Genomic DNA, 114,160 nt, shown 5'->3' with positions numbered 1-114,160 from the left:
CACTTCCATCTCCTCTTGTGGTATAAAATTAAATTCCTCATCTAGTCCCATTATACTTTTACTTGCTTTTTGCGCAAAAGAGCGTAATTCTTTAGAATTTTCATAAATGAAACTTTGAGGATTTAAATTTTCAATTTCTATTTTTTCGTCTAAAATTTGCGTTTTAAGTTTGGCAAAATCGGCTTTTGCATTGCTATTTGCTTTAAGATTATTGATTTTTATCTCTTCTTCTATGGGTTTTAAATTTTGCATTTTTGGTGGTGGGACATTTTCTTTTTCTTCTTCTTTGCTTTGTGTTTTTACTTCTGCAAATTCTTCTTTTTCGCTTTCCCCACCGAAAATTTTCATTAAAGCATTTTTGAAATTGCTTTCAAATTTAGCTAAACGCTCCCATTTAATTTCTATTTTAAAGACTTCTTTGATGAAATTTGGAAAAAGTAGGCAAATGGAAAGAAGTAAAATTAAAAGTGCCACTATCCCACTTCCTATATGTCCAAAAAGCGTAGAAAATAGGGCGTATAAAAGCTCTAAAATATAGCCATTATGCTTATCAAACACGGCAAATAAAAGCAAAGTGGCAAAAAAGGCAAAGCTTATGCCAAAAAGCTCTGTGCGTTTAAAAAGCTCTATTTTATAAGATTTTTTAAAATATAAATAATTTAAAACAAAAAGAGCAAAAGGATAATAAGTCCCAAATTCCCCAAATAAAAAGAAATTAAACTCATAAAGCCACAAGCCCATTTGAGGTGCTAACATACAAAGACAAAGATAAAAAATTATTAAAGATGAAAGGATAAAAATAGCTTCTTTTTTGATGTTAAATCCTTAAAATTTTATAAAAGAAGCTATTATAGCATTAAAGCTTTACATATAATTTAACAAGCTTAGTTGAGATATGGTCGTGGTCGCTTTCATCGAGGCTTGATAGGCTAGTTGCGTTTGCATTAAGTTGATTAAAGTTTCCCCATAATCTGCATCATTAACTTTTGTTTTAAGTGTTTGCACATTCACGCTTAAAAAAGTTACGCGTGTATTGACATTGTCTATATTATTATGATACGCACCCATAGTAGTATTAAGCTTATTTATGTGGTCGCTTAAGTGGTCAAGCCTCTCAAGTGCGCCTTGCATACCTGTGTTTCTAGGATTATCTCCGTCTGCATTAGCTCTCATATTTCCACTTAAAACTGCCTCTATCATTAAATCTAAATCCTTAATCACATCAACATTAGGCTCATCAATCACCAAAGAATTATTTGCATTAAAGGAAAAATCCGGTCCCGCAACCTGATTTGCCGTATGATTGTAAGGAGGCTGTGGAAATTGTCCGCTTTGTGAGTCGCTTAGAGAAACGCCTATATTCGTGCCTGTTGAAAGTTTATCTGTAACGCTAATACGCCCACGATAATCCATCGTAACATTTACAGTTGATTTAGAATCGCTCATAAGTTTTTGCAGGGTGTCATATTGATTTGCATTAATTTGCCCATTATTTGGATGTATGCTTTGCGTTGGCACTTGATCGCTTGCAAACATTCCTATGATGTCATTAAGCTGTCTATAAGTTATCTCATTTGGTGGGGTTACGACACCGCTATTTCCTGTGGCTGGATTTGTATGCGTGATAGGAAAGGTGATATTTTGATTAGGATTAGCAGGGTCTAGAAAACTTACGGTTGAATTTTGCAAATTAACCGTTACATTGTAGGTATTTCCACCCTTTGAATTGACGGTTAAATTTAAAGTGGAGTCCATAGCATTACCCGACATTACCTCACTTAGCTTTGTGCTATCTGTGGCGTAGGCATTTGTGCCTTGTATGACTTGAGAAACATTACCTATAACAGAATTTCCGTGCTTTTCAAAAAAGGTATTATCATAGTCCGCTCCATTTGTCGCATTTCCTGCACTATCCGTCATTTTGGAGTTGATAAAATCGGTTTGATGTAGGTCGATTTCAAATTGCTGGTTATTTATCGTTACTTGAACAGGAGATTGTAGGTCTGTGATAGGTCTTGCTGGATTGCCTATGGCTGCTTCCATAACCAAATTTGTTAAATCGTCTTTACTTAAAGGAGGTTGAGCCGCTTGCATTGCAGTTTCTATTTCTTGCATTTCTGTTTTATCGTCAAACTGCGGAGTGTAAGCTACTGCGTGAAAATCAAGCTTATTATTGCCCTCTTTTAAGTCTCTTATTTGAATTTGACCACTATCGTTAATCGTTACATCGACTACTTTTTCAGTGGCAGTATTACCATATAAATTGCCAATTTTTTCTAGCACATCTTCCATTTTATCCGTAGGATTAACCAAAACAGCAGATTTAAAGCTCTGCCCATCAGGCTTGACCCCTTGCACATAAAGGGTGGTTGGTGGAAATTCAAGCCTAGTGTCCTCTTGCTCAAAGTCTTTATCAATTTCTAAATTTTTATCTTTCACGTAGCCAAGCCCGATTAAATCCTGCCATAAATTATCCCCCTTTAAATACTGCTTTTTATCAGGATTCTTATTTAAATCATATCTATTATCCGTAAAGCTTTCATTAGTCGTAATTTGCTTTTGATAATCTCCATCAGCTTTGAAAAATAAATCAAATCCAGGGATATTATAAGGACTTTCCGTCCCCGCACCCGTTACGACATTGACATTATTTTTATCACCAAAATAATTGCCCTTAGAGTCAAAAGGCTTGTGATTGAGCTGGGCTCCTGCGAAAAGGTATTGCCCATTAATGCTCGTATTTGCAAGTTGAACGATTTGCTCTTTTATCTTTTCTAACTCTTTAGCTATGGCTTCACGGGAGGTTTGAGAATTACTATCACTTGCAGCTTGAGTTACTTTAACCTTGAAATTTTCTAGCAATTTCACCATATCCTGCAAGGCTTTCATACTATTTGCAGTCATCTCTTTAGCTGAACTTGTCGCCTCTTTAATTTGCTCTAGAGTTTTTAGTTCATACTCAAGGCGCGTATTATCGATGTAAATGCTAGCATCTTCGTAAGAATCTTGTATTTTCATGCCTGAGCTAAGTTGCATACTAAGTTTATTTAAAGCAGAAGCACCGCTCATCGTATTTTGAATGGAGTTTGTAAAATTAAGTTTATTTGTAACTCTCATTGTCTTTCCTTAATGATAAATTATCTTTTCAAATACTGCTACAACATTACAAGCAAAAAGCGTTCCTAAATTTAAAATTCTTTTTAAAGAATTTATAAACTTAAAAAAGTATAATTACGCTCTTAATATGCCCAAGTGGTGAAACTGGTAGACGCGCTAGACTCAAAATCTAGTAAGGGCAACCTTGTGTCGGTTCGAGTCCGACCTTGGGCACCACCTTTCCAAATTAATCTTTACAATGATAGTTTTTTTAAGCGTATATAAATTTATAGCAATATCTGTCTTATTATTCTTTTTAATTGTTCTCATCGTATTTCTTATATTCTTTATTACTTTAAGCTTTTGCGTTGTTTTATGTAGTATAAATTTGCAATTTAAATATTTTATCTATAGTTATATTATTTCTTTAGCGGTAGAGTCAAAAACATGATTTTAAATATCGCAAATTTTCAAATACTCTTCCATACTTTCATGAAGATAGTTGCAAAGGTTTAAAATTTTTTAAGTAAATGGTGTTGCAAAGATTATTGGGGACAAAAACTCCGTTTCATTAAGAAATAGTAAGGTTTTCTTTTTGCAGAGTGTGGCTAAGTTAATACTGAAGTCTATTTTTTTTGTTTTTCTAAATAAGCTACCTTCAGGTAGCTTATTTTGTATTTTTAAGGTTTTTGACGATTTTATCTATCTCTTTGCTTGCTTTTTTGTAGTCTCCGTCCTTTAATTCTTCTAAGGCTTTTACTGCAAAGTCAAAATCGACCATTTCCTCTTCCCTTTCCGTTTCTTTAAGGTTTTTTACTAATTTATCTATCTCTTTGCTTGCTTTTTTGTAGTCTCCGTCCTTTAATTCTTCTAAAGCATTAACAGCACTAGAAAAATCTTCAATTTCATTTAAATAAGATTCGATAGCCTCGCGAATTATGACAGATTTTGGCTTAGAGAGATTTTTACTTAAAGAGTCTAGCCTCTCTTTGAGTGTAGAGGAGAGTTTAAGAGAGTAATTTGTCATTTTAGTTTTCATTTTTATCCTTTCTTTAAGATTGTATTTTGTGGAAACGAATTGCTTGTTTGCAGTTTTTACAAATGAATTTTTTGCCTTGAAGTTCCATTTTCTGATGGATTGTGTAAGGCACATCGTGAATTTTGCCCTCGCAGTCGCAGATATAAAGATAAATTTGCTCCTTGTCCGCATCTTCATCTTCGCTTAACTCAAAGCTTACTTCACCGCCACCATCATCACTTATACCTGCACTTCGCCATTTTTGCACTTTCATATCTTCATACAAGATATGTTCTAAAAGCCATTTTTTAGCAACTATGTAGAGTTTTTCTTTAAGGTCATTTGTGGATTTAATGTCTTTAATGAGATTGATCATTGTTTGGATAATTTCTTTATGAATTTTGCGATGTGCCTCAAGTTCTGGGTAGTTGATAAGGTGCATATATTTTTCTTCATCATTAAAATGATCTTTCATATAATTGAAAAATTCCGCAAGTAAATCTTTGACATCGTTTTTACTTACGGCTTTATCTGATACCATTTCAACCTTAGCGGCTAATTCAAAAAGTTTTTTATGCTGCTTGTCTATTTTGGCATTATGAACGCTAAAGCTCTCGTCCCATTTTGGAAGCATAATGACTCCTTTAAATAAATTTGCTAGATTATAAATTTATTTAAATAAAAATGAATTTAAAATGCTTTCTATTTTTGCTAAAATAAGCTTTTTTGAAAGGAAAATTGTGTCGGCTAGAATTTTAGTATTAGAAGATGATTTAAGTTTGGGTGAGATTATACAAGAATATTTAAGCGAGGAAGGCTATGAAATCACGCTTTGCGATAATGCTAAAGAAGCACTTGATTTAGCTTATGAGAGAAATTATGACCTTTGGATTTTAGATGTTAAAGTGCCTTTAGGAGATGGTTTTTCTTTGCTAAAAGAATTAAGAGAGGCAAATAGGCAAACTCCTTGCATTTTTATGACTTCTTTGAATACCACAGATGATTTAAAACAAGGCTTTAGTGTAGGTTGTGATGATTATATTAAAAAGCCTTTTGAATTAGCCGAGCTTTCTTTACGCGTAGAGGCTTTACTTAAACGCTCTTTTTTTCATAAAAATGAGGATTATGAAGATTTAGGAGATGGACTTAAATTTAGCTTTAAAAATCAAATTTTATATAAAGATGATAAAGCCTTAACCCTACCAAGTAAGGAAATTAAACTTTTAACCTTACTCTTGCAAAATAAAAATCATTTTTTAAGCATAGAAGAAATTTTTGATAAGCTTTGGGAGTATGATGAAGAGCCTAGTGAGCTTAGTCTTAGAGCTTATGTAAAAAATTTGCGTAAAATTCTAGGCAAAGATAAAATCATTAATCAGCGAGGCAGAGGCTACCGCTATGGCTAAAAAAGTGGTATGGCAAATTTTACTCATTTATCTTACGACCACTGGCGTTTTTTTGACCATTTTTTTTAGCATTTGGTATGAAAAACTTTATGAAGATTTAATCCTTATAAAAGGTGAGAATTTAAGAGAAATACGCCGCACCATAGTTGTCAATATCGCAAATAATCGCTTCGTCCCTTTAGAAGAAAATGCTGCAAATATCGCTAAAAGTGCGAAAATTCAATTTGCCATTTTTGATAAAGAAAAGGTTTTTTTTGATAATTTGGATATAAATTATACTAAAGCAAAAGTGAGACTTAAGGGCAGGGGCATTAGTGAGGGCAGGGTATTTTTTATGGCGCCAATGAGTTTAAGTGAGTATTATTTAGGACATAGTAAAGAACGCACGGAAAGTGATGAGGGGCTTAAAATTCTTATTCAAGGCGAAGATGTAGGTAAGGACTTGCTTTTGATTAAATTTGAAGTTTTGAGTTTTGCGTTGTTTGCTTTTGGAATTTTGGGGTTGATTGCTTATATTTTAGTTAAAATTTCCCTTAAACCTATGGAGGAAAAAATAGAAACGCTCAATCGTTTTATTAAAGATTCTACGCACGAGATTAATACGCCCTTAAGCGTGATTTTAATGAGCATAGAACAGCTTGAAAAGCAGAATTTGGAGCAAAGTTCCAAATTTTTACGCATTAAATTAGCTGCTAAAACCTTACATCAAATTTATTCTGATTTGGTTTTTTACAATTTTTCTCATACGCTTTCAAATGAAAAAGAAAGCTTTAATTTGAGCATTTTGATAAAGGAGAGAGTGGAGTATTTTAGATTATTTTTTGAACAAAAAAGGCTTTGTTTGAGACTCGATTTAAAAGCACATTCTCTTTTTTATGCAAATAAAAATCAAATTTCTAAACTCATCGATAATCTTTTAAGCAATGCGATAAAATATAATAAAAAAGGTGGGAAAATCGCTATCATTCTTAGTGAAAATTCTCTTATCATTAAAGATAGTGGTTGTGGAATTTCTAAAGAAAATTTGGCACATATTTTTGAGCGTTATGCAAGATTTAATGAAAATCAAGGAGGTTTTGGCATAGGGCTTTCTTTAGTGAAGAAAATTTGCGAAGAAAATGGCATTTTGATAAGTTGCGAGTCAAAAGAGGGTGAGGGGAGTGCTTTTAGACTTGAGTGGGAATTACTTACTTAAAAGAGCTGCCTCTTTACTTGAGATGAGAGCGTTTAAAATTTGCATTAAATCCTCTTTTTCTTTCAAATTAAGTGGGGGAAGTGGAGCATTTATAAGCTGTGAAACGAAAGCTTCGTTAAGTAAATCGCTATCATTAAATTCTCTTGCTTTTTGAGCGATTTTTAATGCTTTTAAGTCTTTTTTTTCATACATTTTTACTCCTTAAAAATAAACCGCATGCTAGCACCAACTTTAGCATTTTTGAGAATTTTTGGTTTAAAAGTTGTGATTTTTAGGTAAAAAATTTGAGGAAAAAGTTCTTTTAAGTTAGCACCCATAAAATTTAAAGAATCTTCTATGGTTTGAAATTTTTGCTCTTTATAGTTGTTCTTAACGCATTTTGCAACCTTAGCATAGTCTAAAAAATCATCGCTTTTTGCCTTAATTTTAACGATGATTTTTTGTTTTTTGACACGCTCTTTAGCTAAAATTCCTATAATGCACTTAAATTTAAGCTTGATTTTTATATGACTTTGCATTCTTCTTTAAAAAGTAATCTTTTGATATTGGGTAAATGCTTATAAAGTATGATAAAAGCGATGATAAACACAGGGGCGTGAGTGTCTATGATGGGCATATCATAATTAAACACAAAAGAAGTAATAATAAAGGCTAAAAGTCCCATAAGTGAGGCTAAAGAAGAAATTTTAAAAACTTTTCCTATAATAAGCCACGCTATAAAAGCACTCAAAACTTCTAAAGGTAAAAGCACAGCCATAGCTCCAGCTCCTGTGGCTATACCCTTTCCGCCTTCAAAAAAGAGATAAAGCGAAAAGCAGTGTCCAAAAATGGTCAAAACTGCTACACTCCAAAGTAAATTTAAATCATAATTTAAGAATTTTAGCACCATAAGAGGCACAAAAGCTTTAGCAAAATCAAGCACAATGGTAGCTATGGCGAGTTTTTTTGCAAGTTTGGGATTTTCTTGCTTGACAACTCTTAAAACATTTGTTGCGCCTATGCTTTTTGAGCCTTGATTTTTAATATCGACCTTAGCAAAAATTCTAGCTAAAATCAAGCCAAAAGGCACAGAACCTAGAAGATAAGCTAAAGCGTAAATACTTAAATTTTCCATTTTTTCCTTTACTAAGCCTTTTTGATTTCCTAATTTTTACAAAATAAAATAAACAAAATTTAAATTTTTATGAGTGAAAATATTTTTAATCCTTTTTGTAAATTTTTAGTATAAAATAAGCTTTTTGTTTCATTAAAATAAGGTAAAGCGAATGAGTGTTAAGAAAAATAAAGAAATTTTAGAAAATATCTTAAATGAAAATTTGCTAGGACTAACAAAAATGCCATTATAAGTAGAATGCTAGAGCAGGAAGTGGCTGGGCAAAGAGTCTTTTATGTATGGCTTAAGCAAAATGGCTTTAAAGATATAAAGCCTGAAAATATGGATAAAAATCAAAGTGATGGGATTATTGGCAATGCTATTATAGAGTGTAAGCTTGATGAAAATGAGGAAGATGGCGTTAAAAGAGCTTATGAGGAGCTTTATCTAACTATTCCTAAAAGATTAAAGCAAAAGGGAGAAAAAATCCCCTACTACCGCATTTATGTGGAGCTAAAAACATTTTTAGTTGAAGTGTATGATTGCCATTGCAAACTTGTAAAGAAATTTGACTGGTATGAAAGCCCGAAGGAATTTAGTAAATTTTTTGAAGACACAAAAGAAACTTATGAATATGATTTGATGGATAATGAAGTCGATTTGGTTGAAGTGATTCAAAATATTTATAAGGTATTTGATATCAAAGAAAAAATTGAAGCGTATGCAAAATTAGAGCAGGGCGTTATAGGCTGGTTTAAGTCCTTTGATTATAAAAAACAAGATATTAATAGACTTATTTTAAATAATGACAAAATGAATGAAAAATATGTCCAAAAAATGCAAGGAGCGTTTTTTACTCCGCATCAATATGTCAAAATTTCAACACAATATGTTTTAAATGCCATTAAGCAGAGTCAAAAAGATGGCTATGATGATTATGTTATTGTGGATAGATGTGTTGGCGTGGGGAATTTGCAAAGTCAATTTGATAAAAAGCATTATTCGCATATGATTTTAGGGACGATTAATGAAGCAGAAGCTTTAACAGCAAATATTCGCTTTATGGATAGGGCTGAAGTTAAGGTTATAGATAGTCTTTCAAAAAGCGGAGTGGAATTTTACAAAAAAGCAATTCTTGATTATAAGCAAAAGCATAAAGCTCAAAAATTAGCCGTGATTTTCTTAGAAAATCCACCCTATGCACAAACAAATTCAAATAAAGAAGGCGGTATAAACTCAAAATATCAAAAAACTTGGGTGCATACACAAATACAAAAAGTCGGAGAGGATTTAGATGAGCAGTTTTGCTTTTCTGCTTTTGAGTTTTATAAGCCTTATGCGTATATCCACTATGGTCCTATTAAAATTTGGAAATCAAGAAATTTAATCAATAAAAAAGTCGCCGAGTGCTATTTGTGTAACCGCAAATTTTTCAATGCTAGTGAAAGTGCTATTGCTTTGATGAGCTGGAGAAATGAGGATAAATTTTATGAAGAATTGCATTTTAAAAATGATATAGATGATGATTTTGTTGTTAAAAAAGTGCATAGCACGATTTCAAGCTTATATGAAGACGAGGGAGTAGAAAACGGAATTTGTGTGATAGAAGCTAGGAATTTTTCTTTTGCCTCGCCTCGTCTTACAGGAAGTCTTAATTCAAATGCTAAATATGGCAAAAAATGGGTGAGTGAGGTAAATTTACTAAAAGTTATCCCACTTTTTTGCGCAGCAAGAGATGAAGTGAGTGAAAATGGCTACATTAGAGATGATTTTAAAGATTACCGTATTATAGATACGGTTTATAAAAGCGGTGATGGCGGGACGATTTATCAAAATGATAAGGATTTTTTGCAAAATTGTTTATTGTATGCTTTTTACACTCAAAAAAATGACTGCGATATTTATTCCAAATTTTGGGAAACTGCCGATAAATTACTAGATAATAAAAGAAAAAAGAGTGAAATTTATCAGCTTTATCAAGAACTTTGCAAGGAAACTAAGCTTAAAGGCTTAAAAAATATAGAAAAATATAAGAAAAATGAATATGGTAAATTATGGAAAGAACACAATCTTTACCCAAAAATAGTGAATTTAAAGGCTAAACTTAGAGCTTTACATTTGGATAAAATCCGACCTAAAATGCTAAAGTATGAAATTTTAAAATAAGTTATTTGCTATCTTAGGTTAAAATCCTTTCAAATTTTAATCAAGGATTAAAAATGAAACTTTTTGGAACGGACGGAGTTCGCGGCAAGGCGGGAGAGTTCTTAGATAGCTTTTTAGCGATGCGTTTAGCGATGGCGGCTGGAATTTATTTTAAAGATAAGGCGATTACAAATAATATTTTAGTCGGTAAAGATACAAGAAAAAGTGGCTATATGATAGAAAACGCCATAGTTTCAGGGCTTACCTCCATAGGCTATAATGTTATACAAATAGGACCTATGCCAACTCCTGCTATCGCTTTTTTAACGGAGGATATGCGTTGTGATGCGGGGATTATGATTTCAGCTTCTCATAATGCTTATTTTGATAACGGCATAAAATTTTTTGACTCGCACGGTAATAAGCTCAGTGAAGAGATAGAGGAAAAAATCGAACAAATTTATTTTGATGATAAATTACTTGAAAGCTCGAAAGTTACAATGGAGCAAATTGGCAGAGCAAAGAGAATTGATGATGTGATAGGGCGTTATATTGTAAGTATTAAAAATTCTTTTCCTAAAGATTTGACTTTAAAATCTTTAAGAGTTGTGCTTGATGTCGCACACGGAGCAGCTTATAAGGTCGCACCGACTATTTTTAAGGAGCTTGGTGCGGAGGTGATTGTGATGAGTGATACGCCTAATGGGCTTAATATTAATGATAATTGTGGTGCGTTGCACCCTGCAAATTTAGCTATGGAGGTTAAAAAACTCCGTGCTGATGTGGGCTTTGCGTTTGATGGAGATGCGGATAGGCTTGTCGTAGTCGATGAAAAGGGCGTTGTGGCAAATGGTGATAGTTTGCTGGGTGTTTTAGCTCTACATCTCAAAGAGCAAGGTAAGTTAAAGTCTAAAGTTGTGGCGACTATTATGAGTAATGGGGCATTGAAGGAGTTTTTAAATAAAAATGGCATAGAGCTTGAAACTTGCAATGTTGGCGATAAATTCGTGCTTGAAAAGCTTAAGGCTTGCGGGGGGAATTTTGGCGGAGAGCAAAGCGGACATATTATCTTTAGCGATTATGCTAAGACAGGCGATGGACTTATTGCTGCACTTCAGTTTTCTGCTCTAATGCTTTCAAAGAAAAAAAGCGCAAGTGCTGTCTTAGGACAAATTAAGCCTTATCCTCAACTTTTACATAATCTTAAAATCTCTCAAAAGAAAGATTTAAATAAGCTTAAAGGCTTAAAAGAGCTTAAAGTAGAGCTTGATAAAAAGGGTATCAATAGTCTTTTTCGCTATTCTGGCACGGAAAATTTAATCCGCTTATTGCTGGAGGCAAAGGATAGCAAACTTTTAGAAAAAGAGATGAAAGGCGTGGAGGCTTTTTTTAGGAAAGTTTTAAATGATTAAGCATTATAAAATTTTTTGGTTTTTTTTCATTTTGGTTTTTATCTTTGACCAAATTGTAAAAATTTTAACCTTAAAAGGTATGCGTTATCAAAGTGAGTATTTAGACCTTACTTTTGCTTTAAATACGGGCGTTGCTTTTTCGATGCTGAGTTTTTTGGAGCATTATTTAAAGTATTTACATTTAGGAATTTTACTTATTCTTTTCGCTTATCTTTTTTGGCAAAAAGAATTTTTGAAAGAGCATATTGTGGCTTTTGGCTTGATGCTAGGAGCAGGGTGTTCGAATTTGCTTGATCGTTTTATCCACGGCGGAGTTGTGGATATGTTTTTTTGGCATAAGGGTTTTGAGTTTGCCATTTTTAATGTGGCTGATGTAATGATAAATCTTAGTGTTGCTTTGATTTTGATTAAAGAATTTTTTTTAAAAAGAGGTAAAAATGACAGAATGGATTAATGAGTATTATGCGTGGATTAAATTTGTGCATTATTTAAGTTTTGTTTCGTGGATGGCGGGACTTTTTTATTTGCCGCGACTTTTTGTATATCACGCAGAAAATAGACAGAACGAGGGCTTTGTAAGTGTGGTAAAGGTGCAAGAAAGAAAGCTTTTTTGGGCGATTAGCACTCCGGCTATGATTGTGGCTATTATTAGTGGAAGTTTGATGCTTCACGCACATAAGGAAGTTTTGATGATAGGCTCTGGTTTTATGCATGCGAAATTAACTTGTGCGACCTTGCTTATTTTTTACCATATCCATAATTTTTTCTGCCTTAAAGCCTTGGCAAATGGCACTTCGACAAAGAGCGGAAGATATTTTAGAATTTATAATGAAATTCCAACGCTTTTATTTATCATCATTGCTTTAATGATGGTTGTGCGTCCTTTTTAAAGCCTTTTTAGGCTTTAAATTCCATATTTTGTGCGTTGAGTGGATCGACATCTTCACGCATAATATCAATGAAATCTTTATTTTTAAGCCTAGCATCATCTCTAAAGACAGCTCTTACTAAATCCATTCCCGTGTAAAAATCTTTCATTAAAACCATAAAAAGATATTTTCCAAATTTGCTAGCCCTTAAAATATCCCCCTCTTTGTAAATTGCTCCGCATATTTTAAGTGCCTTAAGCTCGATGAAAAGCTCTTTTTCTAGGTCGCACTTTAGTGTGTGATTAAAGTAAGTTAGTTCAATACTTCCTGAAAAAATTTCAGTCAAAAAGACATATTTAAGCCTTTCTTTTTGGCTAAAATGTGCTTTAGCAATGTTAGCATTTTGCTTTTCTTTGATGAGAGTAGTGTAGGTATTAAGATTAAAAGCGTTAATTAAAAGCTCACCATCTAAAAAGCTAAAAGCTCCACTACCAACTCCTAAATACTCGTGATGTGAGCTAACATACTCATCATTTAATTTATTTTTTTCTAAGGAGAAGCTCCAAGCATTATTTTGCGTATAATCTTTAAAAAATTCGCAAATAATTTGATAAAACTCAAATTCATTGTCTTTAAAGCTGACGCCTAAGGATTTTGCTATATTATCTTTTGTTAAATTTGACTTCATTAAAGGATAGGTTGTGATTTGTTGAGGAGATAATTTTTTAGCGATTCTTAGGTCATTTAAAAGTTGTTCTTTGCTTTGAGTAGGAAGATTGAAAATTAAATCAATGCTAAAAATGGGTAAAATTCCCAAAGCTTTTGAAATTTTTTCTTGTAAAACTTCACTAGAGCCAAATTTATGATACCTTGCAACCTTTTTTAAGGTCTCATCATCAAAACTTTGTATCCCGCAACTTAGTCTATCAATTAAGCCTTTAAACATTGAAAGTTTTTTGGGATCAATGTGATTTGGGTCGCTTTCGCAAGAAATTTCTTTAATGTTAAAAAGCTTTTTGCAAAGCTCTAAGGTCTTTAAAAGCTCCTCTTCGTCAATAAGTGTTGTGCCGCCTCCCACATACATAGCATTAAAATCAAAGCCCTTATTTTTGATGATTTTAAGTTCTTCTCTTAAACTTTCAAAATAATTTTTAGCCAAATTTTCATCATAATAATACTTATGAAAGCTACAATAAGGACAAAAAGTATGACAAAATGGTATATGAGCATAAAGCATATAGGATTTTTCTTTAGCGATTTTTGCTTGAGGTTCTTTTAAAAGCTCAACTTTAAGATTATTGTTAAGGGCTTTTTGCATCATAGTGTGTGAATATTTGAGTGCTAAATTTTGAAAGAAATTCATTATTTTACCTGCATTTAAATATAAAAGTCGTAACTTTAGCAATTTTTTACTAAATAAAAGTTAAATTTTCTTGTTTTTTGAGTGTAAAAATGCTATAAATTTTTTATCATTAAATACTAAGGAGATACAATGGAAAAAGAGCAAATTGTAGTAAATCTTAAGGATTTTTTCGCCAAAAGAGAGGAGTTTTTTCAATATTTTGACACTCATCTTAGCAAGAAAGAAAATATAGACGCTTTCGATTTTTCTAAGAAAAATGAACTTAATGCTGAAGAGGTTTATAAGCAATTTTATCATTTTGATTATGCGATAAGAAAGCTTCTGCCGCCACTTTTTAAGGCTTATGAAATCAACCCCTCTAAAGATTTAAAAAAATAAATTAGGGAGTTCTACTCCCTAAAAGACATATCAAACTTTTTTGCATCTTCTTCTATTTCTTTGCTTAAATTTTTACTCATTTCAAACCCACCACCAAAGGCTTTAATGACTTCAACGATAGAATTTGCCATAAGATAATTTGCATTAGCGTAAGAAATTTTAGCATTTAGCAAATTTCTTCTAGCATCTAAATATTCTATTAGCGGTATGCTTCCATTTTCATAACGAATGCTAGCCAAATCATAAATTTTTTGTTGAGCTTCGAGTAAAGCTTTATAGTTTTCATAATTTTGCATACTTGTTTTTCTTTGAGAAAGGGCATAACGAACCTCCGCAAAAGCCGTTTTAAGGGTATTTTCATAATTTACAAAGGCTTTATCCTTGCTAAGCTTAGCTAAATTAACATTTTGATAAATTTCACCCCAGTGAAAAATAGGCATTAAAAACTTCCCACCCACACTCCAAGCCTTACTGCCATCTTTTGCGAGAATATCTAAATCTCCACTCTCAAAACCCAAAAGTCCCGTTAAAGAAAGACTTGGTAAAAAAGCACTTCTTGCCACACCAACTAAATAATTTTGCTGAGTGAGACGACTTAAAGCAGCATTAATATCTGGGCGTTGGAGTAAAATGGTGCTTGAAATTCCCTCAGGTAAGGACTTGGCAAAATGCGTAAATTTTTGATAATTTTCTTCCTTATAAAGCACATCGTCTAACTCATCTGCTGTTAAGATTTTTAAAGCTTTTAGATAGCTTTCTTTAGTGTTAATAGCATTGATATATTGAGCCTTAACGCTTTGAAGTTCGGCTTTTGACTGAGCTAGTTCGTATTCTCCTATGGCACCTATTTCATACAAAGAACGCTTAAGTTCGTAAGTTTGAGTGTAAGCTTGCATTGTTTCTTTGTAAATTTGCATAGCCTCATAAGCATTTGCACTATTAAAATACATTTGCACCACATTGGAGATAATAGAAAGTCTCGCTGCCACATAGTCAAATTCGCTTGCTTTCAAGCTCTCATAAGAGGCATTATAATTATCGCGGTATTTTCCCCATAAATCCACTTCATAGCTTAGATTAAGCCCCATATCAAAGCTATTGTTATAACTGAAAGTTCCTGTTTTATTGTTAGGTGCGTTAATGGAGCTTTTGGCTCTATTTGCATTTGCACTAGCGTCAAGTTTTGGAAGCAGATCACTTCTGTCTATACCAAGCTGGGCGGCAGCTTGTTCCAGATTGATGTAAGCGATTTTTAAGTCGGCATTATTTTTTAAAGCTTTTTCGACTAAAAGATTTAAGTGATTATCATTAAAAGCTTTCCACCATTCTTTTTCAATGCTTACATTACTATCCATACTTGTGAAATTTGCCTCATTGATTTTAAGATTAGGCTTCAAAGAGCAAGCCCCTAGCAAAAACGCCGTTAAAATAAGCACTAAATTACGCATGCACTTTCCCCCTTTTTTTATCAAGCCAAGCATTAAAGCTTTCTAAAAGATAGAAAAATAAAGGCACAAAGAAGATTGCTAAGGTTGAAGCAGCTATCATACCGCCGATAAGCCCTGTTCCAAGAGCGTGTCTTGCGGCACTTCCTGCACCGCTTGAAATCATCAAAGGTAAAATTCCTAAAGTAAAAGCCAAAGAAGTCATCACAATAGGACGAAATCTTAATTTTGCTGCCTCCACGGAAGCATCAAAGATATTTTTTCCCTTTTTAAGATGCTCTTCCATAGCAAATTCCACGATTAAGATAGCATTTTTAGCAGAAAGTCCTATGAGTAGTAAAAGACCCGTTTGAAAATACACATCGTTATAAAAATCTCTTAACCATATAAAAAGCAAAGAGCCAAAAAGGGCAAAAGGCACAGCGGTGATAACTGCTAAAGGCATAAGCCATCTTTCATATTGTGCGGCTAAGATTAAAAAAACAAAAATCATACCCAATACGAAGGCTATGGAGCCCGTGTTTGAGTTGGTGGCTTCCTGATAAGAAGTGCCTGACCAAGCAAGAGTATAGTCCTCGCCTAAAAATTCTTTAGTAAGTTCCTCCATTACAGCCATAGCTTGTCCCGAGCTGTATCCAGGAGCTGGAGAGCCTTGAATTTGTGCAGCTGGAAAGAGATTAAAACGCTTCACATCATCAGGACCCGCACTACTTTTAAGCGTAAGGATAGAATCAAGAGCGATCATTTGTCCATCGCTTGATTTAACATAGATATTTTTAAGGGCTTCCTGGGTATTTCTAAAATCACCCTTTGCACGGACATTGACTTGGAAATTCTTGCCTAGTAAGGAAAAGTCATTGACATAATAAGTTCCTATGGTTGAGCTAACCGTAGCAAAAACATCTTGCATATTAAGTTTGTAGTATTTGAGTTTGTCTCTGTCAATTTCAAGTTTAAATTGCGGATATCTTGTATCAAGCGTTGTTCTAACTCCCGTTAATTCTACTCTTTGATTTGCTGCGGCGACTAATTTATCGACATCAGCTTGAATTTCATCATAACTTTTACCACTTCTATTTTGCGCATACATTTCAAAACCGCCCGTGATACTAAGCCCAGGTATAGGCGGAGGATCGAGGAAAAAGGTTTGTGCTTCTGGATTGAAAGCGTGTTTGATGTTAAGATTTTGAACGATTTCAAAGGAGGTTACATTTCTATCTGCCCAATCATCAAGCTGGATAAACATAGCTCCAGCATTTTCTTTAGGAGAGTTGGTAAAAAGGTCAAAGCCAATTAAAGCCATACTTGAATTAATGCCATTTTGTCCTATAATATCATTTTTAGTTGTTTTATCAATAAAATCTATGGTCCTGTGTAGCGATGAAGCGGCAGGGAGATTAATGATAGACATAATGATCCCTTGATCTTCTGTCGGCACAAGTGAGCTTGGCACATTTTGATATAAATAATAAGTCCCCCCAAGCATAATGCCAAAAATCATCACAAAACGCATTACTCTCTTTAAGATATAAGCCACGCCCGCACTAAAAATTTTAGTCGACCAGTCAAAAAAATCGTTAAATTTTTTCACAAAAATAAAAGGCTCTCCATTATTTCTTTTCAAAAATAAGGCGCATAAAGATGGGGTTAAAGTAAGGGCAACAAAGCCTGAAATCGCCACAGAAATGGCTAGAGTAAGGGCGAATTGTTTTTGAATTTCTCCCACAAAGCCCGAAATAAAAGAGACAGGGATAAAAACAGCACAAAGCACCAAAACGATAGAAACAACAGGCGAGGCTACTTCCTCCATAGCCTTAATGGTAGCGTCTTTTACTGAAATATTTGGATCTTCGTGTAAAATTCTATCGACATTTTCTACCACAATAATGGCATCATCAACGACTATCCCTATGGCTAAAACAAGGGCAAAAAGAGTGAGTAAATTCACACTAAAGCCTAATAAATAAAGTCCTGCAAAGGTTCCTAAAAGTGAAACTGGCACGGCTATCATCGGTATGAGAGTGGAGCGGAAATTCTTTAAAAACAAATACATTACGATAATAACCAAAATCAAAGCTTCAACAAAGGTTTTCAAAACTTCATAAATGGAAGCTTTTACAAAGGTTGTTGTGTCATAGGGGACATTATAGGCTAAGCCTGCTGGGAAATTTTTAGAAAGCTCTTCTAATTTTTCGCCGACTAATTTAGCGGTATTAACGCTATTTGCTCCTGATTGAAGATTGATGATGATAGGCACGGCGTCATTGCCATTATAACGCCCTTGGGCGACATATTGTTGAGAGCCTAGCTCTATATCTGCGACATCTTTAAGTCTTAAAAAAGAGCCGTCTTCATTAACTCTTAGGATCACTTCACCAAATTCTTGTGAGCTTTTTAATCTCCCTTGCATAGTGATAGAATAAACATAGGGAGACTTTTGCGTTACGGGTTCTTCACCTATTTTACCTGTGGCATATTGTGCATTTTGCTCCTCTATGGCACTTAAAACCTCTTTTGAGGTAATTTGGTATTTATTAAGCAAATTTGGATCAAGCCATACGCGCATAGAATAGTTTCTATTTCCTATCGCAAAGGCATCGCCAACGCCGGGAACTCTTTTAATATCATCGATAATGTTTAAGGTGATATAATTATAAATATCTACCGCATTCATAGAGCCATCTGTTGAATATAATGCTATAACTTCGAGTATGCTTGAATTTGATTTTCTTACCGTAACACCTAGTTTTTTAACAGCTTCTGGTAATTTAGCTGTGGCAGAAGAAATTCTATTATTCACATCAACTGTGGCTTGATTTGGGTCTGTGCCGATGTCAAAATACGCTGTAAGTCTCATTTGACCGGAGGCTGAAGAGGTGGATTCTAAATAAATCATATTTTCAACACCATTAATAGCATCTTCTATGGGTATGGCTACGCTTTCTGAGATGGTTTGTGCGTCTGCACCCGTGTAAGTGGCACTGACACTAACGGTTGGGGGCGTTAGGGTAGGGTATTGTTCCACGGGTAAAGAATAAAGTGCTATTGTCCCCGCTAAAGAGATGATAATCGCCACAACAGAAGCAAAAACGGGTCTTTCTATGAAAAATTTAGAAAACATTATTTGCTCCCCATTTCACTGACTTTAGAGCCTGGTCTTATCTTCTTAAAATTATTCATAATAATCTTATCGCCATTTTTTAAGCCACTGCTCACCACTGCATAATCATTTGTTTGATAAACAACCTTAATAGGCGTTTTAACAACCTCGCCATTAACAAGAGTATAGACATAAATCTCCTCTTGATTTCTTAAAATCGCTATTTGAGGCACTTTAAAGCCATCTTTTTGTATAAAGCCTTGTGAAGTAATAGTGGTAAAAATTCCCGGTAATAAAGTGCCATTTTGATTATCAAATACCGCTTTAGCCTTAACACTTCCGCTTTTTGCATCAATCACAGAATCGATAAAAGTTAAATTTCCTTCAACATCAATTCCATTAAGTTTAAAGTTAGCCTTTAAATTATCAAGTTCCCATTTACCACTATCAATATTGCGTTTAAGTTTTAATTTATCAGTATCTGAAATGTAAAAATCTGCATAAATAGGGTTTAAATTGGTAATCCTTACAAGTTCAGTAGAGCTGGCATTTACATAGGTTCCTATATTAATTAAGGCATCACCTACCATACCATCAAAGGGAGCTTTAACTTCGGTATAAGCTAAATCTATCCTTGCGTTTTGAAGTTCAGCTCTTGCGCTAGTAAGATTTGCTTTGGAACTATTGTAATTTGCAAGGCTTGTATCAAATTCTTTTTGGGAAATTGCCTTTTTTTCGATTAAGATTTTATTTCTTTTAAATTCTTTGTTTGCATTTTCGTAATTAGCCCTTGCATTTAAGGCTTTACCATAAGCCATATTCACATTTGCCTCAAATTTATCAGGCTCGATTAAAAAAAGCTTGTCGCCTTTTTTTACCTTTTGACCAGCTTCAAAGAATTTTTCTATGATTACTCCGCTAACTTGCGGTTTAATAAAAGCATCGTAATCACTTACAAGCTGTGCTGGATAACTAAAATGTAAAGGGATATTTTCACTTTGTGCTATTATGGTGCTAACGGGTTGAGGGGGCATTTGTCTTTTTTGCTCCTCCTCTTTAGAGCAAGCACTAAAAAGCACAGCGGCACTTAAAAATATTAAAGTTTTTTTGCTAAATTTATTCATTTCATTTACCTTAAAATTTAAATTATTTTTTTAGTAATTTATATTACTCTTTTTTAAAGAAACATCATTTTATATAAAATTAGTTAATAAAAGAGAAAAATTATCTTTTAACCCCATTTAAAAAAAGTTCAACTACAAAATTTACATGTTCTTTTTGTTCTTTTTTGCTCATAGCCTTAGTGTCAATGAGTATATTTAGAGTGTGATGTGGTTCTCTTAACATCGTGCAAAATAAGGTTGCAAGCTTTTCCGCATTTGCTTTGAAATAATCTTCTTTTTGATTTTTAAAGCAAGAAACAAGTATATTGTGGGCGAAATTTTTCTCATTATTTTTAATCCACTCCTCTAAATTTTTATCTTCACTATAAACTTGAGAATAGATGATTTTGCCAAAAGTTATAGTTTGAACTTGATTGAAAATCGCCACATATGTCAAGCCAAAATGATAGAGAATATCTTCGAGCCTTTCGCTTTCACTTTCTTTAATTTTAGAATTTAAAAGCTCAAAATGTCTTTTGCAAACATCATTTAAGATTTCAAAAAACAAACCTTCTTTATTTTTATAAGCGGTGTAGATATTAGAATATGACCCACCAGAAATTTTAATAATATCACTCAAGCTTGTTTTTGTGTAGCCTTTGGTTAGAAAAAGTTCAAGGGCGACACCCTTGATTTTTTCCTGTCTCGCTAGAACTTTTGCTGATGGTTCTTTACTTCTTTTATTCATCATTTTTTCCCTTTAAAAGAGTGTTTTTTGGATAAACAAAAATGCTTTCTCTATACACAACTATGTTAGGATCATCAAGAGCATAAGCTTTGATTTTGAGTGAAAAAATCGTATCCTTTTGACTATCGTTGGCTAACTCCTTAAGAGCCTCTAAAACAATGATTTTTTTATCCTTTGCTCCAGCCTCTAGTCTAAAAGGTTTTGTTGGTCTTAGAATTTTAACGCCATTTTCTACTCCCTCTAAAGTCGCTTCAAAATAATATTCATGTGGCTTGCTGTCCGTATTTTGAAATAAAAAAGTATAAGCGTTTGTAATTTGCAAAGTGTTATTTTTGTGTTTGATACTATAAAGTTCCGTGCTTCTATTGATATTAAGAAGCATATTTTCTTTTCTAGAACCCATCACAAAAAGTGCAATTAAAGCTATGAGCAAAACTCCAGCATAAGCTATGGTTCTAAATCTAAGATAATTTACTTTTTCACGCGTTTGAATAGCCTTTGCACTCGTCCAATTAATTAAACTCGGTCGGTTAAATTTATTTTGTATGGTGGAGCAAGCATCAGCACATTCTAAACAATTAATACACTCAAGCTGCATTCCCGCTCTAATGTCAATGTGCGTAGGACACACACTCACACAGGCTTCACAGCCTATGCACTCACCTTGAGGAGGTTTTTTATAAAGCTTAGTTTTCCCATCATAAATCACACCACCTCTTTTTTCATCATAAATCACTTGCATAGTATCGTGATCAAACATTACAGATTGAATTCTTGCATAAGGACAAACATAAACGCAAAATTTTTCCGCCAAATAAGTAATGTCTAAGGTTAAAAATAAGGACGCACAAAATAAAATTCCAAGTAAAAGTAAATGCTCACTTGGATTTTGTATATAGGTAAAAAAATCTTCAGGAGGTATAAAATACCACAATAAATTACTTACAGCCACGATAGAAATAAGGTAAAAAAGCAATATGCCTAAGAATTTTTTAAAAAATTGCCCCTCATATTCTTTTTGTTTATTATTGATATTTTTGCGAATTTTTAAAAGTTTTGTTTGAATAATATCTCTATAAATCACACGAAATATAGTTTGCGGACAGCTCCACGCACACCAAATTCTACCTGCTAAAGTTGTAACAAAAAAGATGGTTAAAAAAAGCAAAATCAACACAAAGGGCATAAGATAAAATTCTTGTGTGTCAAAAGCAGTAAAAAATAAATGCAGTTTTTTATGGTCAAAACTTAGTAAAAAAAAGTGATTATTATTAATTCTTAAGAAAGGTAGGGTAAAAATAATAATGGTAGCGATAAGATACCATATGTATCTTTTTTGCGTGTAGTGAGTGATGTGTCCTTGCATAGGAAAACTCCTTATGTTTAGTTTTTATTAATTGTAATGCAAATAAACAAAAACAATTCTTAAATAAAAATTTTATTTGTTACAAAAATATAAGAATTTGTATGAGTGCCATTTTGAAATTTACTTTATTTTATTATAATCTCTCTTCACAACTAAATTATTAAAGAAAGGTGGTGAGGGTCGTGCCGGGTATCAAGGTGCATCCTAGCGAGTCTTTTGATGAAGCGTATCGCAAATTCAAAAAACAAGTTGATAGAAATCTTGTTGTAACCGAAGTAAGAGCAAGAAGGTTTTTTGAGCCTATGACTGAAATTCGCAAAAAGCAAAAAATTTCAGCTCGTAAAAAAATGCTTAAGAGGCTTTATATGCTAAGACGCTACGAATCAAGACTTTAATCTTAAAGCCCGTAAGGGCTTTTTTACTTTTTAAACTCTTAATTTATTATTTTGCGTTAAAATTCCTTTAGATTTTAAATTTAAGGGGAAAAATATGTCAAAAATTCAGAAAATTCTTAAAATCGGTATGATAAGTGGTTTAAGTGCTGTTGCTGCCGGAGCTTTAGTCGGCTGTAATGATTCAACTCAATCTTTAAATGAAAACACACAAAACGCTCAACAAGGTGCTTTTGTAATCATAGAGGAAACCGCCCCAAATCAATATAAAATCAAAGAGCAGTTTCCAAGTGCGGAAACTAGAGTAGTTTTACAGCAACTTGATGGAACAGAAAGAGTTTTAACTAAAGAAGAAATGGATGCTCTTATTAAGGAAGAGGCAGCGAAAATAGATGAGGGAACTTCAAATTTAACTAAAGACAATGCACAAATGAGTAGTGGAGGCTTAAGTCTTGGAGAAACATTGTTAGCAAGTGCGGCGGGAGCAATTTTGGGTAGCTGGATAGGCTCAAAGCTTTTTAATAATCAAAATTTTGCAAATCAGCAAAGGGGAGCTTTTTCAAATCAAAGCGCTTATCAAAGAAGTATGAATAGTTTCAATAAGGCTGGAACAGCAGGTGCTAGTAAGGCTGGAACGAAATCGGGCTTTTTTGGTGGCGGTTCAAAAGCAACGACAAATAATTCAAATTTTGGCTCATAAATTTTAAGGGAAATATAATAAAAAAATAAATATTAACTTAAATTGTGTTATACTTTTTAAAATTTTCTTAAATATAAAGGATAAAAAATGAGAATTTTAATTATAGAAGATGATATAGGTCTTAATAAGAGCATAGTGGAGAATCTTGCTCAATTTGGCTATCAAAGCGATTCCTCTGAGAATTTTAAAGATGGAGAATATTTCATCGGCATTAGGCATTATGATTTGGTTTTGGCGAGCTGGACCTTGGCTGATGGTGATGGGGCGGAACTTATTCGTCTTGTTAAGCAAAAATCTCCTCGCACTCCTGTGATTATTATCTCTTCAAAAGCAGATAAGGATAATGAAATAAAGGCTTTAAAATTGGGTGCTGATGACTTTATCAAAAAACCTTTTGATTTTGATATATTTTTAGCGAGAATTGAAGCAAGATTAAGACTTGGTGGAACAAATGTAATTAAAATAGAAGATTTGACAATAGACCCAGATGAAGAAAAGATTACCTACAAAGGACAAGATATTGAGCTTAAAGGTAAGCCTTTTGAGGTGCTAACGCATCTTGCGAGGCATTCAGATCAAATCGTCTCTAAGGAACAGCTTTTAGATGCAATTTGGGAAGAACCTGAACTTGTAACACCCAATGTCATTGAAGTAGCTATCAATCAAATTCGTCAAAAAATGGATAAACCACTCAATATCTCTACCATAGAAACGGTTCGTCGTAGGGGCTATCGCTTTTGTTTCCCTAAAAAATCTTAATTTTTGCACCTTATGGTGCAAATTTCTTCTTTTGTTTCTTTAAGTTTATATTTTCTTTAAGTTTTCTTATTGTATAAGATTAAATTATTTTATTGTGAAAGGTAAAAATGTCTCTTTTAATCACAAAAGATTGTGTTTGTTGTGATGCTTGTAGGGAAGAATGTCCCGATGATGCTATTTGTGAGAATAGTCCCATTTATGTTATCGATCCCGACCTTTGTTCTGAGTGTGTGAATGATTTTTCTGAGCCAGCTTGCATAGTTGCCTGTCCTTATGAGTGTATCATACCAGATCCTGATAATAGTGAAACCATAGAAGAACTTCGTCTTAAAAGTCGTCATAGAGAAGATTAAATGGCAAAAAAAACAGCTGTTGTAGATTTAGGCTCAAATTCTATAAGAATGATAGTGTTTGAAAAAACTTCACGCTATGGTTTTTATACGGCTGCAGAATTTAAAAGAAAAGTAAGACTTGGTGAAAACGCCTACAATAATGGTAAAATTTTACAAGAAGAGGCTATGCAAAGAGCTGAAAATGCCTTAAGATATTTTAAAGAGTGTGCCTATAAGCATAAGTGTAAAAAAATTTTTATTGTGGGAACTTCAGCCTTAAGAGATGCGCCGAATTCTAAAGATTTTATTCAAAGAATTAAGGAAAAGCTGGGGTTAAATATTCGTTGCATTGATGGAAAAAGTGAAAGTTATTTTGGGGGATTGGCTGCTTTAAATTTACTTAGTCCTTTCAAAAATGCTACCACGCTTGATATAGGTGGCGGCTCAAGTGAGCTTTGTTTGATTAAAGACAATAAAATTGTAGATTATATTTCTCTTGATATTGGCACTGTAAGACTTAAGGAGCTTTTTTACGATACTAATAAGCTTGGCAATATTGAGGCATTTTTAAAGCCTATTTTAGAGCAAATTCCTACACATTTTTGTAATGATAATCTTATAGCCATAGGTGGAAGCTTGAGAGCTATTTCAAATTCTATTATGCAAAAAAACTCGTATCCTTTAAAAAATTTGCATGATTATCGTTATGATTTTAAGAGTGAAAGACAGCATATTGTAAAAATGCTTAATGCAGATGCGCAGTCTTTAACAAATTTTGGCATTAAAAAAGAGCGTTTTGATACTATTCAAGAGGGCACTTTAATTTTTCTTAAAATCGCAGAAAGGCTTAAAAGCAAGCAGGTTATTACAAGCGGAGTTGGCATACGCGAAGGAGTTTTTTTAAAAGATTTGCTTGGGACAAATCATACTTTTCCTATTAATTTTAATCCTAGTTTAAAATCTTTGCAAGATAGATTTTTAAAGCAGGATTTAAATTATAAAACCTCACATTTTGCTTCAAAGCTTTTTGATGTTTTGCAAGATTTACATCGTTTAAGTAAGAGATATAGAAGTATTTTGATAAGTGCCGCAAAGCTTTCTCATATAGGTGAATTTTTAAATTTTTATTTTGCTAACGAACACGCTATGAATTTTATATTAGGTGGATTAAGCTATGGATTTTCACATCAAGATAAAGTTTTAATCGCTACGATTATTAGACTAAATGGTAAAAAATCAAATCCTTATAGCAATGATCCTTTGAGGCAACTTTTACCTAATGCTAAAATTATAACTTGGTTAAGTTTTCTTCTGGCTTTAGCAAAAGCGTTAAATTATGAAGATAATGTTTCTTTTAAATTGTTAGGTAGCACTTTATATATTTATAATGAAGATAGAGAATTAAATTTGGCCAAAGAAGAACTTAAAAAAATATCAAAGTCCATTTCACTAACTCTTGTTATCAATCAAATTCCTTAAGCTTTTTTCTGTTTTTCTAAGATAATATTTTGAATTTTTCTTTTGTTATTTTCAAAAAAAGAATTAAAATTTTCCTCACCGACTTTTACTTCTTCTTGTGGTATTTCTTTGCTTTCCAAAAGAAGATTTGAATTTCCTACAATTAAAATATAACGTTTATTTTCATAGTCTAGAACGACAAGCTGATTGTTTTTATCTATATTTCTTTGAAATTTAATTCCGCCAAAATTTTTTGAACTCACATTTGTTTTTTTAAACCACCATAAAACTATAAGCAAAAGCACCAAAACAAGCATAACAAGCATATAGTTTGTATAATCGTAACTTTCAATATCTTTTGGTTTAGGCATTAAATCGCCTTGTTTGCTTGCTTCTTGCTTAATAGGTTGAGAAAGCGAAGGAAGATTTGTGCCTTCAGGCAAAGCTCTTATGCGAAGTCCAAATTTATCATTAATTACGCTTATGCTAAAGTCTAGCTTTTCTCTCGTTTGAAACATAATGTGAGTTGCATTATTTTTAGAGCTAATTTGAATTTTATTGATAAGTTTAGAACTTAGACTCTTAAGCTCTTCTTTAGCTTCAAGTCCCTCAAAACTTAAAAGGGCAAATTCTCCCTCTTTTTTTTGAGAAATTTTACCTTGATAAGCGCTATCAAAAGAGAGCATTAGATCCACCCTGTCGTTTCTATCATAAATATTATAATTAATGAGTTTAGCACTAAAAAGTGGTAAAGAAATTAGTAGTAAAAAGCAAATTTTTTTCACTTAAATTTCTTTTTTGAAATATTGTAGGACCGTTTTGGAGTCAAGAATTTCATTAATCCTTATGGCTAGATTTTTTTCATAGACCATAACTTCACCTTTTCCAAAAATTCTTTTATTGATGTAAAGCTCCACGCTCTCACCCGCAGGTTTTTCGAGGTCGATTACAGAACCGACCTCAAGTTTCAAAAGCTCTGATACGCTCATATTAGTTGTTCCTAACTCACTAACAAAATCCACAGTAATATCTAAAATATCCTCATAGGAATTTAAAAGACCATGCACATCGTGGATATCTTCGATTGCTTCATCGCTCATATTTTTTAAAACCTATTCTAAAGCTGTGATTTTCAATGGAGTAAGTTAAGGACTCATCAAGCTTAATTGTTGAAAAATCTATACGACCCAAGTATTCTGGTATGCCCAGTTTATATTCGTCTTCACCTTTAGCATCATTGAGTAAATTTTTAGCATAGCCTATGATTTGGTTTGCACATTCTTTCGTTAAGTCGCACCAGTCATCTTCTTTAAATTTATGATCATTTATTAAAACATCGGCAATTTTTTTTAAAGCTTCTTTGGGAAAAAAGAGGTAAAAATCATATTCATTACCCTTATTTCCTTCGATAGGTATGGAAGCACCATAAAGCTCACCGCCGATATTTTCAGCCTTTTCTATGCGTAGTCTTAAAATATGCTCACAAAAATGAGTAATGGAATATTCAAGTATCTTTAACATTTAAGCTCCTTAATTTTAACTTTAAATTTACATTATATTATAAAAAAAGTAAAAATTAACTAAAAGGTCATTTTTTAAAGATTTCTTTTGCATTTTTTATTATTTCATTGATATTTGTGTTTTTAAATTCATTTACTATGCTTGTGCCGACAATAGCCCCATCGCTAATTTTGTGAATTTTTTTAACATCTTCGTAGTTTTTTATACCAAAACCCACAAAAATAGGGAGTTTTGTATAAATTCTAATTTCTTCAACTTTCTTCTCCAAAAGTTCATTTTGTGAGGATTTTCCACCTGTTAGCCCTATGCTTGCCAAAAGATAAATGAAGCCACTTGCATTTTTACAAAGTTTTGCTATGCGTTCTTTTGGTGTTGTAAGACTGATGAAGGTGATGAGAGCCAAGCCTTCTTTGTCGCACTCTTTTTTTAATTCGCCACTTTCTTCATAACTTAGCTCAGGCACGATTAAGCCACAAATTCCAGCCTTTTTAGCCGCTTTTACGAAGGCTTTTAAGCCATAAGCAAATATTAAGTTATAATACGCCATAAAAACTAGAGCTTTGTTGCTTTTGATTTTTTCTAGTTTTTCTAATATTTTATGTATGGTTGTTCCATTTTCTAGAGCTTTACTGGCGGCATTTGCGATGATTTCTCCATCAGCTATGGGATCGCTATAAGGCACACCAACTTCCAAAATGTCAATATTACATTCATCTAAACGCTTGATAAATTCCACACTCATATCTAAATTTGGGTATCCCATCACGATGTAGGCAATATTTGCCTTATCATTATAAAATTTTTTAAAATCAACCATAAATTACCCCTTTTTTATAAGCTCTAATGCTTGTCATATCTTTATCCCCACGCCCGGAAAGATTGACGATAATCACACTTTTTTTCTTTAGAGTAGGGCAGAGTTTTTCCAAAAAAGCGAGTGCGTGAGAACTTTCAATCGCAGGGATTATTCCCTCCTCTTTACAAAGTAGTTTCAAAGCTCTCATACACTCATCATCACTAATAGCCTCATATCTAGCTCTTTTGCTTTCAAACAAATGTGCGTGTAAAGGTCCTACTCCTGGATAATCAAGTCCTGCGGATATGCTATGCACGGGCAATATATTACCCAACTCATCTTGTAAAACCTTAGTCTTCATTCCGTGGATAATGCCTGTTTTTCCTTTGGTTAATGTCGCAGCGTGATAAGGTGTTTCAATGCCAAGCCCCGCAGCCTCTACACCTATGAGTTTGACACTTTTATCAGCTAGAAATTCGTTAAAAATCCCTGCTGCATTTGAGCCTCCACCAACTGCTGCGATGATGTAATCTGCTTTTTTGCCTAGTTTTTTAAGCTGCATTTTGCACTCTTTGCCTATGATGCTTTGAAAATGTGTTACCATTTTTGGATAAGGATAAGGACCCACCGCACTTCCTACGACATAAAAGAGATTTTTTATATCGCTCACCCAATGTTGAATTGCTGCTGTTGTAGCCTCTTTTAAGGTTTTAAGTCCGCTTTCAATGGCATTAACTTTTGCACCTAAAAGTTCGATTTTATAGACATTTAAAGCTTGTCTTTCCACATCAACAGCACCCATAAAAATTTCACATTGAAGTCCCAAAAGTGCCGCCGCAGTGGCAGTGGCTAGTCCGTGCTGTCCTGCACCTGTTTCGGCGATGATTTTTTTCTTGCCCATTTTTTTAGCAAGAAGAGCTTGAGCTATGGCATTGTTGATTTTATGTGCGCCTGTGTGATTTAAATCTTCTCTTTTAAGATAAATTTTATGTCCGTAAATTTTACTTAAATTCTTAGCATAATAAAGAGGAGTAGGGCGTCCAACATAATTTTTTAAAAGTTCATTTAATTCTTTTTTAAATTCCTTATTCTTGCTAAATTTTAAAAAAGCTTTTTCAAGCTCATTTAGGGCAAACATCGCACTTTCAGGCAAAAACTGCCCTCCATAATTTCCATAGTAGCTTTTTTTCATCTTTGAAACTCCTTAATTAAGTCTTTGATTTTAGCAAGTTCTTTTAAACCTTGCGTATTTTCTACCTTAGAATTGACATCAATAAGGATAGGATTTAAAGCCTTAGCCTCGCAAATATTATGCACTCCTATGCCTCCAGCTATGCCAAATTTTTGCTTATAATTTTTTAGTAAATCCCAGTTAAAACTTATCCCATTTCCACCCTTAAATTTGCCTTTAGTATCAAAAAGGATCATATTTGCATAAATTTGGCGAGGCATTTGCAGACTTTCTCCTACGCTAATAACCTGCCAAACAAAAAGTTTATTTTTTTGTAGGATTTCAAAATCTTTTCGCGTGATAAGTCTATAAATTTGCACACCATCAAGCTCCACATTTTGAGCGATTTTAAGGATATATTCTAAGCTTTCATCGATAAAAACCCCTACGACTTTTTTGTGATTTTTATGGATTATTTGAGAGAGTTTTGTTGCCATTTTTTCATCAACTCTCCGCACACTTTGAGTAAAAATTAAGCCCAGATAGTCAATTTCTTCTAAAGCACTGATTTGCTCGGCATTTAAAGTGTCTTTTATGCCACAAATTTTAAGCTTTGTCATTTTGATACGCTTTAAAATACTCATATACACGCCTAGAATATAGGGCTTCAAGGACTATATCTTTCGCAGCTAAAGGACTTTGAGCCTTGTTTGCAGTATAGAGTGCAAACATTGCATTTAAGACAACTATGTCAAATTTAGCACCTTTGAGTTTCGCACTTAAAATAAGTTCTAAATCTTTAGCATTATTTTCAGGGCTTGAGCCTAAAATTTCGCTATGAAAAGCCCTTTTAAAGCCAAATTGCTCAGGAGCAATATTATATTCATAAATTTCATTATTTTTTAATTCTATAATTTTACTTTCATCGCAAATGCTAAGTTCGTCCATTCCATCATTCCCCCTTACAACTAAGGCGTGTTTTCTACCGAGTGCTTTTAACACTTCAGCTAAAAGTCTATGCACTGGGGCGTGGTAATTTCCCATAAGCTGGTATTTAAGCTTTAGGTTGGGGTGCAGTAGGGGACCTAAGACATTAAATACCGTTCTTACGCCTAGTTTAGAGCGGATTTCTCTTAATTCTCCCACTAAAGGGTGAAAAAAAGGTGCGTGAAAGAAATTAAGATTTTTCTTTTCTAAAAGCTTTAAGCCCTCTTCTAAAGATGGGGGGACTGGAATTTGTAAAGCCTCTAAAACATCGCTACTTCCGCTTGAGCTAGATATCGCGCGGTTGCCGTGTTTAGCGACTTTTACACCTAAAGCTGCAAGAATAAAAGCCACCGCAGTCGAAACATTAATACTCTTAAAACCATCGCCTCCCGTGCCACAAATATCTATCATCTCACTTTCATCGCTAAAGGTTTTAGAATAACGCAAAATATTTTGCACAAAAGCACTTAAAGACTTTTGATTGAGTGATTTTTCTGTGATGAGTATGAGTAGGGCGGCGATTTGCAAAGGCTCATATTCTTTACTCATTATAAATTCGCAAATATGCTTAAAATCCTCACTTTCCAAGGCTATATCTTCACTAAGTTTATGCAAGTAAGGACTTAGATTTCTTTCTTTCTTATCTTCCTTTTTATGTGCGTTTAGAAAATTAGAAAAAATCTGCAAACCATACTCGCTAAAATAGCTTTCAGGGTGAAATTGTATCCCAAAATAAGGCAAATTTTTGTGCCTCATTGCCATTAAAATTCCATCTTCACTATAAGACAGGGCTTCTAAATTTTCACTAAGTTCTACAACCTCCAAGGAGTGATAACGCATAATCTTAAAGCTTTTTGGCAAATTTTTAAACAAAATACTTTCTTTTTCTACGCTAAGTGTGGAGTTTTTTGCGTGAGCAATGTTTTCTAATCTTTTGATTTTAGCATTAAAGCTAAGTCCTAAAGCCTGATGTCCTAGGCAAATTCCAAGCACGGGAATTTCAAGCCTTTCTTTGAAAATTTCAAGGCAAATTCCACTATCTTTTGGGTGTTTTGGACCAGGACTTAGGATAATGTGAGAGGGATTTAAGGCTTTGATTTCATTAAGATTTATTTTATCATTTCTAACGACCTTAATTTCATCATCGCTTAATTTTTCAAGCATCAATTTTACATTATAAACAAAAGAATCATAATTATCAATCAAAAGTATCATTTCGTAAGCCTTTCAAATGTCGCTAGTAAAGCTCTTCTTTTTGCACAAATTTCTGCATATTCTTTCTCTGCCTTGCTTTGCAAGACTATGCCAGCTCCGCTTGAAATGTAGGCTTTATCATCTTTGAAAAAGGCGGAGCGTATGATGAGGGCTAGGACGACATTTTCGTTAAAATTTAAAAAGCCTACCGCACCTCCATAAACGCCTCTGTCTAAATTTTCAAGCTCATTGATAATTTCTAAAGCACGAATTTTAGGCGCACCGCTTAAGGTCCCTGCTGGAAAAAGTGCGCCAATAGCGTCAAAAATGTTAGCTTCCTCTCTTAAAGTTGCATAAACCTCGCTAACGATGTGCATTACATATTTACTTTTTAAGATACTATAAAGTTTTTCTACTCTAGTATTTTCGCCAAATTTAGAAATGTCATTTCTCGCTAAATCAACTAGCATTCTATGCTCACTTAGCTCTTTTTCATCTTCTAAAAGTTCTTTTTCAAGCACACTGATATCGCTATTTTCATCTAAATTTCTCGTTCCAGCTATGGGTGCTGTAAAAATTTCTTTTTGTTTAATGCTAAGTAAAAGTTCAGGCGATGAGCCTAAAACTACGCCGTATTTGGTAGGGAAATAAAACATATAAGCACTAGGATTTTCAAGGCTTAAAGTCTCGTAATAATCAAAGGCGTTGATATTATGCCTTATGCAAAGTTGTTTGCTTAAAACCACTTGAAAAATATCTCCGCTTAAAAGATATTCTTTTGCTTTTTTCACCATAGTCTCATAGCTTTTTTGTTCTTCTTCTAGGTCATTTAAAATGCTAAATTCAGCTTTATTTTTTTGAGGGCAAATATAATTTTCACTTAAAAAATCAAAATATTGATTTTCTCCAAATTGAAAAAACATTTTGCTATTTTTCTCATACAATAAATAAGCCCTAGCATTAGCAAATAAAAAGGACGGAAAATCGTAATTTTCACGCTCCAAAGAGGGTAAATTTTCAAACAAATGGATAAAATTTGCACTTAAAACCCCAAAAAACCCAGCATATTCGCATAATTTTTCTCCCGCCGCACACTCATAAAATTTAGCCTTTAGCTCACTAAAAGTCATAGAATTAGCGTCCAAATACTCACAATCAATCCCGATAATAACTTTATTTAAATCCTGAGTAAAATAAGAATTGGGATATTTTTCTAAAATTTGTCGGTAGTAAAAATTAACATCTTTGCTAAGCATTAGTATTTTCCTTAAGTTTTTCTTACAGAAAGTTTAAAATTGCTATTTTATCAAATTTTATTTAAAGAAGTATTTAAGAAAGAAGTGCCTAAATTTAGGCACTTTGATTATTTAGCCACAGGCCAAAAGATTTTAGGCTCTTCACCGAGTCTAGCTTCGCCGTGATACATTCCAAGTTTATCTTTAGTCCAAGCGTATCCTACCTTACCTTTTTTATCGATTGAGATAATGCCACCCGTTCCGCCAAGTTGTGCTACCTCTTTAATGGTTTCCTCTGCTGCTTTTTGGATAGATAATTTTTTATGCTTATAAAGGGCTGCGACCTCGTGAGCTGCCGCCACTCTTATGTAAATATCCCCTGTCCCTGTGCAAGAAACAGCAACAGAGTCGTTATTTGCATAATTTCCAGCTCCTATAATAGGCGAATCTCCAATGCGTCCGGTCATTTTATTTGTCGTTCCGCCTGTGCTTGTTCCAGCGGCTAAATTTCCATTTTTATCTAAGGCAATTGCTCCCACAGTTCCTAAATAAGGCTCTGTGCTAAGTCCTAAATGCGCTTTAGCCTTATCGCTATCGAGTAAAATTTCTTTACTTTTTTGTGCTTCTTTTAATTGCTTGTAGCGATGTTCTGTGTAGAAATATTTTTGCTTAACGATTTCTAAACCATTTGCTTTGGCTAATTTATCCGCACCTTCACCGGCAATTAGAGTATGTGGCGTTTTTTCCATAACCACTTTTGCCGCTTCAATAGGATTTTTAATCGTTCTTGCCATAGCAATAGCACCTGCATTTAGAGTTTTTCCGTCCATTAAAGAGGCGTCAAGTTCATTATAGCCATCGGAAGTAAAGACGGCTCCTTTACCTGCATTAAATTCCGGGCTATCCTCCATAACTTTAATTGCGGCAATTACAGCATCAGTTGAGCTTCCTCCTGCTTCTAAGATTTTTTGTCCCGCTTTAAGCGATTCTTTCATTACCACTTCTCTTTTGGCAAATTCCTCTTTTGTAAGACCTAAGCCACTTGTTCCGCCGTGGATAACGATGACAGGCTTAAAATCTTTTGCATAAAGATTTGCACTTGCTAAAAATGCAACACTGGCTAATACCAATAAGGCTTTTTTGCCACCTTTCATTAGACTCATTTTTGCTCCTTTTTTGAGATTAAAAGCAAGAAAAATTTAATTCTTATTTGTAAATGAATACACAATCAATCAGGCTTTTTTACTCTTTAATAAATTTGATTTTGCGTGATTTTTTTAGTAAGATTGCGCGAAAAAAGGGTGATGTTTGAAAAAAGAAGTAAGTGTTAATTTAGCTTGGGTTTTGGTGCTTTTGGGCGGTTTTGTGGAATGCTTTTGGGTAAGCGGCTTAAAATATGCCGATGAGCTTATTTGGTATATTTTAACGGGTTGTGGGATTTTAATCTCTTTTTGCTGTGCTGTGGTGGCTATGCAAAAGATTGAAGTAAGTGTGGCTTATGCGGTGTTTGTAGGCATAGGCACAGCGGGGGTTGTGTTGGCTGAAATGCTCTTTTTCAATGAAACTTTTTCTTTGCTTAAGATTTCTTTAATTTTTATCTTGCTTTTGGGTGTGGTAGGACTTAAATTTGTAAGCAGGGAAAATGATGAGGCTTTGGTAGGAGAGCTTTCGCAGGATTTGGGACTGGATTTTGAGGAGAAAAAATGAGCTGGTTTTTTCTTTTTTTAGCGGGTTGTATGGAAATTTTGGGCGTGATAGCGATGAAAAAGCTTGTTCTTACAAAACGAAAAATTTATCTCCTTGCTATTTTAGTGCAATTTTCTTTAAGCTTTGGTTTTCTTTCTTTGGCAATGCGTGAAATTTCTATGGCAACAGCTTATGCGATATGGACGGGCATAGGAGCAGCTGGAGGTGTGATAGTGGGCGTAGTATTTTTTAAAGAAAGTAAAAGTTTAATGAAGCTTTTTTTCTTAGCTCTTATCTTAGCCTCAAGCGTAGGCTTAAAGTGGATTTCATAATGCAAATTTATATTAGTGGCATTCACACAGATACTGGAAAAACGCATTTTAGTGCGGCTTTTTGTGCGAATTTGGGCTATGATTATTTTAAGCTCATACAAGCTGGCATTCCAAAAGATAGCGATTTAGTAGCGAAACTAAGCCCCAAAACACGCATTTTAAAGGAAGGCTTTTTCCTTAAAACGCCCGTTTCTCCTCATTTAGCTAAGATGAAAGAAAAAGCAGACTATAAGGCGTTTAGTTTGGAAATCCCTAGCAATGAAAATTTACTCATAGAATTAGCAGGTGGGCTTTTCACGCCTCTTGATGAAAATTTTGCGATGATAGATTTTATGCAAAAATTTAAAAAACCTACTATTTTAGTGGGGCGTTATTATCTTGGGAGTATCAATCATATTTTGCTAAGCATAGAAGCTCTTAAAATGAGGCAAATTCCTATCCTTTTCTTAGCGATGATGGGGGAAAAAGAGCCTTTTCAAGATGAATTTGTTAAAAGTTATGCAAAAATTCCTATCATTAATCTTCCCTTTTTTAATGCAAAAAATATAGAAAATAAGGATTTTAAAAATCAAGTTGAAGCTTTACTTAAGCTTTAAATTCCTTAAAGATTTCCTTCAAACTCTCCACCACATAAGAAATTTCCTCTTTTGTGATGATGTAAGGTGGCATAAAATAAATGGTATTTTCTAGCGGTCTTAGCAAAAGCTTTTTTTGTAAGGCTTTTTCATAGACTAAAAGTCCAGCTCTAGGAATTTGAGAAATGATGTCAAAAGCGTAAATCATACCTTGTTGTCTAAAATTTTTTAAAAAATCAAATTCCTTAAGTTTTTCAAATTCTTGCTTAATGAAAAGGCTTAATTTAGCGTTTTTTTCTAGGATATTTTGCGTTTGAAAGATATTTAAAACCTCATTTGCCGCCGCTGTGGCGAGAGCATTTCCTGTGTAAGAGTGTGAGTGTAAAAAGGCTTTATTTTCTTCATAGGGTGCGTAAAAGGCATTATAAATTTCATCTTTTACCAAAACCACAGCCAAAGGCAAAAAGCCCCCCGTAATGCCTTTAGAAAGACAAAGATAATCGGGCTTTTCTTCGCAATAATCCATAGCAAAAAGCTCTCCCGTGCGACCAAAACCCACCGCAATTTCATCGAAAATCACCTGCACTTCAAAATAGCGGCAAAGCCTAATCGCCTCATCTAAAAAGCCAAAATGATACATATTCATATTTCCAGCACACTGCACCAAAGGTTCTACGATAAAAGCACAAAGAGAGTTTGCGTGTTTTTCTAGAGTGCTTTTAAGCTCTTTTAAAGCTTCCTCATAATCCTCCCCGCTTGGGGCTTTTGTGCTTAAATTTTCTAAAAAAAGTGGATTATAAGTTTGCTTATAAAGCTTGACATCACCTACGCTCAAAGCCCCTAAAGTTTCGCCGTGATAAGAATTTGTTAAAGAGAGAAATTTATCCCTTTTTTTGCCCTTGTTTAGATGATAGTGAAAGCTCATTTTAAGGGCGACTTCGATGATAGAAGAGCCATTATCCGCATAAAAACACTTATCAAAGCCGCTTAAAGCACAAAGTCTTTGAGAAAGTCTAATAATGCCCTCGTGGCTAAAACCCGCCAAAAGCACGTGTTCTAAGCTTTCAAGCTGAGTTTTAATAGCATTTGAAATCGCAGGATTGCAATGCCCAAAAAGATTCACCCACCAAGAGCTAATGCAGTCCATATAAGTTTTATCATCAAAATCATAAAGCCACACGCCTTTTGCCTTTTTTATGGGGATTAGAGGGATTTTTTCGTGGTCTTTCATCTGGGTGCAAGGGTGCCAAAGGTGTAATAAATCTAATTCTTTTAACATCATTTTCCTTTTTTTTGTAGTAATATAAATTTTAAAAGTTAATAACTAAGTTTAAATTTGCAAAAAATGCGTATAATTTCATTTTTAAAAGGCTCAAAATGCAAGTAGAAACAATTTTGCAAAATTTACAAAACGAAGCAAATCTACGCACTCTTACTCCGCTTAAACACGAAGGGAATTTTGTTTTTAAACAGGGTAAAAAATTGCTCAACTTGGCTGGAAATGACTATCTAGGTTTGGCGTCAAATTCCGCTTTAAAGCAGGAATTTTTGGCTAGAGTGAGGGAGGAGGATTTATATTTTTCAAGTTCAAGCTCAAGAAGTTTGAGTGGAAATTTTGAAATTTATGAGAGGCTTGAGGAGTATCTTAAAAATAAACTTCAAAAAGAAGTTTTGCTTTTTAATAGTGGCTATCATCTTAATCTTTCTTGTATCGCGGCTCTTGCGAGTGTGCCTAGCACATTGTTTTTAGCGGATAGGCTTATACATGCGAGTATGATTGACGGGCTTAGGGGGGCGCATTTTTTGCGTTTTAGACATAATGATATGGAACATTTGCAAATTTTGTTAGAGAAAAATCACACAAAATATGAAAATATCATCATCTTAAGTGAGGCACTTTTTAGTATGGACGGGGATTTGATCAAATTGAAAGATTTGATTGAACTTAAAAAAAAATATAGAAATGTCTTGCTTTATATTGATGAGGCACATAGTGTGGGGTGCTTTGGGGAGGGTTTGGGACTTGTGAAGGAATTGGGATTTGAGGTGGATTTTCTAGTCTTTACCTTTGGAAAAGCTCTTGCTTCGGTGGGTGCTTGTATGATAACAACTAAAAATTTTAAGGACTTTTTAATCAATAAAGCTAGAGGCTTGATTTATTCTACCGCACTACCGCCCATTAATGTTGCTTTTAGTCTTTTTATCTTTGAAAAAATTGAAAATTTTCATAAGCAAAGAGAGAATTTAAAAATGATAAGTGCATATTTTAGAGAGGGTTTGAGGGCTAAAAAGTGTGAGTTTTTGGGGGATTATTATATTATTTCTCTCATTTTAAAGGAAAATCAAAAAACGCTTAAAACTGCTTTAAAACTTGAAGAAAATGGCTTTTTCGCCCCTGCGATTAAAACGCCCACCGTGCCTAAAAATAGTGCGAGAATTCGCTTTTCTTTACATTCTGGGCTTGAAAAAGAAGATTTAGATAGGGTGTTGGAGCTTTTATGAGAGTGGAATTTTTACACAAAAATGAAGATTCAAAAGAGCTTATTCTCTTTTTTGCAGGTTTTGCAAATCAGCCTTCACACTTTAAGCATTTAAAGACGCAAAATAATGTTTTGATGATTTATGATTATAGAAATTTTGAGTTTCAATTTGATTTGAGTGCTTTTGAAAATATCACACTTATAGCCTTTTCTATGGGAGTTTGCGTTGCTTCTAAGCTACTTAGAAATTTGCATTTTAAAACTAAAATTGCTCTCAATGGCACAAATTGTGGTGTGGATAAAACAAGAGGAATTCACCCTAGCATTTTTTTACGCACAGCACAAAATTTCAAGCTTGAGGACTTTAAAAAGACTTTGCTTTGCGAAAGGGCGGAATTTGAATTTAGAGAGGAAAAGGATTTAAAAGAGGAGCTTTTAGCCCTGTATGATTTTTGCAAAAAGGACTTTGCGGAGGATTTTACTTGGGATAGAGTTTATATGAGTGAGGGAGATTTTATCTTTCCTAATGGAGCGTTAAAAAATGCTTATGAGAATTTAATAGGTCTGAAAGAGCCGCATTTTGCCTTTTTTGCTTTCGATAAATGGGAGCAAATTTGAATTTCTTAAAGGCAAAAAGCACTTACAAAACAGCCGCTAAAGTGCAAGATCTAATGGGGCAAAGATTATGTGAGTTATTAAAAACCTATCGTTTGAAAGAATTTCAAAGGGTGTTTGAATTTGGTTGTGGGACTGGGGAGTTTAGTCAAAAATTACAAAAAAATCTTATTTTTAAAGACTATGTGAGAAATGATATTTTGGACTATAAAAGTGAATTTGAGGTAGAAATTTTTGATATGAATCATATCCCCAAAGCCTTTTTAAAAACGCAAAAATTTAATCTCATCACTTCCAATGCTACTTTGCAGTGGCTTAAAGAAGATATTTTCACAAATTTATATGCTTTGCTTAAAAAAGATGGCATTCTTTTACTTTCAAGTTTTGGGCAGGAAAATTTAAAGGAGATTAAGATCTTGAGCGGACTTTCACTACCTTATAAAAGTCTTAAAAGTCATAAAAATTTGCTTAAAGATTTTGAAATTTTAGAGTTAAAAGAGGAGTTTTTTAAGCTAGAATTTGAAAGTGCTTTAGAGGTTTTTAGGCATTTAAAGCAAAGCGGAGTGAATTCTTTAGGACATTTTTTCTTAGGAAAAGAAACGCTTTTAAAAATGCAAGAACTTTTTGGTAATACTCTCACTTATCATAGCATTTATATTTTGTGTAGGAAAATTTCATAAGCTTTATTTGCTATAATGTGTCAAAACTTAAGGAAAAATATGAAAAAAATCGTTCTTATCTTGGTATTTTGGGTATTTGCATTAAATTTACACGCGGAAAAAATCAGCGTTTTTGTCGCTTCTTCAGCCTCAAAGGCGATGAGTGAGCTTAGGGAAATTTTTATAAAAAATCACTCAAATGATGAGATAGAGCTTATTTTCGGTGCTTCTGGAAAGCACTATCAGCTTTTAAAAGAGGGGAGGGAATTTGACTTATTTTTCTCAGCTGATGCAAAATATGCCGCACAAATTACAAAAGATGGCAACGCCCTTAATAAACCTCAAATTTACGCACTTGGCGTTGTAGCACTTTATAGCTTAGATGAAGATTTGCTTAAGGGTGGGGTAGAAAAACTAGGCGAAAAAGCGGATAAAATCAAGCATTTAAGCATAGCAAATCCTAAAGTTGCACCTTATGGAGTGGCAGCTAGTGAAATTTTAAAAAATCTTAAATTAGAAAAACAATTTAAAGATAAAATCGTGCTAGGAGATAACATCTCTCAACCTGTGCTACACATAGATAGTGGTGCGGCGGAGCTTGGGATAGTGGCTTATTCTCTCGTTTCTAATGTAAATTCACCTAAGGGAAAGACGGTTATAATCGATTCTAAACTCTATACGCCTTTAGAACAATCTTTCGTCCTCACAAAATATGCTAAAGATAAAAAATTAGCCTTAGAATTTGCGGACTTTATTGTAAGTGATGAGGCGAAAGTTGTTTTTAAAAAATATGGATTTGACACACCTTGAATATTTTAAAAGGCTATTTTAGCTCTTTGCAAAATGAGGGCGATATTTTAAGTGTAAAGATTGATGTTTTGGGGGTGGAATTTAGCGTTTTGATGCTTGATTTCTCTTCTTTTGATTTTGGAGGCGAACTTGAGTTGATTTTTAAGGAACACGAACTTTGTTTTGCAAATTTGGGGGCAAATTTGAGTGTAGAAAATTGCTTTGAGGCTCGAATTTGTAGGATTAAAAAAGGGCATATTTTATGGCATATTTTTTTCAAATTTAAGCATTTTGAATTGGGCTCTATTGTCGATGCTAAAAAGGGCGAAGAGCTTGATTTAAAGATAGGGCAAAACAAGCTTTGCTTTGTTAAGGCAAATGACATTACCTTAAGGAAAACTAATGTTTGAGGCAGAATTTTTGCAAACCTTATGGCTAAGTCTTAAGCTCTCTTTCATCACAACTTTTTTGCTTTTTTTTGTTGGGGTATTTTTGGCTTATTGCTTTGTTTTTACGAATTTTGCTTTTAAAAGCTTGTTGCAAATCATCGTTTCTATGCCCTTAGTTTTACCGCCTAGTGTTTTGGGCTTTTATTTATTGATGAGCTTTTCGCCAAATAGCACACTTGGACACTTTTTAAAAGAGCATCTTAATCTTTCTTTAGTCTTTACTTTTGAAGGACTTGTTTTTGCTTCAATGATTTTTTCTTTACCTTTTATGGTGCATCCTATACAAAGTGCTTTTGCCGCCTTAAATAAAAATTTAATCGAAGCTTCTTATACGTTAGGAAAGGGGAGGCTAACAACTCTTTTTAAGATTATCGTGCCAAATTCTAAGGTGGGCATTTTTACGGGTTTAACGATGGCTTTTGCACATACTATGGGCGAATTTGGCGTTGTGATGATGATAGGAGGACATAAAAAGGGCGAAACCTTAGTCGCTAGCATTGCCATTTATGACGAGCTTGAGGCACTTAATTATACCTTAGCACATCAATATGCTTTTGCACTTTTTGCCTTAAGTTTTATCTTGCTTTTTATTCTTTATGCTGTCAATAAAAAATTTACTTATCAAGGCTAAGTATGCTAGAATTTTGTTTAAAACACGCCATGAAAGGCATTGAAGGGCTTATTAACCTTGAGCTTGATATTTGCTTAAATCAAGGCGAAATCAGTGCTATTTTTGGTGAAAGTGGAGCAGGTAAAACCACACTTTTAAAGATACTTGCAGGTTTAATTACCCCTCAAAAAGGCTTCATAAAAGTAGAAAATGAAGTGTGGTTTGATAGTAAAAAAAAGATTAATTTGGCCCCACAAAAACGCCGCATAGGCTTTATGTTTCAAGATTATGCACTTTTTCCTAATATGAGCGTAAGAGAAAATTTAGCTTACGCTACCAAAAATCAAAGAAAAATTGATGAACTTTTAGAACTTATCAATCTTAAAGAATTAGCCCACTCACGCCCTAAAGAGCTAAGCGGCGGACAAGCACAAAGAGTCGCCCTTGCAAGGGCTTTGGCTAAAGAGCCTAAAATCCTGCTTTTAGATGAGCCTTTGAGTGCGTTGGATTTTAAAATGCGTTCTCATTTACAAGAAGAATTATTGAAAATTTTAAAGCATTTTAAAACGACAACCTTGCTTGTAAGCCACGATTTGGCTGAAATTTATAGATTGAGCGAGAGGGTTTTGGAGTTAAAGGGCGGTAAAATTGCTAAAGATTTGCCTACTAAGCAATTTTTTACCCATAATCATCTTAGTGCGAAACTTCGCTTAAGTGCTGTTTTGCTAGAGATAAGCAAGAGTGATATTTTGGTTATTTTTACTCTTTTGCTTGGGAAAGATATAGTTAAAATTACCTTAAGTGAAGAGGAATTTTTGCAAAAGCATAGTGAGGTAAAAATAGGCGATACTATTATGCTTTCAATCAAGGCTTTCAATCCTCTTATTGTTGATTAATTTTTTTTTTTTTTTGTTATACTCGCAATTTCATTTAATATTATAGGAGCGATGATGAGAGTTAAAATTATGTTTTCTAGCATTTTGGTTGCGGGTTTGTTAAGCGGATGTTTAACAACAACTTTACAAACTAATTCTACGATGAGTCAAAGCATTTTTCTTGACCCTGTGGCAAAAGAAAAAAGAATTGTTTTTTTAAATATTAAAAATACAAGCGGACACAATGTCAATTTAGAGCCTAAACTAAGAACAGCCTTAGAGGCTAAGGGATATAGGATAGTTGATGACCCTGCTATGGCAAATTATATTTTAAGCACTAATATTTTATATTGCGATAAAAAGCAAGAAAATAATGCCGTAGGCGGTGCTGTTGCTGCTGGTGCTGTGGGTGCTGGAATTAGTGCTTATAATAGTTCTTCAGCTGGCGGTGCTGTCGCTGCTGGTGCGGCTGGAGCTATTGTAGGTGGGCTTTTAGGCAAACTAACAGAAGATACCATTTATCAAATGCAAGTTGATATTAATATCAAACAAAAAGCAGATGGTAAGGTTTTGACTTCCAGCAGTAATGTCAGCGGACAAGCAAGCGTTAGAAACAAAAGATCTTCTGGCTTTTTAAATAGTTTTGGAGGAAGTGTTCGTAGTGATAAAGTGGGACATTTAAATTCAAATCAAGTCAATACTCTTCAACAAAGCTATGAGGGCAACTATATAGAAAAAAGCACTATTATCTTTGCTGAAGCTGTAAAAACTGGATTGAAACTCGAGGAAGCTACGCCTGTTTTGGAGGATAAAATCGCCACTCAAATCGCAGGGCTATTTTAAAATTCGCCCTTTTTGGGCGATAAAATTTAAATATTTTTCTAAAATTTTCTCCCTTTTTGCCAAATTTTTATAATCCTTAATGTCTAAATTAAGCCCAAAAGAAAAGGCTTGTTGGTTTAACTCATAAAAACCCACAATACTGGCAATTCCCACTTCATCATTAAAGCCTGTTTTAGCATAAATTTTGGTCCCACCTATTTCTTTATAAAAAAGTAAATTTTTAAGAATTTTTTGACTTTTTAAAGAATAGGGCAAAGAAGTGGTGGCGAGTTTATAAAGCAAAATGGCTTGTTCTTTGGCATTAATTTTTAAAGAATTATCCAGCCAAAAGCTATCAATTTGAGAAATTTTTGATTATCATAATGAATTAAATTTAAATTTTTTGCATATTTTCCCTACCGATTTTTTGGGATAAAAGCTTAAAAGCAGGAACTTGAGAGTGTTTAATGGCAGAGCTTAAATTTGCGTCATTTTTCCAGCTTGACAAAAAAACTTTTTCATTGTTGTAAAAATAAAAAATTTCTTTCTCGTCTTTTATCACACCTAAATTTAACGCAAAAAGAGCGTTGAAAATTTTAAAAGTTGAAGCTGGAGAAAAGCGTTTTTCCGCCCTTTTCTCATCATTTGTATAAAAGTTTTTACCATTATAAAGAATGAAAACTCTTTTGGTTTCATAATTTTTGAAAAAGTTAAGTAAAATGTCCGCCTTTAAATTTGTAAAAAATGTAAAAATAATGAAAAATATAAAATTTTTTCATTTTTATCCTTTATTTTTGCATTATTATAATATAAATTTAAAGTTAAAATGTTAGAATATCGGCTCAAATTTGGGTTTTAAGTAGGGATACGCAAGCCGAACTAACTCAAATGAAAATTTTGTAGAAAGGTTTTTCAATGAAAAAAGCATTTTTTTTATTGTTTGCTTTTGCAGCGGTTGCTTTTGCACAAACAAATGCTCCTGTTGAGCAAGAGGCTATGAATGTTTGGATTAAAGCATTTTCTGTTTTAGCGGCTGGCTTAGGTCTTGGTGTGGCTGCACTTGGTGGAGCCATAGGTATGGGACATACAGCAGCAGCAACCATAGCTGGAACAGCTAGAAATCCAGGTCTTGGACCAAAATTAATGACAACGATGTTTATTGCTTTGGCTATGATAGAAGCTCAGGTAATTTATGCTCTAGTTATCGCTTTGATAGCTCTTTATGCAAATCCTTTTATCCCTTTTTCTTAAATAGGAAAATTACTCCCCTAAAAAGGGAGTTTTGCGGTTATGGTGGAATTGGTAGACACGCCATCTTGAGGGGGTGGTGCGCTTCGCGTGTGCGAGTTCAAATCTCGCTAACCGCACCATATATTGTATTCATTATAGTTTTATGCAGTGGCAATAAAGAGAGATTAATAACCCCTCTTTTTCATCTCAAGCCTTGTAGTTTTTTATAGCCTTTTCTAAAATTTCTACCGCAACATTAGCATCTTTAAAATCTTGAACTTTAACCCATTTATTAGGTTCTAAAATTTTGTAAGTTTCAAAGAAATTTTTAATTTTATTTAAAGTGGCTTGTGGTAAGTCTGTATAGCTTTTTATATCCACATATCTTGCATCTATTTTATCTGCTGGCACAGCTAAAAGCTTTTCGTCCATACCGCTTTCATCTTCCATTACTAAAACACCTATTAAACGACAAGGAATTACAGCACCTGCTTGGATAGGATATTCATTTAAAACCAAAATATCCACAGGATCACCATCGTCAGCTAAAGTATTAGCGATAAAGCCGTAATTTGCGGGATAAAACATCGCACTAGCCATTACTCTATCTACAAAAATTGCTCCGCTATCTTTATCAAGTTCATATTTTACACTTGAGCCGTAGGGAATTTCTATCACAGCGTTAATTTTATTTGGGATATCTCCTACCTTAATTTTACTTAAATCCATTTTTTCTCCTTATTTGATATAGTTTTTTTCTATAAAATTGACTATTTTAACAGCACTTTCTTCTAAAGTGTTTAAAGCAGAACCTCCAAAAGCACCCATTTTCATTTCGGCACTCACTTCAAATTCTCCTATTTTTTCATTTTGTTGATTTTCCAACTCTATTTTAATGGTTGTTGTAGCAGCACCTGCACCAAATCCAACCATATATCTTGCAAAACGATTTCCCTCATCAAAATGCAAAATTTTACATTTTATATTAAGGTCCCTTCCGTAAATATTCTTGATTTTGAGCTGATTGATGATTTGCTTTTGTAAATATCGCTCCTCTTCGCTATCGCCACATTTAGCATTAGCATATAGAAATTCTTTTGAAATTTCACCTTTGGTTTGCACATTATGAATTTGACTTGTGCTACAAGCACTTACTAAAAGCCCCCCATAACTAAGGGTAATAAGAAATATTTTTTCATTAATTTTCCTTTTTTTGAAATTAGCTTTCAATTATAGCGGAAAAAGATCGCTTTAGCAATAAATTGATTTAAAAAGCTTAGTTTAGCTTGACAAAAGAGCTATTTTAACATACAATTATTCCATTTTCGTATTTGTGAAAGAGAAATTTCAATGCTATTTTTCACAATAAGCTCTTTTTATCTTTTATAAGGACTTTGTGATGTTGTTAGGTTTTAATATTGATCATATTGCCGTTTTAAGAGAAGCTAGAATGGTTAATGATCCTGATGTTTTGGAAGCTACGCTTTTGAGTGCGAATTTTTGCGATCAAATCACTCTTCATATAAGAGAAGATCGTCGTCATACGCAAGAATTTGATCTTGAAAATTTGATTAAATTTTGTAAAATTCCTATTAATTTAGAATGCTCGAGCAATGAAGAGATGATAAAAATCGCCTTAAAATATAAGCCCAATCGCGTTACCATAGTGCCGGAAAAAAGGGAAGAGCTAACGACTGAAGGCGGTTTAAATTTAGAAAACGACAGATTAAAAACAAGCATAAAAATGCTACAAAATAAAAATATAGAAGTTTCGCTTTTTATCAATCCAAACTTAAAAGATGTGGAGATGTCAAAAGAGCTAGGCGTTGAAATGATAGAGCTTCATACAGGACATTTTGCAAATTTATATAATGCCTTCTTTAGTAATATTTCTAAAACGCCTTATAAGGTGCTGGATATGGATAGAAAGGCGTTGGAATTAAGCTTAAGGGAGGAATTGGCAAGACTTGAGTTTTGTGCCAAAAAGGGAGCAAATTTAGGACTTAAAATCGCTGCTGGGCACGGACTTAATTACAAAAATACAAAAGAGCTTCTTTTCATTAAAGAAATTTGCGAGCTTAATATTGGTCAAAGTATAGTTGCAAGAGCCGTTTTTGTCGGGCTTGAAAGAGCTTTACTTGAGATGAGGACTTTGCTAAATGAAAGTGGCTATCAGCATAGGTGATTTAAATGGCATAAGTTTGGAGCTCGTGCTTAAGAGCCATAAAAAACTTAGTCAAATTTGCACACCATACTATTTTTTACACGAAAGTCTTTTAAAGCAAGGCTTAAGGCTTTTAAAAAAGGAAAAAATAGCCTTAAACTTAGTTGAATTTAGCCACGCAAAAATAAGTAAATTCGAAAAGGTGAAAGAAGATAAAAAGGTGAAAATCTTTTCTTTTCAAACTCCGCTTTCTTTAAAACTGGATACAAATTTTACTCTTAAACCCGGTAAGATTGATATGCAAAGTGGGGCATATAGTTTTTTGAGTTTTGAGGCAGCTTGTGCTTTTACCTATCAAAAACACGCCGCAGCCCTCATTACCCTACCTATTCATAAAAAAGCTTGGAATTTGACTGGAATTTCTTTCAAGGGACACACGGACGCACTAAGAAGCTTTTATGGGAAAAATGCTATTATGATGTTAGGTTGCAAAAAGCTTTTTGTAGGGCTTTTTAGTGAGCATATTGCTTTAAAAGAGGTTTCAAGCAAAATTAAGCTTGAGCCTTTAACACAATTTTTGGTTGATTTCTATCAGGAAAGTGGTTTTAAGAAAATTGGCGTCTTGGGTTTTAATCCTCACGCTGGGGATTTTGGAGTGATAGGAGATGGGGAGGAGAGCATTATAGAGGAGGCGATTAAGTCTGCAAATTTGCGTCTTCAAAAAGAAATTTATTTACCTCAAATTCTAGTCGCAGATAGTGCCTTTACGCCAAATTCGCTTAAAAAATGTTCGCGTTTAGTGGCAATGTATCACGATCTAGCTCTTGCTCCACTTAAGGCTTTATATTTTGAAAAAAGCGTTAATATAAGTTTAAATTTACCTATTATCCGCACTAGTGTCGATCACGGAACGGCTTTTGATAAAGCATATCAAAATGTAAAAATTAGCACAAAAAGTTATAAAGAAGCTGTTAAAATAGCTCTTAGTTTGGCAAAGAAAAGAAAGAAGATATAAATTTGGAACAATTTTTGCTTGTAGTTTTGTAAATTACAAGGAGGAAAAATGTTAGTCGATAAAATGCAAAATAATGGTTCTTTTTTCAATGCAAAAATTAAAGAAAAAGAAAAGTCTGTCGAAGAATTTCAAGCAACCTTAAATGCGATTAAAGATGAGCAAAGACAAGAGCAAAAAGAGACGCTAAAAAAGGATAAAAGTCTTGTCAATGAGGACTTAGATCTTAGTGCTTTGCAAAATGATTTTAGTCTTTACGCTTGGAACAAGTTAAGGGAAAGTCAGCATAGAAAAAATGAAGAAACTATGCTTAATAAGCTTTTTAATGTGATAGATGTAAATAATGCTAATAGATAAACTTACCCTGCTTTGCAGGGTTTGCTTTAAATTTTAAATAAATCTTGTAAGTTTTTCATCGCTTCTTCATTGCTCATTGTTTTGGCTCCAAGTTCTTTAAGTTCGATTTCAAAACCACTTAGCATAGAAGTAAGGCGTATGTTAATGCCATTTTTTCCTATGGCTTTGCTTTTTTGTTCGCTATTAAGACTGACTATGGCTGTCTTATCTTCGATTTTAACAGAGTTGATAATGGCTGGAGCTAGGGCACGAGCGATTAAGATTTCATTTTCGCTTGAATATTCTATGCAGTCTATATTTTCATTATGAATTTCTTTACTTACAGCATTAATTCTCACGCCTTTAACTCCCACAGTAGCACCAACTGGATCGATATTTGAACTATTTGCTTGAAGGATAATTTTTGCTCTTTCACCAGGAATTCTAGCACATTTTACAACGCTTACAAGTCCGTCTTTAATTTCAGGCACTTCAGCTTCAAGTAAGCATTCTAAAAATTTAGGACTAGTCCTTGAAAGTTCCATTTTGATGCCTTTATCTGTATAAACACGGCGGATAACGGCTTTTACCACATCACCGACCTTAAATTTTTCGCCTTTAATGCGGTTTTTACGCGGTAAAAAGGCTCTTAGTTCGTCAATTTCTATATAGGTATTTTCCTCGCTATCTACACGCACAACACTACCAAAGACCATTTGACCGACTTTGTTTTTATATTTCTCAAAAATAGTTTGCTCCAAAAGCTTTTGAATGTGATATTCTAGTTCTTTATGCAGGGTATTGACCGCTGTGCGACCCAAATTTTCTAAAGAGCATTCATAGGTTAATTCATCGCCTATTTCTACATCTTTTACCTCTTTTTTGGCTTTAGAAATGGCTATAAAACTTTCTTTATTTTCATTTAATCTTTCATCATCATCGCCTACGATTAGAATTTTTTGATACAGACTAAGCGTTTTATTATCGACAAAAAATTCATATTCCTCGCCATAAATTTTTTTTGCTGTGTTTATAAGTGCCGTAATGACCTTATCTTTTACGCTTTCAAGTTCTAAATTTTTTTCATTAGCTATGGACTCTATGATGTCTGCTATTTTTTCCATTTGATACCTTTTTGGGAATTTTTTTAAAAAGTAGAGTAAAATTATAATTTAATAAGTTTAATTAAAAGTAAAATTTGCTAGAATTGGCGATTTAAAATAAGCTAAGGATAAATTATGGACTTAAAATTAGCAAGAAATTTGATCAATGACAAGCCTAAAAATATAAGCTTGAGTAAGATTGAGGATGCGGTGGAGAAGGAAGGGCAGAAATTTTTTTATTTTGATAAAGAAAATTCGCACAAGCAACTCATCGCTTTAGTGGAACATTTTGAAAAAAAAGGTTTAAATGTCTATCATAGAATTATTCGCTATGGGCTTGATGAGCAAGATTATATGTATGAGGTGCATATTCTTTGAGTGCTAAGAAATTATTTATCCAAACTTTGGGTTGTGCGATGAATGTAAGAGATAGTGAGCATATTATCGCTGAATTAACGCAAAAGGAGGATTATAGTCTCACAGAAGATATTAAGGAGGCAGATTTAATTCTCATTAACACTTGCTCTGTGCGTGAAAAACCCGTCCATAAGCTTTTTTCAGAAGTCGGTGGCTTTGAAAAAGTGAAGAAAAAGGGTGCTAAAATAGGTGTTTGCGGTTGTACGGCTTCACATTTAGGAGAGGAAATTTTTCGTCGTGCGCCTTATGTGGATTTTGTTTTGGGAGCTAGAAATATCTCTAAAATCACGCAAGCGGTCAAAACTCCCAAATTTGTTGGGGTTGATTTAGACTATGATGAGAGTGAATTTGCTTTTAGTGATTTTCGAAATAGTCCTTACAAATCCTACATTAACATTTCCATAGGTTGCGATAAACATTGCACTTATTGCATAGTCCCACATACTAGAGGCGATGAAATTTCTATCCCTTTTGAATTGATTTATAATGAGGCTAAAAAGGCGGTAGAAAAGGGTGCGAAAGAGATATTTTTACTCGGGCAAAATGTCAATAATTATGGCAAGAGATTTAGAAATGCTCATAAAAAAATGGATTTTTCCGATTTGCTAAATGCCTTAAGTGAGATTGAAAATTTAAGACGCATTCGTTTTACGAGTCCGCATCCTTTACATATGGACGATAAATTTTTACAAACTTTTAGTCAAAATGAAAAAATTTGCAAGTCTATGCATATGCCTTTGCAAAGTGGTTCAAGTGAAATTTTAAGGGCGATGAAAAGGGGTTATAGTAAGGAGTGGTATTTAGATAGGGCTTTAAAGCTTAGAGAGCTTTGTGAAAATGTCAGCATTTCAACAGATATTATTGTGGCTTTTCCCGGGGAGAGTGAGGGAGATTTTGAGGATACTTTAGATGTTTTAGAAAAAGTGCGTTTTGAGCAAATTTTTTCTTTTAAATACTCCAAACGTCCCCTAACTAAAGCCGCTACAATGCCTAATCAAATCCCAGAAGAAATCGCCTCTAAGAGACTGACTATCTTGCAAAATCGCCACGCAGAAATTTTAGATGAAATCACAAAAAAACAAGAAAATCAAATTTTTGAAGTGCTTTTTGAAGAATTGAGGGCAAATAATGCTGTCGCAGGTCGCACGGATAATAATTTTTTAGTTCAAATTCAAGGTAGCGAAGAAATGCTAGGTGCAATGAAACAGGTGAAAATCACAAACGCAAAACGCATGGTGCTTTATGGGGAAATTGTTTAAAAAAACGCTTCTTATAAGATTTGTCTTTTTTTTGCAATGGATTATTTTTTTAAGCTGTTTTAAGCAATATCGTGGCGAAAGAGTCGATGATGAGCCTTGCGTTATCCTCTTTTGGCATGGACGCCTTGCTTTAATGCCTTTTGCTTTTAGGCATTTTAGAAAGAAAGGCAAAAGAGCTTTTGTGATGATTTCTCATCATAATGATGGGGAATTAATCGCTAGACTTATCCATTTTTATGGTTTAAATGTGATAAGAGGTAGCACATTTAAAGGTGCAAGCGGTGCTTTGCGGTCTGCTTTTAAAGTATTAGAACAAAAAGACGATATAGTTATAACGCCCGATGGTCCAAGAGGTCCAAGACATAGCATTTCAGATGGAGCGATTTTAATCGCACAGAAAAAAAGTGTTAAGATAAGAATTTTAAACTATGAAGCAAGTCGCTTTTGGGAATTTAAAAGCTGGGATAAAATGCTTTTACCTAAGCCTTTTAGTAAAATAATTTATAGTTTAAGTGAGCCTTTTGATCTTGCAAATTTAGAAAAAGATGAGGCTAAGGCTTTGATTAAAAAAGAATTTGAAAAAATTTGCAAACGCGATAGTTTTAAGGAGCAGATATGACGCCATTTTTTAAAAAAATCTTGCCACAAATTTTTATAAGTGCGATTTTGGAAGATAAAAAAAATACGCTTAAAATTTGCACCTATCGTAATAGAAAGCTTGTTAAAAAAATAGAAAAAACCTTTGATAAAAGTGAGCAGCTCATCACTTTTATCAAAAATTATGATAAAAAATTTTTCCCCTATCATATAGCCTTATTTTTAGATAGTGAAGAGCAAGGAATTTTACCAAGTAAAGAGCAAAATTATGATGAATTTGGCATTGGTAAGATGAGTATTAAAACCCTGCCTTTGGCTAATGTTTTGCTTTATGTGGCAACTGAGCATATAGAGTATTTTAGCGAGTTATGTGAGGATTGTGGGGGACTTGACTTTTTATTTTCGCCTTTTGCCTTACTTCATTTTTGCATTCAAAAAGAACAAAAAGATGATAAAACAAGACTTTATGTCTTTAAAAATGCTCAAAGTTTAGCTTTAATGGTTTATAAAAAAGATGAAATTCTTATAGGCTCTTATAAGCTTTTTGAAAAGACTTTAAGTTTTCAACTTGATGGTTTTGATGATGGTGAAATTTCAAACGATGATGGCTTGAGTGCTGAAACTACGCCTTTAGAAGAGAGTGGAGAAAAAAAAGATGATGAAATCACTTTGGATAATTTTGGCGAAATGTTAGGAGATAAAATAGACGCTTTAGATCAAGAGCAAAATGATGTTGAGGATATTATAGAAAAGCCACAAGAAAATATAGAGATAGATGAATTAGGAAAGTTTGGTGCAGATATGGAAATTTGTCGCTTTATTATCTCAAGTATAGAAAGCTTTTATCACGATTCGCATTATGGGGGAGATTTTATTGATGAGCTTGTCATTTTTAGCGATGAAGTATTACTGCAAAGCACTTTAGAGTTTGTAGAAAGCGAGACTTTTTTAAAGCCTCAAGTTAAACTCATTGATACCCACGAGATAATGCAAGAGCTTATGCAAAAGGAGCTAAAATATGACTTATAGCTTTACGACCCCGCAAAAACGACCCCTATTTAATCTTTTGGATAAAATTTGGATAGTGCTTTTTGCCTTTGCGATCGTTTTTATATTTTTTATTTTTGCGATTTATGAATTTCGTATAGTTTTGACACATAGTTCTATCTCTGGGAAAAAAGAGGAGATGGTGCAAACTGCGGAGCAGATTAAAAAAAGTGAAGAGCATTATCTTATCTTACTAGAACAAAGTCAAATCGCTGCACAATTTAAGGAGAAAAATCAAAATATAAAGAATAGTCTTAAAAATCTTTTTGATATGACCTTAAAAACGGGTGGCATAAGTTTTGATAGTGTGGAACAAGACGAATTTGCCCTTAAACTTACGGGTGTAAGTCCTACAAAAGAGATGTTTGCCTTGCTTTTGGAAACGCCTTTAAAAAGTATATTTGACGAAACAAATACAAGCTATTATAAGCTTAATAATGGTTGGTATCGTTTTGTAAGCATTAGTAAAATTTTAGGAACTCAAGATGAAAGATAAAAGCTTTGAAGAAATTAATATTGTTAAAATTCTTATCCTAACTCTTAGTTTCATCAGTGTTTGCACGGCTTTAATTTTATTTTTACTCTTACCAACTTTAAAAGCTTATAAAGAACTTGGCATAAGAGAAAATTCGCAAATAGCTCTTCTAAACGCTACCAAGGCAAAACTAAATGCAAGTGAAGTTAAATTAGCCCAGCTAAGAAGTGAAAACAATAAGAGCTTAGAGCAGTTTCAAAACTCTTTTAGTGAAAAAAATTTCCAAGTTTTTTTAAGTCAATTTTTCAAAAAAATTCAAATCAAAGCTATTAAAAATCAAAATGAGTCTTATTTAAAACATACGCTTTTGGTTAATGCTTATTTGGATACGCCTAAAAATTTATATGATTTTATTGACGCTTTGCAAAATTATGATAATCTCATTAAAATGGACTATCCTTTAAAATTAAAAGCACAAAAAAGCGGCATAGAACTTAGTTTTGTTGCTAAAATTTATGGGGAAAAGTGATTTTTAAAGGAGTAATATGGCAAAAATATTAAATAACAATCTCCACAATGCAAAGAAAAATAAAAAAGATGAGTTCTACACGCAACTAAGCGATATAGAAAATGAGCTGCAACACTACAAAGCACATTTTAAAGATAAAATCGTGTATTGCAACTGCGATGACCCACTGCAAAGTGCCTTTTTTGAATACTTTTTCAAAAATTTCAAATGGCTTGACTTAAAGGCTCTCATCACCACTTGCTATAAAAGTCAAAATTATAGAGAAGTAAGCACAGAAGATTCCCCCAAAAAAGCCTATGCGATAAAAATCCACAGAGATGATGCGATAAAAGATGAGCTTATCAACCCACAAAAGCACTCCATTGATGATGTAGATAAAGTTTTATCCCAAATGCACCCACTAAGCGAAGTGGAAGCTACTCTCTCTCTCTCTGCTAGCAAATCGCAGTCCCAAGAAACGCTAAAAGCCTTTGAAAACAACAAGCACAAGCTTTTTGAAAACTTTAGAGCCGAGCTAGAATCTGACCCCAAAGATTTACAAGCCACACAAAACAAAAGCACAAAATCCTACAAAGAGCCTAGCCTTTTCCCACTTGATGAAGATAAAGGGCTAAATAATGCAGGGGATTTTAGGAGCAAAGACTGCATAGAGCTACTTAAACTTGCAGATATTGTCGTTACAAATCCGCCTTTTTCGCTTTTCCGTGAGTATGTCGCACAATTAGTGGAGTATAAAAAGAAGTTTTTAGTTATAGGGAATAAAAATGCCATTACTTATAAAGAGACTTTTTCCTTAATCAAAGAAAACAAAATATGGCTAGGGATAACTTCCGCAAATGTCTTTTTAAAGCCTAATGAAAATCGCACAGGCTTTATACTTACCAAGCAAGTAAATGGGCTTACAAGGTGGTTTTCAAATTTGGAAAACAAAAAACGCAATGAGATTCTAGAAACCATCGCTAGTTACAAAAAGAATCCAGAGCAATACCCAAAGTATGATAATTATGACGCTATCAATGTGGATAAAACCATTGAGATTCCGCTAGATTATGATGGGGTTATGGGCGTGCCGATAACTTTCTTAGACAAACATAATTCTAAGCAGTTTGAGATTTTGGGGCTTGATAATCATTTGCTTAAAAATGGACTAGGTGCTGGGTGTAATAGTATCAATGGTAAAAAAATTTATAGGCGGATTATTATCCGCAAAATCGCCGAAGTCGATGAGCTAAGAAAGCAAGAGCAAGAAAAAATGTAAGAGTAGCTAATCGTCATTGCGAGAAGTCGGCACGACTTCGTGGCAATCCACACTAAATACAAATTAACCAAAGGAGCAACAATGCAAATAGACAAAACAGAAATTCGCATAAAAGAGCTAGCAAGGGGCTATACAAGAGATGAGGAGAGTAGCCAAGTAGTCGCCTATGCAGATTCTAGCGGAGTAGCAAGGCTTAATATCCGCCCCAAATATCAAAGGGAGTTTGTGTATAAAGACGCGCAAAGAAATGCCGTGATAGATACGATACTCAAGGGCTTTCCTTTAAATATAATGTATTGGGTGAGAAATGTGGATTTTGGTGCGGAGTGTGAATATGAAGTGCTAGATGGACAGCAAAGGACTATGAGTATATGTGAGTATGTTAAAGGGAGCTTTTCTGTGCTGTGGAATGGCAGCTCGCAGTATTTCCATAACTTGCCAGAGGATATGAAAGAAAAATTTTTAGACTATAAGCTTGATGTGTATGTGTGTCAAGGGAGTGAGAGTGAGAAGCTAGAGTGGTTTAAGACTATCAATATCGCAGGAGAGACACTGACAAACCAAGAGCTAAGAAATGCAGTATATGCGAGTGTGTGGCTAAGTGATGCAAAGAGGCGATTTTCTAAGGAAAAGGGCGTAGCAGTGCTAAAGGGAGCTAAATATCTAAATGGCAGTGCATTGCGGCAAGAATTTTTAGAGAGTGCTATTGCTTGGATAGTGGATTCTAGGAAAGATGAAAAGATTTGCGAGTATATGGCTAAAAATGCCAAAGATTCTAGGAATGCTGATGGGCTGTGGGAGTATTTTGCAAAGGTGATAGATTGGGTGGAGATGAAGTTTGAAAAATATCGCAAAGAGATGAAAGGCTTAGAATGGGGGCTTTTCTATAATCTCTATAAAGATAAGCCACTAGATGCTAAAGAGCTAGAATCTAAAATCGCAGAGCTTATGCAAGATGATGAAGTGGGGAATAAAAAGGGCGTGTATGCGTATGTGCTAAGTGGTGATGAGAAGCATTTAAGTCTAAGGGCGTTTAGCGATAGTGTAAAAAGGGCAGTGTATGAGAGGCAAGGGGGCGTGTGTGCGAATAGTGATGGGCATATAAAGGGTGTGAAATGTCCGCACGAAAATGAAAAGCTAGAGCTAGAGCAAATGGAAGCAGACCATATTCTAGCGTGGAGCAAAGGCGGAAAGACAGAAAAGGAAAATTGTCAAATATTATGCAAAGAGTGTAATAGAAAAAAGAGTGCTAAATAAACCCAATATACATTTTACATAAATTTTACATTACAAACTTTTTTATTTTACATTATGCTTATATACTTTTATCAACTTTAAATTTTAAGGAGTATGGTATGAAAAAATACACATTAGGTTTGTTGGCAGGATTGGTGCTTAGCACGAGTGTGATGGCTGAAAATATTTATCCTATTTCTAGGGAGCAAGGCTCTGGGACGCGTGGGGCTTTTGTGGAAATTTTTGAAATTCAAAAAAAAGTCAAAGATAAAAAAGTCGATGCGACCACTCAAAAAGCAGAAGTTACAAATTCAACAGGCGTTATGCTAACAACTGTTGCAAATTCTAAAAATTCCATAGGTTACATTTCGCTTGGCTCTTTAAATGATAGCGTTAAAGCACTTAAAATTGACGGCGTAGCACCAAGTGTAGAAAACATCAACAACAAAAGCTATAAAATTTCTCGACCTTTTAATGTCGTAACAAAAACGACTAATCCACTTATAGAGGATTTTTTAAAATATAGCACTTCAACAGAGGCAAAAGCTATCGTAGAAAAGGCAGGTTATATCGCTGCGGCAAAAGAAAGCTTTACAAGTGCAAAACCGCAGGGTAAATTAATCGTAGCGGGTTCTAGCTCGGTAACGCCTTTAATGGAAAAATTAGCAGAAGCTTATAAAACCATTAATCCTAACGCCGTGATAGAAATTCAACAAAGCGATTCTACAACAGGCGTAAATAGCGTAGTTGAGGGCATTGCGGACATTGGTATGGTAAGCCGTGAGGTTAAGGATAGTGAGCTTAAAAAGGGTGTAACTCCGCTTGTTTTAGCTATCGATGGTTTAGCAGTGATTGTGAATAAAAATAATAGTGTAGAAAATCTTGCTAAAGATTCTGTGAAAAAAATCTTTATGGGTGAGCTTACAAAATGGCAGGACGCTAAATAAGAAAGCTTACAAATGCAAGAAAAAATTTTTAAGGGCATTTTTGCCCTTTGTGCTTTACTTTCCATTTTCGCTGTTTTGATGATATGCTTTTTTTTATTTGCGAATGCTCTTCCAACGATTACTCAAATAGGTTTTTTTGATTTTATTTTCGGCATGGATTGGTATCCTACGGAGGAGATTTTTGGCATTTTTCCTATGATAGTGGGAAGCATTTATGTAACGGCTCTTGCGATTTTAATCGGTGTGCCGCTTGGTGTTTTAAGCGCCATTTATCTTTCGCGTTTTGCAAGTAAAAAAGAGCAAAAATATATCCTACCAGCCGTAGAATTACTAGGAGCGATTCCTTCTGTTGTGTATGGATTTTTCGGGCTTGTGATTATCGTCCCCCTTCTTGCGACTACTTTTAGTGGAATTCCTGGAAAAAGCGTTTTGGCAGCGGCTTTGATTTTAAGCATTATGATTTTACCAACCATCATTTTGGTTTCAAAAGCCTCAATTGATGCTTTACCAGAAAGCTATTATGAGGGGGCTTTAGCACTTGGTGCTAGTAAAGAAAGAAGTGTGTTTTTTGCTCTTATCCCAGCGGCTAAAAGTGGAATTTTAGCCTCTGTTATTTTAGGCGTTGGGCGTGCTATTGGTGAGGCTATGGCTGTGATTATGGTTGCGGGTAATCAAGCCCTAATCCCAACAAGCGTTTTAGAGGGCGTTAGAACCCTAACGACAAATATAGTCCTTGAAATGGGCTACGCACAAGATTTACATAGAGAGGTTTTAATCGCAAATGCGGTTGTGCTTTTTGTCTTTATTCTCCTTATCAATACCTGCTTTAACGCTCTAAAAAAGGAGGCTAAATGAAAACAGATAGATTAACCCTTAGCCTAGCTTTTTTAATGCGTGTTTCTATGATTAGCGTTTTGCTTATTTTTCTTATTTTGATAGGCTTTATTTTTATTAAAGGGATAGCACATTTAAATTTAGAAATGTTTGCGTGGGAGTATAATAGCAATAATATCTCTATGACTCCAGCTATTATTAATACCATAAATATGGTTCTTTTTGCCCTCGCTCTTGCTATGCCGCTTGGTATTTTTGGGGCGATTTATTTGAGTGAATATGGCAGTAAAAAAAGTAAAATTCTAAATGCTGTAAGAATAGCTTCTGAGACCTTAGTAGGAATTCCTAGCATTGTTTATGGTTTATTTGGCTATTTGGCTTTTGTGATTTATTTTGGTTTTAAGACCAGTTTTGTGGCGGGGGGGCTTACTTTGGCGGTTATGATTTTACCTCTCATTTTAAGAAGTGCGGAGGAGGCTTTAAAATCTGTGCCTATGAGCTTTAGAGAGGCTAGCTTTGCTCTTGGTGCTGGGAAACTTCGCACGATTTTTATTATTATCTTACCCGTTGCGATTCCTGGGATTTTAGCGGGAGTGATTTTAAGTATAGGTAGGATAGTAGGGGAGTCTGCTGCCTTACTTTACACTTCAGGAAGCGTGGCTAAGGTAGCTGGACTTATGGATTCTGGGCGGACCTTAAGTGTGCATATGTATGCGATTTCAAGTGAGGGACAGCATATTAATGAAGCTTACAGCACGGCGATGATACTCATCATCATCGTCTTTTTAATCAATCTTGGCTCAAATTACTTAGCCAAAAAATTAGTAAAAGCGTAGGAAGTGAAATGAAAAATTGTTTTGAGATTAAAAAAATGTCCTTGCATTATGGGGATTTTCAAGCCTTAAAAGATATTAATATGGACATTAAAAAAGGCAAGGTTACAGCATTTATCGGTCCTAGTGGGTGCGGGAAATCGACTTTTATTAAAAGTTTAAATCGTATGAATGATTTAATAGAAAATTGCAAAATTAAAGGCAAAATTCTTTTTGATGGTAAAAATATTTATAAAGATTACGATGTCAATCTTTTGCGTAAAAAGGTTGGTATGGTGTTTCAAAAGCCAAATCCTTTCCCTATGAGTATTTACGATAACATTACTTTTGGTCCTAAAACGCACGGCATTAAAAATAAGGCTAAACTTGATGAAATTGTAGAAAATTCTTTAAAAGACGCCGCTTTGTGGGACGATTTAAAAGACAGACTTGATAAATCCGCACTTGGTTTAAGTGGGGGACAGCAACAACGCCTTTGCATAGCAAGGACTTTAGCGGTAAATCCTGAAGTGATTTTAATGGACGAGCCAACATCAGCACTTGATCCTATCTCTACGCTTAAAATCGAAGAGCTTATTTTGCGTCTTAAGAAGGAATATAGCATCATTATCGTTACGCATAATATGCAACAAGCCGCTAGAATTTCCGACCAAACCGCCTTTTTCTTACTTGGTGAAGTGATAGAATTTGACGATACTAGCAAAATTTTTAATAATCCTAAAAACAAAAAAACTCAAGATTATGTTAAAGGTAGATTTGGATAAAATAGCGTTTTATTTTAGAGGAGTTTTGCTTGGTTTTTGTTTTAGAAGATGATGCAAATATTTTAGAGCTTGTTTTGTATGCGTTAAAGAGTCAAAACATTAACGCACAAGGCTTTTTAGATATAGAGAGCTTTAGAAAGGCTTTAAGAGTGGAAACTCCGCAAATTTTAGTGCTTGATGTTATGCTTCCAAATGCAAGTGGCTTTGAAATTTTAAAAGAGCTTAAAACTAATGCTAATACACAAAATATTTCTGTGCTAATGCTCACTGCTTTAAATAATGAATTTGACAAGGTTAAAGGGCTTGATTTTGGGGCTGATGATTACATTACTAAACCCTTTAGTGTGATGGAATTTATCGCTAGAATTCGGGCGATTTTAAGACGCACACCGCAAGACTCTGAAAATATCATTTTAGAGGAGCTTGAGCTTTCTTACAAAACGCGTGAAGTTAAGGTTTGTGGCACACCCACCATACTAACGCTTAAGGAATTTGAGCTTTTGGGATTTTTGCTTAAAAATCAAAATAGAGTCTTTAGTCGCGATGATTTGCTAGAAATTCTTTGGGGTTATAGTTATAGTGGGGAGAGTAGGACTATAGACATTCACATTAAAACTCTGCGTCAAAAGCTAGGTAAGGCGAGTCGTTTTATCAAAACAATTCGCGGTGTAGGATATAAAATTTCTAAAGATTCTTAATGCAAAAAAAGCTTTTTTCTATTATTTTTAGTGTCATTTTTGTTTTGGTGTTTTTGATAAATACTTTTTTGATTTTAATCGAAGAAGATTTTTTTATACGGCAGGATTTTTCTTGGCTTTTGTCTTGTGTTTTGGCTGAATTTTTTTTAGTTTTTTTGTGTAGTTTTTTCTTGGCCAGATTTTTATCTTATATTTTTTTAAAGCCTTTAGAGAAGATTAATTTTGAGAATTTAGAACATATCCCCTACCCAGAACTTAAAAAAATGCTTGAAAAAATTAAGCTAGAAAACAAAGCTGTTAAAATTCAATTCAAACACCTTAAAAGAAAAAAGCAAGAGTTACAATCTCTCACGCAAAATATGAACGATGGTCTCATTTTTATCTCTCGCACAGGAGAAATTTTAAGCGAGAATTTAAGTGCGGAAAAATATTTTGCCAACCTAAATTTAATTCATAATATTTTAGAGCTTAAGAATACGCAATTTTTAGAATTACTTTTGAAATATCTTAAAGAATTTAAAAAGGGGAAATTAAAAGGAGAAGTGAGAGAAAATTTCACTTTTCATTATCCTAATAATTTGGAATGTGAGCTTGTTTTCTCTCCCATTTTTTCGCAGAAAAAGAAATTTAAAGGTATGCTTATCGTGCTTTGCGATATTACCGAGCTTAAACGCTTACAAAATTTACGCAAGGAATTTAGTGCAAATGTAACCCACGAGCTTAAAACACCGCTAACTTCGATTATGGCAAGCTCTGAGATGATTAAAAACAGACTTGTAGCTCCTCAAGATTTGCCAAATTTTGTCGATAAAATTTATTTAGAATCAAAACGCCTCTTAGAAATGATTAATGAAATTTTAAAAATCTCTTTTTTGGACGAAACGCAAACCTTGCCTTTTCATCAAGTTAATCTTAAGGAGGTCGTAGAGCGTGCTTATAAACGCTTAGAACTCTTTGCTAATCAGTATGAAATTCATTTTGAGCTGGACTTAGAAGATACTTATATTTTAGGCATTGATGAGCTTTTGGAAAATTTAGTTTTTAATCTTTGCGATAATGCTATTAAATACAATCATAAGCGTGGTTTTGTCAAGGTAAGGCTAAAAAAACTAAATGGTTTTGTAGAGCTTAGCGTTAAGGATAGTGGCATAGGAATTCCTAAGGAATTTCAAGAAAGGGTGTTTGAACGCTTTTTTTGTGTAGATAAAAGTCGTAGTAAGAAAATCGGCGGAAGTGGGCTTGGACTTTCTATCGTCAAATCCGTCTTAAAACTTCATAAAGCCACCATAGAGCTAAAAAGCGAACTTGGAAAAGGAAGCGAATTTAAAATGCACTTTGTGCAAAATTTACAAAAAGCCTAAAATTTTAAAAATTTGTCAATGTGTTTTGTTTGTATAACATCTTAAAAAATTTATTTTATAATTAGTATGTTTAGGTGTGTTTGCTTTTGCAAATGGTTTTTCTAGCGATGAGTTTAAGGGTAGAATGTCTATTGTTTAGAGTGTAAGGTTTATTCTCCTGGGTATTATAAAGTTTGCCAAACAGGCAATCAGCACATTTATTAACAAACAGCTTGTAAAGTTTTTGGCTTATGTCGCTAAATGGCATTCATAGAAGTTTGCGGAAAGCTTGTCGATACAAGGCTCAAATTTAGCGGCAAATCTGCTCTTGATTTTGCTCAAATCACCTTAGAAAAAGAAAGATTAAGGCAAAAAGAATGGGAGAAAAAGGCTATAAGTATAGAATATAGCGAAGGGTATTTAAGTGCCAAGGCTTCTAAAGTGTAGTTAGAGGAAGGGGAAAATGCTTCGAAAGAGCTAGAAAGTGCCAAAATACCCCAAAAAGAGATTGGCACTTTAGAGGCGACTTATTCTAAAATCAACCTCAAGCTAGATATTCTCATCTAAGCCCTAGATTTAGGGCTTTCGCTCACTTCGTTTTAAATTAGCTTTTGGCTTAGCCCTTTCTGCTTTCAAAGGCTTTGATAATGTCAGTTCCGTATTTATAAATATCCTCTAGCTTATCTATATTATAATTTTGTCCATCAGGAAAACTGATGGATTTTTTAGAATTATTAAAATATAATCTGCAAATCCATTTTGTAACCCTACCTTGATATAAAATTCCAAAATAACTCAAAGTGTCCTTATAATCTATATCGTTAAGCTCTATTCCAGAATTTGCAAGTATCGACTTTATGATATAAAATCCTTGCAGTTGTGGTAATAATTTCTTTACTCTCATCGACTTGCTTCACATTTTCATCATCATTAATATTTTGAAGATTATTTTTTATATTAGTAATTTTTTCATAAGCTATATCATTGATGATTTCTTTAAAAGACTTTTTAATATGCGTTCTAAATTCATCAATAATTTTAGCAGTCATTTGCATTTGCCTAGCAAAGAATTTTACAAATTCATCGCTAGGATTTTCTATTTCATTTTTAAAAATTTCTTGTATGCCTCTATAATATTTCTTTTCCATAGCGACATTTAAAATTTCATCTAAATTTAAATCTGTATAAATGAAACGCTTTAAATCCTTGACATCTCTAGGTTTTAATTTTTCAAGATTGATGATTAAAAATGGCGTTTTATCCATTAAATTCTGTCGCTCAATATCTGTGAAAAATCGATATTCAATCCCATTAGTAAGGATGGCAAATTTAATGCTTGGATTGGTGTTAAAATATCTTACGAGTTGATTATTATGATTGTCTAAATTTTCGGTGTGATTTTTCGCCTCAATCAAAATAAAAGGCTTAGCATCCTTAAAAATCGCATAATCAACCTTCTCCCCCCTTTTAGTTCCTATATCTGCGGTAAATTCAGGCACGACAACGCTAGGATTAAACACATCATAGCCTAAAGCTTTTAAAAAGGGCATTATAAGGGTCATTTTTGTGGCTTCTTCTGTATTGACAAGTCCCTTACGCTCCGCAATAGTTTCAACAATAGCGTTTAGTTGATTTTCAAAATCCATTTTTTGTAATCCTCCTAAAAAATTTTAGTTAATATTATTTCAAAAAAAAAAAAACGATGAGTAAATCATTATGACATTTTTGATTTAAGCCCTTTTTTGGGGCTTAAATTTACTCTTTAACGAGGCTTACATCCTCGCCTTTCATCACTTGATTCATTGTGTTCATTGCACACATTTTTCCACACATTGAGCAGGAATTTAGCTCTTCTGGTCGTCTTTCATTAAACATTTTTTTCGCCTTTTCTCCATCAATTGCCAGTTTAAACATACTCTCCCAGTCTATCTTTTGCCTTGCTACACTCATAGCATCGTCTCTTGCTCTTTCTTTTGGAAGTTTAGCTAAGTCTCCTGCGTGAGCGGCGATTTTAGTCGCTACTATGCCATCTCTTACATCTTGTAAATTTGGCAGTCTCAAATGCTCAGCAGGCGTTACATAGCAAAGTATGTCCGCTCCAGCTGCCGCCGCAACAGCACCGCCTATCGCCCCACTTATATGATCATATCCTGCACCTATGTCTGTTACTAAGGGTCCTAAAACATAAAAAGGCGCACCCTTGCAAATGCGTTTTTCTAAATGCATATTTGCTTCAATCTCATTAATCGCCATATGTCCGGGTCCTTCTATCATCACCTGCACTCCAGCGTCCCAAGCCCTTTGCGTCAAAAGTGAAAGCTCGATGAGTTCTGCAATTTGTGCTGCGTCGCTAGCATCGTGAGTGCAGCCCGGACGCAAAGCATCTCCTAAAGAAAGTGTTACATCATATTTGAGGCAAATTTCAAGTAAATCATCATAATACTCATAAAAAGGATTTTCCGCTTCTTTCATCATCATCCACGCATAAAGCACTGAACCACCACGCGAAACGATATTTGTAAGGCGTTTTGTCTCTTTAAAAACCCTAGCCGCACGGGAATTTATCCCTGCGTGTATAGTCATAAAATCCACCCCACTTTTAGCGTGATGATAAACGACATCTAAAAAATCTTTTGCCCCAATTTGCTTTAAGTCCTTTTCTAAAAAGCCTACCGCATCATATACAGGCACCGTGCCTATCATCGCCTTAGATTTAGCAATGAGTGTGTCTCTAAAATGACTTGTTTTGCCATAATTACTTAAATCCATAATCGCCTCAATGCCAAATTTGTGTGCTAAATCAACCTTTTCCATTTCCTCGCTGTAATCAATGCAGTCGTTTGAAACACCTAAATTGACATTAACCTTAGTGCGAAGTCCTAGCCCTATGCCATTTGGCTCTAGGGCGGTATGATTAATATTTGCAGGGATAATGATTTTCCCACTTGCTAAATTTTCAAGCAAAAAGTCCTTACTTACTTGTTCTTTATCAGCGACAATTTGCATTTGAGGCGTGAAAGTGCCTTCTTTTGCATAAAGCATTTGTGTTTTCATAATTTATCCTTTAAAGAAATTTGGATAAATGAAGGGTAAGTAGAAAAGTGATAAATCTTCCCAACGCTAGCATTATCTAGTTCTGGTTCGGTCTAAGCTTTTAGCTTACTCTCAGCCTGTCTCACAAGCTCCCGTCATTTATGTTTTTTATTATAGCATTTGTTTTTTAATTTTGCAGTTTTTGTGAAGTGGATAAGCTCCTCTGTGGTTTTGATGTGAGAGGGAAGTTTGCCAAGGCAGTATTTAAAAATTTCAGCTGCTGCTAGGGCGTCATTTAAGGCTCTATGATGTGTGCTTTCTATCTTCAAAATTTCTTTTAGGGCGTCTAGTCCATAATGAGAATTTTCTATGCAACATTGTGCAAAATCTATAGTGCAAATTCTGCGGTTGAGTAAAATGCCAAAGCCACATTCATAAAGGCTTTTTGAAATGAAATTATAATCAAATTTGACATTATGTGCCACAAAAATGCTATCACCTAAAAAAAGTCTAAAAGCCTCTAAAACCTGAATTAAATTCGGCGAATCTTTTACCATAGCAAGTTCTATACCTGTAAGTTCCGTGATATTTGGCGGGATTTCATCAACTTTTACAAAGCTTTCAAAGCGTTCTAGTTCTTTGTGATTTTGAATTTTAACGGCACCAATTTCCAAAATTTTCCCCGAGTTTATCCCGCCCGTGCTTTCTATATCCACCACGCAAAAAATTTGTTCTTTTATTTTATTTGTGCGTGTTTTAAGGCTTAAAATATTATTTTTACCAAGATGAAAAGTAATTCCAAGAAGTTCTAAAATTTCAAGGTCCAATTCAAAATCTTTCAATTCTTCAACTTGAGAAAATTCCCCCATCACCCACGCGTAAGGCTTACTTTCTTTTATCAGTTTAGAGACGATGTTATCAACTTGTTCTAAACTCAAAATTCAAGCTTTAAAGATGAAATTGCGGCTTTATAGTCTTTAGAAGAGAAAATAGCACTACCCGCGACTAAAATATCCGCCCCAGCTTCCTCTAAATCTGCCGCATTTAAGCCACTTACTCCCCCATCGACTTCGATGAAAACTTTAGCATTTTTTTTCTCGATCAAGGCTCTAAGCTCTCGTATCTTATCATAAACTAAGGGTAAAAATTTCTGTCCCCCAAAGCCAGGATTAACGCTCATTAAAAGCACCATATCAATAAATTCAATTAAATGCTCCAAAGAACTTATAGGTGTGTGAGGATTAAGAGTGATGGCTGGGTGAATTTCTTGAGTTTTCAAATATTCACAAAGTCTTATAGGGTGGGCTTCAGCTTCGATGTGAAAGGATAAAAATTTGGGTTTTAAGGGTAAAAAAAGCTCGACAAATTTTGGCACATCTTTTACCATTAAATGCACATCCAAAGGCACAGAAGTAATGCTTGAAATTTTTTCCAAAACACAAGGACCAAAGGTCAAATTTGGCACAAAATGTCCGTCCATCACATCGATATGCAAAAGATCCGCCCCCGCTTCACTGACAGCCCTTATCTCTTCTTCTAATTTTAAAAAATTTGCCGATAATAAACTCGGTGCTACATACATCATAAAACCTTAAATATTTAATCAAGATACTAATTTTAACCTTTTTTAGATTAATTTTAAGCTTAAATTGCTATAATTTGCGTTTTAAAAAATTTAAAAGGATAAAAAATGGCAAGAATCTGTCAAATCACAGGAAAAGGACCTATGGTAGGTAACAATGTCAGCCACGCTAACAATAAAACCAAAAGACGCTTTCTACCTAATCTCCGCACAGTTCGCATTACTTTAGAAGACGGCACAACGAGAAAAGTAAGAATTGCCGCTTCGACTTTAAGAACTCTTAAAAAGCAAAATTCTAAATAATCTCTTGAGGATTCACTCCTCAATATCGATTAACTTGCAAATTTTTTGTAAATTATGAATATAAATAGTTTTTGAAAAATTTTAAACAAAAATTATACTTTTTTTGCTATAATCTAGCTTTTAATATACAAAAAGGAGTTTTTATGCTACATGAATTTAGAGACTTGATGTCGGAGCTTAAGGGAAAGGATGCCCATTTTGATAAGCTTTTTGAGCGTCACAATGAGCTTGATGATAAAATTAAAGACGCTGAAGAGGGTAGAGCTTTTTTAAGTGATGTGGAAATTTCCACATTGAAAAAAGAAAAACTCCATGTTAAAGACGAGTTGGCTCAATATCTTACAAATTATAGAAAATAGGGGGAAATTTTATGTTTAATACAAAAAGTGGCGGAGCAGATTTACAATCCTTAAAAGATGAAAATCAAAAATTACTCAATCAGGTTTCAAATTTACAAGTTGAAAATTTAGAGCTTAAAAATAAAATTGCCGGTTTAGAAAAGGCAGATTCAGAATCAACTCTAAAAACAGATCTTTTAGATATTTTACTTAAGGGCGTTTTAGAAAATATTACCATAGTGCAAAACGATATGCTTGAAAATGTTAATAAGGCTGAAGTGATTTCTACTTATTCTCAAACCTCCCTTGGAGCAATGGACGAGTTAAATCACATCACGCATTCCATCAATGCTTCTTTAAGTGACATTATAGAGTCGGCAAATAAATCAAGAGATACCGCAGGGACACTACATAGAAGTGTTGATGAAATTTCTAATGTTATTAATCTTATTAAAGATGTTTCCGACCAAACAAATCTTCTCGCACTAAATGCTGCTATTGAAGCGGCTAGAGCTGGGGAACACGGAAGAGGCTTTGCTGTCGTAGCAGATGAGGTTAGAAAACTTGCCGAAAAAACTCAAAAGGCTACAGCTGAAGTTGAAATGAACATTAATTTACTTAAGCAAAATGCTAATGAGATGTATTCTCAAAGTGAGCAAGTGGAGAAAATTTCAATGGATTCTAACACACACATTATGAATTTCTCCGATAAATTTAGCAATCTTGTCAGTGAAGCACATTCTACAAATGCAAATGCGGTCGGCATTGCTTCGGAAGCTTTTGTTTCTTTAGCCAAACTTGACCATATAGCCTTTAAGCTTAATGGCTACAAAGAAATTTTTGCCAAATCAAATAAAGCTCTTGCAGACCACTTTAGTTGCCGTCTTGGTAAATGGCTTGCCGGCACTGGTAAAGAGAGATTTGGGCAAAGCAGAAGTTTCTTAAGTATCAATGAGCCACATCAAAATGTTCATGAAAATATGAACTCAGCTATTCAAATTTCTGGAACAGAAGATGTAACAAGCAAGGCTACTCAACATAAAATCGCCGAAAAATGTAAAACTGCAGAAATAGCTTCATTAAGACTTTTTGAAGTTTTTAAAGCTATGATTGCAGAATCACATCAAGCTCAAACTCAACAAACCCAAGCATAATGTTACCACCACCTCTTTTGAGGTGGGCACTATCAATTTCAACTTATAAAATTAAAGAGCTTTTGTCGTTTAAATATGTTACAATTCAAATTTTATTCATAATATAAGATGTATTAGGTAAAGAGGAATTGATGATAGCAAATGGTGGAGCAAACAAAAAGCGTATTAATAAAAAACATTTAGTTTTGGAAGCTTTGTATCAATTTTGCAAGGAGCAAAATGATTTCATTTTTCATAATGATTTGGTTAAAGAAGTATCTCAACAATATGGTTTTGGCAATCCATTTGATGTGACAAAGCTTGATTCTAGTGAAAAATTACCACAAAGTTTTATTGATGAAAATATTTGTATTTTGCACTTAGGCAAGGGCTATCATAAATTTATAAAGGGCATTGATAAACTTTACCACCCTTTTGAAGCTTTGCAACAAAGCATAAATTGGCAATATCAAAAAGGAATTTTAGATGAATTTAATAGTAGTGAAAGCAATATTTTAAGTGTAGCAAATAATGAAGGAATACTATATAATTTTTTATATCCATACTATCAATATTATGGTTGCTATCATAACGGATTGGAATTTCCCTATCAACTCCCCGTGAATGTCGCATATGATTGCTATTATTATGGTTGTCCATACAATCTACAATGCCCTGCCTACTTTCATAAGGTTAAGGCTTACTTCCCTCATCGCACAAAAAACGACTTTAAATTACTTTGATACACAAGAGATAGAAGCAAAAAATCAGCAAATAGAGATTGATTTAACCTTGGAGTGTAATGGCGTGATTGGAATCTTTGAAGCAAAAAATGGAGAACCTAAAGATTTTAATATTTATCAAATCTACCACCCATTTTTGTATTATTATAACTCTGGGCTTAATTTTAAGAAAATTATTTGCGTGTATCTTGTAAGAAAAAATGAAAGCTTAAAGCTTTGGGCTTATACCTTTGGTGAGCCTCTTCGTTTAGATTCTATTGTATTTTTAAAATCGTGTGAATATGTTTTGGTAAGGTAATAAATGAAACTCAATAAACTTTATAATGATGATGTGCTAAAAGTGCTAAAGACTTTGCCAGATTCTAGCTTGGATATGGTGTATGGGGACCCGGATTATAATGTAGGCATTAATTATAATGGCTCAAAATACACGCAAAAATGGGAGGATTACATAGAATGGTATTGTAAATTAGCAACAGAATCTATGCGTGTATTAAAACCTAGTGGAAATTTATTTATGATGAATTATCCTAAGCAAAATGCGTATTTGCGGGTTAAATGCTTAGATTCTATTGCTTATGATGTGCAAGAATATGTATGGGTATATAATACAAATGTGGGGCATAGCAAAAGGCGACTCACTACTGCCCACAGAAGCATACTTCACGCCACAAAAACAAAGGATAATCATTTTTATAAAGACAATATCGCCTTGCCTTATCAAAACCCAACTGACAAGAGAATTTTGCAAAGATTAAAAGAAGGGCATAAGGGTAGAATGCCTTATTCTTGGTTTTATTTTGATTTAGTCAAAAATGTCAGCAAGGATAAAACTTTTCATTCTTGTCAGATTCCTTTAGGCTTAGTTGAAATGCTGATAAAATCTTGCACAAATGAGGGAGATTCTGTCTTTATCCTTTTTGGTGGAAGTGGCGGTGAGCTTGTGCTATGTGAGAAGCTGAAGCGAAAATGGCTAAGTTGTGAATTACATAAACCTTATTATGAAATGATACTTGATAGATTAGCAAATCAAGGAAAAATCAAAGATGAATTTAAGTTGCAAATTTCACAAAATCGCAGGGAAGTTTCTTTGTTTAATTCTTAAAGGACAATAATGCTAGGCATAGATTTAGGCTCAAATACCCTAAGAGCTGTTGTGATGAATGAGGCTTTAGAAAAGCTAGAAGAGTATGAATTTATCATAGCTGCGGCGAAGAATTTAAGCCAAAGTAAAGTGATAGGAAATGAAGCGATACAAAGGCTTAAAAATGCCTTAAAAGAACTCTCTAAAAAACACGATTTAAGCAAGGCTTTAGCCGTAGCCACTGCTGCTTTTAGAAAGGCGGAAAATACAAATTTGATTTTTAAGGAGCTAAAAGAGGAATTTGGTATTAGCTTTAGACTTATCTCCGCACAAACGGAAGCTAAACTTAGCGTTTTGGGGATGCAAAGCGGACTTTTAGCTCTTAATTTGCATCAAGAATTTGGCTTTTGCGACTTGGGTGGAGCTAGTTGTGAGCTTTCTTTTAGGGGAAATTATTTAAGTTTTGATTTTGGTATTATAAGTTTTTACGAAAGCTTTCAAACAACTACAAATAAAGCTTTTAAACCCCTGCCATATTTTAAAACAAAGGATAAAAAGCTACAAATTCACACTCTTATTAAAGATAAAAAATTAAAATCTCTCGCTTTTAGGACTTTTGAAGAAGTTAAAAATATAAAAAAATCCTTAAAAAAACAAAAAATGAAACGCATTGTTTTAAATTCGGGTGTTCCTACCAGCTTGGCTGCTTTTAAGCTGGGGCTTTCTTATGAGAATTATGACGCTAAAAAAATCAATGGCACACGAATTTGTGTTAAAGAATTTTTATATTTTGCCCTTAAGCTTTGGCATATGAAAGAAGATGAAGCGCGGTTTTGGGTGGGTAAAATGCGTAAAAATTATCTTGTGGCTGGTGCACTTTTGCTTTTTGCTCTTTTTGATAAAGAGGAGCTTATTGTCATTGATGAGGGCTTGAGAGAGGGTGTTTGTGTGGCGTATTATAAAGGACTTTTTTGAAACTCAAAAAAGTGAAATTTTGCATCAAAATTAAAAAATAAATACTTGGCTTGAGAGAGGAGTTTTTCTTTATTTTCACTTTGCTCTATAATGCTTTCAAGCCCAAATTCAAGCAAGGCTTGGCTTTGTTTTTTAAAGTTTAAAAGCTTAAAATGATGTTTTTCGATGAGATATTTTAGGTGCGTAAAATTGACATTATAGGTTAAGTCGCTTTTAGCAAAAAATGCTTTTAAATCCACTTCAAAAGGGTCATAAAGCTGATGATTTTGATAAATTCTTAAACTAAATTTTTGCGGTAAAAATCCTCCATAATCAAACCCAGCAAAAACAAAACGCTCGCAAGCTGCGTTTAAATCCTCAAAAAAGCTTGATAAATAGGGACTAAATTCGCCTTTTTGTAATTTTAAAAGTTCACATTGTTTTTTAAGAGCGGGAGTTAGGGGCTTAAAAATGAGTTTAAAATCCTTTACAAAAGCCATTTTATCATTATCTATCAATTCACAAGCAAAGCTATCATATAGCTCATTGCAAAAGATAAAGGCATTTGTAAAATGACAATCTTTTAGTGTCTTTTTGTGTGTAAATTCCACATCTTGCAAGATTTGTTTTTGTAGGATTTGTAATTTTTCGTGAGGTTCTATGATGTAAAATTCTAGCTTTTCAAAAATGCTGGGACGAAATTTCACTAAAGCACTTAAAAAGTCGCAACTTAAATAGCCTTCATTTGCACCTATTTCAACCACTTGTAAGGGGAGTGTTAGAATTTTTTTATCAATGAGGCTTAAAAAATGCTTTGCCAATAAAGAGCCAAAAAGCTCTCCCACACTCACAGCAGTGTAAAAATCGCCCTTTCTACCGACAAAAACGGCGTTTTTATAGTAAGTTTCGTGAAGCCATTTTTGAAAAAATTCACTAAAGAGCATTAGAAAAGGGCGTTAAATTTTTGCATAAAATCTAAAGGATCGATTTGTTTCCCTCCTGCAAAAATTCCAAAATGCAAATGCGGACCACTCACCCTGCCACTTGCTCCACTAAGTCCTATGACTTGCCCTTTTTCGACTTTTTCGCCCACCCTAACGCTTAATTTTGAAAGATGATAATACTGCGAATAAATGCCATATCCGTGATCTATAATGACAGAAAGCCCAGCATAATAACGATCCTTAGCCAGTCTTACGATGCCCGAATTTGCAGCTTTAATTTTTGTGCCTATGGCAGCTCTAAAGTCCGTGCCGCTGTGATAGCTTGCCACTTGTTCGTTAAAAATTCTAGCCTTACCAAAATCACTTGTGATAAAGCTATCAAGTGGCTTTATAAAAGCGCCATTAAACAAAGCTTGAGGAGTTGATTTTGCATAAATGCCATTCGCTTCTTTTAGCTCATCTTGTATGCGTTTTTGCACTTTTTGCGGGGGAAAGATTTTTTGGGTTTGGACGGTGATTTTTTCACTTTTATAATTACCCTCTAGGGTTTTGATGTGAAAAATTTTGCTAGTATTATCTTTATAATTTGCCTTGATTTGTGTAATTTGCGGTGGGTTTTTGTAGGGTAAAGAAAAAATGGCTAGGATTTTATTTTTATTTTTTGGGTGAGTAAAAAAAGGCAAATTTTTATCTTTTATTTTTAATTCTTTTAAATTTTCTTTTTCAAATTCTAAAAATAAAGCCTGTCCTTTGACAAGCTCTAAATTCGTATTTGCAAAAGCAAAAAGCGTGAAAAATGCTAAAAAAAAGAGCTTTTTCATAGGCTTAATTCTTTAATGTCGGCAATTTTTAAAAATTCGTTATAGATAGTGAAAACAAGGGCTTGTCGGTTCTTTTTAAGTTTCTCATTTTCACTATTAATCATCACATTTTCAAAAAATTCATCAATGAAAGGCTTTAGGGCAAAAAGACTTTCTAATTTTTGCTTAAGATTTTGCACTTTTAGACTTTCGTTAAAAGCGAGATAAAGTTTATTTTCAGATTCATTTTCAAACAGACTTTCATTAACTATATTTTCGCTTTTTGTGGCGATATTAGCTAGACGTTTAAAGGTGGAAAAATTTTCGTTAAAATTTGCTTTTTTGCTTAATTCTATGAGGGCTTTTATGGCAGAGTCTATGTGGATAAGGTCGCTATTTTTCGTGCTTAAAACTGCTTTGATGAAAGAGGGATTAGCCTCATAAAAAATATAAATTCGCTCTAAAATAAAATCATAAAGCAAATTTAAATCAAAGCTTTTATAAGCCCCACTAGCCTCTTTTAAAAAGGCGTTTAAATCAAATTTTTTACCTAGATGAAGTAAGATTTTTAAAACCCCATTTGCCGCCCTTCTTAACGCGTAAGGGTCTTTCGTGCCGCTTGGAATTTTACCGATAGAAAAAAGAGAAAGCAAAGTGTCAAATTTATACGCAAGGGCGATAATGCTTGAAAATTCACTGCTTGGCAGAGCACCTTGCTCTGGTAAATACTGCTCTTTTATGGCTAAAGAAACTTCATAACTAAGACCCATTTTCTCCGCATAATAAGACCCTATAATGCCTTGTAAATTTGTAAATTCATAGACCATTTGCGTGGCTAAATCGGCTTTAGAAAAATGCACAGCTTGCAAAATGGCTTCTTGTTTGCTATTATTTAAAAACTTGCATAAAAGCAACGCTAAAGTTTTTTCCCTTTCAACCTTATCCATTACCGTGCCAAGTGAGTCAAGATAAATCATTTTGCTTAATTTTTCAGGCTCTAAGCCCTTTTGCAAATCATTTTTATAGAAAAACATCGCATCGCTTAGCCTTGCTCGAAGCACCCTTTCATTACCCTGTATGATTTTAGAATAATCTTTACAAACGGCATTGCTAACCACTATGAAATGATTACTAAGTCCCTTTTCGTCAAAGGTAGCAAAGTAGCGTTGATTTTCACGCATTGAAGTGATGATGACCTCGCTAGGAATTTCTAAAAATTCGCTTTCAAAGCTACCGAGTAGGGCGTTTGGGTATTCTGTGATAGCAACGACTTCTTCTAAAAGCTCCTCATCTTGTGCTATGTTTAAATTTTCTTTTGTTTCGATGAGTTTAAAGCTTTCTATGATTTTTTCTTTTCTTTTTTCAGGGTCTAAAATGACAAAATTTTCTTCCAAAAGCTCAAAGTATTCTTTAGCATTTTTAAAGGCAAAAGCCTCATAACTCACACTTCTATGCACGAAAGTTTGTTTAGAGCTTTGCACTCCATAGCTTTGAAATTTGACTAAGTCCTCACCCAAAACGCAAGCAATATTGCGAATCGCACGGATAAATTCAAATTGATACGCTCCCCAACGCATACTTTTACCAAAATGAAGACTTTTTAAGAAGTTTTCAATCATCTCACCCAAAATTTCGCTACTCGCCTTACCCTCAAGTTCTTTTTGATAATATAAAACTTCCTTACCCTTAATCTCTTTAAAGCTAATTTCACTCTCATCAATACCTACTTTTTGGATAAAGCTAAGTCCAGCTGGGCTTAATTTCCCGTCTTTATAAGCGACATTTTTTGGCGCTCCTATAAATTCGACAAGGTTATTATCTTGCTTGGTTTTAAAATGAGGGTGAAAAAAAACTAAACGGCGTGGTGTGTAGTAAAATTCAAATTCGGCTTCTAGGTGGTATTCTTTTAAAAGTTTCTCCCATTTTCCTTTGATATTAGGAAGTTCTTTAAGGAAAGGAATGGCGGGAAGTTCCTCTGTGAGGATTTCAATTAATAACTCTTTCATTATGCACTCTTTTCGAAAATTTTGCATTATTGTAACTTTTCTTTACAAATGGTTTTTTAAAAAAACTAGCAATTCTTTGGAGTTGCCAAATTCGTTTTCTTTTAATTCTTTTTCATACCATTTAGCGTGATAATAGGGAATCTTAGCGTTTTGCGCGGCTTCTTTATCTTTAGCACTATCGCCTATAAAAAGGCTTGTTTGATAGGGTGCTTCCTCTTTTAACAAATTAAGCATCATCGGGCTTGGTTTAGGTTCTATCCCTACACTCACGCCTAAAACTTTATCAAAATAAGGTAAAATATTATGCTTGTTTAAAATCTGCGTAAGTGAGCTTTGTGGAGCATTTGTGGCTATGGCTAGGTAGCACTTTTGTTCTTTTAAAAAATCCAAAATTTCTTTAATGCCCTCAAATAGCACAACACTTTGCTGATAATGCTTGATGAAGTATTTTTCAAAGCCCTCTTTAAAGCTTGAATGATTGAAATTTTTGATTTCGTAAAGTTCTTTTGCCCAGTCTATTTGTGGGGTATTGATAATACGCATTATATCCTCACGCTTCATTGGGCTTAGTTTTAATTCTGCTCTTATTTCATTTACTGCCGCACTAATGGCATTTGCACTATCAATTAAAGTGCCGTCCATATCGAAAAATACATTAATCATCAAAAATCCTTTAAATAATTTTTATGCTTTTCTTTTTTGCCACCTTGCTTTTTTTGTTTATCAAGAGCGTTTGCAAGGCTTAGTAAGTCTTCTTTTGAGCGACTAAAATCCAAACAAGTATTAACAAAGCTCTCCAAATTTTTCGCATAGCTTGAATTGAGAAATACCGCTTCGTTTTCTTTAAAAAATTTAGAATTTTTAAGCATTCTTTCTTGGAATTTTTGCGTATCAAAATTTTCTTTTTTAAGCGAATTTATCGCAGCATTGGCAAATTTTTCCAAATTTCTTAGGTATTTAACCCTTAAACTTTTTTCTTTGTCAAAAGCCATATTTTACCTTAAGCATTTTTGCTAATGCGTTTTTCAAGTGCAGCACTAATTAAAGCTCTTGCTAACACCCGTTCTGTTTGCACAATTTCGACATTTTTGTCTATTTTAGAATAAAAGAGTTTTTTGGAGCTATTATTTGTATAAATCACAATATCAACCTCGCCATAACTTTCTAAGGCTTGCTGGAGCATTGCTAGCCGTGCTTCGTTAAAAATAGTGATGATGGCAACCGCACATTCTTTAATGTTGGCTATTTTAAGTGTTTCTTCTTGTGCGGCATTAGCAAAATAAACATTTTCACCCCGACTTAATCCAAGTTTGACTAAATTTAAATCATTTTCTAAAACCAAATAAGGCACACCGCTATTTTTAATCTTTTGCACAACCTCTTGACCGATGATTCCATAACCAAAAATAACTATATGATTTTTAAGCGTAGAATTAACAGCTTGTGGTTGCGTTACTTCTTGCGTTTGTATAATGTCTTCAACGGCGTTTGAAATGCGTCTAATATTATTTAAAACAAAAGGCGTTAAAATCATCGTAATGATAGAGACGACAATGAGAATTTGAGCGGTTTGACCATCAAGCATATTTTTTACCTGCAAAAGAGAAAAAACCGCTAAAGCAAATTCGCCTATTTGAGCTATACTAAAAGCTGTTTTAATGGCAACTCGTTTTTTGTTATAAATTACCAAAATTCCAAAAATAACGCCAAATTTTAAGAGTCCAACGAGTAAGGTTAAAAGTAAGATAAGATCCCAATTTTCAAAGACGATTTTAAAATTAATCTGCATACCCACAGAGATAAAGAAAAGTCCTAAAAGTAGGTCTCTAAATGGCACTAAGTCCGCTTCTATTTTATGCTTATATTTAGTTTCTGCTATCAAAACACCGGCAATAAAAGCTCCAAGCGAGTAAGAAAAGCCAAAATAATGTGCTAAAAAACTCGCCCCCATAACAATAAAAAGTATGGTTAAAATGAAAAGTTCATTTGATGAGGCACGGATAACAAAGTGAAAAATTCTATCAATAAGATATTTTCCTATCAAATAAAGCAAGGTAAGTAAAATCACAACGCTAATGAGTGTAGTAAGTATGAGTTGGGTGATGTTTTGATTATTTGAAGAAAAAATATCTACAAGAAGCAAAAGTGGTATCACGGCTATATCTTGGAATATTAAAATTCCTAGCGTTTTTCTGCCATATTGCTCTTTAATGTCGCCACTATCATTTAAAATTTTAAGCACTACGGCTGTGGAGGAGAGTGCGAGGGCAAAGCCTACGATAATGCCCACCTCGCCACCAAGTCCTAAAATTCCTAACACAAGCAAAAAGCACACTAAGCCACAAATTATTACTTGCAAAGAGCCATTTAAAAAAACTTCTTTTTTCATCGCCATTAAATGCGTAAAAGAAAACTCAAGCCCTATGGTAAACATTAAAAAAACAATTCCAAATTCGGCGATGTGCGTAAGCTCTTCACTGCCACTAAAACCATAAGCATAAGAAATGATGATGCCGACTAAAATATAGCCTATAATGGTAGGAATTTCAAATTTCTTAAAAAAGACATTTAAAAGAACGGCAAGTCCTGAAGTGATTAAAAAAATTTCTAAAAAATCGCCCATTAATTTTTCTCATAAAAAATTAAATCAAAGCTATTTTTATGCTTAACTACGGCTTTTGATTTGCCATTATTATCTCTTTTATCAAGTTCTAAGCGAAGTTCATCAATCAAGGCTTCAAATTCGCTCAGTTGGTTTTTAAGCTTTAAAATCACATCAACCCCGGCTAAATTTACACCCATATCACGAGTTAGTCTTAAAATAAGCTTAATTCTATCAATATCGCGTTGCGAATAAAGTCTAATTTTGCCATCAGTCCTACTAGGCTCGACTAGTCCCTCTCTTTCATACTGCCTAAGTGTTTGTGGGTGTATGCTTAAAACCTTTGCTACCACGCTTATAAGATAAACAGGCTCATCGTAATTATGTTGCATTATTGCTCCTTTTTAAGATAGTTTTTCTTCTAAAATTTGACGCACTTTAGAGTCTAAATCTTCGATATTAGGCAAAAGCACATTTAAAACGAGATATAAATCTCCAAAAATTCCACTCTTTCTATTTTGCACCCCATAACCCTTAAGGCGAATTTTTTGTCCATTTTTAGAATTTGGAGGGATTTTGATGCTAACCTCTTTTTTGGGCGTTTGAAGGGTAATTTTCCCACCAAAAAGGGCTGTTTTTAAGCTAATGTCTAGCTTTCTTGTTAAATCATCTTCATCACGCTCATAAAGCTCACTTTTTTCCAAACTCACTTTGACGATTAAGTCTCCCACTTGAGAGCCTAGTTTTTTACCCTTACCACGAATTCTTATTTTATCATTATTTTTAATGCCGTGTGGAATTTTCATTTTGATGGTTTCGCCATTAAAATTAATGCTATGCTCTCCGCCTAAGATTCCTATCTCAAAGGGTATGCTAATGCTTGCATTTAGGTCTAAATTTTCCCCAGAAAATCCACCAAAACCCCCTCCAAATCCACCAAAATTTCCGCCCCCAAAGCTACTACCTCCAAAACCTCCACCACCTGAGAAGCCTCCGCCAAATAGATTTTTTAAGATTTCATCTAAATCTACACCACCAGAATTTCTAGAAAAATCACTAAAACTTTGTCCTCCAAACATAGAATCGCCGTATCTATCATATTGAGCGCGTTTTTTTTCATCACTTAAAATTTCGTAAGCGGCGTTGATTTCTTTAAATTTTTCTTCCGCACCTTTTTCCTTGTTAATGTCTGGGTGATATTGTCTAGCAAGGCGTCTGTAAGCTTTTTTAATTTCATCATTGCTCGCATTTTTACTAATGCCAAGTGTTTCATAAAGACTATTCATCATTTTTCCTTAAAAATTGAAAGCGTGATTATAGCATAAAGTTTAGTCTTAGTCAATCAAGTTTAATATATTTTTACACTCAAGGTTTCATTTACAATTTTTTAAAGTTTGAGTTTTATACTATCAAGTTAAATTACTAAATGGAGAAGTTATAATGAAAAAAATTGTTATTTCACTTGCCTTAGCAAGTTTTTTGTGTGCTGCAAATGTAGAATTTAATGAAGCAGATTCTAAGATAGAAAGAGTTAATCCTGCCAATGGCGTTTTGCTTTCTTATCAAGACTCTATTAAGGAGGTGAAAAAATCTGTTGTTAATATTTCAACCTCAAAAACCATCACTAGAATGAATAATCCTTTTGATGATTTTTTCGACGATCCATATTTTAAGCAATTTTTCGGTTTTGACCCCTTTCAAAGAAGAGGGCAAAATGAAAAAGAAGTGATTGCAAGTGTGGGTTCTGGTGTGATTATTTCAAAAGATGGTTATATCGTTACCAATAATCATGTGGTAGAAAATGTCGATAGTATAAGTGTAACCTTGCCGCAAAGCGATGTGGAATATAAGGCTAAATTGATAGGAAAAGACCCTAAGACGGATTTAGCGGTTATTAAAATCGAAGCAAATAATCTTTCAGCGGTGAGTTTTTCAAATTCGGACGAGTTGTTGGAGGGTGATGTTGTTTTTGCTCTTGGTAATCCTTTTGGTGTGGGCTTTAGTGTAACAAGTGGGATTATTTCAGCACTTAATAAAGATAATATAGGCTTAAATCAGTATGAAAATTTCATACAAACGGACGCTTCGATTAATCCGGGTAATTCAGGTGGAGCTTTAGTTGATACGAGAGGAGCTTTAGTAGGGATAAATTCAGCGATTTTATCACGCGGTGGGGGGAATAATGGCATAGGTTTTGCCATACCTTCTAATATGGTTAAAGATGTGGCAAAAAAGCTTATCGAAAAGGGTAAGATAGAAAGAGGCTTTTTAGGTGTGAGTATCACGGCTTTAAAGGGCGATAGTAAGAAAGTGTATAAAAATAGCGAGGGAGCTTTAATCACCGATGTTCAAAAAGGTTCATCAGCTGATGAAGCGGGACTTAAAAGGGGAGATTTGGTCTTAAAGGTTAATGATAAAAGCATCAAAAGTCCAAATGATTTAAAAAATTACATTGGCACACTTGAACCAAATCAAAAAATTTCACTTCTTTATGAAAGAGATGGCAAGGAAAATCAGGTAAGTTTCATTTTAAAAGGCGATGAAATAAGTGAAACTAAAGGCGTGCAAGATAGTTTAATTGAGGGTTTAAATTTAAGAACTTTAGATGTAAATTTAAAAACGCGTCTTGGTGTGCCAAGTGAGATAAATGGGGTTTTGATTGAAAGTGTTAAGCCTAAAAGCAAGGCAAAAGAGGCAGGTTTTAAAGAGGGTGATATTATCATAGCAGTAGGGCAAGGCGAGGTAAAAGACTTAAAAGATTTGCAAAATGCTTTAAAAAATCAAGCCAAAAATGCGTGGATTAAAATTTGGGTGTATCGCGGAGGTGTGATAACTTTGCTTGTGTTAAAATAAGCATTTGTATTTTGTTATGAAATTTATTATAGAATTTTCGTCAAAGGAGTAAGATGACTAATATTCTTATGATAGAAGATGATTTGGAATTAGCTGAAATCACGGCGGAGTATTTAGAACAATTTGATATGAAAGTCGATATAGCTCACGAGCCCTACATTGGACTTTCAAAGCTTGCTTTAAAGGAGTATCAGCTAATCATACTTGATTTATCCTTACCAGGGCTTGATGGGCTTGAGGTGTGTGAGGAGATTCGTAAAAAATATGACACGCCCATTATCATTTCAAGCGCTAGGCACGATATAAGTGATAAGGTTAATGCTTTGGAGCTTGGAGCAGATGATTATTTGCCTAAGCCTTATAATCCCAAAGAGCTTCAAGCAAGGATAAAGAGCCATTTAAGACGCATTTGTCATACAAAAAATGCCATAGCAAAAAGCGTGAAAGACTTAATTTATGACCAGTATAAGCACATTATTACGATGAAGGGCGAGGAGCTGACCCTGACAAATGCGGAATTTGACATTTTAAGCTATCTTATTAAAAAAGAGGGTGGAGTGGTAAGCCGAGAGGAGCTTGTATATAATTGCTCTTCCATTAGTGAGGATAGTTCAAATAAAAGCATTGATGTGATTATTTCTCGTATTCGTCAAAAAATGGGCGATGATCCTAAAACGCCAAAATATATCCATTCCATACGCGGCATAGGCTATAAGCTTACGCAATGAACCGCTCGTCTATTTTTTACACCATCACCTTCATTTTTCTTTTTGCCGGAGTGAGTGTAACGCTTGGTTTTTTGTGGCTTATAGCTTATGACCAACAAAATTACACTAGGGAATTAAATGCCAAATACTCTCTTATAGCCAATGTCAAGCTTTTGCAGCTTAATGGTATGATAAATGAAAAAGAATTTGAAGAGCAAACTAAAGCTTATAATAAAATGATGAGAATTGAAGATGAAAAAGAACTTCAAGGTATTTTAAAACAGGGTGAAGTTTTAGAAAAAGTCGCCATAGATAAAGGTAGGGTGGAAATCATTTCTTATAAAGATGCGGTTTATTTAAATATAGTCTATGATGATGAAATTTATCTCTATGAAGACCAAGAATATCAAAGCTATCGTTATTTTATCATTAAGGTTATAGGGGTTGCTGTTTTTATTATGCTTATTTTGCTTTATTTTTTTACACTTAAAAAATTAAAGCCTCTAAGAACTTTAAAAAAGCAAATCGACCGCTTTGCACAAGGAAAACTTAATGAAGTCGAAAATGTCAGCACGGGAAATGATGAAATTTCGCAAGTATCCGAAGCTTTTTACCGTGCTATTTTGCAAATCATAAAATTAAATCAATCAAGGCAATTTTTTTTAAGAAATATGATGCATGAGCTAAAAACACCTATTACAAAAGGACTTATAACGCTTGAAATGCTTGAAGACGATAAGTATAAGGAAAGACTTGAGGGGATATTTAATCGTCTTGAAATTTTAATTAATGAATTTGCGGCGATTGAGCAAATTACTTCAGGTGCAGCTTTTATTAACCGCAAAAAATATAATATATTAGATATTTTAGACGAAGCCAAAGAAATTTCTATGCGCGATGAAAGCAGTATGCGTATTTTTATGGGAGAAAGTTTTTTTGTCAATGTCGATTTTAAGCTTTTTACCACAGCGATTAAAAATATGATTGATAATGGCATTAAACATTCTCAAGATGGTTTTGTGCAAATTGACATTATGGAAGATTATATTTGCTTTAAAAATAGGGGAGAGGAGCTGAATAATACCTTAGAATATTACACGCAAGCTTTTACGCAAGGATCGAAACAAAAATCAAGTTTTGGACTAGGACTTTATATTGTAAATACCATACTTGAAAGTCATAATATGAAGCTTGATTATGCTTATGAGGACGGAGTGAATTTATTTTATTTTAGAGGTTTAAAAGAGATTATTATAGGCGAATCTTGACAAAAGTGATTAATTTGCTACAATTAGCTTTTTATTATCAAAAAGGATATTTAAATGATAAAGTCAATCGCCGAATGGAGTGAGCAAGAGTATTTATTGCTTGCTCTGCCACATAAAAATACAGACTGGAAGCCTTATTTAGACGAGATTATCGAAGCTTATAAGGAATTTGTAAAAGTCGCAAGTGCGTATGAAAAGCTTTTATTAATAGCGCCAAATGATGAGGATTTTATACCCTTTAAAGAATTTAGCAATGTGGAATTTTTTAAATGTGAAACAAATGATACTTGGATAAGGGATTTTGGTGCGATTGATGTGCTTGAAAATGGAAGATTGAAGGCTCTTGATTTTACCTTTAATGCTTGGGGAGGTAAATTTCAAAGTGCTTTGGATAATGCCTTAAATCATAAGCTTTTTAATGAAAAATTTCAAACTAGACTTGAAAAATGCGACTTTATTTTAGAGGGCGGGAGCATTGATTTTAACGGAGCTGGTGTAATGCTAACAAGCTCATATTGCCTACTTAATGCTAATCGCAATCAAAATTTAAGCAAAGAAGAGATAGAAAAAAAGCTTAAACATTATTTTGGGCTTACAAAAATCATATGGCTTGAAAATGGCTTGATTAAGGGCGATGATACAGACAGACATATCGATACTTTGGCACGTTTTATTGATGAAAATACCATAGCTTATTGCACCTGTGAAGATGAAAATGACGAGCATTACGCACCATTAAAGGCTATGGAGGAGGAATTAAAAAAGACAAATTACCATCTTATCCCCCTTCCTATCCCAAAGCCTTTATTTTACGAGGGTAGAAGACTTGGGGCGACTTATGCAAATTTCGTTTTTGTAAATAATGCTCTTATTGTGCCTTTTTATAAGGATGAAAATGATGAAGTGGTGCAAAAAAGACTTCAAACTCACTTAAAAAACCGCGAAGTTATCGGTGTCGATGCAAGGGTATTTCTAAGACAAAATGGCTCTTTGCACTGCTCGTGTCAAAATCGCTTTAAAGGACTTAGATGAATTTAGCCAAACAAGCGACTATCATAGCAACTTGCTGTGCGTTTTTTTTAGCCATTGTGAAATTTATCGTGGGGATTTTAAGCGGTTCTGTGGCTGTGCTTTCGAGTGCAATTGATTCTATGATGGATTTTGCCATTTCCGCTTTTAATTTTTTAGCACTTAAAAAATCTGCCCAAAAACCAAACGAGCATTATAATTTCGGCTTTTCTAAAATCGAAGCTTTAATGGGCTTTTTGGAGGGCTGTTTCATTGTGGGAGTGGGGATTTTCATCTTTTATCAAAGCGTGATGAAAATTTATCATAAAGAAATTGTAAAAGATTTAAATTCTGGTATGGGCGTGATGATTTTTGCCCTTATTATTACCTCTTTTCTTGTGCTTTATCTTTCTTTTGTGGCAAAAAAAACAAAAAGTTTGATAGTGGAAAGTGATTGTTTGCATTATAAGAGCGATTTTTTAAGCAATGCCTTTACTCTACTTGCTTTAATTTTGATTTATTTTACAAATTGGCATATTATTGATGCGATTTTTGGCATTATTGTGAGTATTTATACGAGTTTTAGTGCGAGTAAAATCATCAAAAAAGCACTTACTTTTTTAATGGACGAGGCTTTAGATAAAGAAATTTTAGAAAAAATTAAAATTTTAATTAACAATCATCAAGAAGTGATTTCTTTTCATAATCTTAAAACAAGAAAAACGCCAAGCACAAATTATATTAGCGTTCATTTAGTTTTTTGTCCCATAATTTCACTTTTAAACGCACATCAAATTTCTGATGAAATTGAACAAAAAATAAGAGAAATTTCACAGGAGCAAAAGTGGGAAATTCACATTCATCTTGACCCTTATGATGACCAAGATGAAGAAAGGGATAGAATATGAAAATAGCACTCATTCAACAAAAATTCCACAACACTAAAGAAGAAACAATACAAAAAACTTGCGAATTCATTGCTAAAGCAAAAAAAGAAGGTGCTAATCTTGTGTGCTTGGGAGAGTTACATCAAAGTGAGTATTTTTGTCAAAGTGAAGATGTAGCAAATTTTGATTTAGCAAAAGACTATGATGAAGATGTGAAATTTTGGGCTAGGGTTGCTAAAGAAAATGAGGTGGTTTTAATCACTTCTTTATTTGAAAAGCGAAGTGCGGGACTTTACCATAACACGGCTGTGGTGTTTGAAAAAGATGGAAGCATAGCGGGCAAATACCGCAAAATGCACATACCAGATGACCCTTGTTTTTATGAGAAATTTTATTTTACGCCCGGAGATTTGGGCTTTGAGCCGATTGATACAAGTGTGGGGAGGCTTGGGGTGCTCATTTGCTGGGACCAGTGGTATCCTGAAGCGGCTAGGATTATGGCTTTAAAAGGAGCGGAAATTTTAATTTACCCTACGGCAATAGGTTGGTTTGATGAAGATAGTGCAGAAGAAAAAGAGAGACAGCTTAACGCTTGGTTAGGAATTCAAAAAGCCCACGCCATAGCAAATGGACTTTATGCGGTGGCGATTAACCGCGTAGGCTTTGAAAAGGATAAAAGCGGGGTGCAAGAGGGCATTAGATTTTGGGGAAATTCTTTTGTTTATGGACCGCAGGGCGAGGAACTTTTTTTGGCTGATAAAGAAAGTGAGCTTTGTGCTTGTGTGGAATTAGATTTAAAAAGAAGCGAAAATGTGCGTAGGTGGTGGCCATTTTTAAGAGATAGAAGAATAGAATTTTTTGGTGATTTGCAAAAAAGATATATCGACTAGCTTAAGTTGGAACGCTATTTGCTTATATTTTTTAAAATTATAGAAAGGTGTAAAGATGATTAATCCGTTTAAATCAAAAGAGCTTGTAACTAGTGCTTTAGCAGGTAGGAATTTGAGAAATCAGCTTATTAACTCAAATCTTGCAAATGTTGATACTCCTTTTTATAAGGCAAGAGATGTAGAATTTGAAACAGCTTTAGTGCGTAGGGCAAATGAAATTTTCAAAAAAGAACAGGGTAAAGAGCTTGAATTAGCCAAAACAAGCGATAATCATCAAGAGCCGTGGAAATTCCCAGACCCTAGCAAATCGACTATTTACCTAAGAGATGGGCATTTGGCTAGAAATGACGCTAATGCTGTGGATTTAGATGTCGAAACGACCGAAATGAGTAAAAACACGGTGATGATAACTGCTCTTGATGGAGTTTTAAGAAGACAGAGTAATATCTTTAGCTCTATCATTGATGCGAGTTCTAAATTAAGTTAAAGGTAAATTATGGCATACTTAAGTGATTTTGATATTAGTGGTTATGGTTTAAGTGCGCAGCGTTTTAGAATGAATGTGATAAGCTCAAACATCGCAAATGCTCAAACGACACGCACAGCAGAGGGCGGACCTTACCGCAGGAGAGAGGTTATCTTTAAGGCAAATGATTTTGATGAGCTTTTAAACAAGCAAATCAATAAAGATAACAATTTTTTAAAATATGAAAATCCACTCAATGACCCAAGCTCGCCTGAAGAGGCTAAGCCTGCGATTATGAGTGTAGTTGTTGATAAAGTTGTGCGTGATGATAAAGATTTTCGTATGAAATACGACCCAAGCCACCCTGACGCAAATGCTGAGGGTTATGTGGCTTTTCCAAATGTTAATCCTGTTATCGAAATGGCGGATTTGATAGAGGCGACAAGGGCTTATCAAGCAAATGTGAGTGCATTTACAAGTGCTAAAACCATAGCACAAAGTGCAATTGATATTTTAAAAGGATAATGAAAATGAATAGTATAAACGAACTTAGATTTAACACTCTAGCAAATAAGACAAATGGCAATATACAAGATAAGGGTATAGGCGATGAATTTGCCAAAATGCTTAAAAATGAAATTGAAGATTTAAACACCGCTCAAGAAAAAGGCGAAGCAGCGATGACGGACATTGCCACAGGACAGGTGAAAGATTTACATCAGGCTGCTATTGCCATTACTAAGGCGGAAAGCAGTATGAAATTTATGCTTGAAGTAAGAAATAAGGCTATTAGTGCATATAAAGAAATTACGAGAACTCAAATTTAAGTTTTAATGCAAGAATACAAGAAAAATAGAGTTTCAAAAGTCGCCTTTGCTTATTGTATGGCACTTTTATTTATGATTATTTTTTTAAGCTCGACTTTTTTTTTAACTTCCAAACGCTATATTCCAAACACAGAAAAAGATCAATATAGCCTTGCTTTGCGAGGCTCTATCATTACAAAAGATAATTTTACCATAGCAAGTTCGCGTGAGATTTATAGGGCAGAGATTGATCTAAGAAGTCTTAAGAAGGATAGAACCGAGCTTTTTTTAAAGCTTTTTCAAATTTATAGTGGTTTTGATGATAGGCAAATGGCAGAAATTAAAAAGCGTATGCAAACACAAAAAAAGCGAAATTATAATTTTGTTTTAGCTTCAAATTTACACTCTAAACAGGCAAGTTATCTTAAAGATTTAGCCAAAAAGCTCTATATACAAGGTTTTTTTAAGGCTTTTACAAATAATAATGGACGCGTGGAGACAAGGGGACTTAGCATCATAGAGCATAGGGAAGATAGAAACTATATATCCATCAATGCTTTAACGCCTGCTATAGGTTATACCCGCACACTTTTGGATAAAGAAAATAATATTTTGAAAAATGTGGGCGTAAAAGGCTTGGAAAAATATTATGAGCAATGTTTAATGCCCTTGCAAAATGAGAAAATTCAAGGACTTAAAGATGTGGGTGGAAATATTATTTTAAATTTAAATTCTATTCAACAAAGAAAAATTAATGGTTGTGATTTATATCTTAATGTTTCTTTAAAACTTCAAAAAAATATAGAAAAAGCCATAGACCAAAGAAATGCCGATTTAAAGGCAAATGAAATTATAGTTGGAGTTATGGAGAGTAAAACGGGTAAAATTTTAGCTCTAGCAAGTTCTAGGCGTTATGACCCTCAAAATAGGGGTAAGGATTTATCCGTGCTTAATGCAAGTGCTATTGAGTATGGGTATGAGGCAGGTTCTGTAATTAAGCCTTTTATTTTTGTAACGGCTTTAAGGCTTGGTAAGCTTAAAATTGATGAAATTATTAAAACTTATGGCGGACAATATAAACTTGGGCGTTTTACCATTAGCGATGACCATAAAAAAGATAAGATGAGTATGGAGGAGGTGATTACTCTTTCATCAAATGTTGGTATGATACAAATTTCTAAAAGAATGAGCAATTTAGAAATTATTACTGGACTTAAAATTTTTAAATTTGGCGAAAAAAGTGGGATAGATTTACCCTATGAGCAAAAGGGTGATTTACCAAATCCTAACCGCTTAAGGGAGATAGAAAAGTCCGTTTTAAGCTATGGTTATGGACTGAAAACGACCTTTATGCAGCTTCTTGCCGCTTATAATGTTTTTAATAATGATGGTATCTATATTACGCCGCGTTTGGCGGAAAAATTTTATCAAAATTCTCAATGGACTATGCTTGATGATGAAATTAAGCAGGAGAAAGTTCTTTCAAGCAAAGCAGCAGCTGAAATGAAGCAAATTCTCATTAATGTTATAGAAAAAGGCACGGGAAGAAGGGCTAGGACGGAGGGGATTATCATAGGGGGTAAAACGGGTACAGCGAGGATAGCTGAGCGTAAAGGCTATACGAGCAATCGCTATAATTCATCATTTTTTGGCTTTGCAAATGATGCGACAAATTCCTATACCATAGGCGTTTTAGTGAGAAATCCAACTAAGCCTTATAGCTATTATGCTGCACAAAGTGCCTTGCCGATGTTTAAGGATATTGTCAATATTTTAATTAATGAAAATTTTTTAAGTCCTATGGAGATTAAGCAATGAATTTTAAGAATTTAAAAGAAGTTCCTTTTAGTTCCTCGATTTATATTAAGCCTAAGCGTTTCACATATGAAAGTAAGGGTGAGAATTATACTTGGGATTTTATTGAAGCTAAGGATAGCGTTTCGGTGCTTTTGTATCATAAGGGTTTGGAGAGTTTTGTTTTTGTGAGGCAGTTTAGAATTCCACTTTGGTATCATCAAGACAATGATGAATTTTATCAAAAAAATGCAAATATGGGCTATACCATAGAGCTTTGCTCGGGGCTTGTAGATAAAAATTTAAGCCTAGAAGAGATAGCAAGGGAAGAATGCGTGGAAGAGCTTGGCTTTTTACCTAAAAAGCTTGAAAAAATAGGCGATTATTATACAGGTTTTGGCTCTGGTGTGAGTAAGCAAAGCTTTTATTATGCTGAGATTGATGAAGAGGATAAAGTCGCACAAGGTGGGGGCGTTGATGGGGAGCAAATCGAAGCTGTTTATGTGAAAGTTTGTGAATATGAGAGCTTTATAAAAGAGCAGATAAGAACGCCTTTGCTAGATTTTGCTTACCTTTGGTTTATGAAGCATCATTTTAAAATGCGTTGAAGTTCAAGTAAATTTGCGAGTAAAAATTCCTTTTTGCTAAGCTTGGAATTTGTTTTGATTTCATATTCACTTTTAAGAAGAAGGTTAAAAATTGCTTTATATTGTTTTAAATTTAGCTTAAAAGCTTGCCCACTTAGAGCTTGTCCCACTTGAGGTGGAGGCGTGTAACCTAAGAGGTCTTTAAAGTCTATTTTTCCATAAATTTTAGCGTAAATGGCTATTTTGAAAAGTTTATAAAAAGCATTTGAAAGCGAATTGATAAGAGCAATTTCGTTAAAACTTTCTAAAATTTTTTCAAGTTCTTCTTTTATATTTTGCGTTTTTAAAAGCTTGTCAAAAAAGTCATCAAAGCCCACCAAAGCAAGGCTATAACAATACTGCTTAACGACATTTTCATCAACTTTTAAGCCTATAAATTTATTTAACTCACTTGCCGCTAGGTAAAGATTTTCATCAAAGCTGACAAAAAGTGTTATGAGAGCATTATGTGTGATTTCTACATTTAACTCTCTAGCTTTCATAGCTAAAAGCTCAATTCCTTCTTTAGGATTTGAAATTTTAAAAAATCGTGCAAAATGATTTTCAAAAATTTTTTCTAGTTCACCCTGTTTTGAATTTTCATCATAAAGCTCAAGTAAGAAAAAATTATCCGTATTATTTTTGCATAAAGAAATTAAGGCTTTTAAATCCTTGCTACTAGGTTTTTTGAAGCATTTTAATTCTAAGAGTTTTTTGGAGCTAAAAAGTGAGCCAAGTGCTAAAAAATCACTCGCTCTAGCAAAATCATATTCTTCAAAATAGAGTTTCAAATTTTCCTCTACGGCATATTTTTGCTTAATGAAATTTGCATAAAGTTCAATTTGAAAATTATCTCCTCCATAAAGTAAGAAAAAATTAGAAAAATTGTTATTTTCTAAAGCTTTTTGCAAGTCTCTTCTATACATCAAAGTTCCTCAACTACACGTCCAAAAATTTTAGCAAAAATGATGTCTGCTTCGATGATTTGTATCCTTACTTTTTGCAAAAGATTGCTTTTATTATGCTCTAAAATAATTTCTGCCCCTTTAATCTCATCGTCAAGTTTGGCTATGCTAAGGGTATCATTTTCGCTAATAAAGGCATTAAAAACCTTGCCTACATTACGCTTTGCCCATCTTGCAAATTTTCTATCCATAAAGTCATAAGCAACCCTGTCCGCTTCTCTTTCTAAAAGGCTTAAATTTTCGCAAGTGTTTTGTATATTTAAAAGTAAATATTCATAAAGCTTTAAATCCCCCCTTTGCTTCGCTTTTAAAAGTCTGTGTAAAATCAAATCAGAATAGCGTCTAATCGGGCTTGTAAAATGTGTGTATTTATCAAAACCAAGTCCAAAATGTCCCCCATTTTCACTGGCATAACAAGCCTTTTTTTGTGCCTTGATGATAAGTTTATCCACTTCAGCTCTAATGTCAAGCTCATCGGCTAAGGCTTGGACATCGCGTATGAGTTCGCTAAGATTATTTTTATACTTCACATCTATGCCAAGCATACTAAGCTCTTCTAAAAGCTTTGTAATTTTTTTATCATCTGCTGGAGCGTGGTTTCTAAAAATGCCCACTTCACCTAGCATTTTAGCTGCTGCCTTATTTGCCAAAAGCATACAATCCTCAATTAAGCCGTGCGAGGGCGTATCTTTTTCATAAAAAGTGCTTTTAAGGCTTAAATTCTCATCTAAAAACATTCTCAATTCTTCTGTTTTAAATTCAAAAGCGTTTTTAAGACGAGCCTTTCTTAAAATTTGCGTTAAGTTAAAAAGCTTATAAATCCAAGAAAGTTCGCCTAAATTGCTTTTTTTCTCTAAAAGCTCATCAACTTCATCATAATGAAAACGCCGCTTAGAATTGATAATGGCTTCAAAAAGCTCTTCTTTGCAAATTTCATTATTTTGATTAAAAGTGATTTTAAAGCAGTAAGTAAGGCGGTCTAAATTTGGCTTTAAGGAGCAGATATTTTCGCTTAAAGGACGCGGTAGCATAGGGATAGAAATATGGGGAAAATAGATAGAAAAGCCCCTATGCCTCGCCTCTTTATCGGTCGCACAATATGCAAAAACATATTCACTTACATCAGCAATCGCCACATAAAGTTCTCTCTTTTTTTCATCATAATAAATCGCATCATCAAAATCTTTCGCGTGAATGGGATCAATCGTGCAAAAACTTAAATGTCTTAAATCCACACGCTCAGGATACATACTCGCATCGACACAATCGCCATTAGCTAGAGCTTCTTCTATGCAGGTTTCATCAAATTCGCTATTTTTATTAAAAAGTGCTAGAGAAATTTTTTCATCAACACTTTCATCGTCAATATGTCCTAAAACTTCTAAAATTTCATTATTTGTATTTTCTATTTTTAAAACAGAGCCAAGGGGTAGGGCTTTGAGAGATTTTTGTGAGGCTTTAAGGGCTGTGGAAAGTCCCGTTTTGACATTAAGTCCTAGCACAGCTTCGCCATATTTTTTAGTTACAACTATGGAAGTCTCATTTGCTTTTTTAAGCACTAAAACGACCTTAGCACTAGGTCTTTTTTTCTTAAGTGGGAGGAGTTTAGCGACAACTATATCTTTATAATTAGCCCCTTTTAAATGCTTATTTTCTATTAACAAATCCTTAGCAAAACTCTCATCATACGCACTTAAAAAGCCCGTGCCTTTACTTGAGATGTCAAGCTCTCCAAAAACATAGCCATTGTTAAGATAATATTTATTTTTATATTCTTTTAAGACATTTGAGGCTAAAAGCTCTCTTAGAATTTGTTTAAATTCATTACTGACTTGATTTTCACGCACACCATAACTTAAACTTTTTAAAAATTCTTTCACTTTACTTCACTTCACTTTGAATTTTTACACAATTTTACTTAAAGTTTATAAATGCAAATTTAAGTCTCTTTTGCTATAATTTCGCTTTTGTAAAAAAAGGGGAGTAAATGGCTCTTAAGGTGCATTATGATAAAGATTGCGATCTTAATTTAATCCGGTCAAAAAGGGTTGCTATTATAGGCTTTGGCTCACAAGGACACGCTCACGCACTAAATTTAAGAGATAGTGGCGTAGAAGTTTTCATCGGTTTAAGGGAGGGAAAAAGCTATGAAAAGGCACAAAATGCAGGTTTTGAGGTTTTGAGTGTAACACAGGCTTGCAAAAAGGCTGATTTGATAATGATTTTAACACCTGATGAAAATCAAGCCGAGCTTTATGAAGAGGAAATGAAGCCTTATTTAAAACAGGGGCAAATTCTAGCTTTTGCACACGGCTTTAATATCCACTACGGACAAATTATACCTCCTGAATTTGTTGATGTGATTATGATAGCTCCAAAAGGACCAGGACATACTTTAAGAAGTGAATTTGTGCAAGGGAGTGGTTTGCCTTGTTTAATTGCCGTGCATCAAGATATAAGTGGCAGGGCATTGGATTTAGCATTTTCTTATTCAAGTGCGATAGGAGCAGGAAGAGTTGGCATTATGCAGACAAGTTTTAAGCACGAAACCGAAACCGATCTTTTTGGAGAACAAGCTGTGCTTTGCGGGGGGCTTGTGAATTTGATAGAGGCTGGTTTTGAAACCCTAGTCGAGGCAGGGTATGAACCTGAAATGGCGTATTTTGAGTGCTTACACGAGGTAAAACTCATCGTAGATTTGCTTTATCAAGGGGGCATTGGTGATATGCGTTATTCTATCTCTAATACAGCGGAATATGGAGGCTATGTAAGTGGGGCTAAGATTATTACACCGCACACTAAAAAAGCGATGAAAAATATCTTAAAAGATATACAAAATGGCGTTTTTGCGAGGGATTTTATTCTGGAAAAAAAAGCAAATTTTGCCAAAATGCACACTATGCGTCAAAATACTAAGCAATCTTTAATTGAAAAAACTGGGCAAAATATCCATAAAATGATGCCTTGGATTAGCAAAAATAAGCTTGTAGATAAGGATAAAAATTAAATTGTCAAAAAAAAATATTAGTCTTATTCAAAAAATTTTACTTCTTAGTATTTTGATTTTAATTTGTGTGATTTTAATTTTGCTGATTTTAAGCAAAAAGCAAACCCTACAAGAATCTAAGTTAAAGCCTACAAATTCTACTTTTAAAACGGAAGAATTGCTAGAAAATCAAAATGCCGTTTTTAAGCCTTTAGAGGCAGATTTAAGTCAAGCGAAAGTAGATGAAAAAGAGCATTTTGAGGCAAATTTAAGTCAAAAAAATGCTTTGAATAATGAAAGTTTAGCGACAGATAAAAATTTAAGTGAAGATTTAAAAGAATTGAATTTAAGCAAAGAACAAAATCAAAATCTCAATTTGGAGCAAAATTTAAGCAAAAATGAAGCAAAACAAGAAAATTTAAAGCTTGTTGTGGGACAAAAGCCAAAATTAGCCATTATCATCGATGATATGGCAAATGAGGAGCAAACAAGAAGTCTTAAAGCTTTAAATTTAAAGCTTAATCCCTCCTTTTTCCCCTCTCACACTTTACATCCAAATACTCCAAAACTAGCTAATGAATTTGAATTTTATATGGTGCATTTGCCCTTAAAAGCCCTTTCCTTTCAGAATAAAATGCCTGTTTTAAGTCCAGAGGATAGCAAGGAGGAGATTGAAAAAACGATTGCTAAGATTAAAGACGAATTTAAGGATTTAAAATTTATCAATAATCACACGGGAAGCCTTTTTACAAGTGATGAAAGAGCTATGAGAAAGCTTTATAAAGTTTTAGATAAGTATCATTTAAGCTTTGTGGATTCTAAAACCATACACAATTCACAAGCTCCTAAAATCGCCAAAGAAATGGGAAAAATTTACATACAAAGAGATGTTTTTTTAGATAATGAAGATAATGTGATTTATATTAAAAATCAGCTTTTAAGTGCTGTCAATTTGGCTAAAAAAAGGGGCTATGCCATAGCCATAGGACACCCCAAAAAAAACACTTTTAAAGCTTTAAAAGAGAGTAAAGAGCTGCTAAAAAGCGTGGAGCTTGTGTATTTGAGTGAGCTTTATGAATAGTGAAGTTTTACCTAGTGCTTATTTAAGTCTTTTTAACGCCTTAAAAGATAAGCCTAAAAGCCTTTATTTTAAAGGAAATTTGGAGCTTTTATCCTATCCTAAGGTCGCTATTATAGGCTCTAGAAAGATGAGTGTTTATACAAAAAATTGCGTTTTAGAATTAGCCACTACTCTTAAAAACGCTGGAGTTTGCGTAGTAAGTGGAGGGGCTTTGGGCGTGGATATCAATGCGGCTTTAGGCTCTTTGCCTCTACATATAGGCATTTTTGCTAATGGTTTAAAGCACATTTACCCACGCACAAATGAAAAGCTTATTAAAGAAATTTACGCTAAAGGCTTGGCTTTAAGTGAAAATGAGGACGCTTATATGCCTCAGGGCTTTGATTTTTTGCTAAGAAACCGCCTTATTATCGCCTTAAGTGAGGCTGTTGTCATTGCACAAGCACATCTTCAAAGTGGTTCTATGCAAAGTGCTAGGCTAAGTTTGCAAATGCAAAAACCACTTTTTGTTCTCCCGCAAAGATTGGAGGAAAGCCTTGGAACTAATTTACTTTTACAGGATAAAAAGGCAAATTTGATAGCGGATTTTAGGACTTTTGCGGCACATTTTGGAAGGGTAAAAGAAGAAAGCTATGAAGATGAATTTTTGCAATTTTGTCAAAAGGGTGTGAGTGTGGAGCAAGCCTTGCAAAAATATGGCGAAAAGGTTTATGAATATGAGCTTGAGGGTAAAATCGCCATCGATGGCATTTGGATAAGGCTTTTAAAATGAGGATTTTAGCTTTAGATGTGGGCTTAAAACGCATAGGTGTGGCTTTATACTTAGAAAATATCCCTTTGCCTCTTGATGCTATTTTGAGGAAAAATCGTCATCAAGCCGCAAAGGAAGTGCAAGAGCTCATCGAAAAATATGCGATTTCCAAGCTTATCGTGGGCTTACCTAAGGGTGGGACGAGTGAGGAGGAGATGAGTAAAAGGGTGCGTCATTTTGTCTCTTTACTAGAATTTAGCGGGGAGCTTGTTTTTGTCGATGAAGCTTATACAAGTAAAGAGGCACAAAGTTTAGGCGTGGTAAATTCGCGTAAAAAGGACGGCAAATTAGACTCTTTAGCTGCTTTGATAATGTTAAGGGGATATTTTGGAGGCTAAATTAGCACAAATTTACACCCCAAATGAGCTTGAAATTTTAAAAGAAAGCTTTAAGAGTCCTAAAAATATCTGTGTATTTTTAAATTTCTTAAAAACAAATGAAAATTTAATCAATGATTTTTTTAAGGATTTAAAATTTCAAAAACTTAATCCTTTTTGCTATCTTTTTAAGGCAGAAGATAAAAGCATTTTAAGTAAGATGAAAGCCTTTAATGAGGGACATTTTTATATACAAAATTATTCTTCTTATCTTTGTGCTAAAAATTTAAATGTTAAGCCTAATGAAAGCATTTTAGATATGTGTGCGGCTCCGGGTGGAAAGAGTATTAATTTAGCAAATTTTATGCAAAATAAGGCTTATTTAGCCTGTGTGGAGGCAAATAGAGAAAGGTTTTTTACTCTGCAAAAAAATTTGAAAAATTATGGGGTTAATGCTAAGATTTTTTTAAAAGATGCGAAAAGTATAGGGCGTTTGTGTCCTTTGAAATTTGACAAAATTTTACTTGATGCACCTTGCTCTACCTTAGCTAAAACAGGCTTTGAAAATGTAAAATCTCTAAAAGAAATCAAAGCTCTAGCTCTTTTGCAAAAAAAGCTTCTTCACTCTGCCTTAAAAGCGTTAAAGCACGGAGGCGAATTAGTTTATAGCACTTGCACCTTTTTTAAAGAAGAAAATGAAGAGGTTTTAGAAAATGCTTTAAAAAGTGAATTTGAGCTTGAATTTTTAGAACTTGATTTAGAAGGCGTGAGAGCAAAGGAGGCAAAGAGCGAATTTAAAGAACTTGGAAAGGCTAGACGCATTATGCCTTGCGAAAATTACGATGGCTTTTTCATCGCTAAAATGCGTAAAATTTAGGACTAGCACAAAAATAAGCCGTTTAAAAGGTATTGGAAAATAAACAAGAATTCATTTTTGATAATTAATATTAATTTTATAATTTTGATATATAATATCATTATTATTTTTTAATAGGAGGATTTAAGATAATGAAAAATTATATTTTTTGTATTATTTTTTTATCTTATAGTCCATTAAATGCGGCTTGTAAATATGTCTATCAACAAGATAGAGTTATTTCCTTAATTTTAGGCGTTACGGCTGCAAATGCCCCTGAAGTAACTACAAAATGCCATTAGGGATTTAAGGGTGTTAGATTTTATTTTTATTCTTATTTTAGATTATACTCTTTATTTTAGTAAAGTTTTAGAGAAAGTCTTTTTAGGGCGTGTTATTTTTGTATTTCTTTTTGTTATTTTTTTCATTCTTTTTTGTGTGGAGGGCTTGTTATTTCATTTATTTTTAGTTTTAGCATTATCCTTGCTTTTATATCTTTTTTTGTCAATTTTGCTTATGAAATTTAGCTAAGTTACAAAGCTTTCAACTAGTCTTTGAACGAGCAAATTCCACCCATCAACTAGCACAAAAATAAGCAGTTTAAAAGGCAGAGAAATCATCACAGGTGGGAGCATCATCATACCCATAGCCATTAAAACAGAGCTTACGACCATATCAATAACTAAAAAAGGCAGATAAATGAGAAAACCTATCTCAAAAGCCGTTTTAAGCTCTGAAATCATAAAAGCAGGCACTAAAACGCTTAAAGGCACATCGTCTATGGTTTTTGGATTAGGCAAATTTCTAATGCGGTAAAATAGTGCTAAGTCCTTTTCACGCGTATTTTTAAGCATAAAATCCTTAAAAGGTTTCACGCCTTTTACAAAGGCTTCTTCATAGCCTATTTTCTCCTCTAAGTAGGGCTTCACGCCCTCATTATAGGACTTTGTCGCCACAGGCTCCATAATGAAAAAGGTCAAAATCAAAGCCATAGTAACCAAAATGGTATTTGGAGGCATACTTTGCGTTCCCATTGCTTGTCTTAAAAAAGAAAAAACGATGATAAGCCTTAAAAAAGAAGTCATTATAAAAATAATGCTAGGAGCAAGGGCAAGTATGGTTAAAACGATGATGATATTGAGCGTTGTTACAAGCTGGTTGGGCGTGTCTGGTGCGCTAAGACTTAAATTTACCGTTGGTATGGTAGCTTCCGCTCCAAAAACACTTAAGGCAAATAAAATGAGTAAAAAAATGCTTTTCAATCCAAAAATCCTAAGCTAAAATAAAGGCTGAATTCTACCTTTAAGCACTTTAACTTTTGCTTTAATTTTAACCTTTTGTTGCTAAAATAAGAAAATAATTATAAGTAAAGGGAAATGATGAAAAGCTCTATTGTTATTTTAGCGGCGGGTCTTGGCACAAGAATGAAATCAAGCACACCTAAGGTTTTGCAAAAAATTTGTGGTAAAAGTATGATTTTGCATATTTTAGAAAAGGCTTTTGCCTTAAGTGATGATGTGAGCGTGGTTTTATCACATCAAAAAGAAAGAATAGAGAAAGAAATCGCCACATTTTTCCCGCAAACTAAGTTTATAGAGCAAGATTTAGTCCGTTTCCCCGGCACCGCAGGAGCTTTAAAGGATTATAAGGCACAAAATGAAAGAGTTTTAATCCTCTGTGGAGATATGCCCTTAATAGAGCTTCAAAGTCTTAAAGCCTTGCTTGAGTTAAAAAGTGATTTAGCTCTAGCCGTTTTTGAGGCAAAAGATGCAAAAAGTTATGGTAGGGTTGTGCTTGAAAAAGGCGAAGTGCAAAAAATCGTTGAGCTAAAAGACGCCGATGAAAAGGAAAAAATGATTAAAACTTGTAATGCAGGCGTTTATATGGTAAATGCAAAGCTTTTAAGTGAGCTTTTACCCCTAATCGACAATGAAAACAAGGCTAAGGAGTATTATTTAACAGACATCATTAAACTTGCAAGGGCTAAAAATACACACATTAAGCCGCTTTTTGTCGATGAAGAGGAATTTATGGGTGTCAATGATAAAATTGAGCTAAGTGTGGCAGAAAATTTAATGCAGGATAAAATTAAAAAATTTTGGCAAAAAGAGGGTGTCATCTTGCATAATCCAAGCTCTATTTTCATAAGCTTAGATGTGAAATTTATAGGCGAGTGTGAAGTGTATGAAAATGTGAGGATTGAGGGTAAAAGCGTGATAGAAAGCTCTATTATCAAAAGCTCAAGCGTGATAGAGGATAGTAAAATAAGCTTTTCGAGTATAGGACCCTTAGCACATTTGCGTCCAAAATGTGAGCTTAAAAACACGCATATAGGTAATTTTGTCGAGTGTAAAAATGCTAAATTAAACGGCGTGAAAGCTGGGCATTTAAGCTATTTAGGAGACTGTGAGATAGAGGAGGGGACAAATATAGGCTGCGGGACGATTACTTGTAATTATGATGGAGTTAAAAAACACAAAACCATTATTGGTAAAAATGTTTTCGTAGGCTCTGATACGCAGTTTATCGCACCTGTTTGCATAGAAGATGAGGTTATCATCGCAGCGGGAAGTTCTGTAAGTGAAAATGTCCCTAAAGGTTCGCTTTTTATTAATAGAGCACAAAGCAAGATTTTAAAAGATTATTTTTATAAAAAATTTCAATGAAAACCATACTTTTAGCCATTAGCGGTAGCATAGCCTTTTATAAATCTTATGAGTTGATTTCTTTATTTAAAAAAGAGGGCTTTAGAGTTAAAGTTTTATTAAGTAAGGGGCTTTTGAAATTTGCTTCTAAGCTTAGTTTTGAAGCTTTAGCAGACGAGCTTTTATGCGAGGAAAATGAGTCGTGGCAAAATCATAATAATCATATCGCCTTTAGCAAAGATGCCGACCTTGTGCTTTTTGCCCCAGCAAGTGTGAATTCTATCAACAAACTTGCAAACGGCATAGTAGATACGCTTTTTATCCAAACCTTAATGGCAGCTAAAGCCCCCCTTATCATAGCTCCAGCAGCAAATTCGGCGATGTATTTACATTTTAGCACTCAAAACTCTCTTCAAGTTTTAAAGCAAAATGGAGCTAAAATCATAGAACCAGTTTATAAAAAACTAGCTTGTAAAGATGAGGGAATCGGTGCTTTAGCGGAGGTTTTAGATATTTTTCATTTTAGTAAAAGAGAGCTTTTAAAAGAGGAATTTTTTTGTGGTAAAAGTGTGATTATAAGTGGAGGTGGCACAAGGGAAAAAATCGACGATGTGCGTTGCATTAGTAATTTTTCAAGCGGAAAAATGGCTAAAGAAATTGCCTTTGCCTTTTATTATTTGGGTGCTGATGTGAAATTTTTAAGCTCAACGGATTTTCAAACGCCTTTTGAGCTTTTAAATTACGAAAGCTCAAGCGATTTAAAGGCACTTTTAAGGCGTTTTGAGGGGGGTGATTTTTTAATTATGGCGGCGGCTGTGAGTGATTTTATCCCCAATTATCAAAAAGGTAAGATTAAAAAGAGTGAAGCGGGGCTTAATTTAAATTTGAGTTTAAATGAAGACTTGCTAAAAACTTGCAAATTTAAGGGTAAAAAAATAGGCTTTAAAATGGAGCTTGACCCTCAAAACGCCCTTTATAACGCACAAAATGTCTTAAAAGAAAAAAGGCTTGATATGATTTGTCTTAATGTTTTGAGTGAGAAAAATTATTTCGGTGCGGATAATAATGAGCTTATTTTCATCACGCAAGATTCAAGCGTAAAAAGCGAATTTAAAAGCAAAAAAGCCCTTGCATTTGAACTTGCAAAAATGTGCGAAAAATTATGAATTTGATTAATTCTACTCTTCCTATACCTATGAAAGTCCTAGCAAAATCAGGCTACGCACACTATACCCTAGAGCTTAATAAAAAGCAAATTCAAACAAAAAGTATGATAGAGCTTGAAGTGGGGGCGGAGTATTTAGCGGAGCTTTATATGAGTGAGGGCGTGATACAATTTAGACATCTTTGTAAGCGTCCAAATTTCACACCTTACGAACAGGGAATTGAGCTGATTTTAAAATTATTAGGAGAGGATTTTGATTTTAAGCGTTTTATTGTAGAAAATTTAAGTGCGGCTAAGGATTTGCAAAGTTTTCAAATTTTTAAAGAAATGCTTTTTGCTAGTTTTGAAAATGTCTATCATATCCCTTTTATTTTTGAAAATAAGCCTTGCTTGTTTCAATTAAGAAAGAGGGCAAATATCGTGGAGCTTTATTTGTATTTTAGTGTTTTTGGAGCTTTGAAAATCGTTAAAGATGAAGTGGGAGTTTCTGTTTTTACTCCCTTTTTAAAGGTGCAAAAATTTCTTAACGAGCATTTAGAGTATCAAGTGTTTCAAGATAAAAATTTAAAAGCCTTTTTTGAATATAAAAAATTGCTAGATTTTAAGGGATAATTTATGGAAAGAATTGACATTGTAGAGCGTATCGGTAAAAAATATTTAATCTCAAATACAGAAAAAGGCGAGTTTAGTTACGCAAAAGATAATAAAAAAGCAAAATTAAAAAAAGAGCTTGGCGAAGAATTTAATAATTTTTATGTTGATATGCGTTTTTGTAAAGATGATGTTGTCATTTTAGTCGAAACAAAAACAAAATTTACACAAAAAGACGAAAAGCAACTTAAAGCCTATGTAGAGGCTGAAAAAGCCCTCCACAGCACTCAAAAAATCATCGCCATACTTGCCAACACTGACGATAATAAAATCAAGGTTTGGAAAAATCATATAAACGATGAGTGCTTACTAAAAAATGAAGTCGTGCTTGATACTATGGAGCATTATATGTCTTTATTTGAGATAAATAAGCAAAACGATAGAGAAAAGGTTCTCAAAAACACCTATGATTTAAACGAGCTTTTGCATAAAAAGGACATTGATGAAAAGCTCCGTTCTCAATTTGTCGGCACGACTCTTTTATACATTAAAAACGAAGTGAAAAAACGAGGTATAAATCACATCAATGATAAATTAGTCAAAGATTTAAAAGAATTTTGGAGCAACACAAACGAAGACGCCATTCGCGTAAGCATAGAAAGAACCTTAAGCGATTTACTTGACGGCTCAAATAACAAAGCGAAAAAAATAGAACTTTTACAAAAAAATGTCCTAAACGATCAAAAAATCAAAAAGCTAAAATTAAAAGACTGGATAGAAATTTTAACAACCATACTTACAGACATCTATAAATACATCGATACCGAGAGCGAGGAGGGGCAAGACATCTTAAATCTTTTCTTCATCGCTTTTAATAAATACACAGGCAAAGCTGATAAAAACCAAGCCTTCACCCCTGACCATATCACAGATTTTATGTGCCGCGTGGTAGGCGTGGATAGGACAAAAAGGGTGCTTGACATCACTTGCGGGAGTGGGTCATTTTTAGTGCAAGCTATGGTAAAAGAATTAAGCGATTGCAAAAGAGGTAAAACCGAAAAAGAAGCTAAAGAGCTAATGGATAAGGTCAAAAAAGACAATATCTACGGCATAGAAGTGGAGGAAAAGGCTTATGGACTAGCCACGACAAATATGCTAATCCACGGCGATGGTAATAGCAACATCGAATTTGGTTCTTGCTTTGAAAAAAAAGAATTTATCAAAGAGGCAAATCCTGATATTATTTTAATGAACCCTCCCTATAACGCCAAGCCCATAAGCATACCTGAATATTACAAAAACAAATGGAGCAAAGGTGCGAAAGAGGGCAAGGAAGACCCCACAAAAGGGCTTGTGTTTATACAATATCTAAGCGATATTATCAAAGAGATAAATGAGGAAAGAGAAGCCAAAAACGAGACGAGAAAGGAAGTAAAATTAGCAGTTTTGCTGCCTATGAGTGCTGCCATAGGCTCTAAAAGTGATATTAAAAATATCAAAGAAGCTATGCTAGAAAATAACACCCTAGAAGCCGTTTTCACCCTTCCAGCGGAAGTGTTTTACCCGGGGGCGTCTGTGAGTGCTTGTTGTATGGTTTTTACCCTTGGTAAGCCGCATATTAATACAGATGGCACGACAAATGAAACCTTTTTTGGCTACTTCAAAGAAGACGGCTTTAAGAAAAAGAAAAATTTAGGCAGAGTGGAGCTCTTTGACGAGGGGGGCGAGTCCAAATGGAAAAAGATAGAGGAGCAATGGCTAGATGTCTTTAGAAATAAAAAGGTCGTTGATGGCTTAAGTGCTATGGCAAAGGTAAGCGGCGAAGATGAGTGGCTATGCGAAGCCTATATGAAAACGGATTATTCTAAACTTTCACAGGCGGATTTTCAACAAACATTAAATAATTTTTTAGCCTATCAAATGAAAGAGGGGAATATTTATGAATCTTGATGTGGAGTTGTGGGCTTCTTTTCAAGTTAAAGATATTTTAAGCATACATAATGGCAAGGGTATAACTACTGAGGAGATTGAGGAAAATGCTGGGGATTTTGCTGTCGTTCAAAGTGGGGAGGAAAATAACGGAGTGCTAGGCAAAATTGACTTAGATTATTGTAAATCAAAAGGATACACCTATACAGAAAAGCCTTGTTTAACCGTTGCTAGAAGTGGTTCGGCTGGTTTTGTCTCTTTTCAAAAAAATGGCTGTGTTGTCGGCGATAGTGCGAAAATTTTATTACTCCCTGATGAAGTAGCAAAAACGGAAATTTATTTATTTTTACATAGTATCTTAACGGCTAATAGATTTAAATACGATTATGGGCGTAAGGTTACGGAGTATAAATATATGAACGATTATATTGATTTACCAACGCTTATAAAGGGTCGTAAAAAAGTGCCTGATTTTGAATTTATGGAAAATTATATTAAATCCCTACACTACAAGCCTTTAACGACTAAAAATCGCCCTGAAAATGCCCTGCCATTAAATATTGAAAAGTGGGGCGAGTTTAGACTTGGGGATATTTTTGAGTGTTCTAGCACCTTTTCTTTGGTAAAAAGTGATTTAGATGAAGCTTACGGGGGGGGGGGGGGGGTAATGTCCCCTTCATCTCTAGGACAACTTTCAATAATGGCTGTGATGGGTATGTAGAAGTGGAAGCGAAATTTATAACAAAAGGAAATTGCATTAGTATAGGTGGAGAGGGCATTTACGCCTTTTATCAAAAAGAGGATTTTGCGACAGGGACTAATATTTGCGTTTTAAGAAATGAAAAATTAAATCAATATGTAGCCCTTTTTGTGTGTGCAGTGTTAAATCACGAAGTTTATCGTTATTCTTATGGTAGGGCGAGGAATTTGGGAAGAGTAGAAAATGAAACTATCAAACTCCCCATAAATCACAAAGGCGAACCAGACTTTGAATTTATGGAAAATTACATCAAATCCCTACCTTATGGAGATAGAGTATAATGAATGAATTAAAACATCTAGCCGTGGTAATGGACGGAAATAGGCGTTGGGCGAAAGCTAAGGGCTTTTTAGCGAAATTTGGCTACACAAAGGGCGTAAAAACCCTACAAAAACTTATGAGCGTATGCGTAGAGGAGCAAATTTCTCAACTTACACTTTTTGCCTTTAGCACGGAAAATTGGAATCGTCCAGCTGATGAAGTAGAGTTTATCTTTAAACTTTTGGAGCGTTGTTTAGATGATGCCTTAAAAGAATTTGAAAAAAATGGCGTGCGTTTAAAGGCGATAGGGGATTTATCGCGTTTAGATGAAAAACTAAAAGAAAAAATAGCTTTAGTTGAGGAAAAAACGAAGCATTGTGAGCGTTTATGCGTGAATTTAGCTATTAGCTATGGCTCAAGAGATGAGATAGTAAGAGCGGCTAAAAGAGTGGTAGAAAAGGGCTTAGAGCTTAGTGAGGAGAATTTAAGTGCGAATTTAGACCTGCCTTTAGATGTGGATTTAATGCTACGCGTGGGAAATGCTAAAAGACTTTCAAATTTTTTACTTTGGCAAAGCTCTTATGCTGAAATTTGCTTTAGTGAGACCTTATTTCCTTCCTTAACTATAAGGGAATTTAAAAAAATTATTAAAGAATATAGAAAAAGAGAACGCACCTTTGGAAAATAATGCTTTATTATGGGGAATTTTGGGGGCGGTTTTGGGGTCATTTTGTGCGAGTTTTGCGAGCCGAATTTGTGAAAAAAAGCCCCTTTTTGCCATGCGTTCTTTTTGCTTTTCTTGTGAAAAAAAGCTTGGATTTTTAGAGCTTGTGCCTATTTTTTCTTATCTTTTTTTAAAGGGGCGTTGTAAAAATTGTAATGGCAAAATTCCTCTTATGTGCTTTTTGAGTGAAATTTTTGGCATTTTTTTGATTTATCTTGCCTCATTTTGTGCGAAATCTTTTAAAGAATTCCTTGCTTTAACGCTTTTTCTTTTTGTGTGCTTTAGTCTTTCTTTGATTGATTTAAGATTAAAAGCTGTGCCAAATTTCTTGCTTTGGATTGGCTTTTTTACTGCTTGTTTGGTAAAAATTTTAGAAAGTCATCTCAATGCTTTTGATATGAGTATTTTTCATTTTTTTATAAACGCTTTTATGTTTGCTGGTTTTATTTTTTTACTTAAAAGCTTTATTTCTTTTATAAAAAATTTTAAAAATAAAGAAGTTGAAGAAAATTTAGGCGATGCGGACATTATATTATTAGCGGCTTTTGCTGGGTTGTTTGGCTTTATGGGGGCGTTTTATGTTCTTTTTATCGCTGCATTTTTATCTTTACCCTTTTTTTATTTTGCTTTTAAAAAAGGAGAAAAAGAGCTTGCCTTTTTGCCTTTTATAAGCCTTGCTATGTGTGTATATTTAGTTGTTGGGAGAGTATTTTGAAGCTTATATTTAAATATATTTTAAATCAATTTTTAGGGACACATCTTTCTATTTTTCTGGTGCTTTTTGGCATTGTTTCTATGGTTTTTTTTATTCAAATTGCGAATCTTACTTCAAGCATTGAGATTAGCTTTTTAGACCTTTTTAAGCTTTACGGCTTTATGCTGCCACGCATTTTGATTTTTACCTTACCGCTTGCCTTTTTTGTGGCACTGACCTTAGCTCTTTATAGACTTTCAAGGGAAAATGAAAGCGTTGTGTTTTTCACACTTGGTTTTACGCCTTTAAAAATGGCACAATTTTTTCTTAAAATCGCCGCATTTTTAAGTGCTTTAATGCTTTTTGTATCCTTAGTAATGATACCCATTGTGTATCAGTTGCAAAAAAATTTCGTTGATTATAAAAAAACGCAAATTAAATTTAATTATAAAACAGGCGAATTCGGGCAAAAATTTTTAGACTGGATGATTTTCATACAAGATGAAAAAGGGGGAAAGTATGAAAATATCATTATGTATCACCCAAAAAGCACTGATAATTTAAAAGAGCAACTCATCATCGCTAAGGAGGCAAATTTAGAGCGTTCAAACGAGGGCTTTGCTTTTAGGCTTAGTGCAGGAAAAATGTATAATTTTGACGCAGATGAGGCTTTATTTATCGGTGAGTTTGAAAATTTGATTGTTAATACAAAATTTAGTGATAATTTAGGGCAAACTAAAGCATTTTACGAATACTGGGACGACATTAACACAAATGCGGATAAGGCTAGGGAATTTGTAATGTATGTTTGTATAAGCTTATTTCCTTTAGCTAGCACACTTTTTGCCCTTAGTTTTGGTATTGTAACCTACCGCTATGAAAGGGGCTTTATTTATCTTGGTATGTTTGGAGTTATCGCTGTTTATTTTGGGCTTTTATCAAGCTTATATAAGTCTCCTTTATTAACAACTTTTTTGATTTTTAGCCTTAGTTTTATGGCTTCTATGTTGTGTTTTAAAAAGATGATAATGAGTCGTTATTAATGCGTCTTAAGCTTGTTTTCTCCTATGATGGTTCGGCTTTTTTAGGCTCTGCTTCCCAGCCTCATTTAAATTCCGTTCAAAATGCTCTAAGTGCCGCTCTTGCTCATCTTGGTATTTTTAGCCCTGTGCTTTTTGCTTCACGCACAGATAAGGGTGTGCATGCCCTTCGTGCGGTAGCTTGTGTGGAGTGTGGGGAGCATTTTAAGAATTTAGTTTATCTTAAAAATCAACTTAACCGCTTCGCTCACCCTTTCATACACATTAAAAATATTGAACGCGTGAGCGAAAATTATGCTGTGCGTTTTGATGTGAGGGCTAGAGAGTATCGATATATCTTTCATCACGGGGAATTTAACCCCTTTTTAAGCCGTTATGTGTGCTTTAGTGAGCGTTTTGATATTAAAAGAGCAAATGAACTTTTAGGGCATTTTGTGGGAGAAAAGGACTTTAAATTTTTTCAAAAAGCAGGAGGGAGTGCGAAAACGAGCGTTAGAATAATGTTTTTCGCACAGGCTTACACGCATAAAAATTTAAGCGTATTTCAATTTAGGGCTAATGGCTTTTTAAGAGCGCAAATAAGACTAAGCGTGGCAAGTGTTATGGCAGTGCTAAGGGGAGAATTAAGCGAAGATAAATTAAAAGAGCAAATCGAGGCTAAAAAATGTCATTACCGCTTTTTAGCCCCAGCAAACGGACTTTATTTAAGTCGTATTATTTATTAAGAATTTCGCACTCAAAGCCCTCATTTGTATCTTTAAAACGATAAATTTTATCCTTGCAAGGATAGGATATTTCATTATAGGGAGCAATTTTTTGCGTTTTGTTTTGTAATTTTTCCAAAACGAGAGGCAATTCTTTTTTGATGAGAGCTTTATCGCTTATCCTCATTCCGTGTTTTAAGCTTTTGATAAATTTTGCGTCTATATCTCTTATCAAATGTAAGGTTGCATCAAATTTTAAATGTTTATAAATTTCATAAAGATTTTCCTTATCTTTGGCAGGATTTAACTCATCTTCTACGCTGTGATAGCTTACAAAAATGGTGTTTGGCTTGGCTCTTTTTTGAAGTTCTAAATGCGTGGGATTTAAAATCGCTCTTATAAGATAGCAATCATCGCTAAAATAGTATTTTGAACTAGGGTTTCTCGTCCAAAGAGTTTTGGTGTAGTATTGATTTTGATTATGTGGGTAGGTTTCTATGGCATCGCAGGTTTTGCTTTCGCGTCCTAGTATGAATTTAACCTGCGGTAAAGCCGAGCCTGAATTATCAAAAACAGCATCAACATACCAAGGTGCTATTTTGCTAATGAGTAAAGCCAAATAGCCTCCATAACTCCCCCCAGCATAAATGATAGGTAGTTTTAAAAGGCTACCCCCCCCCCCCCCCGATAATTCTGTCTAAATGTTTAAGTGCATTGATATAATCAAGAGCCGACATTATCCCTGCGTTTTCATACTCATCTTTTGCTGGGATAGTGGCTAGGGTGAATTCTAATTGAAAATCTTTTGCCATTAAGCCTTGATTTTTAAGCTCTGCGACCCTTTGGATTAATTTTTGTGCGGCAAAGAGTGCGTTTTGAGTATTAATACCTTTTGAGTCCCAACCTATACTTTCAAAATAGTCCTTAATCCTATCCACATCTTCTTTTTCAAAAATTTTTTTCGCACTATATGCACTTTGCGTAGAGGTTCTTCTGTGTATGGCGTGATGATAGACTTGCACACAGATGACATTGAAATTTTTGGCTATATTTTCTCTTTCAAAATCGTAAAATGCGATGTTTTTAGTCGCTCCCCAGCCTCCTACCATAAAAACAAGGGCTTTAGGACTTTTACTTGTATCGTAGCTTATGCGGTATTCAAGTTTGGCTTTTCTCTTAAGATTTAGCTCTACATCATCGCAAGATGGGATTAAAAAGCTTTTATTTACTAGCATTATTAATCTTTTTTAAAATGACACCACATTCCAAATGAGGTGTGAGGGCAAATTGGTCAAAAAGGGCGAAATTTGTGATGGTGTGCGTTTGTGTGAGTTGGGTTAAATTTTCTTTAAGACTTGTTGGATTACAAGAAATGTAAAGAATATTTTCATATTTTTTTGCTAAATCAATCACACTTTCTTCAAGTCCAGCCCTTGGAGGGTCAAGGAGGACATGAGAAAAATGAAAGCTATCTAAGTCAATGTCCTTAAGTCTAAAAAATTCCCTCTCCTTTCTTAAAGCCTTGCTTAATTCCTCGCTCGAAAGCCTTGCAAAATGGATATTTGAGCTATTATTTAAAGTGCAGTTTTTAAGAGCGTAGGCTATATTTTTCTTACTTAACTCAGTAGCTAAAACCCTACGAAAAAAGGGTGCTAAAGCAAGGGTAAAATTTCCATAGCCACAATAAAGCTCTAATAAATCGCTTTTTTCTTGCGTTAAAATTTGCTTACTAACCCATTCTATCATCTTTTCATTGATGTAGGTATTAGGCTGTATGAAGCAGTCATTATCAAATTCATAAATAATTTTTTTCCCCTTAATATCTAAAACCTGCCTTAAATTTTCCTTACCAAAAATGAGTTTTTTACCTCTACTTCTTGCAATGAGATTTAAATTTAATGCGTTTGATAGTTTCGTTAAATCTTCTTTGATTTCTAAAGTGTCCTTATGATAAAGCAAGCTTACGCTAAGTTCTTTTTTACTTGCTAGAAATTCCACTCCAAAAAGCTTAGTTTTGAGCTTTTGATTAAGATTTAAGGCTTGTAAAAGTTTAGGCATTAAGGCACAAATTTTTTCATCAGCAAAGTCTAAATTACGCACGATATATTTTTGTTTTCCATTAAACATTGCATAAAAAATTTCACCATTTTCATTATGAAAAAAGCTTAATTCAGCCCTCGTTCTAAAATGAGAAGTAGGGGAGCTAAAAAGCTCAAAATCCCCCTTATAAAAGGGCTTAAAAAGCTCTTTAGCTTCTAAAATTTTTTGCTCAAAATTGATATTCAAACTTTTTTCCCTATAATTCTTAATAAAAGCGTGATTAAAATAAAATTAAGCGGCAGCACAAGCCACACGCTAAGTCCTAAAGCCACAGGGATATAACCTGTAAATAAGGAAATCGCACAAATAAATAAAGCATAAGGAATTTGTGTCCTTACATGCTCCATATGGTCGCATTTTGCACTCATAGAGGATAAAATCACATTGTCAGAAATTGGCGAGCAATGATTACCAAAAATCGCTCCCGTTAGCACACAGCTAATATTTAGCACCATATAATGATGTAAAGCCTCACCCTCCAAGCCATTTAATTTTGCTATTTCAAAGGCAAGAGGCACGGCAAGGGGCATTAAAACACCCATAGTTCCATAACTTGTCCCTATGGCAAAAGAAATGAGTGAAGCGAAAGCAAAAATGGTCGCAGGTAGGATAAATTCAGGCAATTTATCAGCAAGTAAATGCGTGATAAAAGTCGAAGTGCCAAGGTCCTTAACTATGCTTGAAAGAGACCAAGCAAGAAGAAGTAAAACTATGGTAAAAATCATAGTTTTCCAACCATAAATCCAAGTCTCAATCGCCTCTTTAATGTTAAAAATTCTGCGTCTTACTCCTATGAAAATCGCTACAATAGCCGCAAATAAAGCCGCTTGAAAAAGCACAATGGAAGAATCCGCACTCCCAAAAGCACTTCTTAGCGTTTCGAAAGAAAGAGGATTTGCCCTTGCGTTTGCAAGTTCCTCACCCTCAAGCACACTAAAGCCGTTAAAATAAAAACCTACAATCGCAAGGATAATCAAAGTCATCACAGGCACAATAGCATCAAAAGCTCTTATTTCTATGCCCTCTTTTGGAGCTAAGAATTGGTCTTCAAGCTCTGCGGTATCAAGTGCGGCAGATTTTGAAACAGGCGCTATTTGCCCCGTTGTTTTAGCTCTTATTTGTGCTGCATACATCGAGCCAAATTCACGCCCCATAATAGCCGTAAGAACAACAAAAAAGAGCATAAAGATATTATAAAAGCGGTATGGTATGGTTTCTACAAAAATTCCAAAGGCGCTTATATTATCTATACCTATACTTGCATAAGCGTTTTTAATGAGCGAAACTTCAAGTCCTATCCAAGTCGAAATAATAGCTATACCAGCCACAGGAGCAGCGGTAGAATCTATAATGAAAGCGAATTTTTCCCTTGAAATTTTAAATTTATCCGCTAAAGGACGCATAATGGGACCTACGATAAGCAAATTTGCATAATCATCAAAGAAAATCAAAAGTCCTATAAACCAAGTGTTAAGTTGAGCGCTAACAGCTGTTTTGGCTCTTTTTGCAAATTTAAGCGCTATGGCTTTAGCACCGCCCATTTTGGTAATAAGTGCGACTAAACCGCCTATGCAAAGAATTTGCAGGATAATTCCGGCATTAACAGGGTCGGAAGTTGATTTTAAAACATAGCTGATGATTTTAGAAAAAGATTCTACTAAAGTATCATAGATATTTATAAGAGCGATGGTATCGACAAAAAAGATATTTGAAGCCAAAGAAAGCAAAAATGTCCCGCTTAAAACTCCCATAAATAAAGACAAAATCACATCTTTAGTAATGAAAGCTAAAATAATGGCAATAAAAGGCGGTAAAAGCGTGATAAAGCCGTAAAATTCAGCATTGACCTTAGCATCGGCAAAAAGAGCAATGGGCAATAAACAAAATACTAGAAATTTCATTACACTTTTTCCACAAAAGACCCTGCCCAGCTTTGCGTTACTGGCATAAGTTCGATTTTATTGACATTGATGTGAGATGGGAGGTGTATAATGGACATCACTACCCTAGCAATATCTTCTGCCGTGATAAATTTAGTATCTTCATAAACGGCATTTGCTTGAGCCTTATCTCCTCTAAAACGCACTTCGCTAAATTCAGTTTTGCAAAGTCCGGGCGCTATGTTTGTAACCTTAATATTTGTGCCTCTTAAATCATTTCTTAAAGCACGAGAAAACTGCCCCACAAAGGCTTTCGTTCCGCAATAAACATTACCGCCAAAATAAGTTAAATTTTCTGCTACTGAGCCAAGATTAAAAATATAAGCATTTTCTTGCTTTCTTAAAAGCGGAATAATAGCCCTTGCCACATATAAAAAACCCTTGACATTTGTATCGACCATAGTGTCAATATCCTCAAGACTTAATTTATCAAATTCCTCAAGCCCTAAGGCTAGTCCAGCATTGTTGAAAAGCACATTGATGTTTTGAAATTCACTAGGTAGAGTCGCCACAGCTTCAAAAAGTTCTTTTTTCTTTCTTACATCAAGATTAAGCGTGTGAATTTGTTCTTTATAAAGCTCTTTAAGCTTGTCTAATCTTTCCTTGCGTCTTGCTAGAGCAACAACTTTAAAACCCTCATCAATAAAGGCTTTTACGCAAGCCTCTCCAAAACCAGAACTCGCACCCGTGATAAAAGCAACTTTTTTCATTCTAATCTTTCTCCATAAAATAAATTTTCATTTTCTTTAAGTCCTAAGCTTCTAAGATAAATGGCATTTTCTTCTTTATCTGCCATTAAGGCAAAATCAAGCGCATTAAAACCCAAATCATCAACAGCAAAAATATCTGCCTTTTTTTCAACCAAAAACTTTAGCATAGCGACATTAGAAAAACTAGCCGCGTGCATAAAGACATTTTTAGAAGTATGTTCTAAGGCACAAAGCGTGATGAAATAGGGCGTTGTATTGTTGGCATTAAGGGCTAATTTTTCATTATTATTAATATATTTAGCATTAACATTTGCACCCTTTTCTATGAGAAGTTTAGCGACTTCATCTTGATGAAATTCTAAGGCATAAAAAAGTGGAGTTTTGCCAAAAGCATTGGCGTGATTGACATTTGCACCCTTTTGGATTAAAAATTCTACATTTTGCTTGTTTTCTAAAGCGTAAAAAATGGCACTTTCATAACCCTCATTTAAATCAAGTCCAAATTTTAAAAGCATATTGATGATTTTAATATCTCTAGCATTTAAGAGGGCTGACCTTAAAGCGAGATTAAGCTCGGCGAGGGAAGGGCTATTCGCCATTATATATTCTTCTAAACGCACTTCATCATAATTTTTATTTGCCATCATTTTGGCAAGTATGCTAATATCTTTATGAATTTTACTTTCCCCAACAGCCCAGTTTAAAAACTCGTTTAAGGCATTACTTGTGAAATAAATATTACTCCCTTTGTCAAATTTAAAATTTTTTTCAAAATAAGCCTCTAAAGGCTCAATAGCCCTATTATACTCCTTCCAAAACTCTCTATAAAGCCTGAAATTTCCTATACTTTGATATGCCCAGTAACGAAAGTATGCTTTGAGGACATTATTTTTTTCTTCCGTATCTTTCGCATCTGCGAGTTTCTTTTGGTAGCTTTGAGGACTTAGGGCGATTTCTAAGAGTAAATATTGAAATTCTTTCAATTTGTCAAAATAGCTAAGTCCTGAGCAAATGCTATTATTTCCACGAATTTGATTAGAAAGTTCATAAAGCTTTTGCGTTGCGGCTTGATTTTTGAGAGAAAATTCGCAGGTTTGAAGATTATCAAGCAGTTCTTTTTGACCTAAATCAACTTTTTGACCAAAAATTTTTGCCTTATTTTGTATGGCAAATTCGCAATTTGCTAAACTAGAACTTAGCAAAAATGCACTTAAAAAAATTAAAATTCTCATTTTAACCCTTACAAAAGCTAGAGTTTTACTCCTCTAGCTTAAAATTTTGTATCTCATTAAAATTAAGATATTTATAAATATTTGCTTTATTTGTGTCATTAAGTTTATCTTTGACGATTTGCAAATACTCCTCTTTACTAGGAATTTTACCCAAAATCGCACACACAGCCGCGAGTTCCGCACTACCAAGATACACCTTAGCACCCATTCCCATTCTGTTGTCAAAATTTCTTGTTGAAGTAGAGAAAACGACAGCACCGTCATTAACCCTGGCTTGATTTCCCATACATAAAGAACAGCCCGGCACCTCTATCCTAGCACCTGCCGCACCAAAGATGCTGTAATAACCCTCTGCCGTTAGTTGCGCTTTGTCCATTTTAGTTGGCGGCACAACCCAAAGGCGTGTTTTAAGTATGCCTTTATCTTTTAAAATTTCACCTAAAGCTCTATAATGCCCTATATTTGTCATACAAGAGCCAACGAAAACTTCGTCAATATTTTTAGGACGCCTCTCATCTTGCAAAATTTCACTTAAGGTCGCCACATCGTCAGGGTCATTAGGACACGCTAAAATAGGCTCTTTAATCTCATTTAAATCAATCTCAAGCACATAAGCATATTTTGCGTCTTTATCTGCTCTTAAAAGAGTAGGATTTTTAAGCCATTCTTTCATTTTTTCTGCTCTTCTTTTGAGTGTTTCCCCGTTTTCATAACCTGCCTCAAGCATTGCTTCTATAAGGCTTATATTTGATTTGATATATTCGCTCACACTTGCTTCGTTTAAATCCACGCAACAAGCCGCCGCACTTCTTTCAGCTGAAGCGTCGCTTAATTCAAAGGCTTGTTCGACTTTTAAATCTGGCAAGCCCTCGATTTCTAAAATTTTTCCCGCAAAAATATTCTTTTTATTTTGCTTTTCTACGCTTAATTTTCCGTCTTTAATCGCATAATAAGGGATAGCATTAACTAAATCTCTTAGGGTAACTCCGGGTTGTAATTCTCCCTTAAAGCGCACCAAAACACTTTCAGGCACATTTAAAGGCATAGCGCCTGTTACTGCCGCAAAGGCTACAAGCCCACTTCCTGCTGGAAAAGAAATACCGATAGGAAAACGCGTATGCGAGTCTCCGCCTGTTCCTACGCTATCAGGTAAAACAAAGCGGTTAAGCCAAGAGTGGATAACGCCGTCTCCGGGCTTTAAACTCACACCGCCACGACTTGTGATGAAATTTGGTAAGGTTTTATGAAGATTAGAATCACTTATTTTAGGATAAGCTGCCGTATGGCAAAAGCTCTGCATAACAAAATCCGCATTAAAACCAAGACTAGCAAGCTCTTTTATCTCGTCTCTTGTCATCGGTCCTGTGGTATCTTGCGAACCAACGGTCAAGGTTGTAGGCTCTATATACATACCCGCTCTCACGCCCTTAACTCCACAAGCACGCCCTAGCATTTTTTGTGCTAAAGTGTAACCCCCCTCACTTTCTTTTGGCTGCTCTGGCTTAATGAAAATCGTTTCATTTTCAAGCTTTAAAAATTCCCTTGCCTTAGCACAAAGCCCACGCCCTATGATGAGAGGGATTCTTCCTCCTGCTCTTACTTCATCGATGATGGTATTTGGATTGAGTTTAAATTCGCTAATAACAGAGCCATTTTTGATAATTTTACCCTCATAAGTGTGAATTTCAAACTCATCGCCCATTTCAAGCTGACTTACATCACAAACGATAGGTAAAGCTCCGCTATCTTGAGCGGTATTAAAGAAAATCGGTGCTATGGTTGAACCCATAATAATGCCACCACTATGTTTATTTGGCACACCCTTAATCTTTTTTCCTAAATGCCACTGTATGGAATTTATAGCGGATTTTCTACTTGAGCCTGTGCCGACCACATCACCGACATAAACGATTTCTCTCCCACTTTTTTTAAGTTCTTTGATTTTTTCTAATGAACCAGCTTGACGCACCTTAAGCATAGCATTAGCGTGTAGGGGGATATCACTTCTCGTAAAAGCATCACCGGCAGGACTTAAATCGTCCGTGTTTGTTTCTCCAGCTACCTTAAAAACGATACATTTTATCACTTCGGGGAGTTTTTCTTTTTTCAAAAACCACTCCGCATTAGCCCAGCTTTGCAAAATTTCTTTAGCATAAGGATTTGTTTTGCTAAGTTCTGCTATGGTATAAAAATCATCGTGGATAAAAATGATATTTTTAAGCACATCAGCTGCGTCTTTTGCTAAATTTTCATCTTTTAAAGCCTCGATTAATACCTTAACATTATAGCCGCCTAGCATAGTTTCTAACATTTTAAGGGCGCGTTTTTTATCGATTTTAGGGGCGTTAATTTGTCCCTTTAAAATTTTATCTAAAAATTCACACTTAACTAAAGCCGCATCATCAACACCCGGATTTACTCTTTCTTCTAAAAGTGAGGCTAAAAATTCATCATCACTTGTTTTAAGCAATTCGCAAAGGGTTTTTGTTTGCTCTACGCTTAAAGCTAAAGGTGGAATGCCCAAAGCTGCTCTTTCTTTGACTAGAGCATTATATTCTTCTATAAAAGACATCGCTTCTCCTTAATAATTTTTAGTTGCAATTTTAACATTTATAAAGATAAAAAATATTTAAATTTTTATTTATAAATTTCTTTTTGTTACTTATTGATACAAGTAAATAAAAATTAACATTAAAAAATTAAAATAATTTATTTTCTTCTTCCTTTTTTTTGTTAAAAAGCTCAAGAAATTCTTGAGTATTTTGCAGTAAAATGAGACAATAGGTAAAATCTTTAAATTGTTTCAAATCTTCTAGTTTGCTATAAGAATAATCACAAAAAAGTGAATTGCACAAAGCGTTTTTAAAACCTTTGATATCTTTTGTTTTTTCCTTCCAAAAATTAAAATTTTCTTCATTAAAAACGACAATAAAGGCTTTTCTAGCTTTACCAAATTCGGTAATTTCGTAATTTTCATTAACAAAATAAATTTCATAGCATTCAAATTTTTTAAGGTCAAAGGTCAATTTTTGCATATTATTTTCAAGAAAATTAAGCCATTTAACAAAAAATTTCACATAAAAAGGTGCAAGGCTTAAATTTTTATATAAATTTCCCTTATAAATAAAAGTGCTAAAAAATAAGGAACTATTTTTTTGAAGTTCAAAAAAATCATCACAAAGTGTTTTATACTTAGCACAAAGTTTTAAAAGATAAGTTGTATCATCGAGGCAAAAAAAAGTATTATTTTTAGCATTTTTGATAAGGTCAAAATCTAAAAAAACATTTGCATTAAGCTGTTGAATACCAAAAATTTTGGCAATTTCCAGTTCTATTTTGTCGCAAAAAATGAATTGTAAATTTTTTTCTTCACTCAAAAAACGCAATAATCTTAAAAGTGCCTTTTGCAAGTCTTCGCACAAAAGATAAAAAACATCTTTATCTTCAACGATGATTTGCCTTTCGCTTACCACAACAAAAGCCCCTCTTTTTACCGCTTCTTTTAATTCTTCTTCATCGTTTGAAAAAAAGGCGTAGCTAGGCTTTAAGCTTTGCAAATTAAGAGCAAA

General features: G+C 34.1%; 122 protein-coding genes, 2 tRNA genes, 4 pseudogenes and 1 riboswitch (2 of these 129 only partly in view). Of the genes and pseudogenes, 78 read left to right on the top strand and 50 right to left on the bottom strand.

The genetic code is table 11. The annotated features are described in order from the left end of the window. Positions 1-756, bottom strand: the 5' portion of a protein-coding gene (locus CVULP_RS05065; protein WP_099506981.1) for a DNA translocase FtsK. Its footprint begins 2,091 nt before the window's first position; 756 of the gene's 2,847 nt are visible here — the first part of the coding sequence; the start codon lies at positions 754-756; its stop codon lies off the left edge, out of view. A gap of 108 nt (positions 757-864) precedes the next feature. Continuing rightward, positions 865-3,117: a flagellar hook-associated protein FlgL gene (gene flgL / locus CVULP_RS05060; RefSeq protein WP_099506982.1), complete on the bottom strand. Its 2,253-nt coding sequence runs from the start codon at positions 3,115-3,117 to the stop codon at positions 865-867. 129 nt (positions 3,118-3,246) lie between these two features. Between flgL and CVULP_RS05055 the strand changes: the two genes are divergently transcribed. Continuing rightward, a tRNA-Leu gene (locus tag CVULP_RS05055) sits at positions 3,247-3,333 on the top strand. Positions 3,334-3,889: 556 nt separating this feature from the next. Here CVULP_RS05055 and CVULP_RS05050 read toward each other — a convergent pair. Together CVULP_RS05050 and CVULP_RS05045 are read right to left on the bottom strand one after the other, a co-directional pair. Next, positions 3,890-4,135 (bottom strand): annotated as a pseudogene (locus tag CVULP_RS05050) (ribbon-helix-helix protein, CopG family); the annotation flags it as partial. A gap of 13 nt (positions 4,136-4,148) precedes the next feature. Further along, entirely contained in the window at positions 4,149-4,748 is a 600-nt protein-coding gene (locus CVULP_RS05045; protein WP_099506984.1) for a bacteriohemerythrin, read from the bottom strand. A 106-nt stretch (positions 4,749-4,854) separates the two neighbouring features. Between CVULP_RS05045 and dccR the strand changes: the two genes are divergently transcribed. Together dccR and CVULP_RS05035 are read left to right on the top strand one after the other, a co-directional pair. Further along, positions 4,855-5,520, top strand: a complete 666-nt coding sequence (dccR, locus tag CVULP_RS05040) for a two-component system response regulator DccR (protein ID WP_099461097.1) — start codon at positions 4,855-4,857, stop codon at positions 5,518-5,520. Further along, complete coding sequence (locus tag CVULP_RS05035) at positions 5,513-6,715, top strand: sensor histidine kinase (RefSeq protein ID WP_099506985.1); 1,203 nt, start codon at positions 5,513-5,515, stop codon at positions 6,713-6,715. Before dccR ends, CVULP_RS05035 begins: the two co-directional genes overlap by 8 nt. Here CVULP_RS05035 and CVULP_RS05030 read toward each other — a convergent pair. Genes CVULP_RS05030 through plsY form a run of 3 tightly spaced genes read right to left on the bottom strand, consistent with a single transcriptional unit; the run spans position 6,704 to position 7,829 of the window. Beyond that, positions 6,704-6,907 carry a hypothetical protein gene (locus CVULP_RS05030; protein ID WP_099461090.1) on the bottom strand — a complete coding sequence of 68 codons (204 nt, stop codon included), beginning with the start codon at positions 6,905-6,907 and terminating at the stop codon, positions 6,704-6,706. The two genes, CVULP_RS05035 and CVULP_RS05030, sit on opposite strands and share 12 nt — an antisense overlap. A gap of 2 nt (positions 6,908-6,909) precedes the next feature. Next, on the bottom strand, positions 6,910-7,233 hold the full coding sequence (locus CVULP_RS05025) for a dihydroneopterin aldolase (protein ID WP_099461089.1): 324 nt from the start codon (positions 7,231-7,233) through the stop codon (positions 6,910-6,912). Further along, positions 7,218-7,829 carry a glycerol-3-phosphate 1-O-acyltransferase PlsY gene (gene plsY, locus CVULP_RS05020; RefSeq protein WP_099461088.1) on the bottom strand — a complete coding sequence of 204 codons (612 nt, stop codon included), beginning with the start codon at positions 7,827-7,829 and terminating at the stop codon, positions 7,218-7,220. The genes CVULP_RS05025 and plsY overlap by 16 nt, the downstream gene beginning before the upstream one ends. Positions 7,830-8,066: 237 nt before the next feature. On the opposite strand from plsY, the gene CVULP_RS05015 reads away from it, so the two are divergent. Genes CVULP_RS05015 through hemJ form a run of 4 tightly spaced genes read left to right on the top strand, consistent with a single transcriptional unit; the run spans position 8,067 to position 12,255 of the window. Then, the gene (locus tag CVULP_RS05015) at positions 8,067-9,974 is read left to right on the top strand and encodes a hypothetical protein (RefSeq protein ID WP_252195530.1); all 1,908 of its coding nucleotides are present in this window, start codon (positions 8,067-8,069) and stop codon (positions 9,972-9,974) included. A 53-nt stretch (positions 9,975-10,027) separates the two neighbouring features. Then, entirely contained in the window at positions 10,028-11,365 is a 1,338-nt protein-coding gene (gene glmM / locus CVULP_RS05010; protein ID WP_099461087.1) for a phosphoglucosamine mutase, read from the top strand. Beyond that, complete coding sequence (lspA, locus tag CVULP_RS05005; protein ID WP_099461086.1) at positions 11,358-11,819, top strand: signal peptidase II; 462 nt, start codon at positions 11,358-11,360, stop codon at positions 11,817-11,819. Before glmM ends, lspA begins: the two co-directional genes overlap by 8 nt. Further along, the gene (gene hemJ / locus CVULP_RS05000) at positions 11,803-12,255 is read left to right on the top strand and encodes a protoporphyrinogen oxidase HemJ (protein ID WP_099461085.1); all 453 of its coding nucleotides are present in this window, start codon (positions 11,803-11,805) and stop codon (positions 12,253-12,255) included. The genes lspA and hemJ overlap by 17 nt, the downstream gene beginning before the upstream one ends. Positions 12,256-12,262: 7 nt before the next feature. On the opposite strand, the gene CVULP_RS04995 is transcribed toward hemJ, so the two are convergent. After that, the gene (locus tag CVULP_RS04995; protein WP_099506986.1) at positions 12,263-13,597 is read right to left on the bottom strand and encodes a coproporphyrinogen III oxidase family protein; all 1,335 of its coding nucleotides are present in this window, start codon (positions 13,595-13,597) and stop codon (positions 12,263-12,265) included. Between the two features lie 129 nt (positions 13,598-13,726). Here CVULP_RS04995 and cmeU point away from each other — a divergent pair, with 129 nt between their 5' ends. Continuing rightward, on the top strand, positions 13,727-13,975 hold the full coding sequence (cmeU, locus tag CVULP_RS04990; protein ID WP_099461083.1) for a CmeU family protein: 249 nt from the start codon (positions 13,727-13,729) through the stop codon (positions 13,973-13,975). A gap of 11 nt (positions 13,976-13,986) precedes the next feature. Here cmeU and CVULP_RS04985 read toward each other — a convergent pair whose 3' ends face one another. The 5 genes from CVULP_RS04985 to ccoG all read right to left on the bottom strand — a co-directional run bounded on the left by CVULP_RS04985 (position 13,987) and on the right by ccoG (position 21,737). Next, positions 13,987-15,423, bottom strand: a complete 1,437-nt coding sequence (locus tag CVULP_RS04985; protein WP_099507001.1) for an efflux transporter outer membrane subunit — start codon at positions 15,421-15,423, stop codon at positions 13,987-13,989. Next, entirely contained in the window at positions 15,416-18,541 is a 3,126-nt protein-coding gene (locus CVULP_RS04980) for an efflux RND transporter permease subunit (RefSeq protein WP_099506987.1), read from the bottom strand. The genes CVULP_RS04985 and CVULP_RS04980 overlap by 8 nt, the downstream gene beginning before the upstream one ends. Beyond that, positions 18,541-19,644 carry an efflux RND transporter periplasmic adaptor subunit gene (locus CVULP_RS04975; protein WP_099461081.1) on the bottom strand — a complete coding sequence of 368 codons (1,104 nt, stop codon included), beginning with the start codon at positions 19,642-19,644 and terminating at the stop codon, positions 18,541-18,543. Before CVULP_RS04975 ends, CVULP_RS04980 begins: the two co-directional genes overlap by 1 nt. Positions 19,645-19,744: 100 nt before the next feature. Further along, positions 19,745-20,374: a TetR/AcrR family transcriptional regulator gene (locus tag CVULP_RS04970; protein ID WP_099506988.1), complete on the bottom strand. Its 630-nt coding sequence runs from the start codon at positions 20,372-20,374 to the stop codon at positions 19,745-19,747. Next, positions 20,364-21,737 (bottom strand): cytochrome c oxidase accessory protein CcoG, encoded by a 1,374-nt coding sequence (ccoG, locus tag CVULP_RS04965; protein WP_099506989.1) that lies wholly within the window; start codon positions 21,735-21,737, stop codon positions 20,364-20,366. The genes CVULP_RS04970 and ccoG overlap by 11 nt, the downstream gene beginning before the upstream one ends. Positions 21,738-21,919: 182 nt before the next feature. On the opposite strand from ccoG, the gene rpsU reads away from it, so the two are divergent. The 5 genes from rpsU to CVULP_RS04940 all read left to right on the top strand — a co-directional run bounded on the left by rpsU (position 21,920) and on the right by CVULP_RS04940 (position 25,399). Beyond that, positions 21,920-22,132, top strand: a complete 213-nt coding sequence (gene rpsU / locus CVULP_RS04960; RefSeq protein ID WP_052814012.1) for a 30S ribosomal protein S21 — start codon at positions 21,920-21,922, stop codon at positions 22,130-22,132. A gap of 94 nt (positions 22,133-22,226) precedes the next feature. Beyond that, a complete protein-coding gene (locus tag CVULP_RS04955; protein WP_099461078.1) occupies positions 22,227-22,829 on the top strand; it encodes a UPF0323 family lipoprotein in 603 nt (200 codons plus the stop codon). 87 nt (positions 22,830-22,916) lie between these two features. Beyond that, entirely contained in the window at positions 22,917-23,588 is a 672-nt protein-coding gene (gene hsrA, locus CVULP_RS04950) for a homeostatic response regulator transcription factor HsrA (protein WP_099461077.1), read from the top strand. Between the two features lie 107 nt (positions 23,589-23,695). Then, positions 23,696-23,941 carry a YfhL family 4Fe-4S dicluster ferredoxin gene (locus CVULP_RS04945; RefSeq protein ID WP_099461076.1) on the top strand — a complete coding sequence of 82 codons (246 nt, stop codon included), beginning with the start codon at positions 23,696-23,698 and terminating at the stop codon, positions 23,939-23,941. Beyond that, positions 23,942-25,399 (top strand): Ppx/GppA phosphatase family protein, encoded by a 1,458-nt coding sequence (locus CVULP_RS04940; protein WP_099506990.1) that lies wholly within the window; start codon positions 23,942-23,944, stop codon positions 25,397-25,399. Here the strand turns inward: CVULP_RS04940 and CVULP_RS04935 are convergent. The 9 genes from CVULP_RS04935 to CVULP_RS04895 form a co-directional block, all read right to left on the bottom strand. After that, the gene (locus tag CVULP_RS04935) at positions 25,396-26,163 is read right to left on the bottom strand and encodes a hypothetical protein (RefSeq protein WP_099506991.1); all 768 of its coding nucleotides are present in this window, start codon (positions 26,161-26,163) and stop codon (positions 25,396-25,398) included. The genes CVULP_RS04940 and CVULP_RS04935 overlap by 4 nt on opposite strands. Further along, the gene (gene fliN, locus CVULP_RS04930) at positions 26,164-26,478 is read right to left on the bottom strand and encodes a flagellar motor switch protein FliN (RefSeq protein ID WP_099461073.1); all 315 of its coding nucleotides are present in this window, start codon (positions 26,476-26,478) and stop codon (positions 26,164-26,166) included. It abuts the gene before it with no gap. Further along, positions 26,468-26,899 (bottom strand): hypothetical protein, encoded by a 432-nt coding sequence (locus tag CVULP_RS04925; RefSeq protein WP_099461072.1) that lies wholly within the window; start codon positions 26,897-26,899, stop codon positions 26,468-26,470. Before CVULP_RS04925 ends, fliN begins: the two co-directional genes overlap by 11 nt. Positions 26,900-26,966: 67 nt before the next feature. Then, complete coding sequence (gene trpA, locus CVULP_RS04920; protein WP_099506992.1) at positions 26,967-27,716, bottom strand: tryptophan synthase subunit alpha; 750 nt, start codon at positions 27,714-27,716, stop codon at positions 26,967-26,969. Beyond that, on the bottom strand, positions 27,709-28,887 hold the full coding sequence (gene trpB / locus CVULP_RS04915) for a tryptophan synthase subunit beta (RefSeq protein WP_099506993.1): 1,179 nt from the start codon (positions 28,885-28,887) through the stop codon (positions 27,709-27,711). The genes trpA and trpB overlap by 8 nt, the downstream gene beginning before the upstream one ends. Continuing rightward, entirely contained in the window at positions 28,884-29,486 is a 603-nt protein-coding gene (locus CVULP_RS04910) for a phosphoribosylanthranilate isomerase (protein WP_252195513.1), read from the bottom strand. Before CVULP_RS04910 ends, trpB begins: the two co-directional genes overlap by 4 nt. Next, positions 29,473-31,068: an anthranilate phosphoribosyltransferase gene (gene trpD / locus CVULP_RS04905; RefSeq protein WP_099506995.1), complete on the bottom strand. Its 1,596-nt coding sequence runs from the start codon at positions 31,066-31,068 to the stop codon at positions 29,473-29,475. Before trpD ends, CVULP_RS04910 begins: the two co-directional genes overlap by 14 nt. After that, the gene (locus CVULP_RS04900) at positions 31,065-32,303 is read right to left on the bottom strand and encodes an anthranilate synthase component I family protein (protein ID WP_099506996.1); all 1,239 of its coding nucleotides are present in this window, start codon (positions 32,301-32,303) and stop codon (positions 31,065-31,067) included. The genes trpD and CVULP_RS04900 overlap by 4 nt, the downstream gene beginning before the upstream one ends. Before the next feature lie 107 nt (positions 32,304-32,410). Then, positions 32,411-33,445 (bottom strand): isoaspartyl peptidase/L-asparaginase family protein, encoded by a 1,035-nt coding sequence (locus CVULP_RS04895; RefSeq protein ID WP_099461066.1) that lies wholly within the window; start codon positions 33,443-33,445, stop codon positions 32,411-32,413. 145 nt (positions 33,446-33,590) lie between these two features. Here CVULP_RS04895 and CVULP_RS04890 point away from each other — a divergent pair. The 3 genes and pseudogenes from CVULP_RS04890 to CVULP_RS04880 all read left to right on the top strand — a co-directional run. Next, positions 33,591-33,923 (top strand): annotated as a pseudogene (locus CVULP_RS04890) (DMT family transporter); the annotation flags it as partial. 62 nt (positions 33,924-33,985) lie between these two features. Next, the gene (locus tag CVULP_RS04885) at positions 33,986-34,300 is read left to right on the top strand and encodes a DMT family transporter (RefSeq protein ID WP_099506997.1); all 315 of its coding nucleotides are present in this window, start codon (positions 33,986-33,988) and stop codon (positions 34,298-34,300) included. Further along, complete coding sequence (locus tag CVULP_RS04880; protein WP_099461095.1) at positions 34,300-34,896, top strand: dethiobiotin synthase; 597 nt, start codon at positions 34,300-34,302, stop codon at positions 34,894-34,896. The genes CVULP_RS04885 and CVULP_RS04880 overlap by 1 nt, the downstream gene beginning before the upstream one ends. On the opposite strand, the gene CVULP_RS04875 is transcribed toward CVULP_RS04880, so the two are convergent. After that, positions 34,886-36,157, bottom strand: coding sequence for an adenosylmethionine--8-amino-7-oxononanoate transaminase (locus CVULP_RS04875; RefSeq protein ID WP_252195511.1), 1,272 nt, complete (start codon positions 36,155-36,157; stop codon positions 34,886-34,888). The genes CVULP_RS04880 and CVULP_RS04875 overlap by 11 nt on opposite strands. A gap of 95 nt (positions 36,158-36,252) precedes the next feature. On the opposite strand from CVULP_RS04875, the gene CVULP_RS04870 reads away from it, so the two are divergent. The 8 genes from CVULP_RS04870 to CVULP_RS04835 are packed head-to-tail and all read left to right on the top strand — an operon-like array spanning position 36,253 to position 42,195. Continuing rightward, positions 36,253-37,377, top strand: a complete 1,125-nt coding sequence (locus tag CVULP_RS04870; protein WP_099462787.1) for an aminotransferase class I/II-fold pyridoxal phosphate-dependent enzyme — start codon at positions 36,253-36,255, stop codon at positions 37,375-37,377. Then, the gene (locus CVULP_RS04865) at positions 37,374-37,973 is read left to right on the top strand and encodes a pimeloyl-ACP methyl esterase BioG family protein (RefSeq protein ID WP_099462785.1); all 600 of its coding nucleotides are present in this window, start codon (positions 37,374-37,376) and stop codon (positions 37,971-37,973) included. The genes CVULP_RS04870 and CVULP_RS04865 overlap by 4 nt, the downstream gene beginning before the upstream one ends. Beyond that, entirely contained in the window at positions 37,970-38,650 is a 681-nt protein-coding gene (locus CVULP_RS04860; RefSeq protein ID WP_245821689.1) for a methyltransferase domain-containing protein, read from the top strand. The genes CVULP_RS04865 and CVULP_RS04860 overlap by 4 nt, the downstream gene beginning before the upstream one ends. A gap of 39 nt (positions 38,651-38,689) precedes the next feature. Beyond that, positions 38,690-39,439, top strand: coding sequence for a molybdate ABC transporter substrate-binding protein (gene modA, locus CVULP_RS04855; RefSeq protein WP_099506999.1), 750 nt, complete (start codon positions 38,690-38,692; stop codon positions 39,437-39,439). Next, entirely contained in the window at positions 39,436-39,828 is a 393-nt protein-coding gene (locus CVULP_RS04850; RefSeq protein WP_099462779.1) for a transporter, read from the top strand. The genes modA and CVULP_RS04850 overlap by 4 nt, the downstream gene beginning before the upstream one ends. Then, positions 39,821-40,498 (top strand): molybdate ABC transporter permease subunit, encoded by a 678-nt coding sequence (modB, locus tag CVULP_RS04845; protein ID WP_099462777.1) that lies wholly within the window; start codon positions 39,821-39,823, stop codon positions 40,496-40,498. Before CVULP_RS04850 ends, modB begins: the two co-directional genes overlap by 8 nt. 29 nt (positions 40,499-40,527) lie before the next feature. Continuing rightward, positions 40,528-41,373 (top strand): sulfate/molybdate ABC transporter ATP-binding protein, encoded by an 846-nt coding sequence (locus CVULP_RS04840; protein ID WP_372441756.1) that lies wholly within the window; start codon positions 40,528-40,530, stop codon positions 41,371-41,373. A 51-nt stretch (positions 41,374-41,424) separates the two neighbouring features. Next, on the top strand, positions 41,425-42,195 hold the full coding sequence (locus tag CVULP_RS04835) for a complement resistance protein TraT (protein ID WP_372712813.1): 771 nt from the start codon (positions 41,425-41,427) through the stop codon (positions 42,193-42,195). On the opposite strand, the pseudogene CVULP_RS04830 reads toward CVULP_RS04835, so the two are convergent. Continuing rightward, a pseudogene (locus CVULP_RS04830) lies at positions 42,187-42,940 on the bottom strand (penicillin-binding transpeptidase domain-containing protein). The gene CVULP_RS04835 and the pseudogene CVULP_RS04830 overlap by 9 nt on opposite strands. 149 nt (positions 42,941-43,089) lie before the next feature. Here CVULP_RS04830 and CVULP_RS04825 point away from each other — a divergent pair. Together CVULP_RS04825 and CVULP_RS04820 are read left to right on the top strand one after the other, a co-directional pair. Further along, positions 43,090-43,425: a F0F1 ATP synthase subunit C gene (locus CVULP_RS04825; protein WP_099507438.1), complete on the top strand. Its 336-nt coding sequence runs from the start codon at positions 43,090-43,092 to the stop codon at positions 43,423-43,425. A gap of 33 nt (positions 43,426-43,458) precedes the next feature. Then, positions 43,459-43,544: transfer RNA gene (locus CVULP_RS04820), tRNA-Leu, on the top strand. A 67-nt stretch (positions 43,545-43,611) separates the two neighbouring features. Here the strand turns inward: CVULP_RS04820 and ppa are convergent. Then, positions 43,612-44,133 carry an inorganic diphosphatase gene (gene ppa / locus CVULP_RS04815; RefSeq protein ID WP_099462769.1) on the bottom strand — a complete coding sequence of 174 codons (522 nt, stop codon included), beginning with the start codon at positions 44,131-44,133 and terminating at the stop codon, positions 43,612-43,614. A 9-nt stretch (positions 44,134-44,142) separates the two neighbouring features. Beyond that, complete coding sequence (locus tag CVULP_RS04810; protein WP_099507439.1) at positions 44,143-44,634, bottom strand: DUF4410 domain-containing protein; 492 nt, start codon at positions 44,632-44,634, stop codon at positions 44,143-44,145. A gap of 169 nt (positions 44,635-44,803) precedes the next feature. Here CVULP_RS04810 and CVULP_RS04805 point away from each other — a divergent pair, with 169 nt between their 5' ends. From CVULP_RS04805 to CVULP_RS04795, 3 genes are read left to right on the top strand one after another with little or no spacing between them, the layout of a single operon-like run. Further along, the gene (locus tag CVULP_RS04805) at positions 44,804-45,589 is read left to right on the top strand and encodes a pyridoxine 5'-phosphate synthase (RefSeq protein WP_099507440.1); all 786 of its coding nucleotides are present in this window, start codon (positions 44,804-44,806) and stop codon (positions 45,587-45,589) included. After that, complete coding sequence (gene pdxA, locus CVULP_RS04800) at positions 45,564-46,583, top strand: 4-hydroxythreonine-4-phosphate dehydrogenase (protein WP_099507441.1); 1,020 nt, start codon at positions 45,564-45,566, stop codon at positions 46,581-46,583. Before CVULP_RS04805 ends, pdxA begins: the two co-directional genes overlap by 26 nt. A gap of 48 nt (positions 46,584-46,631) precedes the next feature. After that, complete coding sequence (locus tag CVULP_RS04795) at positions 46,632-46,937, top strand: hypothetical protein (protein ID WP_099462761.1); 306 nt, start codon at positions 46,632-46,634, stop codon at positions 46,935-46,937. A gap of 26 nt (positions 46,938-46,963) precedes the next feature. Here CVULP_RS04795 and nusA read toward each other — a convergent pair whose 3' ends face one another. Continuing rightward, on the bottom strand, positions 46,964-48,040 hold the full coding sequence (gene nusA / locus CVULP_RS04790) for a transcription termination factor NusA (protein WP_099462759.1): 1,077 nt from the start codon (positions 48,038-48,040) through the stop codon (positions 46,964-46,966). A gap of 114 nt (positions 48,041-48,154) precedes the next feature. Here nusA and CVULP_RS04785 point away from each other — a divergent pair, with 114 nt between their 5' ends. From CVULP_RS04785 to CVULP_RS04715, 15 genes are all read left to right on the top strand, one after another. Beyond that, a complete protein-coding gene (locus tag CVULP_RS04785) occupies positions 48,155-48,397 on the top strand; it encodes an HP0268 family nuclease (RefSeq protein WP_004275100.1) in 243 nt (80 codons plus the stop codon). Further along, complete coding sequence (gene miaB, locus CVULP_RS04780; RefSeq protein ID WP_099462757.1) at positions 48,394-49,695, top strand: tRNA (N6-isopentenyl adenosine(37)-C2)-methylthiotransferase MiaB; 1,302 nt, start codon at positions 48,394-48,396, stop codon at positions 49,693-49,695. Before CVULP_RS04785 ends, miaB begins: the two co-directional genes overlap by 4 nt. Beyond that, positions 49,679-50,314 (top strand): lysophospholipid acyltransferase family protein, encoded by a 636-nt coding sequence (locus CVULP_RS04775; RefSeq protein WP_099462755.1) that lies wholly within the window; start codon positions 49,679-49,681, stop codon positions 50,312-50,314. Before miaB ends, CVULP_RS04775 begins: the two co-directional genes overlap by 17 nt. After that, positions 50,311-51,321, top strand: a complete 1,011-nt coding sequence (locus tag CVULP_RS04770; RefSeq protein ID WP_099462753.1) for a hypothetical protein — start codon at positions 50,311-50,313, stop codon at positions 51,319-51,321. Before CVULP_RS04775 ends, CVULP_RS04770 begins: the two co-directional genes overlap by 4 nt. Next, positions 51,311-51,835, top strand: a complete 525-nt coding sequence (locus tag CVULP_RS04765) for a hypothetical protein (RefSeq protein ID WP_099507442.1) — start codon at positions 51,311-51,313, stop codon at positions 51,833-51,835. Before CVULP_RS04770 ends, CVULP_RS04765 begins: the two co-directional genes overlap by 11 nt. Beyond that, on the top strand, positions 51,825-52,343 hold the full coding sequence (locus tag CVULP_RS04760) for a hypothetical protein (RefSeq protein ID WP_099462750.1): 519 nt from the start codon (positions 51,825-51,827) through the stop codon (positions 52,341-52,343). The genes CVULP_RS04765 and CVULP_RS04760 overlap by 11 nt, the downstream gene beginning before the upstream one ends. A 16-nt stretch (positions 52,344-52,359) precedes the next feature. Next, on the top strand, positions 52,360-53,601 hold the full coding sequence (locus tag CVULP_RS04755) for an adenine-specific methyltransferase EcoRI family protein (protein WP_265575617.1): 1,242 nt from the start codon (positions 52,360-52,362) through the stop codon (positions 53,599-53,601). Between the two features lie 81 nt (positions 53,602-53,682). Further along, positions 53,683-54,858, top strand: coding sequence for an HNH endonuclease family protein (locus CVULP_RS04750; protein WP_099507443.1), 1,176 nt, complete (start codon positions 53,683-53,685; stop codon positions 54,856-54,858). A 98-nt stretch (positions 54,859-54,956) separates the two neighbouring features. Then, the gene (locus tag CVULP_RS04745) at positions 54,957-55,784 is read left to right on the top strand and encodes a substrate-binding domain-containing protein (protein ID WP_099507444.1); all 828 of its coding nucleotides are present in this window, start codon (positions 54,957-54,959) and stop codon (positions 55,782-55,784) included. 12 nt (positions 55,785-55,796) lie between these two features. Continuing rightward, complete coding sequence (pstC, locus tag CVULP_RS04740; RefSeq protein WP_099507445.1) at positions 55,797-56,639, top strand: phosphate ABC transporter permease subunit PstC; 843 nt, start codon at positions 55,797-55,799, stop codon at positions 56,637-56,639. Next, positions 56,636-57,454, top strand: a complete 819-nt coding sequence (gene pstA, locus CVULP_RS04735; protein ID WP_099462736.1) for a phosphate ABC transporter permease PstA — start codon at positions 56,636-56,638, stop codon at positions 57,452-57,454. Before pstC ends, pstA begins: the two co-directional genes overlap by 4 nt. Before the next feature lie 8 nt (positions 57,455-57,462). After that, positions 57,463-58,215 carry a phosphate ABC transporter ATP-binding protein PstB gene (gene pstB, locus CVULP_RS04730; protein ID WP_099462734.1) on the top strand — a complete coding sequence of 251 codons (753 nt, stop codon included), beginning with the start codon at positions 57,463-57,465 and terminating at the stop codon, positions 58,213-58,215. A gap of 29 nt (positions 58,216-58,244) precedes the next feature. After that, on the top strand, positions 58,245-58,913 hold the full coding sequence (locus CVULP_RS04725; protein ID WP_099462732.1) for a response regulator transcription factor: 669 nt from the start codon (positions 58,245-58,247) through the stop codon (positions 58,911-58,913). Continuing rightward, a complete protein-coding gene (locus CVULP_RS04720) occupies positions 58,913-60,274 on the top strand; it encodes a sensor histidine kinase (protein ID WP_099507446.1) in 1,362 nt (453 codons plus the stop codon). The genes CVULP_RS04725 and CVULP_RS04720 overlap by 1 nt, the downstream gene beginning before the upstream one ends. Positions 60,275-60,514: 240 nt before the next feature. Further along, positions 60,515-60,700, top strand: coding sequence for a hypothetical protein (locus CVULP_RS04715; protein ID WP_180753052.1), 186 nt, complete (start codon positions 60,515-60,517; stop codon positions 60,698-60,700). Between the two features lie 169 nt (positions 60,701-60,869). On the opposite strand, the pseudogene CVULP_RS04705 reads toward CVULP_RS04715, so the two are convergent. The 4 genes and pseudogenes from CVULP_RS04705 to rpe all read right to left on the bottom strand — a co-directional run bounded on the left by CVULP_RS04705 (position 60,870) and on the right by rpe (position 64,868). Continuing rightward, positions 60,870-61,899, bottom strand: a pseudogene (locus CVULP_RS04705) (type I restriction endonuclease). A gap of 109 nt (positions 61,900-62,008) precedes the next feature. Continuing rightward, entirely contained in the window at positions 62,009-63,307 is a 1,299-nt protein-coding gene (gene thiC / locus CVULP_RS04700) for a phosphomethylpyrimidine synthase ThiC (RefSeq protein WP_099461573.1), read from the bottom strand. A gap of 40 nt (positions 63,308-63,347) precedes the next feature. After that, positions 63,348-63,452: riboswitch (TPP riboswitch) on the bottom strand. Next, the gene (locus tag CVULP_RS04695; RefSeq protein WP_099507536.1) at positions 63,442-64,224 is read right to left on the bottom strand and encodes a 3'-5' exonuclease; all 783 of its coding nucleotides are present in this window, start codon (positions 64,222-64,224) and stop codon (positions 63,442-63,444) included. Its footprint overlaps the riboswitch before it by 11 nt. Continuing rightward, complete coding sequence (rpe, locus tag CVULP_RS04690) at positions 64,221-64,868, bottom strand: ribulose-phosphate 3-epimerase (RefSeq protein WP_099507535.1); 648 nt, start codon at positions 64,866-64,868, stop codon at positions 64,221-64,223. Before rpe ends, CVULP_RS04695 begins: the two co-directional genes overlap by 4 nt. A gap of 108 nt (positions 64,869-64,976) precedes the next feature. Between rpe and rpmB the strand changes: the two genes are divergently transcribed. From rpmB to CVULP_RS04655, 7 genes are all read left to right on the top strand, one after another. Further along, positions 64,977-65,171 carry a 50S ribosomal protein L28 gene (gene rpmB / locus CVULP_RS04685; RefSeq protein ID WP_004277192.1) on the top strand — a complete coding sequence of 65 codons (195 nt, stop codon included), beginning with the start codon at positions 64,977-64,979 and terminating at the stop codon, positions 65,169-65,171. 143 nt (positions 65,172-65,314) lie between these two features. Then, a complete protein-coding gene (locus CVULP_RS04680) occupies positions 65,315-65,530 on the top strand; it encodes a YdcH family protein (protein WP_099461570.1) in 216 nt (71 codons plus the stop codon). An 11-nt stretch (positions 65,531-65,541) separates the two neighbouring features. Further along, entirely contained in the window at positions 65,542-66,663 is a 1,122-nt protein-coding gene (locus CVULP_RS04675; RefSeq protein WP_099461569.1) for a methyl-accepting chemotaxis protein, read from the top strand. A gap of 131 nt (positions 66,664-66,794) precedes the next feature. Continuing rightward, entirely contained in the window at positions 66,795-67,385 is a 591-nt protein-coding gene (locus tag CVULP_RS04670) for a type II restriction enzyme (RefSeq protein WP_180753063.1), read from the top strand. Next, complete coding sequence (locus CVULP_RS08810) at positions 67,267-67,683, top strand: DUF6997 domain-containing protein (protein ID WP_372712868.1); 417 nt, start codon at positions 67,267-67,269, stop codon at positions 67,681-67,683. The genes CVULP_RS04670 and CVULP_RS08810 overlap by 119 nt, the downstream gene beginning before the upstream one ends. Before the next feature lie 3 nt (positions 67,684-67,686). Beyond that, complete coding sequence (locus CVULP_RS04660; RefSeq protein ID WP_099507534.1) at positions 67,687-68,490, top strand: DNA-methyltransferase; 804 nt, start codon at positions 67,687-67,689, stop codon at positions 68,488-68,490. Positions 68,491-68,499: 9 nt separating this feature from the next. Continuing rightward, positions 68,500-69,444, top strand: coding sequence for a Ppx/GppA phosphatase family protein (locus CVULP_RS04655; protein ID WP_099507533.1), 945 nt, complete (start codon positions 68,500-68,502; stop codon positions 69,442-69,444). Here CVULP_RS04655 and CVULP_RS04650 read toward each other — a convergent pair. The 8 genes from CVULP_RS04650 to CVULP_RS04615 are packed head-to-tail and all read right to left on the bottom strand — an operon-like array spanning position 69,426 to position 77,061. Continuing rightward, positions 69,426-70,367 (bottom strand): SAM-dependent methyltransferase, encoded by a 942-nt coding sequence (locus CVULP_RS04650; protein WP_099507532.1) that lies wholly within the window; start codon positions 70,365-70,367, stop codon positions 69,426-69,428. The genes CVULP_RS04655 and CVULP_RS04650 overlap by 19 nt on opposite strands. Next, complete coding sequence (pgp3, locus tag CVULP_RS04645; RefSeq protein ID WP_099507531.1) at positions 70,367-71,188, bottom strand: peptidoglycan metallopeptidase Pgp3; 822 nt, start codon at positions 71,186-71,188, stop codon at positions 70,367-70,369. Before pgp3 ends, CVULP_RS04650 begins: the two co-directional genes overlap by 1 nt. Then, complete coding sequence (gene glyS, locus CVULP_RS04640) at positions 71,185-73,173, bottom strand: glycine--tRNA ligase subunit beta (protein WP_099507530.1); 1,989 nt, start codon at positions 73,171-73,173, stop codon at positions 71,185-71,187. Before glyS ends, pgp3 begins: the two co-directional genes overlap by 4 nt. Before the next feature lie 42 nt (positions 73,174-73,215). Then, a complete protein-coding gene (locus CVULP_RS04635; protein WP_099461562.1) occupies positions 73,216-73,836 on the bottom strand; it encodes an HAD family hydrolase in 621 nt (206 codons plus the stop codon). Next, on the bottom strand, positions 73,836-74,165 hold the full coding sequence (locus CVULP_RS04630) for a hypothetical protein (protein WP_099461561.1): 330 nt from the start codon (positions 74,163-74,165) through the stop codon (positions 73,836-73,838). Before CVULP_RS04630 ends, CVULP_RS04635 begins: the two co-directional genes overlap by 1 nt. Before the next feature lie 8 nt (positions 74,166-74,173). Continuing rightward, positions 74,174-75,796, bottom strand: coding sequence for a cation:proton antiporter (locus tag CVULP_RS04625; RefSeq protein WP_099507529.1), 1,623 nt, complete (start codon positions 75,794-75,796; stop codon positions 74,174-74,176). After that, the gene (locus CVULP_RS04620; RefSeq protein ID WP_004275117.1) at positions 75,796-76,167 is read right to left on the bottom strand and encodes a heat shock protein transcriptional repressor HspR; all 372 of its coding nucleotides are present in this window, start codon (positions 76,165-76,167) and stop codon (positions 75,796-75,798) included. The genes CVULP_RS04625 and CVULP_RS04620 overlap by 1 nt, the downstream gene beginning before the upstream one ends. A gap of 12 nt (positions 76,168-76,179) precedes the next feature. Further along, positions 76,180-77,061, bottom strand: coding sequence for a DnaJ C-terminal domain-containing protein (locus tag CVULP_RS04615; RefSeq protein ID WP_099461559.1), 882 nt, complete (start codon positions 77,059-77,061; stop codon positions 76,180-76,182). A gap of 154 nt (positions 77,062-77,215) precedes the next feature. On the opposite strand from CVULP_RS04615, the gene htrA reads away from it, so the two are divergent. Genes htrA through CVULP_RS04560 form a run of 11 tightly spaced genes read left to right on the top strand, consistent with a single transcriptional unit; the run spans position 77,216 to position 87,062 of the window. Beyond that, positions 77,216-78,628: a serine protease HtrA gene (gene htrA, locus CVULP_RS04610; RefSeq protein ID WP_099507528.1), complete on the top strand. Its 1,413-nt coding sequence runs from the start codon at positions 77,216-77,218 to the stop codon at positions 78,626-78,628. Between the two features lie 53 nt (positions 78,629-78,681). Then, positions 78,682-79,356, top strand: a complete 675-nt coding sequence (locus CVULP_RS04605) for a response regulator transcription factor (RefSeq protein ID WP_099461557.1) — start codon at positions 78,682-78,684, stop codon at positions 79,354-79,356. Further along, positions 79,353-80,603 (top strand): ArsS family sensor histidine kinase, encoded by a 1,251-nt coding sequence (locus CVULP_RS04600; RefSeq protein WP_099461556.1) that lies wholly within the window; start codon positions 79,353-79,355, stop codon positions 80,601-80,603. The genes CVULP_RS04605 and CVULP_RS04600 overlap by 4 nt, the downstream gene beginning before the upstream one ends. A 54-nt stretch (positions 80,604-80,657) precedes the next feature. After that, entirely contained in the window at positions 80,658-81,635 is a 978-nt protein-coding gene (locus CVULP_RS04595; protein ID WP_099507527.1) for an agmatine deiminase family protein, read from the top strand. Next, on the top strand, positions 81,632-82,519 hold the full coding sequence (locus CVULP_RS04590) for a cation diffusion facilitator family transporter (RefSeq protein WP_099507526.1): 888 nt from the start codon (positions 81,632-81,634) through the stop codon (positions 82,517-82,519). Before CVULP_RS04595 ends, CVULP_RS04590 begins: the two co-directional genes overlap by 4 nt. Next, positions 82,516-83,388 (top strand): N-carbamoylputrescine amidohydrolase, encoded by an 873-nt coding sequence (locus CVULP_RS04585; RefSeq protein WP_099507525.1) that lies wholly within the window; start codon positions 82,516-82,518, stop codon positions 83,386-83,388. The genes CVULP_RS04590 and CVULP_RS04585 overlap by 4 nt, the downstream gene beginning before the upstream one ends. Positions 83,389-83,443: 55 nt before the next feature. Further along, on the top strand, positions 83,444-83,875 hold the full coding sequence (flgB, locus tag CVULP_RS04580; protein ID WP_099507524.1) for a flagellar basal body rod protein FlgB: 432 nt from the start codon (positions 83,444-83,446) through the stop codon (positions 83,873-83,875). 9 nt (positions 83,876-83,884) lie between these two features. Continuing rightward, positions 83,885-84,379 carry a flagellar basal body rod protein FlgC gene (flgC, locus tag CVULP_RS04575; RefSeq protein ID WP_027303994.1) on the top strand — a complete coding sequence of 165 codons (495 nt, stop codon included), beginning with the start codon at positions 83,885-83,887 and terminating at the stop codon, positions 84,377-84,379. Between the two features lie 5 nt (positions 84,380-84,384). Then, a complete protein-coding gene (gene fliE, locus CVULP_RS04570; protein WP_099461552.1) occupies positions 84,385-84,681 on the top strand; it encodes a flagellar hook-basal body complex protein FliE in 297 nt (98 codons plus the stop codon). A gap of 6 nt (positions 84,682-84,687) precedes the next feature. Then, positions 84,688-86,478 (top strand): peptidoglycan D,D-transpeptidase FtsI family protein, encoded by a 1,791-nt coding sequence (locus CVULP_RS04565; RefSeq protein WP_099461551.1) that lies wholly within the window; start codon positions 84,688-84,690, stop codon positions 86,476-86,478. Next, entirely contained in the window at positions 86,475-87,062 is a 588-nt protein-coding gene (locus CVULP_RS04560; protein ID WP_099507523.1) for an NUDIX domain-containing protein, read from the top strand. Before CVULP_RS04565 ends, CVULP_RS04560 begins: the two co-directional genes overlap by 4 nt. On the opposite strand, the gene holA is transcribed toward CVULP_RS04560, so the two are convergent. Both holA and CVULP_RS04550 read right to left on the bottom strand, forming a co-directional pair. Continuing rightward, the gene (holA, locus tag CVULP_RS04555; protein WP_099507522.1) at positions 87,044-88,006 is read right to left on the bottom strand and encodes a DNA polymerase III subunit delta; all 963 of its coding nucleotides are present in this window, start codon (positions 88,004-88,006) and stop codon (positions 87,044-87,046) included. The genes CVULP_RS04560 and holA overlap by 19 nt on opposite strands. Next, positions 88,006-89,925 (bottom strand): RNB domain-containing ribonuclease, encoded by a 1,920-nt coding sequence (locus CVULP_RS04550; RefSeq protein ID WP_099507521.1) that lies wholly within the window; start codon positions 89,923-89,925, stop codon positions 88,006-88,008. Before CVULP_RS04550 ends, holA begins: the two co-directional genes overlap by 1 nt. A gap of 107 nt (positions 89,926-90,032) precedes the next feature. Between CVULP_RS04550 and ilvC the strand changes: the two genes are divergently transcribed. From ilvC to CVULP_RS04520, 6 genes are all read left to right on the top strand, one after another. Next, positions 90,033-91,052 (top strand): ketol-acid reductoisomerase, encoded by a 1,020-nt coding sequence (ilvC, locus tag CVULP_RS04545; RefSeq protein WP_099507520.1) that lies wholly within the window; start codon positions 90,033-90,035, stop codon positions 91,050-91,052. Position 91,053: 1 nt separating this feature from the next. Beyond that, positions 91,054-92,112, top strand: a complete 1,059-nt coding sequence (locus tag CVULP_RS04540; protein ID WP_099507519.1) for a divergent polysaccharide deacetylase family protein — start codon at positions 91,054-91,056, stop codon at positions 92,110-92,112. After that, on the top strand, positions 92,105-92,884 hold the full coding sequence (locus CVULP_RS04535) for a DNA-processing protein DprA (protein ID WP_099507518.1): 780 nt from the start codon (positions 92,105-92,107) through the stop codon (positions 92,882-92,884). Before CVULP_RS04540 ends, CVULP_RS04535 begins: the two co-directional genes overlap by 8 nt. Further along, positions 92,881-93,261: a Holliday junction resolvase RuvX gene (ruvX, locus tag CVULP_RS04530; RefSeq protein ID WP_099461544.1), complete on the top strand. Its 381-nt coding sequence runs from the start codon at positions 92,881-92,883 to the stop codon at positions 93,259-93,261. The genes CVULP_RS04535 and ruvX overlap by 4 nt, the downstream gene beginning before the upstream one ends. Beyond that, entirely contained in the window at positions 93,251-94,117 is an 867-nt protein-coding gene (locus tag CVULP_RS04525) for an SAM-dependent methyltransferase (RefSeq protein WP_099461543.1), read from the top strand. Before ruvX ends, CVULP_RS04525 begins: the two co-directional genes overlap by 11 nt. A 291-nt stretch (positions 94,118-94,408) precedes the next feature. Beyond that, entirely contained in the window at positions 94,409-94,627 is a 219-nt protein-coding gene (locus CVULP_RS04520; RefSeq protein ID WP_099461542.1) for a hypothetical protein, read from the top strand. On the opposite strand, the gene fliP is transcribed toward CVULP_RS04520, so the two are convergent. Continuing rightward, complete coding sequence (gene fliP / locus CVULP_RS04515) at positions 94,624-95,358, bottom strand: flagellar type III secretion system pore protein FliP (RefSeq protein WP_099507517.1); 735 nt, start codon at positions 95,356-95,358, stop codon at positions 94,624-94,626. The two genes, CVULP_RS04520 and fliP, sit on opposite strands and share 4 nt — an antisense overlap. A gap of 117 nt (positions 95,359-95,475) precedes the next feature. Between fliP and glmU the strand changes: the two genes are divergently transcribed. The 10 genes from glmU to truA are packed head-to-tail and all read left to right on the top strand — an operon-like array spanning position 95,476 to position 104,630. Next, complete coding sequence (gene glmU, locus CVULP_RS04510; protein WP_099507516.1) at positions 95,476-96,762, top strand: bifunctional UDP-N-acetylglucosamine diphosphorylase/glucosamine-1-phosphate N-acetyltransferase GlmU; 1,287 nt, start codon at positions 95,476-95,478, stop codon at positions 96,760-96,762. Continuing rightward, on the top strand, positions 96,759-97,907 hold the full coding sequence (coaBC, locus tag CVULP_RS04505) for a bifunctional phosphopantothenoylcysteine decarboxylase/phosphopantothenate--cysteine ligase CoaBC (protein WP_099507515.1): 1,149 nt from the start codon (positions 96,759-96,761) through the stop codon (positions 97,905-97,907). Before glmU ends, coaBC begins: the two co-directional genes overlap by 4 nt. Then, entirely contained in the window at positions 97,904-98,518 is a 615-nt protein-coding gene (locus CVULP_RS04500) for a hypothetical protein (protein WP_099461538.1), read from the top strand. The genes coaBC and CVULP_RS04500 overlap by 4 nt, the downstream gene beginning before the upstream one ends. A 3-nt stretch (positions 98,519-98,521) precedes the next feature. Next, positions 98,522-100,447 (top strand): HsdM family class I SAM-dependent methyltransferase, encoded by a 1,926-nt coding sequence (locus tag CVULP_RS04495; RefSeq protein WP_099507514.1) that lies wholly within the window; start codon positions 98,522-98,524, stop codon positions 100,445-100,447. After that, a complete protein-coding gene (locus CVULP_RS04490) occupies positions 100,437-101,147 on the top strand; it encodes a restriction endonuclease subunit S (protein ID WP_265575616.1) in 711 nt (236 codons plus the stop codon). The genes CVULP_RS04495 and CVULP_RS04490 overlap by 11 nt, the downstream gene beginning before the upstream one ends. Continuing rightward, positions 101,105-101,467 (top strand): restriction endonuclease subunit S, encoded by a 363-nt coding sequence (locus CVULP_RS04485; RefSeq protein WP_213268871.1) that lies wholly within the window; start codon positions 101,105-101,107, stop codon positions 101,465-101,467. The genes CVULP_RS04490 and CVULP_RS04485 overlap by 43 nt, the downstream gene beginning before the upstream one ends. After that, on the top strand, positions 101,467-102,135 hold the full coding sequence (uppS, locus tag CVULP_RS04480; RefSeq protein ID WP_099507537.1) for a polyprenyl diphosphate synthase: 669 nt from the start codon (positions 101,467-101,469) through the stop codon (positions 102,133-102,135). The genes CVULP_RS04485 and uppS overlap by 1 nt, the downstream gene beginning before the upstream one ends. Beyond that, positions 102,125-102,886, top strand: a complete 762-nt coding sequence (locus CVULP_RS04475; protein WP_099461535.1) for a prepilin peptidase — start codon at positions 102,125-102,127, stop codon at positions 102,884-102,886. Before uppS ends, CVULP_RS04475 begins: the two co-directional genes overlap by 11 nt. Continuing rightward, a complete protein-coding gene (locus tag CVULP_RS04470; protein WP_099507411.1) occupies positions 102,883-103,908 on the top strand; it encodes an LptF/LptG family permease in 1,026 nt (341 codons plus the stop codon). Before CVULP_RS04475 ends, CVULP_RS04470 begins: the two co-directional genes overlap by 4 nt. Next, positions 103,908-104,630: a tRNA pseudouridine(38-40) synthase TruA gene (gene truA / locus CVULP_RS04465; protein WP_099507410.1), complete on the top strand. Its 723-nt coding sequence runs from the start codon at positions 103,908-103,910 to the stop codon at positions 104,628-104,630. The genes CVULP_RS04470 and truA overlap by 1 nt, the downstream gene beginning before the upstream one ends. On the opposite strand, the gene CVULP_RS08770 is transcribed toward truA, so the two are convergent. The 8 genes from CVULP_RS08770 to CVULP_RS04430 all read right to left on the bottom strand — a co-directional run. Then, entirely contained in the window at positions 104,620-105,228 is a 609-nt protein-coding gene (locus CVULP_RS08770) for a DUF2920 family protein (RefSeq protein WP_252197018.1), read from the bottom strand. The genes truA and CVULP_RS08770 overlap by 11 nt on opposite strands. Positions 105,229-105,277: 49 nt before the next feature. After that, positions 105,278-105,844, bottom strand: coding sequence for a DUF2920 family protein (locus CVULP_RS08765; protein WP_322619412.1), 567 nt, complete (start codon positions 105,842-105,844; stop codon positions 105,278-105,280). Beyond that, complete coding sequence (gene trmA / locus CVULP_RS04455; protein WP_099507156.1) at positions 105,831-106,895, bottom strand: tRNA (uridine(54)-C5)-methyltransferase TrmA; 1,065 nt, start codon at positions 106,893-106,895, stop codon at positions 105,831-105,833. Before trmA ends, CVULP_RS08765 begins: the two co-directional genes overlap by 14 nt. After that, positions 106,892-108,610: a Na+/H+ antiporter NhaC family protein gene (locus CVULP_RS04450; RefSeq protein WP_099507155.1), complete on the bottom strand. Its 1,719-nt coding sequence runs from the start codon at positions 108,608-108,610 to the stop codon at positions 106,892-106,894. Before CVULP_RS04450 ends, trmA begins: the two co-directional genes overlap by 4 nt. Further along, on the bottom strand, positions 108,610-109,359 hold the full coding sequence (locus CVULP_RS04445) for an SDR family NAD(P)-dependent oxidoreductase (RefSeq protein ID WP_099461920.1): 750 nt from the start codon (positions 109,357-109,359) through the stop codon (positions 108,610-108,612). The genes CVULP_RS04450 and CVULP_RS04445 overlap by 1 nt, the downstream gene beginning before the upstream one ends. Continuing rightward, positions 109,356-110,591, bottom strand: a complete 1,236-nt coding sequence (locus CVULP_RS04440) for an ankyrin repeat domain-containing protein (protein WP_099461917.1) — start codon at positions 110,589-110,591, stop codon at positions 109,356-109,358. Before CVULP_RS04440 ends, CVULP_RS04445 begins: the two co-directional genes overlap by 4 nt. A gap of 25 nt (positions 110,592-110,616) precedes the next feature. Continuing rightward, a complete protein-coding gene (locus tag CVULP_RS04435; protein WP_099461916.1) occupies positions 110,617-113,163 on the bottom strand; it encodes a bifunctional aconitate hydratase 2/2-methylisocitrate dehydratase in 2,547 nt (848 codons plus the stop codon). A gap of 127 nt (positions 113,164-113,290) precedes the next feature. Next, positions 113,291-114,160, bottom strand: partial view of a hypothetical protein gene (locus CVULP_RS04430; protein WP_213242854.1) — the 3' portion only. Its footprint extends 75 nt past the window's final position; the window shows 870 of its 945 coding nt (coding positions 76-945); its start codon lies off the right edge, out of view; the stop codon is at positions 113,291-113,293.

The organism is Campylobacter vulpis (genome assembly GCF_014217995.1).
GTDB lineage: Bacteria > Campylobacterota > Campylobacteria > Campylobacterales > Campylobacteraceae > Campylobacter_D > Campylobacter_D vulpis.
Note: the sequence above shows the minus strand (reverse complement) of the source record. Positions and strands in the feature narration are given on the sequence as shown.

Coding starts and splice junctions, on each gene's coding strand:
- flgL (WP_099506982.1), bottom strand. CDS start 3,117: ATGAGAGTTACAAATAAACTTAATTTTACAAACTCCATTCAAAATACG.
- CVULP_RS05045 (WP_099506984.1), bottom strand. CDS start 4,748: ATGCTTCCAAAATGGGACGAGAGCTTTAGCGTTCATAATGCCAAAATA.
- CVULP_RS05035 (WP_099506985.1), top strand. CDS start 5,513: ATGGCTAAAAAAGTGGTATGGCAAATTTTACTCATTTATCTTACGACC.
- CVULP_RS05030 (WP_099461090.1), bottom strand. CDS start 6,907: ATGTATGAAAAAAAAGACTTAAAAGCATTAAAAATCGCTCAAAAAGCA.
- CVULP_RS05025 (WP_099461089.1), bottom strand. CDS start 7,233: ATGCAAAGTCATATAAAAATCAAGCTTAAATTTAAGTGCATTATAGGA.
- plsY (WP_099461088.1), bottom strand. CDS start 7,829: ATGGAAAATTTAAGTATTTACGCTTTAGCTTATCTTCTAGGTTCTGTG.
- CVULP_RS05015 (WP_252195530.1), top strand. CDS start 8,067: ATGCTAGAGCAGGAAGTGGCTGGGCAAAGAGTCTTTTATGTATGGCTT.
- glmM (WP_099461087.1), top strand. CDS start 10,028: ATGAAACTTTTTGGAACGGACGGAGTTCGCGGCAAGGCGGGAGAGTTC.
- lspA (WP_099461086.1), top strand. CDS start 11,358: ATGATTAAGCATTATAAAATTTTTTGGTTTTTTTTCATTTTGGTTTTT.
- hemJ (WP_099461085.1), top strand. CDS start 11,803: ATGACAGAATGGATTAATGAGTATTATGCGTGGATTAAATTTGTGCAT.
- CVULP_RS04995 (WP_099506986.1), bottom strand. CDS start 13,597: ATGAATTTCTTTCAAAATTTAGCACTCAAATATTCACACACTATGATG.
- cmeU (WP_099461083.1), top strand. CDS start 13,727: ATGGAAAAAGAGCAAATTGTAGTAAATCTTAAGGATTTTTTCGCCAAA.
- CVULP_RS04985 (WP_099507001.1), bottom strand. CDS start 15,423: ATGCGTAATTTAGTGCTTATTTTAACGGCGTTTTTGCTAGGGGCTTGC.
- CVULP_RS04980 (WP_099506987.1), bottom strand. CDS start 18,541: ATGTTTTCTAAATTTTTCATAGAAAGACCCGTTTTTGCTTCTGTTGTG.
- CVULP_RS04975 (WP_099461081.1), bottom strand. CDS start 19,644: ATGAATAAATTTAGCAAAAAAACTTTAATATTTTTAAGTGCCGCTGTG.
- CVULP_RS04970 (WP_099506988.1), bottom strand. CDS start 20,374: ATGATGAATAAAAGAAGTAAAGAACCATCAGCAAAAGTTCTAGCGAGA.
- ccoG (WP_099506989.1), bottom strand. CDS start 21,737: ATGCAAGGACACATCACTCACTACACGCAAAAAAGATACATATGGTAT.
- CVULP_RS04955 (WP_099461078.1), top strand. CDS start 22,227: ATGTCAAAAATTCAGAAAATTCTTAAAATCGGTATGATAAGTGGTTTA.
- hsrA (WP_099461077.1), top strand. CDS start 22,917: ATGAGAATTTTAATTATAGAAGATGATATAGGTCTTAATAAGAGCATA.
- CVULP_RS04945 (WP_099461076.1), top strand. CDS start 23,696: ATGTCTCTTTTAATCACAAAAGATTGTGTTTGTTGTGATGCTTGTAGG.
- CVULP_RS04940 (WP_099506990.1), top strand. CDS start 23,942: ATGGCAAAAAAAACAGCTGTTGTAGATTTAGGCTCAAATTCTATAAGA.
- fliN (WP_099461073.1), bottom strand. CDS start 26,478: ATGAGCGATGAAGCAATCGAAGATATCCACGATGTGCATGGTCTTTTA.
- CVULP_RS04925 (WP_099461072.1), bottom strand. CDS start 26,899: ATGTTAAAGATACTTGAATATTCCATTACTCATTTTTGTGAGCATATT.
- trpA (WP_099506992.1), bottom strand. CDS start 27,716: ATGGTTGATTTTAAAAAATTTTATAATGATAAGGCAAATATTGCCTAC.
- trpB (WP_099506993.1), bottom strand. CDS start 28,887: ATGAAAAAAAGCTACTATGGAAATTATGGAGGGCAGTTTTTGCCTGAA.
- CVULP_RS04910 (WP_252195513.1), bottom strand. CDS start 29,486: ATGACAAAGCTTAAAATTTGTGGCATAAAAGACACTTTAAATGCCGAG.
- trpD (WP_099506995.1), bottom strand. CDS start 31,068: ATGATACTTTTGATTGATAATTATGATTCTTTTGTTTATAATGTAAAA.
- CVULP_RS04900 (WP_099506996.1), bottom strand. CDS start 32,303: ATGCTTAGCAAAGATGTTAATTTTTACTACCGACAAATTTTAGAAAAA.
- CVULP_RS04895 (WP_099461066.1), bottom strand. CDS start 33,445: ATGAGTCTAATGAAAGGTGGCAAAAAAGCCTTATTGGTATTAGCCAGT.
- CVULP_RS04885 (WP_099506997.1), top strand. CDS start 33,986: ATGAGCTGGTTTTTTCTTTTTTTAGCGGGTTGTATGGAAATTTTGGGC.
- CVULP_RS04880 (WP_099461095.1), top strand. CDS start 34,300: ATGCAAATTTATATTAGTGGCATTCACACAGATACTGGAAAAACGCAT.
- CVULP_RS04875 (WP_252195511.1), bottom strand. CDS start 36,157: ATGATGTTAAAAGAATTAGATTTATTACACCTTTGGCACCCTTGCACC.
- CVULP_RS04870 (WP_099462787.1), top strand. CDS start 36,253: ATGCAAGTAGAAACAATTTTGCAAAATTTACAAAACGAAGCAAATCTA.
- CVULP_RS04865 (WP_099462785.1), top strand. CDS start 37,374: ATGAGAGTGGAATTTTTACACAAAAATGAAGATTCAAAAGAGCTTATT.
- modA (WP_099506999.1), top strand. CDS start 38,690: ATGAAAAAAATCGTTCTTATCTTGGTATTTTGGGTATTTGCATTAAAT.
- modB (WP_099462777.1), top strand. CDS start 39,821: ATGTTTGAGGCAGAATTTTTGCAAACCTTATGGCTAAGTCTTAAGCTC.
- CVULP_RS04840 (WP_372441756.1), top strand. CDS start 40,528: ATGAAAGGCATTGAAGGGCTTATTAACCTTGAGCTTGATATTTGCTTA.
- CVULP_RS04835 (WP_372712813.1), top strand. CDS start 41,425: ATGATGAGAGTTAAAATTATGTTTTCTAGCATTTTGGTTGCGGGTTTG.
- CVULP_RS04825 (WP_099507438.1), top strand. CDS start 43,090: ATGAAAAAAGCATTTTTTTTATTGTTTGCTTTTGCAGCGGTTGCTTTT.
- ppa (WP_099462769.1), bottom strand. CDS start 44,133: ATGGATTTAAGTAAAATTAAGGTAGGAGATATCCCAAATAAAATTAAC.
- CVULP_RS04805 (WP_099507440.1), top strand. CDS start 44,804: ATGTTGTTAGGTTTTAATATTGATCATATTGCCGTTTTAAGAGAAGCT.
- pdxA (WP_099507441.1), top strand. CDS start 45,564: ATGAAAGTGGCTATCAGCATAGGTGATTTAAATGGCATAAGTTTGGAG.
- CVULP_RS04795 (WP_099462761.1), top strand. CDS start 46,632: ATGTTAGTCGATAAAATGCAAAATAATGGTTCTTTTTTCAATGCAAAA.
- nusA (WP_099462759.1), bottom strand. CDS start 48,040: ATGGAAAAAATAGCAGACATCATAGAGTCCATAGCTAATGAAAAAAAT.
- CVULP_RS04785 (WP_004275100.1), top strand. CDS start 48,155: ATGGACTTAAAATTAGCAAGAAATTTGATCAATGACAAGCCTAAAAAT.
- CVULP_RS04775 (WP_099462755.1), top strand. CDS start 49,679: ATGGGGAAATTGTTTAAAAAAACGCTTCTTATAAGATTTGTCTTTTTT.
- CVULP_RS04770 (WP_099462753.1), top strand. CDS start 50,311: ATGACGCCATTTTTTAAAAAAATCTTGCCACAAATTTTTATAAGTGCG.
- CVULP_RS04765 (WP_099507442.1), top strand. CDS start 51,311: ATGACTTATAGCTTTACGACCCCGCAAAAACGACCCCTATTTAATCTT.
- CVULP_RS04760 (WP_099462750.1), top strand. CDS start 51,825: ATGAAAGATAAAAGCTTTGAAGAAATTAATATTGTTAAAATTCTTATC.
- CVULP_RS04755 (WP_265575617.1), top strand. CDS start 52,360: ATGGCAAAAATATTAAATAACAATCTCCACAATGCAAAGAAAAATAAA.
- CVULP_RS04750 (WP_099507443.1), top strand. CDS start 53,683: ATGCAAATAGACAAAACAGAAATTCGCATAAAAGAGCTAGCAAGGGGC.
- CVULP_RS04745 (WP_099507444.1), top strand. CDS start 54,957: ATGAAAAAATACACATTAGGTTTGTTGGCAGGATTGGTGCTTAGCACG.
- pstC (WP_099507445.1), top strand. CDS start 55,797: ATGCAAGAAAAAATTTTTAAGGGCATTTTTGCCCTTTGTGCTTTACTT.
- pstA (WP_099462736.1), top strand. CDS start 56,636: ATGAAAACAGATAGATTAACCCTTAGCCTAGCTTTTTTAATGCGTGTT.
- pstB (WP_099462734.1), top strand. CDS start 57,463: ATGAAAAATTGTTTTGAGATTAAAAAAATGTCCTTGCATTATGGGGAT.
- CVULP_RS04720 (WP_099507446.1), top strand. CDS start 58,913: ATGCAAAAAAAGCTTTTTTCTATTATTTTTAGTGTCATTTTTGTTTTG.
- CVULP_RS04715 (WP_180753052.1), top strand. CDS start 60,515: ATGGCATTCATAGAAGTTTGCGGAAAGCTTGTCGATACAAGGCTCAAA.
- thiC (WP_099461573.1), bottom strand. CDS start 63,307: ATGAAAACACAAATGCTTTATGCAAAAGAAGGCACTTTCACGCCTCAA.
- rpe (WP_099507535.1), bottom strand. CDS start 64,868: ATGTATGTAGCACCGAGTTTATTATCGGCAAATTTTTTAAAATTAGAA.
- rpmB (WP_004277192.1), top strand. CDS start 64,977: ATGGCAAGAATCTGTCAAATCACAGGAAAAGGACCTATGGTAGGTAAC.
- CVULP_RS04680 (WP_099461570.1), top strand. CDS start 65,315: ATGCTACATGAATTTAGAGACTTGATGTCGGAGCTTAAGGGAAAGGAT.
- CVULP_RS04675 (WP_099461569.1), top strand. CDS start 65,542: ATGTTTAATACAAAAAGTGGCGGAGCAGATTTACAATCCTTAAAAGAT.
- CVULP_RS04670 (WP_180753063.1), top strand. CDS start 66,795: ATGATAGCAAATGGTGGAGCAAACAAAAAGCGTATTAATAAAAAACAT.
- CVULP_RS08810 (WP_372712868.1), top strand. CDS start 67,267: ATGTCGCATATGATTGCTATTATTATGGTTGTCCATACAATCTACAAT.
- CVULP_RS04660 (WP_099507534.1), top strand. CDS start 67,687: ATGAAACTCAATAAACTTTATAATGATGATGTGCTAAAAGTGCTAAAG.
- CVULP_RS04655 (WP_099507533.1), top strand. CDS start 68,500: ATGCTAGGCATAGATTTAGGCTCAAATACCCTAAGAGCTGTTGTGATG.
- CVULP_RS04650 (WP_099507532.1), bottom strand. CDS start 70,367: ATGCTCTTTAGTGAATTTTTTCAAAAATGGCTTCACGAAACTTACTAT.
- pgp3 (WP_099507531.1), bottom strand. CDS start 71,188: ATGAAAAAGCTCTTTTTTTTAGCATTTTTCACGCTTTTTGCTTTTGCA.
- glyS (WP_099507530.1), bottom strand. CDS start 73,173: ATGAAAGAGTTATTAATTGAAATCCTCACAGAGGAACTTCCCGCCATT.
- CVULP_RS04635 (WP_099461562.1), bottom strand. CDS start 73,836: ATGATTAATGTATTTTTCGATATGGACGGCACTTTAATTGATAGTGCA.
- CVULP_RS04630 (WP_099461561.1), bottom strand. CDS start 74,165: ATGGCTTTTGACAAAGAAAAAAGTTTAAGGGTTAAATACCTAAGAAAT.
- CVULP_RS04625 (WP_099507529.1), bottom strand. CDS start 75,796: ATGGGCGATTTTTTAGAAATTTTTTTAATCACTTCAGGACTTGCCGTT.
- CVULP_RS04620 (WP_004275117.1), bottom strand. CDS start 76,167: ATGCAACATAATTACGATGAGCCTGTTTATCTTATAAGCGTGGTAGCA.
- CVULP_RS04615 (WP_099461559.1), bottom strand. CDS start 77,061: ATGAATAGTCTTTATGAAACACTTGGCATTAGTAAAAATGCGAGCAAT.
- htrA (WP_099507528.1), top strand. CDS start 77,216: ATGAAAAAAATTGTTATTTCACTTGCCTTAGCAAGTTTTTTGTGTGCT.
- CVULP_RS04605 (WP_099461557.1), top strand. CDS start 78,682: ATGACTAATATTCTTATGATAGAAGATGATTTGGAATTAGCTGAAATC.
- CVULP_RS04600 (WP_099461556.1), top strand. CDS start 79,353: ATGAACCGCTCGTCTATTTTTTACACCATCACCTTCATTTTTCTTTTT.
- CVULP_RS04595 (WP_099507527.1), top strand. CDS start 80,658: ATGATAAAGTCAATCGCCGAATGGAGTGAGCAAGAGTATTTATTGCTT.
- CVULP_RS04590 (WP_099507526.1), top strand. CDS start 81,632: ATGAATTTAGCCAAACAAGCGACTATCATAGCAACTTGCTGTGCGTTT.
- CVULP_RS04585 (WP_099507525.1), top strand. CDS start 82,516: ATGAAAATAGCACTCATTCAACAAAAATTCCACAACACTAAAGAAGAA.
- flgB (WP_099507524.1), top strand. CDS start 83,444: ATGATTAATCCGTTTAAATCAAAAGAGCTTGTAACTAGTGCTTTAGCA.
- flgC (WP_027303994.1), top strand. CDS start 83,885: ATGGCATACTTAAGTGATTTTGATATTAGTGGTTATGGTTTAAGTGCG.
- fliE (WP_099461552.1), top strand. CDS start 84,385: ATGAATAGTATAAACGAACTTAGATTTAACACTCTAGCAAATAAGACA.
- CVULP_RS04565 (WP_099461551.1), top strand. CDS start 84,688: ATGCAAGAATACAAGAAAAATAGAGTTTCAAAAGTCGCCTTTGCTTAT.
- CVULP_RS04560 (WP_099507523.1), top strand. CDS start 86,475: ATGAATTTTAAGAATTTAAAAGAAGTTCCTTTTAGTTCCTCGATTTAT.
- holA (WP_099507522.1), bottom strand. CDS start 88,006: ATGTATAGAAGAGACTTGCAAAAAGCTTTAGAAAATAACAATTTTTCT.
- ilvC (WP_099507520.1), top strand. CDS start 90,033: ATGGCTCTTAAGGTGCATTATGATAAAGATTGCGATCTTAATTTAATC.
- CVULP_RS04535 (WP_099507518.1), top strand. CDS start 92,105: ATGAATAGTGAAGTTTTACCTAGTGCTTATTTAAGTCTTTTTAACGCC.
- ruvX (WP_099461544.1), top strand. CDS start 92,881: ATGAGGATTTTAGCTTTAGATGTGGGCTTAAAACGCATAGGTGTGGCT.
- glmU (WP_099507516.1), top strand. CDS start 95,476: ATGAAAAGCTCTATTGTTATTTTAGCGGCGGGTCTTGGCACAAGAATG.
- coaBC (WP_099507515.1), top strand. CDS start 96,759: ATGAAAACCATACTTTTAGCCATTAGCGGTAGCATAGCCTTTTATAAA.
- CVULP_RS04500 (WP_099461538.1), top strand. CDS start 97,904: ATGAATTTGATTAATTCTACTCTTCCTATACCTATGAAAGTCCTAGCA.
- CVULP_RS04495 (WP_099507514.1), top strand. CDS start 98,522: ATGGAAAGAATTGACATTGTAGAGCGTATCGGTAAAAAATATTTAATC.
- CVULP_RS04490 (WP_265575616.1), top strand. CDS start 100,437: ATGAATCTTGATGTGGAGTTGTGGGCTTCTTTTCAAGTTAAAGATATT.
- uppS (WP_099507537.1), top strand. CDS start 101,467: ATGAATGAATTAAAACATCTAGCCGTGGTAATGGACGGAAATAGGCGT.
- truA (WP_099507410.1), top strand. CDS start 103,908: ATGCGTCTTAAGCTTGTTTTCTCCTATGATGGTTCGGCTTTTTTAGGC.
- CVULP_RS08765 (WP_322619412.1), bottom strand. CDS start 105,844: ATGCTAGTAAATAAAAGCTTTTTAATCCCATCTTGCGATGATGTAGAG.
- CVULP_RS04450 (WP_099507155.1), bottom strand. CDS start 108,610: ATGAAATTTCTAGTATTTTGTTTATTGCCCATTGCTCTTTTTGCCGAT.
- CVULP_RS04445 (WP_099461920.1), bottom strand. CDS start 109,359: ATGAAAAAAGTTGCTTTTATCACGGGTGCGAGTTCTGGTTTTGGAGAG.
- CVULP_RS04440 (WP_099461917.1), bottom strand. CDS start 110,591: ATGAGAATTTTAATTTTTTTAAGTGCATTTTTGCTAAGTTCTAGTTTA.
- CVULP_RS04435 (WP_099461916.1), bottom strand. CDS start 113,163: ATGTCTTTTATAGAAGAATATAATGCTCTAGTCAAAGAAAGAGCAGCT.